The organism is Leptolyngbya sp. CALU 1928 (genome assembly GCF_056784215.1).
Genome location: NZ_JBXBCE010000002.1, coordinates 170,105 through 280,120, shown reverse-complemented (window position 1 = coordinate 280,120; position 110,016 = coordinate 170,105). Strand labels below are relative to the sequence as shown.

Annotated in this window: 131 protein-coding genes, 2 tRNA genes, 2 pseudogenes and 1 other annotated feature (1 of these 136 running past the window's edge); of the genes and pseudogenes, 72 read left to right on the top strand and 63 right to left on the bottom strand. The window is 49.0% G+C overall.

Annotated features, from left to right (window positions below; genetic code table 11):
- Positions 1-55 precede the first annotated feature (55 nt).
- Positions 56-364: a hypothetical protein gene (locus tag AC1S5B_RS17095; RefSeq protein WP_482036912.1), complete on the top strand. Its 309-nt coding sequence runs from the start codon at positions 56-58 to the stop codon at positions 362-364.
- Between the two features lie 298 nt (positions 365-662).
- Positions 663-830 (top strand): annotated as a pseudogene (locus AC1S5B_RS17090) (IS982 family transposase); the annotation flags it as partial.
- Between the two features lie 34 nt (positions 831-864).
- On the opposite strand, the pseudogene AC1S5B_RS17085 reads toward AC1S5B_RS17090, so the two are convergent.
- A pseudogene (locus tag AC1S5B_RS17085) lies at positions 865-1,368 on the bottom strand (ISAs1 family transposase); the annotation flags it as partial.
- 305 nt (positions 1,369-1,673) lie between these two features.
- Between AC1S5B_RS17085 and AC1S5B_RS17080 the strand changes: the two are divergent.
- Entirely contained in the window at positions 1,674-1,874 is a 201-nt protein-coding gene (locus AC1S5B_RS17080) for a hypothetical protein (RefSeq protein ID WP_482036911.1), read from the top strand.
- Positions 1,875-1,901: 27 nt separating this feature from the next.
- Here AC1S5B_RS17080 and AC1S5B_RS17075 read toward each other — a convergent pair whose 3' ends face one another.
- Positions 1,902-2,666 carry an IS1 family transposase gene (locus AC1S5B_RS17075; protein ID WP_482034382.1) on the bottom strand — a complete coding sequence of 255 codons (765 nt, stop codon included), beginning with the start codon at positions 2,664-2,666 and terminating at the stop codon, positions 1,902-1,904.
- 335 nt (positions 2,667-3,001) lie between these two features.
- Here AC1S5B_RS17075 and AC1S5B_RS17070 point away from each other — a divergent pair, with 335 nt between their 5' ends.
- The 4 genes from AC1S5B_RS17070 to AC1S5B_RS17055 all read left to right on the top strand — a co-directional run bounded on the left by AC1S5B_RS17070 (position 3,002) and on the right by AC1S5B_RS17055 (position 9,442).
- Positions 3,002-5,770 carry an efflux RND transporter permease subunit gene (locus AC1S5B_RS17070; protein WP_482036910.1) on the top strand — a complete coding sequence of 923 codons (2,769 nt, stop codon included), beginning with the start codon at positions 3,002-3,004 and terminating at the stop codon, positions 5,768-5,770.
- A 48-nt stretch (positions 5,771-5,818) separates the two neighbouring features.
- Positions 5,819-6,799 carry a hopanoid-associated sugar epimerase gene (gene hpnA / locus AC1S5B_RS17065; protein WP_482036909.1) on the top strand — a complete coding sequence of 327 codons (981 nt, stop codon included), beginning with the start codon at positions 5,819-5,821 and terminating at the stop codon, positions 6,797-6,799.
- 108 nt (positions 6,800-6,907) lie between these two features.
- Entirely contained in the window at positions 6,908-7,930 is a 1,023-nt protein-coding gene (gene hpnH / locus AC1S5B_RS17060; protein WP_482036908.1) for an adenosyl-hopene transferase HpnH, read from the top strand.
- A gap of 687 nt (positions 7,931-8,617) precedes the next feature.
- Positions 8,618-9,442 carry a squalene/phytoene synthase family protein gene (locus tag AC1S5B_RS17055; RefSeq protein ID WP_482036907.1) on the top strand — a complete coding sequence of 275 codons (825 nt, stop codon included), beginning with the start codon at positions 8,618-8,620 and terminating at the stop codon, positions 9,440-9,442.
- 77 nt (positions 9,443-9,519) lie between these two features.
- Here the strand turns inward: AC1S5B_RS17055 and gcvH are convergent, their stop codons facing one another.
- From gcvH to def, 6 genes are all read right to left on the bottom strand, one after another.
- Positions 9,520-9,909, bottom strand: coding sequence for a glycine cleavage system protein GcvH (gcvH, locus tag AC1S5B_RS17050; protein WP_482036906.1), 390 nt, complete (start codon positions 9,907-9,909; stop codon positions 9,520-9,522).
- A 140-nt stretch (positions 9,910-10,049) separates the two neighbouring features.
- The gene (gcvT, locus tag AC1S5B_RS17045; protein WP_482036905.1) at positions 10,050-11,168 is read right to left on the bottom strand and encodes a glycine cleavage system aminomethyltransferase GcvT; all 1,119 of its coding nucleotides are present in this window, start codon (positions 11,166-11,168) and stop codon (positions 10,050-10,052) included.
- Between the two features lie 56 nt (positions 11,169-11,224).
- On the bottom strand, positions 11,225-11,377 hold the full coding sequence (locus AC1S5B_RS17040) for a hypothetical protein (protein WP_482036904.1): 153 nt from the start codon (positions 11,375-11,377) through the stop codon (positions 11,225-11,227).
- Between the two features lie 131 nt (positions 11,378-11,508).
- Positions 11,509-12,885, bottom strand: a complete 1,377-nt coding sequence (locus AC1S5B_RS17035) for a PrsW family glutamic-type intramembrane protease (protein WP_482036903.1) — start codon at positions 12,883-12,885, stop codon at positions 11,509-11,511.
- 64 nt (positions 12,886-12,949) lie between these two features.
- Positions 12,950-13,147, bottom strand: a complete 198-nt coding sequence (locus tag AC1S5B_RS17030; RefSeq protein ID WP_482036902.1) for a hypothetical protein — start codon at positions 13,145-13,147, stop codon at positions 12,950-12,952.
- A gap of 116 nt (positions 13,148-13,263) precedes the next feature.
- Positions 13,264-13,827 carry a peptide deformylase gene (gene def, locus AC1S5B_RS17025; RefSeq protein WP_482036901.1) on the bottom strand — a complete coding sequence of 188 codons (564 nt, stop codon included), beginning with the start codon at positions 13,825-13,827 and terminating at the stop codon, positions 13,264-13,266.
- A gap of 201 nt (positions 13,828-14,028) precedes the next feature.
- Between def and AC1S5B_RS17020 the strand changes: the two genes are divergently transcribed.
- Complete coding sequence (locus AC1S5B_RS17020) at positions 14,029-14,385, top strand: YciI family protein (protein WP_482036900.1); 357 nt, start codon at positions 14,029-14,031, stop codon at positions 14,383-14,385.
- Positions 14,386-14,390: 5 nt separating this feature from the next.
- Positions 14,391-15,641 (top strand): RNA polymerase sigma factor, encoded by a 1,251-nt coding sequence (locus tag AC1S5B_RS17015; protein ID WP_482036899.1) that lies wholly within the window; start codon positions 14,391-14,393, stop codon positions 15,639-15,641.
- A gap of 3 nt (positions 15,642-15,644) precedes the next feature.
- Here AC1S5B_RS17015 and AC1S5B_RS17010 read toward each other — a convergent pair whose 3' ends face one another.
- Positions 15,645-17,318, bottom strand: a complete 1,674-nt coding sequence (locus tag AC1S5B_RS17010; protein WP_482036898.1) for an MBL fold metallo-hydrolase — start codon at positions 17,316-17,318, stop codon at positions 15,645-15,647.
- A 101-nt stretch (positions 17,319-17,419) separates the two neighbouring features.
- Entirely contained in the window at positions 17,420-17,542 is a 123-nt protein-coding gene (locus AC1S5B_RS17005) for a hypothetical protein (RefSeq protein ID WP_482036897.1), read from the bottom strand.
- A 318-nt stretch (positions 17,543-17,860) separates the two neighbouring features.
- Between AC1S5B_RS17005 and AC1S5B_RS17000 the strand changes: the two genes are divergently transcribed.
- On the top strand, positions 17,861-18,415 hold the full coding sequence (locus tag AC1S5B_RS17000; RefSeq protein WP_482036896.1) for a cyclic nucleotide-binding domain-containing protein: 555 nt from the start codon (positions 17,861-17,863) through the stop codon (positions 18,413-18,415).
- A gap of 174 nt (positions 18,416-18,589) precedes the next feature.
- Here the strand turns inward: AC1S5B_RS17000 and AC1S5B_RS16995 are convergent, their stop codons facing one another.
- The gene (locus AC1S5B_RS16995) at positions 18,590-19,663 is read right to left on the bottom strand and encodes a SpoIID/LytB domain-containing protein (protein ID WP_482036895.1); all 1,074 of its coding nucleotides are present in this window, start codon (positions 19,661-19,663) and stop codon (positions 18,590-18,592) included.
- Between the two features lie 423 nt (positions 19,664-20,086).
- Between AC1S5B_RS16995 and AC1S5B_RS16990 the strand changes: the two genes are divergently transcribed.
- Positions 20,087-23,098 (top strand): PAS domain S-box protein, encoded by a 3,012-nt coding sequence (locus tag AC1S5B_RS16990; RefSeq protein WP_482036894.1) that lies wholly within the window; start codon positions 20,087-20,089, stop codon positions 23,096-23,098.
- A gap of 276 nt (positions 23,099-23,374) precedes the next feature.
- On the opposite strand, the gene glyS is transcribed toward AC1S5B_RS16990, so the two are convergent.
- The gene (gene glyS / locus AC1S5B_RS16985) at positions 23,375-25,576 is read right to left on the bottom strand and encodes a glycine--tRNA ligase subunit beta (RefSeq protein WP_482036893.1); all 2,202 of its coding nucleotides are present in this window, start codon (positions 25,574-25,576) and stop codon (positions 23,375-23,377) included.
- Positions 25,577-25,879: 303 nt separating this feature from the next.
- Here glyS and AC1S5B_RS16980 point away from each other — a divergent pair, with 303 nt between their 5' ends.
- The 5 genes from AC1S5B_RS16980 (at position 25,880) to AC1S5B_RS16960 (ending at position 29,992) form a co-directional block, all read left to right on the top strand.
- Positions 25,880-26,602, top strand: coding sequence for a Crp/Fnr family transcriptional regulator (locus tag AC1S5B_RS16980; protein WP_482036892.1), 723 nt, complete (start codon positions 25,880-25,882; stop codon positions 26,600-26,602).
- A 282-nt stretch (positions 26,603-26,884) separates the two neighbouring features.
- Entirely contained in the window at positions 26,885-27,358 is a 474-nt protein-coding gene (locus AC1S5B_RS16975) for a response regulator (protein ID WP_482036891.1), read from the top strand.
- 141 nt (positions 27,359-27,499) lie between these two features.
- Positions 27,500-28,489: an S-layer homology domain-containing protein gene (locus AC1S5B_RS16970; RefSeq protein WP_482036890.1), complete on the top strand. Its 990-nt coding sequence runs from the start codon at positions 27,500-27,502 to the stop codon at positions 28,487-28,489.
- 95 nt (positions 28,490-28,584) lie between these two features.
- A complete protein-coding gene (locus tag AC1S5B_RS16965) occupies positions 28,585-29,145 on the top strand; it encodes a hypothetical protein (protein WP_482036889.1) in 561 nt (186 codons plus the stop codon).
- A 130-nt stretch (positions 29,146-29,275) separates the two neighbouring features.
- On the top strand, positions 29,276-29,992 hold the full coding sequence (locus AC1S5B_RS16960; RefSeq protein WP_482036888.1) for a dienelactone hydrolase family protein: 717 nt from the start codon (positions 29,276-29,278) through the stop codon (positions 29,990-29,992).
- 57 nt (positions 29,993-30,049) lie between these two features.
- On the opposite strand, the gene AC1S5B_RS16955 is transcribed toward AC1S5B_RS16960, so the two are convergent.
- The 8 genes from AC1S5B_RS16955 to petN all read right to left on the bottom strand — a co-directional run bounded on the left by AC1S5B_RS16955 (position 30,050) and on the right by petN (position 36,395).
- The gene (locus tag AC1S5B_RS16955) at positions 30,050-30,433 is read right to left on the bottom strand and encodes a phosphomannose isomerase type II C-terminal cupin domain (protein WP_482036887.1); all 384 of its coding nucleotides are present in this window, start codon (positions 30,431-30,433) and stop codon (positions 30,050-30,052) included.
- Between the two features lie 76 nt (positions 30,434-30,509).
- Positions 30,510-31,178: a GerMN domain-containing protein gene (locus AC1S5B_RS16950; protein ID WP_482036886.1), complete on the bottom strand. Its 669-nt coding sequence runs from the start codon at positions 31,176-31,178 to the stop codon at positions 30,510-30,512.
- 130 nt (positions 31,179-31,308) lie between these two features.
- Entirely contained in the window at positions 31,309-32,199 is an 891-nt protein-coding gene (locus AC1S5B_RS16945; protein ID WP_482036885.1) for an LmeA family phospholipid-binding protein, read from the bottom strand.
- A 103-nt stretch (positions 32,200-32,302) separates the two neighbouring features.
- Positions 32,303-34,150 (bottom strand): proline--tRNA ligase, encoded by a 1,848-nt coding sequence (gene proS / locus AC1S5B_RS16940; RefSeq protein ID WP_482036884.1) that lies wholly within the window; start codon positions 34,148-34,150, stop codon positions 32,303-32,305.
- A gap of 322 nt (positions 34,151-34,472) precedes the next feature.
- Positions 34,473-34,724, bottom strand: coding sequence for a hypothetical protein (locus tag AC1S5B_RS16935; protein ID WP_482036883.1), 252 nt, complete (start codon positions 34,722-34,724; stop codon positions 34,473-34,475).
- Positions 34,725-34,840: 116 nt separating this feature from the next.
- The gene (sat, locus tag AC1S5B_RS16930) at positions 34,841-36,028 is read right to left on the bottom strand and encodes a sulfate adenylyltransferase (RefSeq protein WP_482036882.1); all 1,188 of its coding nucleotides are present in this window, start codon (positions 36,026-36,028) and stop codon (positions 34,841-34,843) included.
- 35 nt (positions 36,029-36,063) lie between these two features.
- Positions 36,064-36,309 carry a hypothetical protein gene (locus AC1S5B_RS16925; RefSeq protein WP_482036881.1) on the bottom strand — a complete coding sequence of 82 codons (246 nt, stop codon included), beginning with the start codon at positions 36,307-36,309 and terminating at the stop codon, positions 36,064-36,066.
- The gene (petN, locus tag AC1S5B_RS16920) at positions 36,306-36,395 is read right to left on the bottom strand and encodes a cytochrome b6-f complex subunit PetN (protein ID WP_482036880.1); all 90 of its coding nucleotides are present in this window, start codon (positions 36,393-36,395) and stop codon (positions 36,306-36,308) included. Before petN ends, AC1S5B_RS16925 begins: the two co-directional genes overlap by 4 nt.
- Positions 36,396-36,536: 141 nt before the next feature.
- Between petN and AC1S5B_RS16915 the strand changes: the two genes are divergently transcribed.
- Positions 36,537-37,025 carry a hypothetical protein gene (locus AC1S5B_RS16915; RefSeq protein ID WP_482036879.1) on the top strand — a complete coding sequence of 163 codons (489 nt, stop codon included), beginning with the start codon at positions 36,537-36,539 and terminating at the stop codon, positions 37,023-37,025.
- Positions 37,026-37,110: 85 nt separating this feature from the next.
- Positions 37,111-37,395, top strand: coding sequence for a hypothetical protein (locus AC1S5B_RS16910; RefSeq protein ID WP_482036878.1), 285 nt, complete (start codon positions 37,111-37,113; stop codon positions 37,393-37,395).
- A 55-nt stretch (positions 37,396-37,450) separates the two neighbouring features.
- On the opposite strand, the gene cobN is transcribed toward AC1S5B_RS16910, so the two are convergent.
- Positions 37,451-41,209: a cobaltochelatase subunit CobN gene (cobN, locus tag AC1S5B_RS16905; protein WP_482036877.1), complete on the bottom strand. Its 3,759-nt coding sequence runs from the start codon at positions 41,207-41,209 to the stop codon at positions 37,451-37,453.
- 77 nt (positions 41,210-41,286) lie between these two features.
- Positions 41,287-42,771: a FecR family protein gene (locus AC1S5B_RS16900; protein ID WP_482036876.1), complete on the bottom strand. Its 1,485-nt coding sequence runs from the start codon at positions 42,769-42,771 to the stop codon at positions 41,287-41,289.
- Between the two features lie 319 nt (positions 42,772-43,090).
- Here AC1S5B_RS16900 and AC1S5B_RS16895 point away from each other — a divergent pair, with 319 nt between their 5' ends.
- Positions 43,091-44,551 carry a hypothetical protein gene (locus AC1S5B_RS16895; protein WP_482036875.1) on the top strand — a complete coding sequence of 487 codons (1,461 nt, stop codon included), beginning with the start codon at positions 43,091-43,093 and terminating at the stop codon, positions 44,549-44,551.
- Here the strand turns inward: AC1S5B_RS16895 and lpxB are convergent.
- The 6 genes from lpxB to purC all read right to left on the bottom strand — a co-directional run bounded on the left by lpxB (position 44,548) and on the right by purC (position 51,466).
- Positions 44,548-45,792, bottom strand: coding sequence for a lipid-A-disaccharide synthase (lpxB, locus tag AC1S5B_RS16890; RefSeq protein ID WP_482036874.1), 1,245 nt, complete (start codon positions 45,790-45,792; stop codon positions 44,548-44,550). The genes AC1S5B_RS16895 and lpxB overlap by 4 nt on opposite strands.
- Before the next feature lie 63 nt (positions 45,793-45,855).
- Positions 45,856-46,680 (bottom strand): acyl-ACP--UDP-N-acetylglucosamine O-acyltransferase, encoded by an 825-nt coding sequence (gene lpxA, locus AC1S5B_RS16885; RefSeq protein ID WP_482036873.1) that lies wholly within the window; start codon positions 46,678-46,680, stop codon positions 45,856-45,858.
- A 67-nt stretch (positions 46,681-46,747) separates the two neighbouring features.
- Complete coding sequence (gene fabZ / locus AC1S5B_RS16880) at positions 46,748-47,287, bottom strand: 3-hydroxyacyl-ACP dehydratase FabZ (protein ID WP_482036872.1); 540 nt, start codon at positions 47,285-47,287, stop codon at positions 46,748-46,750.
- A 68-nt stretch (positions 47,288-47,355) separates the two neighbouring features.
- Positions 47,356-48,273 (bottom strand): UDP-3-O-acyl-N-acetylglucosamine deacetylase, encoded by a 918-nt coding sequence (lpxC, locus tag AC1S5B_RS16875; RefSeq protein WP_482036871.1) that lies wholly within the window; start codon positions 48,271-48,273, stop codon positions 47,356-47,358.
- A complete protein-coding gene (locus AC1S5B_RS16870; RefSeq protein ID WP_482036870.1) occupies positions 48,273-50,594 on the bottom strand; it encodes a BamA/TamA family outer membrane protein in 2,322 nt (773 codons plus the stop codon). Before AC1S5B_RS16870 ends, lpxC begins: the two co-directional genes overlap by 1 nt.
- Positions 50,595-50,731: 137 nt before the next feature.
- Positions 50,732-51,466, bottom strand: a complete 735-nt coding sequence (gene purC, locus AC1S5B_RS16865) for a phosphoribosylaminoimidazolesuccinocarboxamide synthase (RefSeq protein WP_482036869.1) — start codon at positions 51,464-51,466, stop codon at positions 50,732-50,734.
- A gap of 125 nt (positions 51,467-51,591) precedes the next feature.
- On the opposite strand from purC, the gene AC1S5B_RS16860 reads away from it, so the two are divergent.
- A complete protein-coding gene (locus AC1S5B_RS16860) occupies positions 51,592-52,719 on the top strand; it encodes a hypothetical protein (RefSeq protein ID WP_482036868.1) in 1,128 nt (375 codons plus the stop codon).
- A 5-nt stretch (positions 52,720-52,724) separates the two neighbouring features.
- Positions 52,725-53,621 (top strand): 4-hydroxybenzoate solanesyltransferase, encoded by an 897-nt coding sequence (locus AC1S5B_RS16855; RefSeq protein ID WP_482036867.1) that lies wholly within the window; start codon positions 52,725-52,727, stop codon positions 53,619-53,621.
- Between the two features lie 124 nt (positions 53,622-53,745).
- On the opposite strand, the gene AC1S5B_RS16850 is transcribed toward AC1S5B_RS16855, so the two are convergent.
- A complete protein-coding gene (locus AC1S5B_RS16850) occupies positions 53,746-54,531 on the bottom strand; it encodes an RNA polymerase sigma factor SigF (protein ID WP_482036866.1) in 786 nt (261 codons plus the stop codon).
- Between the two features lie 317 nt (positions 54,532-54,848).
- Here AC1S5B_RS16850 and AC1S5B_RS16845 point away from each other — a divergent pair, with 317 nt between their 5' ends.
- The 7 genes from AC1S5B_RS16845 (at position 54,849) to AC1S5B_RS16815 (ending at position 59,858) form a co-directional block, all read left to right on the top strand.
- A complete protein-coding gene (locus tag AC1S5B_RS16845) occupies positions 54,849-55,538 on the top strand; it encodes a Bax inhibitor-1/YccA family protein (protein WP_482036865.1) in 690 nt (229 codons plus the stop codon).
- Positions 55,539-55,710: 172 nt separating this feature from the next.
- Positions 55,711-56,824 (top strand): peptide chain release factor 2 gene (prfB, locus tag AC1S5B_RS16840; protein ID WP_482036864.1). Its coding sequence is split into 2 segments (ribosomal slippage): positions 55,711-55,782 and positions 55,784-56,824, totalling 1,113 coding nucleotides; the frame shifts between segments, so codons are not numbered across the junction.
- 83 nt (positions 56,825-56,907) lie between these two features.
- A complete protein-coding gene (locus AC1S5B_RS16835) occupies positions 56,908-57,111 on the top strand; it encodes a DUF3285 domain-containing protein (protein WP_482036863.1) in 204 nt (67 codons plus the stop codon).
- A 2-nt stretch (positions 57,112-57,113) separates the two neighbouring features.
- Entirely contained in the window at positions 57,114-57,668 is a 555-nt protein-coding gene (gene ybeY, locus AC1S5B_RS16830) for an rRNA maturation RNase YbeY (protein ID WP_482036862.1), read from the top strand.
- Positions 57,669-57,844: 176 nt separating this feature from the next.
- Positions 57,845-58,327 carry a diacylglycerol kinase family protein gene (locus AC1S5B_RS16825; protein WP_482036861.1) on the top strand — a complete coding sequence of 161 codons (483 nt, stop codon included), beginning with the start codon at positions 57,845-57,847 and terminating at the stop codon, positions 58,325-58,327.
- A gap of 57 nt (positions 58,328-58,384) precedes the next feature.
- Positions 58,385-58,987, top strand: a complete 603-nt coding sequence (locus AC1S5B_RS16820; RefSeq protein WP_482036860.1) for an anthranilate synthase component II — start codon at positions 58,385-58,387, stop codon at positions 58,985-58,987.
- A 91-nt stretch (positions 58,988-59,078) separates the two neighbouring features.
- On the top strand, positions 59,079-59,858 hold the full coding sequence (locus AC1S5B_RS16815; protein WP_482036859.1) for an MBL fold metallo-hydrolase: 780 nt from the start codon (positions 59,079-59,081) through the stop codon (positions 59,856-59,858).
- Positions 59,859-59,948: 90 nt separating this feature from the next.
- Here the strand turns inward: AC1S5B_RS16815 and rplL are convergent, their stop codons facing one another.
- The 7 genes from rplL to AC1S5B_RS16780 form a co-directional block, all read right to left on the bottom strand.
- On the bottom strand, positions 59,949-60,341 hold the full coding sequence (rplL, locus tag AC1S5B_RS16810; RefSeq protein ID WP_482036858.1) for a 50S ribosomal protein L7/L12: 393 nt from the start codon (positions 60,339-60,341) through the stop codon (positions 59,949-59,951).
- A gap of 84 nt (positions 60,342-60,425) precedes the next feature.
- On the bottom strand, positions 60,426-60,959 hold the full coding sequence (rplJ, locus tag AC1S5B_RS16805) for a 50S ribosomal protein L10 (RefSeq protein ID WP_482036857.1): 534 nt from the start codon (positions 60,957-60,959) through the stop codon (positions 60,426-60,428).
- Positions 60,960-61,025: 66 nt separating this feature from the next.
- Positions 61,026-61,178, bottom strand: a sequence feature (ribosomal protein L10 leader region).
- A gap of 13 nt (positions 61,179-61,191) precedes the next feature.
- A complete protein-coding gene (gene rplA, locus AC1S5B_RS16800) occupies positions 61,192-61,905 on the bottom strand; it encodes a 50S ribosomal protein L1 (RefSeq protein WP_482036856.1) in 714 nt (237 codons plus the stop codon).
- A gap of 50 nt (positions 61,906-61,955) precedes the next feature.
- Entirely contained in the window at positions 61,956-62,381 is a 426-nt protein-coding gene (rplK, locus tag AC1S5B_RS16795; RefSeq protein ID WP_171575032.1) for a 50S ribosomal protein L11, read from the bottom strand.
- A gap of 3 nt (positions 62,382-62,384) precedes the next feature.
- Positions 62,385-63,071: a transcription termination/antitermination protein NusG gene (gene nusG, locus AC1S5B_RS16790; RefSeq protein WP_482036855.1), complete on the bottom strand. Its 687-nt coding sequence runs from the start codon at positions 63,069-63,071 to the stop codon at positions 62,385-62,387.
- Positions 63,068-63,295, bottom strand: a complete 228-nt coding sequence (gene secE / locus AC1S5B_RS16785) for a preprotein translocase subunit SecE (RefSeq protein ID WP_482036854.1) — start codon at positions 63,293-63,295, stop codon at positions 63,068-63,070. The genes nusG and secE overlap by 4 nt, the downstream gene beginning before the upstream one ends.
- Before the next feature lie 258 nt (positions 63,296-63,553).
- Positions 63,554-63,970, bottom strand: coding sequence for a hypothetical protein (locus tag AC1S5B_RS16780; protein ID WP_482036853.1), 417 nt, complete (start codon positions 63,968-63,970; stop codon positions 63,554-63,556).
- A gap of 164 nt (positions 63,971-64,134) precedes the next feature.
- Here AC1S5B_RS16780 and AC1S5B_RS16775 point away from each other — a divergent pair, with 164 nt between their 5' ends.
- The 3 genes from AC1S5B_RS16775 to AC1S5B_RS16765 all read left to right on the top strand — a co-directional run bounded on the left by AC1S5B_RS16775 (position 64,135) and on the right by AC1S5B_RS16765 (position 68,096).
- Positions 64,135-65,916 (top strand): GAF domain-containing protein, encoded by a 1,782-nt coding sequence (locus tag AC1S5B_RS16775; RefSeq protein WP_482036852.1) that lies wholly within the window; start codon positions 64,135-64,137, stop codon positions 65,914-65,916.
- Complete coding sequence (locus AC1S5B_RS16770) at positions 65,876-66,727, top strand: putative bifunctional diguanylate cyclase/phosphodiesterase (protein ID WP_482036851.1); 852 nt, start codon at positions 65,876-65,878, stop codon at positions 66,725-66,727. The genes AC1S5B_RS16775 and AC1S5B_RS16770 overlap by 41 nt, the downstream gene beginning before the upstream one ends.
- Positions 66,728-66,875: 148 nt before the next feature.
- Positions 66,876-68,096 carry a methyltransferase domain-containing protein gene (locus tag AC1S5B_RS16765; RefSeq protein WP_482036850.1) on the top strand — a complete coding sequence of 407 codons (1,221 nt, stop codon included), beginning with the start codon at positions 66,876-66,878 and terminating at the stop codon, positions 68,094-68,096.
- Positions 68,097-68,102: 6 nt separating this feature from the next.
- Here AC1S5B_RS16765 and AC1S5B_RS16760 read toward each other — a convergent pair whose 3' ends face one another.
- Positions 68,103-69,956 (bottom strand): aspartate kinase, encoded by a 1,854-nt coding sequence (locus AC1S5B_RS16760; protein WP_482036849.1) that lies wholly within the window; start codon positions 69,954-69,956, stop codon positions 68,103-68,105.
- A gap of 423 nt (positions 69,957-70,379) precedes the next feature.
- On the opposite strand from AC1S5B_RS16760, the gene AC1S5B_RS16755 reads away from it, so the two are divergent.
- The 3 genes from AC1S5B_RS16755 to AC1S5B_RS16745 all read left to right on the top strand — a co-directional run bounded on the left by AC1S5B_RS16755 (position 70,380) and on the right by AC1S5B_RS16745 (position 71,777).
- A tRNA-Tyr gene (locus AC1S5B_RS16755) sits at positions 70,380-70,461 on the top strand.
- A gap of 10 nt (positions 70,462-70,471) precedes the next feature.
- Positions 70,472-70,543, top strand: a tRNA-Thr gene (locus AC1S5B_RS16750).
- 79 nt (positions 70,544-70,622) lie between these two features.
- Complete coding sequence (locus AC1S5B_RS16745) at positions 70,623-71,777, top strand: tyrosine-type recombinase/integrase (protein ID WP_482036848.1); 1,155 nt, start codon at positions 70,623-70,625, stop codon at positions 71,775-71,777.
- Here AC1S5B_RS16745 and AC1S5B_RS16740 read toward each other — a convergent pair.
- The 13 genes from AC1S5B_RS16740 to AC1S5B_RS16680 are packed head-to-tail and all read right to left on the bottom strand — an operon-like array spanning position 71,749 to position 80,945.
- On the bottom strand, positions 71,749-72,792 hold the full coding sequence (locus tag AC1S5B_RS16740; RefSeq protein WP_482036847.1) for a hypothetical protein: 1,044 nt from the start codon (positions 72,790-72,792) through the stop codon (positions 71,749-71,751). The two genes, AC1S5B_RS16745 and AC1S5B_RS16740, sit on opposite strands and share 29 nt — an antisense overlap.
- Positions 72,789-73,061, bottom strand: a complete 273-nt coding sequence (locus AC1S5B_RS16735; protein WP_482036846.1) for a helix-turn-helix domain-containing protein — start codon at positions 73,059-73,061, stop codon at positions 72,789-72,791. The genes AC1S5B_RS16740 and AC1S5B_RS16735 overlap by 4 nt, the downstream gene beginning before the upstream one ends.
- Positions 73,048-73,281 (bottom strand): hypothetical protein, encoded by a 234-nt coding sequence (locus tag AC1S5B_RS16730; protein ID WP_482036845.1) that lies wholly within the window; start codon positions 73,279-73,281, stop codon positions 73,048-73,050. Before AC1S5B_RS16730 ends, AC1S5B_RS16735 begins: the two co-directional genes overlap by 14 nt.
- Positions 73,274-73,528 (bottom strand): hypothetical protein, encoded by a 255-nt coding sequence (locus AC1S5B_RS16725; RefSeq protein ID WP_482036844.1) that lies wholly within the window; start codon positions 73,526-73,528, stop codon positions 73,274-73,276. Before AC1S5B_RS16725 ends, AC1S5B_RS16730 begins: the two co-directional genes overlap by 8 nt.
- An 8-nt stretch (positions 73,529-73,536) precedes the next feature.
- Entirely contained in the window at positions 73,537-74,877 is a 1,341-nt protein-coding gene (locus AC1S5B_RS16720; protein WP_482036843.1) for a hypothetical protein, read from the bottom strand.
- Positions 74,877-75,074 (bottom strand): hypothetical protein, encoded by a 198-nt coding sequence (locus AC1S5B_RS16715; protein WP_482036842.1) that lies wholly within the window; start codon positions 75,072-75,074, stop codon positions 74,877-74,879. Before AC1S5B_RS16715 ends, AC1S5B_RS16720 begins: the two co-directional genes overlap by 1 nt.
- Positions 75,071-75,448, bottom strand: coding sequence for a hypothetical protein (locus AC1S5B_RS16710; RefSeq protein ID WP_482036841.1), 378 nt, complete (start codon positions 75,446-75,448; stop codon positions 75,071-75,073). Before AC1S5B_RS16710 ends, AC1S5B_RS16715 begins: the two co-directional genes overlap by 4 nt.
- Positions 75,445-75,762, bottom strand: a complete 318-nt coding sequence (locus AC1S5B_RS16705) for a hypothetical protein (RefSeq protein WP_482036840.1) — start codon at positions 75,760-75,762, stop codon at positions 75,445-75,447. Before AC1S5B_RS16705 ends, AC1S5B_RS16710 begins: the two co-directional genes overlap by 4 nt.
- Complete coding sequence (locus tag AC1S5B_RS16700) at positions 75,759-79,040, bottom strand: plasmid replication protein, CyRepA1 family (RefSeq protein ID WP_482036839.1); 3,282 nt, start codon at positions 79,038-79,040, stop codon at positions 75,759-75,761. Before AC1S5B_RS16700 ends, AC1S5B_RS16705 begins: the two co-directional genes overlap by 4 nt.
- Positions 79,037-79,426, bottom strand: coding sequence for a hypothetical protein (locus AC1S5B_RS16695; protein ID WP_482036838.1), 390 nt, complete (start codon positions 79,424-79,426; stop codon positions 79,037-79,039). Before AC1S5B_RS16695 ends, AC1S5B_RS16700 begins: the two co-directional genes overlap by 4 nt.
- Positions 79,423-79,680 carry a hypothetical protein gene (locus tag AC1S5B_RS16690; protein ID WP_482036837.1) on the bottom strand — a complete coding sequence of 86 codons (258 nt, stop codon included), beginning with the start codon at positions 79,678-79,680 and terminating at the stop codon, positions 79,423-79,425. The genes AC1S5B_RS16695 and AC1S5B_RS16690 overlap by 4 nt, the downstream gene beginning before the upstream one ends.
- Entirely contained in the window at positions 79,677-80,636 is a 960-nt protein-coding gene (locus AC1S5B_RS16685) for a sigma-70 family RNA polymerase sigma factor (protein ID WP_482036836.1), read from the bottom strand. Before AC1S5B_RS16685 ends, AC1S5B_RS16690 begins: the two co-directional genes overlap by 4 nt.
- 54 nt (positions 80,637-80,690) lie before the next feature.
- The gene (locus tag AC1S5B_RS16680) at positions 80,691-80,945 is read right to left on the bottom strand and encodes a hypothetical protein (protein ID WP_482036835.1); all 255 of its coding nucleotides are present in this window, start codon (positions 80,943-80,945) and stop codon (positions 80,691-80,693) included.
- Positions 80,946-81,202: 257 nt separating this feature from the next.
- On the opposite strand from AC1S5B_RS16680, the gene AC1S5B_RS16675 reads away from it, so the two are divergent.
- Positions 81,203-81,568 carry a helix-turn-helix domain-containing protein gene (locus AC1S5B_RS16675; protein ID WP_482036834.1) on the top strand — a complete coding sequence of 122 codons (366 nt, stop codon included), beginning with the start codon at positions 81,203-81,205 and terminating at the stop codon, positions 81,566-81,568.
- Positions 81,569-81,613: 45 nt separating this feature from the next.
- Here AC1S5B_RS16675 and AC1S5B_RS16670 read toward each other — a convergent pair whose 3' ends face one another.
- From AC1S5B_RS16670 to AC1S5B_RS16660, 3 genes are read right to left on the bottom strand one after another with little or no spacing between them, the layout of a single operon-like run.
- Entirely contained in the window at positions 81,614-81,985 is a 372-nt protein-coding gene (locus tag AC1S5B_RS16670) for a single-stranded DNA-binding protein (RefSeq protein WP_482036833.1), read from the bottom strand.
- Between the two features lie 20 nt (positions 81,986-82,005).
- On the bottom strand, positions 82,006-82,203 hold the full coding sequence (locus AC1S5B_RS16665) for a hypothetical protein (protein WP_482036832.1): 198 nt from the start codon (positions 82,201-82,203) through the stop codon (positions 82,006-82,008).
- 53 nt (positions 82,204-82,256) lie between these two features.
- Positions 82,257-82,514 carry a hypothetical protein gene (locus AC1S5B_RS16660; protein ID WP_482036831.1) on the bottom strand — a complete coding sequence of 86 codons (258 nt, stop codon included), beginning with the start codon at positions 82,512-82,514 and terminating at the stop codon, positions 82,257-82,259.
- A gap of 42 nt (positions 82,515-82,556) precedes the next feature.
- Here AC1S5B_RS16660 and AC1S5B_RS16655 point away from each other — a divergent pair, with 42 nt between their 5' ends.
- Both AC1S5B_RS16655 and AC1S5B_RS16650 read left to right on the top strand, forming a co-directional pair.
- A complete protein-coding gene (locus AC1S5B_RS16655) occupies positions 82,557-82,679 on the top strand; it encodes a hypothetical protein (RefSeq protein WP_482036830.1) in 123 nt (40 codons plus the stop codon).
- 198 nt (positions 82,680-82,877) lie between these two features.
- Positions 82,878-83,105 (top strand): helix-turn-helix transcriptional regulator, encoded by a 228-nt coding sequence (locus tag AC1S5B_RS16650; protein WP_482036829.1) that lies wholly within the window; start codon positions 82,878-82,880, stop codon positions 83,103-83,105.
- Between the two features lie 75 nt (positions 83,106-83,180).
- Here AC1S5B_RS16650 and AC1S5B_RS16645 read toward each other — a convergent pair whose 3' ends face one another.
- Entirely contained in the window at positions 83,181-83,768 is a 588-nt protein-coding gene (locus tag AC1S5B_RS16645) for an excalibur calcium-binding domain-containing protein (protein ID WP_482036828.1), read from the bottom strand.
- Positions 83,769-83,883: 115 nt separating this feature from the next.
- Here AC1S5B_RS16645 and AC1S5B_RS16640 point away from each other — a divergent pair, with 115 nt between their 5' ends.
- The gene (locus AC1S5B_RS16640) at positions 83,884-84,348 is read left to right on the top strand and encodes a hypothetical protein (RefSeq protein ID WP_482036827.1); all 465 of its coding nucleotides are present in this window, start codon (positions 83,884-83,886) and stop codon (positions 84,346-84,348) included.
- On the opposite strand, the gene AC1S5B_RS16635 is transcribed toward AC1S5B_RS16640, so the two are convergent.
- A complete protein-coding gene (locus AC1S5B_RS16635; RefSeq protein ID WP_482036826.1) occupies positions 84,345-84,641 on the bottom strand; it encodes a hypothetical protein in 297 nt (98 codons plus the stop codon). The two genes, AC1S5B_RS16640 and AC1S5B_RS16635, sit on opposite strands and share 4 nt — an antisense overlap.
- Positions 84,628-84,867, bottom strand: coding sequence for a hypothetical protein (locus AC1S5B_RS16630; RefSeq protein ID WP_482036825.1), 240 nt, complete (start codon positions 84,865-84,867; stop codon positions 84,628-84,630). The genes AC1S5B_RS16635 and AC1S5B_RS16630 overlap by 14 nt, the downstream gene beginning before the upstream one ends.
- 353 nt (positions 84,868-85,220) lie before the next feature.
- Here AC1S5B_RS16630 and AC1S5B_RS16625 point away from each other — a divergent pair, with 353 nt between their 5' ends.
- From AC1S5B_RS16625 to AC1S5B_RS16590, 8 genes are all read left to right on the top strand, one after another.
- On the top strand, positions 85,221-85,511 hold the full coding sequence (locus tag AC1S5B_RS16625; protein ID WP_482036824.1) for a hypothetical protein: 291 nt from the start codon (positions 85,221-85,223) through the stop codon (positions 85,509-85,511).
- Positions 85,474-85,956 carry a hypothetical protein gene (locus tag AC1S5B_RS16620; RefSeq protein ID WP_482036823.1) on the top strand — a complete coding sequence of 161 codons (483 nt, stop codon included), beginning with the start codon at positions 85,474-85,476 and terminating at the stop codon, positions 85,954-85,956. The genes AC1S5B_RS16625 and AC1S5B_RS16620 overlap by 38 nt, the downstream gene beginning before the upstream one ends.
- 58 nt (positions 85,957-86,014) lie before the next feature.
- Entirely contained in the window at positions 86,015-86,206 is a 192-nt protein-coding gene (locus tag AC1S5B_RS16615) for a hypothetical protein (protein WP_482036822.1), read from the top strand.
- Between the two features lie 91 nt (positions 86,207-86,297).
- Entirely contained in the window at positions 86,298-86,852 is a 555-nt protein-coding gene (locus AC1S5B_RS16610; RefSeq protein WP_482036821.1) for a DUF6782 family putative metallopeptidase, read from the top strand.
- 16 nt (positions 86,853-86,868) lie between these two features.
- Positions 86,869-87,369: a hypothetical protein gene (locus AC1S5B_RS16605; RefSeq protein WP_482036820.1), complete on the top strand. Its 501-nt coding sequence runs from the start codon at positions 86,869-86,871 to the stop codon at positions 87,367-87,369.
- Positions 87,370-87,384: 15 nt separating this feature from the next.
- Positions 87,385-88,077, top strand: a complete 693-nt coding sequence (locus tag AC1S5B_RS16600) for a hypothetical protein (protein WP_482036819.1) — start codon at positions 87,385-87,387, stop codon at positions 88,075-88,077.
- Positions 88,052-89,932 (top strand): hypothetical protein, encoded by a 1,881-nt coding sequence (locus AC1S5B_RS16595; RefSeq protein WP_482036818.1) that lies wholly within the window; start codon positions 88,052-88,054, stop codon positions 89,930-89,932. The genes AC1S5B_RS16600 and AC1S5B_RS16595 overlap by 26 nt, the downstream gene beginning before the upstream one ends.
- 157 nt (positions 89,933-90,089) lie before the next feature.
- A complete protein-coding gene (locus AC1S5B_RS16590) occupies positions 90,090-90,188 on the top strand; it encodes a transposase (RefSeq protein ID WP_482036817.1) in 99 nt (32 codons plus the stop codon).
- 152 nt (positions 90,189-90,340) lie between these two features.
- On the opposite strand, the gene AC1S5B_RS16585 is transcribed toward AC1S5B_RS16590, so the two are convergent.
- A complete protein-coding gene (locus tag AC1S5B_RS16585; protein WP_482036816.1) occupies positions 90,341-90,499 on the bottom strand; it encodes a hypothetical protein in 159 nt (52 codons plus the stop codon).
- A gap of 123 nt (positions 90,500-90,622) precedes the next feature.
- Here AC1S5B_RS16585 and AC1S5B_RS16580 point away from each other — a divergent pair, with 123 nt between their 5' ends.
- The 7 genes from AC1S5B_RS16580 to AC1S5B_RS16550 all read left to right on the top strand — a co-directional run bounded on the left by AC1S5B_RS16580 (position 90,623) and on the right by AC1S5B_RS16550 (position 93,549).
- On the top strand, positions 90,623-90,922 hold the full coding sequence (locus AC1S5B_RS16580) for a hypothetical protein (protein WP_482036815.1): 300 nt from the start codon (positions 90,623-90,625) through the stop codon (positions 90,920-90,922).
- A gap of 3 nt (positions 90,923-90,925) precedes the next feature.
- Positions 90,926-91,165 carry a hypothetical protein gene (locus tag AC1S5B_RS16575; protein ID WP_482036814.1) on the top strand — a complete coding sequence of 80 codons (240 nt, stop codon included), beginning with the start codon at positions 90,926-90,928 and terminating at the stop codon, positions 91,163-91,165.
- Positions 91,165-91,491: a hypothetical protein gene (locus AC1S5B_RS16570; RefSeq protein ID WP_482036813.1), complete on the top strand. Its 327-nt coding sequence runs from the start codon at positions 91,165-91,167 to the stop codon at positions 91,489-91,491. Before AC1S5B_RS16575 ends, AC1S5B_RS16570 begins: the two co-directional genes overlap by 1 nt.
- 37 nt (positions 91,492-91,528) lie before the next feature.
- Positions 91,529-91,726, top strand: a complete 198-nt coding sequence (locus AC1S5B_RS16565; RefSeq protein ID WP_482036812.1) for a hypothetical protein — start codon at positions 91,529-91,531, stop codon at positions 91,724-91,726.
- Between the two features lie 189 nt (positions 91,727-91,915).
- On the top strand, positions 91,916-92,320 hold the full coding sequence (locus tag AC1S5B_RS16560; protein ID WP_482036811.1) for a hypothetical protein: 405 nt from the start codon (positions 91,916-91,918) through the stop codon (positions 92,318-92,320).
- The gene (locus AC1S5B_RS16555; protein ID WP_482036810.1) at positions 92,310-92,720 is read left to right on the top strand and encodes a hypothetical protein; all 411 of its coding nucleotides are present in this window, start codon (positions 92,310-92,312) and stop codon (positions 92,718-92,720) included. Before AC1S5B_RS16560 ends, AC1S5B_RS16555 begins: the two co-directional genes overlap by 11 nt.
- Positions 92,710-93,549, top strand: coding sequence for a hypothetical protein (locus AC1S5B_RS16550; protein ID WP_482036809.1), 840 nt, complete (start codon positions 92,710-92,712; stop codon positions 93,547-93,549). Before AC1S5B_RS16555 ends, AC1S5B_RS16550 begins: the two co-directional genes overlap by 11 nt.
- 167 nt (positions 93,550-93,716) lie before the next feature.
- On the opposite strand, the gene AC1S5B_RS16545 is transcribed toward AC1S5B_RS16550, so the two are convergent.
- Positions 93,717-94,103 carry a zinc ribbon domain-containing protein gene (locus AC1S5B_RS16545; RefSeq protein ID WP_482036808.1) on the bottom strand — a complete coding sequence of 129 codons (387 nt, stop codon included), beginning with the start codon at positions 94,101-94,103 and terminating at the stop codon, positions 93,717-93,719.
- Between the two features lie 34 nt (positions 94,104-94,137).
- Here AC1S5B_RS16545 and AC1S5B_RS16540 point away from each other — a divergent pair, with 34 nt between their 5' ends.
- On the top strand, positions 94,138-94,998 hold the full coding sequence (locus AC1S5B_RS16540) for a tyrosine-type recombinase/integrase (RefSeq protein ID WP_482036807.1): 861 nt from the start codon (positions 94,138-94,140) through the stop codon (positions 94,996-94,998).
- A gap of 20 nt (positions 94,999-95,018) precedes the next feature.
- Here AC1S5B_RS16540 and AC1S5B_RS16535 read toward each other — a convergent pair whose 3' ends face one another.
- Positions 95,019-95,210, bottom strand: a complete 192-nt coding sequence (locus AC1S5B_RS16535; protein WP_482036806.1) for a hypothetical protein — start codon at positions 95,208-95,210, stop codon at positions 95,019-95,021.
- Positions 95,210-95,728 (bottom strand): hypothetical protein, encoded by a 519-nt coding sequence (locus AC1S5B_RS16530; RefSeq protein WP_482036805.1) that lies wholly within the window; start codon positions 95,726-95,728, stop codon positions 95,210-95,212. The genes AC1S5B_RS16535 and AC1S5B_RS16530 overlap by 1 nt, the downstream gene beginning before the upstream one ends.
- A gap of 111 nt (positions 95,729-95,839) precedes the next feature.
- Here AC1S5B_RS16530 and AC1S5B_RS16525 point away from each other — a divergent pair, with 111 nt between their 5' ends.
- The 9 genes from AC1S5B_RS16525 (at position 95,840) to AC1S5B_RS16485 (ending at position 102,697) form a co-directional block, all read left to right on the top strand.
- On the top strand, positions 95,840-96,145 hold the full coding sequence (locus AC1S5B_RS16525) for an HU family DNA-binding protein (protein ID WP_482036804.1): 306 nt from the start codon (positions 95,840-95,842) through the stop codon (positions 96,143-96,145).
- Between the two features lie 436 nt (positions 96,146-96,581).
- On the top strand, positions 96,582-97,226 hold the full coding sequence (locus AC1S5B_RS16520) for a ParB/Srx family N-terminal domain-containing protein (RefSeq protein WP_482036803.1): 645 nt from the start codon (positions 96,582-96,584) through the stop codon (positions 97,224-97,226).
- Complete coding sequence (locus AC1S5B_RS16515; RefSeq protein ID WP_482036802.1) at positions 97,226-97,813, top strand: hypothetical protein; 588 nt, start codon at positions 97,226-97,228, stop codon at positions 97,811-97,813. Before AC1S5B_RS16520 ends, AC1S5B_RS16515 begins: the two co-directional genes overlap by 1 nt.
- Before the next feature lie 9 nt (positions 97,814-97,822).
- Positions 97,823-99,070 carry a radical SAM family protein gene (locus AC1S5B_RS16510; RefSeq protein WP_482036801.1) on the top strand — a complete coding sequence of 416 codons (1,248 nt, stop codon included), beginning with the start codon at positions 97,823-97,825 and terminating at the stop codon, positions 99,068-99,070.
- 1 nt (position 99,071) lies between these two features.
- A complete protein-coding gene (locus AC1S5B_RS16505; RefSeq protein WP_482036800.1) occupies positions 99,072-99,578 on the top strand; it encodes a hypothetical protein in 507 nt (168 codons plus the stop codon).
- 75 nt (positions 99,579-99,653) lie between these two features.
- Complete coding sequence (locus tag AC1S5B_RS16500) at positions 99,654-99,824, top strand: hypothetical protein (RefSeq protein WP_482036799.1); 171 nt, start codon at positions 99,654-99,656, stop codon at positions 99,822-99,824.
- 66 nt (positions 99,825-99,890) lie between these two features.
- The gene (locus tag AC1S5B_RS16495) at positions 99,891-100,352 is read left to right on the top strand and encodes a hypothetical protein (protein WP_482036798.1); all 462 of its coding nucleotides are present in this window, start codon (positions 99,891-99,893) and stop codon (positions 100,350-100,352) included.
- A gap of 81 nt (positions 100,353-100,433) precedes the next feature.
- On the top strand, positions 100,434-101,741 hold the full coding sequence (locus AC1S5B_RS16490; protein ID WP_482036797.1) for a hypothetical protein: 1,308 nt from the start codon (positions 100,434-100,436) through the stop codon (positions 101,739-101,741).
- Positions 101,738-102,697, top strand: coding sequence for a hypothetical protein (locus tag AC1S5B_RS16485; protein WP_482036796.1), 960 nt, complete (start codon positions 101,738-101,740; stop codon positions 102,695-102,697). The genes AC1S5B_RS16490 and AC1S5B_RS16485 overlap by 4 nt, the downstream gene beginning before the upstream one ends.
- Here AC1S5B_RS16485 and AC1S5B_RS16480 read toward each other — a convergent pair.
- The 3 genes from AC1S5B_RS16480 to AC1S5B_RS16470 all read right to left on the bottom strand — a co-directional run bounded on the left by AC1S5B_RS16480 (position 102,694) and on the right by AC1S5B_RS16470 (position 104,094).
- Entirely contained in the window at positions 102,694-103,368 is a 675-nt protein-coding gene (locus AC1S5B_RS16480; RefSeq protein WP_482036795.1) for a hypothetical protein, read from the bottom strand. The two genes, AC1S5B_RS16485 and AC1S5B_RS16480, sit on opposite strands and share 4 nt — an antisense overlap.
- Positions 103,347-103,748, bottom strand: a complete 402-nt coding sequence (locus AC1S5B_RS16475) for a hypothetical protein (protein WP_482036794.1) — start codon at positions 103,746-103,748, stop codon at positions 103,347-103,349. The genes AC1S5B_RS16480 and AC1S5B_RS16475 overlap by 22 nt, the downstream gene beginning before the upstream one ends.
- 181 nt (positions 103,749-103,929) lie before the next feature.
- Positions 103,930-104,094, bottom strand: coding sequence for a hypothetical protein (locus tag AC1S5B_RS16470; protein ID WP_482036793.1), 165 nt, complete (start codon positions 104,092-104,094; stop codon positions 103,930-103,932).
- A 60-nt stretch (positions 104,095-104,154) separates the two neighbouring features.
- On the opposite strand from AC1S5B_RS16470, the gene AC1S5B_RS16465 reads away from it, so the two are divergent.
- From AC1S5B_RS16465 to AC1S5B_RS16425, 9 genes are all read left to right on the top strand, one after another.
- Entirely contained in the window at positions 104,155-104,541 is a 387-nt protein-coding gene (locus tag AC1S5B_RS16465) for a hypothetical protein (protein ID WP_482036792.1), read from the top strand.
- 324 nt (positions 104,542-104,865) lie between these two features.
- On the top strand, positions 104,866-106,353 hold the full coding sequence (locus AC1S5B_RS16460; RefSeq protein ID WP_482036791.1) for a hypothetical protein: 1,488 nt from the start codon (positions 104,866-104,868) through the stop codon (positions 106,351-106,353).
- Positions 106,354-106,533: 180 nt separating this feature from the next.
- The gene (locus AC1S5B_RS16455; protein WP_482036790.1) at positions 106,534-107,151 is read left to right on the top strand and encodes a hypothetical protein; all 618 of its coding nucleotides are present in this window, start codon (positions 106,534-106,536) and stop codon (positions 107,149-107,151) included.
- Positions 107,152-107,186: 35 nt separating this feature from the next.
- A complete protein-coding gene (locus AC1S5B_RS16450) occupies positions 107,187-108,194 on the top strand; it encodes a phage major capsid protein (protein WP_482036789.1) in 1,008 nt (335 codons plus the stop codon).
- Positions 108,195-108,211: 17 nt separating this feature from the next.
- The gene (locus tag AC1S5B_RS16445) at positions 108,212-108,601 is read left to right on the top strand and encodes a hypothetical protein (protein ID WP_482036788.1); all 390 of its coding nucleotides are present in this window, start codon (positions 108,212-108,214) and stop codon (positions 108,599-108,601) included.
- On the top strand, positions 108,602-108,937 hold the full coding sequence (locus tag AC1S5B_RS16440) for a hypothetical protein (protein WP_482036787.1): 336 nt from the start codon (positions 108,602-108,604) through the stop codon (positions 108,935-108,937).
- Positions 108,934-109,131, top strand: a complete 198-nt coding sequence (locus AC1S5B_RS16435) for a hypothetical protein (protein WP_482036786.1) — start codon at positions 108,934-108,936, stop codon at positions 109,129-109,131. Before AC1S5B_RS16440 ends, AC1S5B_RS16435 begins: the two co-directional genes overlap by 4 nt.
- 262 nt (positions 109,132-109,393) lie before the next feature.
- Complete coding sequence (locus AC1S5B_RS16430) at positions 109,394-109,879, top strand: hypothetical protein (protein ID WP_482036785.1); 486 nt, start codon at positions 109,394-109,396, stop codon at positions 109,877-109,879.
- A gap of 9 nt (positions 109,880-109,888) precedes the next feature.
- Positions 109,889-110,016, top strand: the beginning of a protein-coding gene (locus AC1S5B_RS16425) for a hypothetical protein (RefSeq protein WP_482036784.1). The gene runs 520 nt beyond the window's last position; the window shows 128 of its 648 coding nt (coding positions 1-128); its start codon is at positions 109,889-109,891; its stop codon lies off the right edge, out of view.

The window sequence follows — 110,016 nt, the reverse complement described above, 5'->3', positions numbered from 1 at the left end:
AACAAGCAACATTGACCCTATGATTTTCAACGAACTTCAATAATTTCGCCAAACATTGTATGACAAACAGGGCATCCCTGGCGTTGCCCTGTTTGACCTGATGGATGCAGTGTTAACAAGTGGGTGTATCGTGTCGTTTGTCAGCCTGTCCCAGAGTCCGATCTTTCGCCGCCAGTGGTCAAGTACCTATGAAGCCCTGCGGGACACTCACCTACGCCGTTCAAAGATACTGAAGCAATTGGTGAGGCAGATCCCAACCCAACAGCAAGGGCAAAGTTACAGTACCTTAAGTCAGTTCGGGTTAGGTCGAAGACAGTGGCAGTTGGGCATTACCCTTGAGCCATGCTCGCATCACCAGTTTTGAGACACCCGCCAGTAAGGCAGCGTTTCAACTGGGGCAAGTCACCCGTCAATTAGCGGTGCGTCCATTGGCGATCTATGACCGTGGCAACAGCAGCGTAACTTCGAGCAGGATTGCATTCAAGCCCTTGAGTTCAACTGTCATGAATAGTTGAGCGAATTCTTCATGACATCCTGCTGAGCAATGTTGTGATGCCAATTAGTCCAAACTAAAGTCACCTGAGTTCGGGATAAGGAGTGGAACAAGAAAGGGCAAATCCGATAGGCTGGAAATGCTAAACCCTCAATCCTGATTTACCCTGATAGCTAGTCTAGAAGAACTGTTCTGCTCAGTCGATGATTTCTGCCAAAGCTTTGAACCTCAATGGAAACAGCAGCTTTTAGGGTCTCGACTCAAGCTTCGCAACCGACAACGCAGCCTACGCTTGAGCGAAATGATGACCAGCTTGATAGCGTTTCATCAGTCGTGTTGCTGCCTTCGGCTTAACCCGAACTGACGTTAAAGTCGATAATCTGTTTGGCAATTTGTTTCTGACAGCCCATCGCATCGATTGTCACAATGCAGCCTTTGAGTTCGAGCAATTTGAGCAATTGCGGAATGGCGGTAATTTCATTCGATTTGGCATCGACTTTCCGCTGTCCGAGAACGAGACGATTTGCGGTTGCCCAAGCGCTGACCCTATGAACTGCGGCTTTGCCGTCGGCTGAGTCATAGGATTGCCGTAACTTTTTGCCATCAATGGCGACGACTTCTCCCTCGCTTAAGCGCACCAATGAACGCACCCATCTGAGGAAACACGCCTGAAACTGCTCTGGGTTCAATCGGGCAAACACCCGTGCGAAGGTATCCCGTTCGGTAATCCCCATCCAACTATCTGCCCCGCAAATGACTGACAGGATGGCAATCGTCAGAATATCGATTAATTTATACCGCTTGGTTCGCTCAATCCGAGGGTCTTCGATTTCACTAAAGTGGTCAGATAGCTTGCCTTTTGGTTTTAGTTGCATGGCTTGGTGTTCATTGAGGTTGAGCTGATCTTCCCCAATGAACACCCCAATAGATCCGACAGGTGTTCACCAATTTAGACGCGTTTGCCTTGACCTTATCCCCAGTCCAGTCGCCATCGGAAACAAAAGTCATCAAGATTTCTATGGCATCAGCAAAAAGGGCGATCGCTGAAAAAATATGTCTTTAACTAATGATCACCAGGATAGCGTTAAACTTCATTGCGAAGATGTCTGCCGAATAGGTTCGCGTGTTAGGTTCGTTCACATAGAACAATCTTGCAGAGTTTGGGAAAAGGAGAACACCTTTGGAATTGCGCTCACATCAAGCTTTAAACTCTTCTGATCGAGAAGATATTAGTGAATATGTTGCTCATCTTCAGCTTCATATGAGTCTACAGGCTCGCAACTTAGTTCCACCACTCACCCAGGTGACCAATAGCCGAGAGCAATTGCTACAGCAAACCCAAGCCAATTTTGAGAAGCTGATCTCTCGACAAATTAATTAATCTGAACAATTTATCTGGGTAGTGTCATTATGTAAAGGATGGAGAAAAAGAAACCATCTGCTCCCGTCGCAATTGCTCTCGAATCTTTTGATTGTAGTGATGAATGAAATTCCAAATCGCTCCAATGTGATTCTCTAACTTCTTCGAGAACGATAAAGTTTGGCGCACTAAGCGTGAAATGCGTTGTCGTAACGTGTTATTCAACCGCTCAATATAGCTGGTTAACCCAGAATCCTTGTCTACTGCAAAATGTCGTTTGCTCGGTAGCACACAGGCATAGGCTTCCCAGTGGTCGGTGTAGATCCGGGCATATTGTCGATAGCGGCGCGGCAGGCTATCCCATAGGGCTTGCGCTGACTCGGCAGAACGATCACCGACATGACACCCAATGATTTCGCGGGTCGCTACATCCATTGCTAACCAAACCCATTGTTTATTGCCTTTGTCATCCACCAAAGACCACAACTCATCCATCTGAACCGTCAACCTTGCGGTTGTTTTGGGCAGCACCTCAGCTTGTTGGCGCACCTGCTCATAGGTCTGATTGACGTACTGTTGCAACCAACTTTCCGACAGCTTCAGGACTCTAGCAATCCCCGCTAAAGGAATCCGCTCTAGCAATAACCGATCAATTAGAGCCTTGGTATCTTGATCCTTGGGCTTCCACTGGGGATCTTCGACAAACTGACGACCACAGTCTCGGCATTTATGGTTTTGCTTGCCCCGGCGAGTTGTCCCGTTTTTCATGATGTCATCCGATCCACAATTCGGACAGATTAAGTATGGTTTCATGGTTGATCTCGGTTTACTTAAGCCGTTGGCTCTATTTTCCCTCACCCTTTACGAAAAAGCACTACCTTTATCTGAAATACAAAGCAGGGCTAATACTAGCTCTGCTTTTGTGTATGGGACATTTCAAAAATTGAGATTTCCTGATTCATAAACTTCCTTATTTTGTTTCAAACACTCCAAAGGTCGGGCGAATCCTACTGCATTAGGCGATTTGCATGGGAGAGTCACGCCGATCTAAATAAACCCATTTGACGATTTCTAAGGCAGTTGACCCAGAAATTAAGAACTGTTGGGTACTATGACAATACGCTTGTCACTTATCACTATCCGATTCAATGGATAATTCAAATCCCGCATCTGTGCGATCGCGCTTTAATATTTCCAAAATTGCCATCCAGCGCCCAGTTTTAACCCTCAGCTTTTGGCTGGCGGTGGTAGTGGCAGGGGTGCTGGCATTTAGTTCACTTAAATATGCGCTGTTTCCCGACGTGACTTTTCCGGTGGTAGTGGTGAATGCGTCTGCACCCTTGACAACCGCCGTAGACACGGAGCAAAAGTTGACGGACCCGATCGAAAAAACGCTGAGCGATTTGAAAAACGTGGAAGGAGTTGGCTCCACGACCTATCCAGGGCAATCGGTGGTGCGGCTCCGGTTTGCGGTGGGCACTAATTTGGAGGATTCGAGCCGCACGGTGGAGAAAGCGTTGAAAACCGTGGCTCTGCCTGCCAAGACGACAACAAAGGTGATCCCAGTCAATTTGAACGAAGCGGCGGTGGTCAGCTATGCGATCGATAGCGCATCTCAAGATTTGAAGGCATTGAGCAAGACGGCGAAGGAACAAATTATTCCCGCGATCGCAAAGCTACCCGGCGTGCTGAAAGTAACGCTACTAGGGGAACCAACCAAGCTGGATCTGACGAAACCACCGAAGCTAGAAGATTTGACCCAGAGTGGCAACTTGGTTCGGTTTAACGGGGAGTCAGCACTCGCCTTTCAAGTGGTGAAAAAAAGTGATGCCAATACACTGGAAGTGGTGCGAACCGTAAATCAAGAAGTGGTGCGGCTGCGAACCAAACTGCCGGATGTGCAATTTTCTTTGGCAGCGACCCAAGCGGATTATATTGAAGCTGCCACGCAGGAAACGATTAAAGCCCTGATTGAAGCGATCGTGCTTTCAGCGATCGTGATTTATCCCTTTTTGTGGAATTGGCAGGCAACGGTTATTTCAGCACTGGCGATTCCCATGTCTTTGTTGGGCACTTTCATCGTCATGGCGTTTTATGGGTTTAATTTTGAAACGATTACCCTGCTGGCGTTGGCGTTGGTGATTGGCAATGTGGTGGATGATGCGATCGTCGATGTGGAAAACATTGCGCGTCATTTGGAGGAAGGGGAAACTCCCAAGCAAGCGGCAATTTCGGCAACGGACGAAATTGGGTTGACTGTTACTGCCGCAACGTTGACCGCGATCGCCGTTTTTCTGCCCGTTGGCACCATGGGCGGCGTATTGGGACAATTTTTTAAGCCCTTCGGTATCACCATTTCGGCGGCAATGATCACGTCTCTGTTGGTTGCTCGCACGTTGTCGCCGTTGTTAGCGGCAGCTTGGCTCAAACCCCCTAAGCCTCGTAATCAGAATCATCCCAGCATTGCCGATCGCTTTCAGAATGGGTTCGATCGGTTGAATCATCAGTATCAACGGCTGTTGCAATGGTCACTCAATCATAAAGGCATGGTGGTGGCGATCGCTCTAGCTAGCTTTATTGGTGGACTCGCGCTGATTCCGCTGATTCCTAAAGGGTTCATTCCCAAACTCGATCGCGGCGAATTTAATATTTCCTACACTGCGCCCACACCAGAGATCCCGGAAGCACTGAAACAGGCGCTAGCGGGACAGGCGGTTTCTGGGCAGGCGATCTCTCCAGGCGCAATTGATCCTCGCCAACTCCCACCGGGCGTATCACCAGAGCAACTCGCTTCACAGCGCCCTTCCAAACCTCTACCAGAATTTGACCCGCTCAAAGATTCGCTCACGGTTGCCAAAAAATTGGATGAATTTATCCAGCGATCGCCCGACGTTGCCAGTACGTTTACCGTGGTTGGCTCCCGCCAAGGCGAACCGAATAAGGGCACGATCTATGTGAAGTTGAAAGATAACCGCACCGCTACTACGACCGATGTACAAGACCGATTTCGGCGAGATTTGCCTAAAATTAATGGCGTAACCACCAGCATTGAAGACATCCAGTTCGTAGATACGGGTGGCGACAAACCTGTGCAAGTGCAGATCCAGGGCGACGATTTGGAAGACCTCGATCGCGCTGCCCAAGCCATCCAAACCCGGCTGACCAAAATTCCTGGATTCGTCGATGTCTCCACCACGACGCAAGGAAATTCTGACGACATTCGCGAAATTCAGCACGACAATCAGCAGCGTGTTGCCACTGTTAGCGCCAATTTAGGGCAAGAATTGACGATTGGCAAGGCGGGAGATCTCGCCACGGCAGAAGCAAAAGCGGTGCTGCCGCCGGGTATCTCTCTACGCCTGGGCGGTGACAATGCCAGAATTGACGACATTTTAAGCAGCTTTGCCAAAACCTTGGCGCTGTCGTTGCTGTGCATTGTGGGGGTGCTGTTCGCGCTGTTCCGTCGCTGGACGGATACCCTGGTGATTTTTCTATCGTTGCCGCTGTCGATTGTGGGTGCCATGGTGGGCTTGTTGATTGCCCAAAGCGACTTTGGCATGATTTCACTGATTGGCATTATCTTTCTTTTGGGCTTAACCAGTAAAAACGCAATTTTAATTGTGGACTACATCAACCAACTGCGGCGATCGGGGCTAAAGCGAGACGATGCCATTCTCAAAGCGTCTCCTGTTCGCTTGCGTCCAATTCTCATGACTACCGTTGCCACCCTTTTGGGGATGCTGCCGATCGCTGTGGGTTGGGGTGCCGGGGCAGAATTGCGATCTCCCATGGCGATCGCGATCATGGGTGGCTTAATCACCTCCACTTTGCTCAGCCTGATCGTGATTCCTGTCCTCTATGCCCTGCTGGATAACCTTGACAACGCCATTAAACATAGCCTACGTCGAATTCATTAAAGCAGAATTTTAGGTTGGAGAAGTGTCAAGTAATCTGAGGGTTTTATAGTGCAAAAAATATTTGTCACAGGGGGAACGGGGTTTGTGGGTGCCAATCTCGTGCGGCTGCTCTTGCAAGAAGGCTATGCTATCAAAGCGTTAGTGCGCCCCAATAGTCGGCTGGATAACTTGCAGGGATTGAATGTGGAATTGGTGCAGGGTAGCCTCACCGATCGCACCTTAGATCAGGCAATGGCGGGCTGTCAAGGATTGTTTCACGTCGCGGCTCACTATTCCCTGTGGCAAAAAGATCAGGCAATCTTGCATGAATACAATGTACTCGGAACGCGCAATGTCTTAGCAGCGGCGCGGACTGCTGGAATCGATCTCACGGTTTATACCAGTTCAGTCGCGGCGATCGGGGTGAAGCAAGGCGCGATAGCGGATGAAACTTACCAAAGCCCCGTCGAAAAGCTGATTGGTGCCTACAAGCAATCTAAATATTGGGCAGAACAAGAAGCCGTTAAAGCGGCACAATCTGGACAAAACATCGTCATTGTGAATCCCAGTACGCCGATTGGTGCCTGGGACATCAAACCCACCCCCACAGGCGATATCGTGCTGCGATTTTTGCGTCGCCAAATGCCCGTTTATTTGCACACGGGTCTAAACTTCATCCATGTGCAGGATGTGGCATGGGGGCATTTACTGGCATACCAGAAGGGAAAGACAGGCGATCGCTATATTTTGGGACACCAAAACATGACCCTCAAGCAACTGCTTGATCACCTAGAGCAAATAACCGGACTCCCCGCCCCGCAGCGTTCTATTCCTGCCTGGATTCCGCTAACTGTCGCTTGGATCGATGAGACTCTGTTATCCAAAGTAGGCAAAACGCCCTCCGTTCCAGTGGATGGCGTGAGAATGGCAGGACAACTCATGTACTACGATGCTGCCAAAGCAGTGCAAGAATTAGGGCTTCCCCAGACTTCAATTGCTACTGCTTTGAAAGATGCCGTAGAGTGGTTTGTAACTAAAGGTTACGCATAAATCCTAGTTAGCTCAGCGATAGGTGGCCTATCCGTCTGAAACCCCCGATCCCTGAAACCTGACCCCTATTTTCCGTTCCCTATTTTCCAGTGAGGAGTAAATCGAGCCATGGCAGTTAGTTTTCAACAAGCAATGGATATTGGCAAATACATCGTTACCCAGCGATTAAAAGGACGCAAAAAGTATCCCTTGACCCTAATGTTAGAGCCGCTATTTCGGTGCAATCTTGCCTGTTCTGGCTGCGGCAAAATCCAACATCCAGTGGAGATTTTAAAACAAAACCTGTCGCCTGAAGATTGCTTTGCCGCCGTGGAGGAATGCGGTGCGCCTGTAGTGGCAATCCCCGGTGGCGAACCCTTGCTTCATCCTCAAATTGATGAGATTGTGCGTGGGTTGGTGGCACGGCGTAAATACATTTATCTCTGCACCAACGGCATTTTGCTAGAAAAGAGCCTACACAAGTTTGAACCCTCTCCCTATTTTTCCTTTAGTGTGCATCTGGATGGGTTGCGGGAACTGCACGATAAATGCGTCGATCGCAAGGGGGTGTTTGATACTGCCGTGCAAGCAATCAAAGCTGCTAAAGCTAAAGGGTTTCGCGTCACGACTAACACCACTGTATTTGAGGGATCTGATCCCAAAGAAATTCAAAACTTCTTTGATTTTGTTGCCACTCTAGGCGTGGATGGCATGATGATTTCTCCAGGCTATGGCTATGAGTGGGCACCGGATCAAGACCACTTCTTAAAACGGGAACAAACAAAAGCATTGTTCCGGGATATTTTGGCTCCCTACACGGCAGGCAAAAAAAACTGGAACTTTAACCACAATCCTTTGTTTCTCGACTTTTTGACGGGCGAGAAAGACTATGAATGCACGCCCTGGGGAATGCCGAGCTACAGTGTTTTGGGTTGGCAAAAGCCTTGTTACTTGCTGAATGAGGGACATTACAAAACCTATCAAGAGCTAGTGGACGGCACCGATTGGAGCCAATATGGTCGCGCCAGTGGCAATCCTAGCTGTGCCGACTGTATGGTGCACTGTGGCTATGAGCCGACGGCAGCGGTAGACGCAATGAATCCTCAAAACATTGGGCGATCGCTGGGTTCGGTGTTTAGCATGAGTCGATAATGCAATCGGTTGGGCTAAAAGCAAAGCCACTGTTCTCAGCCCGACCAAATTTAAAGTTGATCAAGATTGATTAACGTATTGCAGACTACATCCGTTATGAATGGTTTAGTTTTGTCACTCTCTCGGCAGCGTCAAGCTTATTTTCCGGAAATTTTTGTATTGACAGTGGAGAAGTAGTAGTGATTGTGGATTTATAAGGCGGTTTTCTAACTGTTTAAACTCTAAATCAACTTGCTGAAATTACGAACTTGATCCTGTTTTGATCTCTATCAGATATTAACTTATAACTCAATTAAACTTTTTATTGCAGGTTGTTTTTGGATGGCTTTGATTGGGTTTATTGCGGCTCGGCAAACTCTCTTACTATCGTTTAAGTTTCAGCCTGATTGCATTTCAACCGTTAGTCTCCGACTATTAATCCCCTTTAAATCTGTAGAGACTACTTGCACAAGAAAGCTTTTTTCTAATGAAAGTTTTCAAACCTAGACTATGCAACAAAACAACTACTTTCAGTCAATAAACTTCAACAAAAATATTGATAAATAGAATACCTTTTGAATTTTAAACAGCGTTGAATTCTTTCAAAAAGAAAGGATTTCTAGTTGAATAAGGCATTTTCATCTTAATGAAACGTCTTTGCTGTATATTTGAAGCCAACCTGGTGTAATGACTTAGAGGAGTGAATCCATGCAGCTATGCAAAAGTGCTTTAGAAGTATTAGAGGAGACAAGCCGGACATTTTACATTCCCATTAGTCGGTTACCAGCGGGGCTTCAAGAAGCCGTAGCCTCTGGTTACTTATGTATGCGGGCGATCGACGAGATTGAAGATCATCCAACCTTGGATAATGCACTTAAAGCAAAGCTACTACAAATCATCAGCCTGAGCCTACAAGCGGGCACTCACGAGATGCAAGCAAGCGATTTGTCTACTGCGCTCAGCGATTATAAAGATCTATTGCCAGAAGTGTCTTATCGGATTGGGGAATGGGCACTGTTGGCACCAGAGTCGATCGCACCGCGAGTGTGGGATGCGACAGCGGCAATGTCCGATCGCATGGCATATTGGGCGCGCATCAATTGGAAAATTGAAGACCGGGCAGACCTAGACCAATATACCTTTGGAGTAGCGGGAGCCGTGGGTTTGCTGCTCTCTGATCTGTGGGCATGGTATGACGGCACCAAAACCAATCGTTCCCACGCGATCGGTTTTGGTAGAGGTTTGCAAGCCGTCAATATTCTCCGCAACCACAACGAAGATAAAACCCGTGGCGTAGACTTTTTTCCTACTGGATGGACGGCTGAACAGGTTTACCACTATGCTCGTCAAAACCTTGAACTTGCAGATGCTTACACCGCCGTCCTTCCCATCGGTCCAGCCTTAGACTTTTGCCGCATTCCCCTCACCCTCGCTCATGCCACATTAAATGCCATGGCTCAAGGGGAAGCCAAATTGAGCCGCAGCACAGTGATTGATCTGGTTAGCCAACTCACTAGCAGCAGCGTTGGTTAAGAGAACTGAGATCGAGGGCATGGAATGGATAGGGATCAGGACTGAATTCAGTCCTGAATCGAGAGAACACAAGGCGTTTATTCTCCTTCAACCTGCTCTCGATATTCATCAGATGACAAGGTGTCGTCCAGATTAATGTCATCATCAATCCGTACCTTCATTAGCCATCCTTCTCCGTAGGGATCATCCCCAATTTGTTCAGGAGCATCTAATAAAGCACTGTTGATTTCAATCACCGTGCCGCTGACAGGAGCATTGAGATCTTCAACTGCTTTAACGGATTCGATTGTGCCAAATTTCTCGCCTTGATCGATCGCATCTCCCATTTCAGGCAACTCCAGAAATACGATATCACCCAGTTGGTCGATCGCAAACGCAGTAATGCCAATGGTGGCGATTTCACCATCTAGCCGTGCGTATTCGTGGGTGTCAAGATACTTTAGATCGCTAGGATATTCCAGTGTCATAGGTCTTCAAAAAATTAAAGTGAGATTGCATGAGTAGTAAATTCCAACCCTTATAACTCATACCTCAAAAATCAGGATTCCTAGCGACTTTTGTAAATAATTTCCAGGAATTAGTTGGTATTCTTCCTAAAGGATGAGACTCAAGGACGGCGATAGAAAGGACGCTTGACGACGATTGCCGGATGGAGTTTACCTCGAATTTCAACTTCCAACGGCTGACCCGGCTTGGAAAACTCCGTGGGTACATAGGCAAGCGCGATCGGCTGACCCAATGTCGGCGATTGAGTGCCACTGGTCACAATTCCTGCCACTTTGCCGTTGATAATCACCGGATAATCATGCCGCGCAATATTGCGCCCTTGCATTTGCAAACCCACCAAGCGCCGCTGCACTCCATTTTGTTTTTGATTTTCCAAAATAGGTCGCCCAATAAAATCGGATTTACTATCTAGGTGAACCAACCAGCCTAGTCCCGCTTCCAAGGGCGTAGTCGTGTCATTGATGTCTTGTCCATAAAGCGCCATTGCTGCCTCTAGCCGTAGGGTATCCCGACAGCCTAAACCGCAGGGCACCACACCCAACGCTAGCAGCGCTTTCCAAAGTTCTACTCCCACTTCCGGCGACACCATGACTTCAAAACCATCTTCTCCGGTGTAGCCCGTGCGCGCCAAAAACCCAGGCTGTCCTAAAATCGTGCCTTCTAAATGCCCAAATGCTTTGATGGGAGAGAGATCCTCAGTGACTAAGGTTTGCAGTGTGGCGATCGCGTCGGGTCCCTGCACCGCAATCAGCGCATTGTCCGGGGAACAGTCCTGAAACGTCACTTCAGCTAAATCTAAATGGCTCAGCATCCATGCTTTGTCTTTATCAGTAGTGGCGGCATTGACGATCGCCACCCATTGCTGCATCCCGTCACTCTCAGTGCCTTGATAATAAAAAATTAGATCATCAATAATGCCAGCTTGGTTATTCAGCAACACCGTATATTGGGCTTCTCCAGGTTTCAGACGGCTTAGATCAGATGGCACCAAGGTTTGAAGCTGGTCTAAAACACTCTTGCCTGTTAGCCGAAACTTTCCCATATGAGAAATATCAAACATACCAGCGGTCGATCGCACGGCATGATGTTCATGGGTAAGACCAGAGTATTGCACAGGCATTTCCCAGCCAGAAAACTCCGTCATCCGAGCATTGAGCGCTTGAGACAAAGGATAAAGCGGTGTGCGGCAGAGTCGAGTAGTGGGGGGTAGGTCAGTCACAAAACACGCATAAAAAGGAACACCCTTCATCTTACCGGGCTAGTTCTTGCAAATGCTCACAAGAATAGGATTACCAACAGTAAAAAGCCAAACATAGTGCCTGCTGTGGCGATGAAAGTGCCCGCGATCGATGCCTCTGGAAAATCGTTTTTTTGCGCCGCAGCATCAGAATTTAAAGAACGCTGAGTCAAGGTTGAAACCTGTTTCACTGAAACCTCTGAGATTTAAGTTTTGATGAACAATTTAAGTCGTGTTATTCAATTACATACAATTATACAAAACTTTACTTATCCTAAAAGAGGGAGTTAATTAGCGGGAGTTGGATGAATCTAAAAGTAGATTAATGCAGAAAACGGGTGGCGAAGTTTTGCGATCGCGTGGGGGAAAGGGCGCGGGCTTTGAGAATCGCGGCACCTAAAAAGGCATAGGACAACATGCCGATCAATGCTAGAAACACTGGACTTAGCATTCCTGCTGCATTCCAGAGCGTATGTAAGCCGGCAGCAGTGCAGAGTCCAACGCCCAAAATGAGCCAGCGTTGCCGAGACCGCAGGACACTTAGCCCAATGAAGTAGCCAAAATAGCCGCTATAAGCCATGTGTCCAGCGACTAAGCCTAATACTCTAGGGATCAGCAATTGTAATCCTGCCAGTTGAGCAGCTTCTTGTCCGCTTAGAAGGGATGATTTATAAGTTGCGGGAATATACACCCCAAGAGTTTCCATGAGGCTAAAACCCACGGCAGAAGCGGCACCTAGCAAAATTCCATCTAACGGTTCCCATACGCCAACGCGATCGCGGAAAGGCGATCTCAGCCGTAGCCCCAACCCCAAAGCGATGAATACGGGCACGGCTTTCAGCAACTCCTCCATCAGTCCTGCGCCAAAAAACATTTTGACCAGCAGCACCCCAAAATTAGTTGCGGCATCAGTGCTTGATAAATCACCCGGTAAGAGATGGTGAAATACTAACGTGAACAGATCTAGAATGGGGCTAATCAAAATCAGTGCGGTCAGAGTAGCTACCCCTAAAAGTAGCCACCAGGGTTTTTGCTTCCCGCAAAGCTGATAAATGAAATACAACGACGCGATCGCCAAATATACCGCTAGCAACAGGTTAAACATAGCCGGATTGCCGATCGCCAAAAATAACAGCACCACAAAGGTAATGGTGACAATTGCAGGCATCAAATAAGCTTTATCGGTCAGTTCACGCCCAGTAGACAGGATCGGAAATAACTGAGTCAAACTGACATCTTCCAGATTGACGCGGTTTTTAGGCGGTGGCAGAGTCGGGTCGAGCGCCGATGGAAATATACCTAGCGCTACTCCAAAATTGTCTAGCGATTGCCCTGCTTGAGTTTGGCAATCAAAGATAAATTCTGGACCGTTATGCCCTAGCATGATGCGATCGCCAACCTGCAAAACCTGACATCCTTGCACACGAGCACCATTGACAAACGTACCATTGCGGCTGTTTAAATCGCAAACTTGCCAAAATCGCTCCCCGTTCGGGGCTTCAAATCCCAGAATGGGATCAATTTTGGCATGATGCCGAGACACGGAACGATATAAAGAGGTATCCACTGCAACTCCACAGCCCAAAGTGCGCCCTAGGGTAGTAGGTTCTGTGGGAGACAGGAGATAGTAGGGTTGCCTGTTTCCTGTATGGCTCTTGCCACTTAGTCGAAGAAATGCGATGGATTGAATGCCCGACATTTTGGGGAAAGGGTGCCGAGGGAACGGGTTTATTCAAAAAGTAGGCATTTAGCAAGATGATGAGTTACTTTTGATTCGCTCTGGTATCTCGAACGGCTGCTATGAAACAGCCAATTGTTAAAGGAATACTCAGCGCCAAAATAATTCCAGTGACTAGACCACCGAGTTCTGGTTTGCCAGAGGATAACTCAAATACTGAGCCAACTGCTGCGATCGCCGCAATACAAGAACCTGCTAGAAGTATGCCGCTTTTTGAAGTCACTATAGACTAATCCTGAAACATCTCAATTGGTTGAAAATCAGACTATCCACATGAAAGATTTAAACAGCCCATTTATGGAGCCGTGTAGAACCATGCTGTTTACGGAGGATACTATCTCAGCTTACAGGCTTAACCGCCTTTACTGAAAAGCCATGTTTCATCAATTCTTGATTTAACTCCAAGGCGTTCTCCACCCGATCAACAAATAACACACCATTTAGGTGGTCGATTTCATGCTGAATACAGCAGGCAAGCAGTCCGGTTGCGGTTAAACGCTGAGGACGACCGCTTTCGTCTTTGTAGGACACTTCAACCGCTGTTGGACGTTTGACATCTAGGTAAACATTGGGAATGCTGAGGCATCCCTCTTGATTCACCACAATCTCTGGGCTGGCGTTAGTCAGGGTCGGATTCATCAAAATCAGCGGTGGTTTTGTAGCATCATCCGGATCGCAATCTACAACGATAAGTTGCTTGTTGACCCCAACTTGAGGTGCAGCTAACCCAATCCCATCAGCGCTATACATGGTTTGCAACATTTCTCGAATCAGTTGCTTAATTTCTGCATCCACCTTGGCAATCCGCTTGGCAGGCGATCGCAGCACGCGATCGCCCAACTGATGAATCTCCAGCGGCGGCTTCGCTAATTTCTTTTTTTCTACCAAAACCTCAGCAGTCATGGATGGCACTCACAGCTTTAATAAAAAGGTCGGAATCATTCCGTATCAGTTCATCCTATCGAATTTCAGTCCAGTTAGCAGAGTTGTTACCCAGATTATCAAAACTTACAGATACCTGTCGAAATGGCGAGTACTAGTCCGTCATTAAATTGAGCACGGAAAATACTAGGCTCTCAATCCACTTACAACAGAAGGAAACGTATGAAATACGCAATCATGGTTTATGAAAGTGAAGCTCAGTTTAGCGATCGTGGCAATGAAAACCAAGAAACTTACTGGGGTGCCTACCAAGCCTATTCCCAAGCACTGAATGAAGCCGGGATAGCAGCAGGTGGCGCAGCGCTACATCCGGCGCATACAGGTACAACCGTCCGACTATACGATGGACACCGAAAAGTGCAGGATGGTCCCTATGCTGACACTAAAGAGCAACTTGGTGGTTTCTTTCTTGTTGATGTCCCCGATCTAGATGCTGCTTTAGATTGGGCAGCGCGTTGCCCTGCCGCAACTAATGGCGTAGTCGAAGTCAGACCACTCTTACCAATGGGTGAAGGCTAATAGTCATGAACGCTCACCAAGCGGCAGAATTAGCAGCACGTAACTCCTATGGACGGTTAATTGCCTACCTTGCTGTCAAAGTAGAAGATGTTACTGCGGCAGAAGATGCCCTGGGTGATGCGTTCCTCGCGGCTCTAAAAACCTGGACTGAAAGTGGAGTTCCTGATAATCCAGAGGCATGGCTATTGGTAACTGCTCGCCGTCGCCTGATTGATCAGGCACGACATGCCAAAGTGAAAGCTTCAGCCGCTAGCACTCTCAAACTAATTGCGGCTGAAGCACAAAAATTATCGTCCCCTGGAACCATCTTTCCAGACGATCGCCTGAAACTGCTCTTCATTTGTGCCCATCCAGCTATTGATGCTGGAGTTCACACTCCATTAATGCTGCAAACCGTTTTGGGTTTTAATGCCGCTCAAATTGCTTCTGCATTCCTGGTTGCACCTGCCACGATGAGCCAGCGCCTAGTTCGGGCTAAAGCGAAAATTCGGGATGCAAAAATTGGGTTTGAGATTCCAGAAGCTAAGGAGTTGCCTATGCGATTAATAGCAGTATTAGAAGCAATCTATGCTGCCTACAGCAACGGCTGGGAAAATGTAACAGGTGTAGATTCACGTAGAAAAGGGTTGGCGGAAGAAGCGCTTTGGCTAGCCCGTCTGTGTATACAATTAATGCCAGATGAGCCTGAAGCACGAGGACTATTGGCTTTGATGCTCCACTGTGAGGCACGTCGTAATGCGCGTCGAACAATTGATGGTGCCTATGTGCCGCTTTCAGAGCAAGATGTGACACGTTGGTCTAGACCTTTGTTTGACGAGGCAGAACGGGAGTTGGCAAAGGCAGCAACATTTAAGAAACTGGGACGATTTCAATTGGAAGCCGCTATTCAATCCATTCATGCTCAACGAGCAGTTGTTGATCGCACCGATTGGAAAGCACTAGCGTTGCTCTATGAAGGGTTAATCCAGATTTCTCCAACGTTAGGGGCGCAAGTGGGTCATGCGGCAGCGATCGCAGAGGCAAAAGGGCTAGAGCAGGGTTTAGCACTCCTCGACACTCTTCCCCTGGAATCGCTTAACAACTATCAGCCCTATTGGGCATTACGTGCTCATCTACTGAAGCGGTTGGGGCGAAAGGTTGAAGCGAAACAGAGTTATATTCGGGCGATTGGGCTGGCAGAAGATCGAGCTATTCGCGAATTTCTGCTTCAGCAATCTTTAGAAAATGACGCTACGGAGGGGAAGCTCTATAAATGAGTTCTATTCAGCATCCTGCTCTCCAATTTGCACCGACTCAAATACAGGACAAAATCCTTCTGGTGTAACTTTGAACTCAAATAGCGGTGAGGCATCATTCCAGCAGCGTTGTCCTCGATAGTGGCGGCAGTTGCCACAGCAGTTTCGCAGGGGAGAATTGGCATCCATCCAGTCCAGCAGGCGATCGCTCTCATGAGGGCGCAACAATTCTCGTTGGGGCAAGCCCCGCAGCACCAGTTCATCGCCCTGCCAGCGAGCTTCGATTAAGCCAGTGTCTGCTAACCCGCGCCAGCGTGGATCAGCCGCGATCGCGTCCGGTAATGTAATCGTCACTACGGCATCGAGTTCAGTCAGTTCTCCTTCATAGTTCGTATCTGGAGGGGCAGGTTGCAAAAAAGTTTCGCCAATGGGGAGTTCTACCCTAGTGCCGCTAGCCGGTGAATGGAGATGATACCGATTATGTAGATCATCTAAGCCCGTTAAATCTGATAAATATGCTGCTGGACCATGGATAAACATCACATGTTGAGGGCGGAGGTTGTGAATCAGTTGAGTGGTTCCAGTGCCATCACAATGTTGTGCCAGTAAATAAGTTTCAGTTGCCAAATCAGTGTCTACAGCCGATGACACTGACGGCGACCCTGCTTCCCGCTCAATCTCAGAACGATCTACTTGCCAGGGCAACAATGCTAGCCACGCTTTTGGGTTCTCACGGTAATACTGACGGAGATCGGCTGTTTCATCAGTTACGACAATGCAGGGAGATTGCCCCAACTCGGCACAACTTTCTGGAGTGAGACGGCGCACCCGTGGGCGCACCCGTTCATCCCAAAAGAGGGGCTGATGACGGGCAAAATTTTGAACTGACGTGGGCAGATGAGACAAAATCTCTAGGTAGACATCGCAGCCATTCGCCACGGCTCCATCAACCCAAATATCAATGTCTCGTCCTGTGAAATAGTGATGGCTTCGCAGCAGCAACAATAACTCTTGCCCCAAGCCTAAGGAGGCGGGTAACAGAATTGATTGCTGATGGGCGATCGCTTGATCAATTCGCTCCGCTAGGTGATTTTCTTGATGACGACGATGGGGATGACGCGCCGTTCCATAGCTACCTTCCACAATCAACACATTGGGCTGAAGTCCCCGCAACTCTTCTAGGGGCAACCCTTCTACCAACCGCGTATTAGATAAGAAAAAATCTCCTGTATAAAGCACCGTATAGGAGCGGGACGGGGAGTTTTTTTCAGAAGGGGCGGTGTAAGAAAGCAGAATTGCTGAGGCTCCTGGCAAGTGCCCCGATGGATAAATTTCAGCGCTTAGCCCATCTAAAAATTCTATAGGTGTACGCCAAGGCAGGGCATGACAAAACTGTGGTGGTTCATTTCCAGATTGGTCAAGCCAATTAAGCGCCAATAGCTGGGTTGTTACTTCACTAGCATAAATGGGCAGTTGGGGAAATGCTTGATGCAATTCCAATAATCCCCGCGCATGGTCGGCATGGGCATGGCTACACAACACCAAGTCAGCCGGGGGCTTGCCCGTTGGGTCAATTAAGGGTGATAGATCGGACAAGCCACAATCTAGCAATATGCGATAGGTGCCAATCCGCAATAGCAGGCAGACTCCTTCGCCTGCATGACCTACCCCATAGGTTAGACATTCCAACTCAACCACGTTTATTTTGTATCTCCATGGTGGCGATTCGTAAAACGATTCGTGCGGGAATCGCCCATATCCCTGATTGCGTTACTCACCGTCACAAAAAGCCATGAAACTTAGTGGGCTGAGCCATTGCCGTGATAGTTATCCGAATTATAGAAACCATTTTTAGTGCCAAAGAATAAACAGGCAATGGTAAAGAACACGGTTAGAATCACTAAAACTAGTTTGACATCCATGGGGCGATCGCTCCTATTTAAAAATCAATCGTCAGCCTGATAGCTACATGTCTACACTCCATGTCTACAGGTGTAGCTATGTAACTATCTATTCAATGGCTCTATCTTGCAGGCATTGTAAGACTATTTTATTAAAAACTTGGTGATTCAAAGATTTTTACAACAAGTCTTTTTTGTAAAAGCAGGACACTTATGCCCAAATATGGCGCGATCTCCAAAGTTATCGCCATCAAACCAGCCCACATCGGTCAGATCGGTTAAAACAGAAAGAACCGCAGACATAAGATCGAAATCAATAGGCTTGGGGAAGGTGAGGCAATGTCCATGAAAACAGTATTGTTCCTTTTAGGAGAACTGGATGACGACGATATTGATTGGATGCTAGCCACCGGAACCCGTGAGACTATGCCAGACGGAACTGTGCTGATTGATGAAGGTATCCCCATTAACAACCTTTTTATTTTGTTAGAAGGAACCCTCAGCGTTACCACTGCCGCTACCCAAGGGCGCGAAATTGCCAATCTTCTTAGCGGCGATATTGTAGGGGAAATGTCTTTCATCGACACGCGACCTCCTTCAGCAACCGTTTCTGCGAAAGGGGAAGCTCTCGTTTTATGCATTCCCAGAGAGAAGCTAGCCGATCGCCTCAGGTTTGATATTGGCTTTGCCGCCCGGTTTTATCGTGCCTTAGCGATTTGCCTTTCTAGCCGGATGCGTTTGACGGTAAATCAATTACAAAACCGGGATAAGCCTCAATCCGGTCATCTAAATCACGAACTGCCCGTTAGTGAGTTGGCAAAAGATGCTTTGGAGAGTATTGAATTGGCAAAGACACGCCTAGACTGGTTACTGCGACGACTGAAGGATGATTAAACCTTCTTGTTTCAAGGGTTCTGGTTCTTTACTCTGCAAAATGCAGTCTGAAAGGCAAACAAGCTTGGCGGCAATTTGATCGTGTTACTTCTATCATTACCACGGCAGATTTCTCTTGATGAGAGTTCACCCGTCCAGGTAAGAAAGAGATCGCGCACCCTCCCTCCTTAAGCGCTATTCCATATCCATTTCAATCCGCCCAATCCCTGTTCCAGCGTAATAATTGGCTAGAATGGCGCGATAGCTATAGCCTTTCTCTGCTAATCCTAAGGCTCCAATTTGGCTCATGCCCTTCCCTTGAAAGGCATCAGTCACAATATCGTCTGTTGCAGCATAAAGCGATTCCACTACGCCACCTCGATAGCTGACAAACTCTCCTCCTGTATTGTTTACGGCTTGCCTAGTGGTGCTTGCTTCGCTTTCAATCCCTTTATAGACTTGATAATATTCATCAGCACCCATGTCATAAAACTGACGATTTACAGGCTTGATATGGTAAGTCAATGCATAGGATCGGGCGGCGACGGCTTGAGCTTTCAATGCTTCCATGGGCCAACTGGGGGACACTTCACTCCCGACTACGCTGTAGAGGTAATGTTGCATACTGACGTAGTTCACTGCCCACAAACTCCCTTCTTGACACACAATCAGCATTCGTCCGCGATAGTCGCGATCTCCGACTCGAATAGTTCCATTGGGCGTTGAGTCAATCACTACAACCGATGGAAGCTGCATCGACTCGATCAACATGCCTTGCCCATCGGCTTGAATGGTATGGGTTGATTGCGCCGATAGTGTGTGGATCGGGTTCCCCTTGATATCTAATATCACCCCGCCCTTGGATGTACTAATGGGCAAGGTATCTATTCCAGCAGCGATCGCGATTCGCATTTCAATTGCAGCATCAACCGCTAAGTTGGCAGGCAGGGGAATTGAGGCAGCAACCGATTTACGAGACGGGGCGGTTGATTTTTTTTGAGGAATCGCTTTGACTGGAACTGAGGCTGGAGCGGGACGAACGGAAGACTTAACAGAAGGTTGTTGTGAGGCTGCGAGCAAGGATGGTGGTTTTGCGACTGAGGTAGGCAGTACTGGAGTTGGAGCTACCACTGAAGTGGATGGCGCTGATGATTGGCTTTTTGCAAACGGTAAGTTAAGCAATGGAATTAGCCCTAACACGGGAACAATTAACCAGGGGTTTTGCCTGATCCAATCAAAAATTGCATGTCTATCCATCTTTTCAGGCATTGCAGTTGACCCGTATGAAATCTGCCAGAATTCTCCTTATGCATTTTAACTGCTCGATCCGCCCTCATGCTTAAAATCTCACACTTAAGATGTAGAAGCAAAAAATACGATCGCGTTTTACATCTCAATCAGGACTCATAAATCTTGTTTTAGGACTCAAAAAGAGACTCAACTGAGATGGCGAGACAACATCTGATATTACATTTGAAATATGAATCAGCCTGCTCGTCTTAATTGAGAATCATAAATCTTGTTTTAGGACTCAAAAAGAGACTCAACTGAGATGGCGAGACAACATCTGATATTACATTTGAAATATGAATCAGCCTGCTCGTCTTAATTGAGAATCATAAATCTTGTTTAAGGACTCAAAAAGAGACTCAACTGAGATGGCGAGACAACATCTGATATTACATTTGAAATATGAATCAGCCTGATCAATCATCCCTACAAAATAATCTTGCTCAAGGGCATCGCTGGCGATCGCGGCTTATTGTTTTGGGTGCGTTCTTGGGGATAGCCGGATTGGTGGGCGGGTTCGTTTGGCAGAATGGGCAAGCGCAGAATGGGCATATTCTGTTTTTGCTGGTTGGCTTCAGTGGGGCGATCTCCCTAGGAGTTTCAGGTATCCGATTGATTCGTCTATCTTTTCAACGGTTATTAGACTCGAAAACACAATTGGAAGCGCAAGTGCAAACGCAAACCAAGGCGCTTCGTCAATCTGAAGAAAAATTTTCTAAAGCGTTTCGCTCTTCTCCTAATCCACTCGCGATCGTTCAATTCACGAATGGACAAATTTTAGAAGTTAATGATAGTTTTCTTGAGCTTTCGGGCTATTCGCAGCAGAGAATCTTGGGCAAAACTGCCCTGAAACTTCCTTTATGGGTGAACCCGAAAGACGCGATCGCGATCAGTCGTTGCTTGCAAGACACTGGAAGCGTCCATAATTTGGAAATCACCTACCGTACCCAAGTGGGGACTATTCGGACGGCACTGTTATCGGCTGAATTGGTTGAACTGGATGGGAAACCCTGCGCGATTTGCGTGAGTACCGATATTACCGATCGCAAATGGGCTGAAACTATTCTGACCTACAGCAAACAGCAGCTTGATTTGCAAAATTCGACTCTAGATGAATTGACTCGCAGTCATGGGTTGGATCGGGGGGACTGGCAGACGGCTGTGCAAAAAATAACGGCGGCGGCGGCTACGACCCTCGCCGTTGAGCGCGCTAGTATTTGGCTATATACGGAAACAAAATCTAGTATTTGCTGCGTGGATTTGTATGAATTGTGGGGCGATCGCCATACAGTCGGCATGGAGATTTTTTCTAGCAATTATCCGACTTATTTTCAAGCCTTGGAAGCAGATGAAATCATTGCGGCTACGGATGCCAATCGCGATCCTAGAACTCAAGAACTCTCGCATTCTTATTTGCAACCTAATCAGATTGCGTCGATGTTGGATACACCGATTCGGCTAGGCAAAGAAACGATTGGAGTACTGTGCATAGAACGCCTCAACGTTTTTCGCCCTTGGACGGTGGAAGAACAAAGTTTCGTGCGATCGCTGGCTGACTTGATCTCGCTTGCCTATGAAACAGATCAGCGCCAGCAAGCAGAAGTGGCGCTTCGCCAAAGTGAACTCAAGTTTCGCAGCATTGTAGAGAACGCCAATGACATTATTTATATGTTGACTCCAGAGGCAATCTTCTCCTATGTTTCGCCGAATTGGGCGCTGATATTAGGGCATAATCCGGCGGATATTGTTAGCCGTTCAGTGAGTCTGATGATTCATCCTGATGACTACCCACGCTGCACGGAGCAGTTTAATCAATTGATTCAAAGAGATACGCTGATCTCAGGTTTAGAATATCGAGTGCAACATCAAGATGGCACATGGCGATGGCATGTTTCTAATCTATCCGCAGTGCGGGATGAAGCGGGAAAAGTTATCTACTGCATTGGCATTACGCGAGATATTAGCGATCTTAAAGCGGCTGAGGTTGAGCTTCAAACTGCAAAGGAAGCGGCTGAAGTTGCGAACCTTGCCAAGAGCGAATTTTTGGCAAATATGAGTCATGAATTGCGAACGCCACTCAATGGAATTCTAGGCTATGCCCAAATTCTTAAACGCGGCGATCTGACTGCTGAGCAACGGAAAGGACTAAACACAATCCATCACTGTGGAGAGCATTTGTTGATGTTGATCAATGATGTGCTGGATCTATCCAAAATTGAAGCTCAAAGCATGACGTTACACCTGACTGAGTTTCAGTTTCCCAACTTTCTCCAGGCGATCGCGACTCTATTTCACCTCAGAGCCGACCAAAAAGGGATTACTTTTCTCTATGAGCCGCTCACTCCTCTACCTGAAGCTGTTCAAGGCGATGAACAACGCCTTCGGCAAGTTCTCATCAATCTGCTTAGCAATGCGATTAAATTTACTGATCGCGGCGGTGTCGTTCTCAAGATCGGCACTATCACAGATCCTTCTTCTCACCCCCCATTCACTCGTCTCCGGTTTCAAGTGGAAGATACAGGGATTGGCATTGCTCCAGAACATCTACACGAAATTTTTCAGCCGTTTCATCAAGTGGGCGATCGCGATCGGATGATCGAGGGAACGGGTTTAGGGCTGGCTATTAGCCATACTCTGGTGGAGATGATGGGCGGCAATCTGACTGTAAAAAGCACCAAAAGCACAGGAAGCTGTTTCGCTTTTGAGCTAGACTTTGCCGCTGTTGAACATTGGCAGGAGCAAACTCCAACCAAAACACCTAAAGTTGTGGGATATCGGGGCATCCGCCGCCGAGTATTAGTGGTCGATGAGCGATCGACGAATCGGGCTGTTTTGGTGCAAATGTTAACGCCGCTGGGGTTTGAACTGATGGAGGCTGAAAATGGGCAAGATGCTTTAGAAAAAGCGGCGCACTTTCAACCAGATGTTATTTTTATGGATTTAGTGATGCCTGTGATGGATGGGTTTGAAGCGACTCGACAACTCCGGCGATCGCCCACCTTCCAAAACATGATCATCATTGCTGCTTCGGCTAGCGCCTTTGACCATGATCAGCAGGCAAGCCTCGGTGTCGGCTGCAACGCTTTTTTGTCTAAACCGATTGTTTATCAAACCCTGCTAGATACTCTCAAAAATCTACTGTCCCTAGAGTGGGACTATGAACTTGCTTCTAGCACTCCACCTTTCGCTTCTCCACTTTCCGCTGAACCCATGCCCCTTCCACCCTTAGAGGTTCTAGACAATCTCATTATCCTTGCTCGAATGGGTGCTGTATTAGAAATTCAAGATCAGGCACATCAGATTGAACAAAACACTCCGCTTGTGGCTGCTTTTTCAGCGCAAGTTTGCCAGTATGCTGAAAACTTTCAAGTCCGCCAACTGCAAGAGTTTCTTCAGCAGTGTCGAGAGAGGTAACAGGTTTCAGGTTTCAGGTGTTGAGTGGCGAAATTCGATTTCTGGCGCTGCGGAAGTGGGAACGGCAATATGAAGTGGGAACGGCAATATGAAGTTGATTGGGTGTTCCATAGACGCGATCCATTTATGTAGAAACCATGATTGACTAATTGCGGAAACCGCAATTAGTCAGGACTCTTTTAATATCTCACAAGCTGCTTCTAGCAGGAATTTCAGGGGTGTTTATATGTTTGAAAAAAATGGCTGGACTAAATTTGGACTAATTTTTTCAAGCCTTCAACTCTTCACGATCGCGCCAAAATCTGCCAACACCCGCGCATGATTCCGCAATACGCCCAACAAGTTTAAGCGATTTTGTTTAATGGCGGGATCAGAATCCATCACCAGGACACTATCTTCCCCATCAAAAAAATTAGCAACCGTCGGCGCAATCTGCCCTAGCGAATCGATTAACTTCTGATAATCTCGTGTTCCTTGCACTTGGGCATGAACCTGACCGAGTGCCTCAAACAAAGCTTGCTCTGATTTTTTTTGAAACAAGCTTGGCTGCACAACCACTGCCGGATCAAGCTGCTGCGTATCTAATGTCCCTTGAGCCGCCAGCCGAGAAGCCCGGTTCACCGTTTCATAAATCGTCGCCAGTGTACCATCGTTGCGAATAGACTGAAGGAACAACGCCCGATCGCGCACTTCCAACAAATCAGACAGAGATCGCTGCGTATATTCCAAATCGTTTTCTCCCAGCACCGCATTTACCAAGTCGTAATCAATCTGGCGATCGTCCTGTAGCAACGTGCGGATTCGCTGCAAGAAAAAATCTTGAAGTTGTTGGTTTAGTTCTGGCACAGATAGCTTTAATACAGTTGAAAATAATTCAGCAAAATCAGCAATCACTTGATCTAATAACAGCGTCAGATTAATCGGCAAGTTCGCTGACCAAATGATATTGACGATCGCATTGGCAGCACGACGCAACGCAAACGGATCAGACGAACCCGTAGGAATCATCCCTAAACCAAAAATGCTGACCAAGGTATCCAAGCGATCCGCCAAGCCCACGATCTGCCCCGTTAAAGAACTCGGCAAAATATCTCCCGCCCCACGGGGTAGATAATGTTCAAAAATTGCATCCGCCACCGCTTTGGGTTTGCCCGATGCCAGCGCGTATTTTTGCCCCATCACGCCTTGCAGTTCTGGAAACTCGCCTACCATTTGCGTTACCAGATCCGCTTTACATAGCAGCGCTGCCGCTTCTACCCACTCGCGATTCGTTCCATGATCCCGAAGGGAATCGCCTGCTTCCATGGGCAGTTGATCCACAATATGTCCTGCCACTCGACCAATGCGATCGACCTTCGCCCGCACCGAGCCTAAGTCTTGCTGAAACGTGACGGTTTCTAACTTAGGCAGATACTCTTCCAACGGAATCGCGCGATCGGCATCAAAGAAAAACTTACCATCCGACAATCTTGCCCGAATCACCCGCTCATTTCCCTTTGCAATCAGATCTGCCTGACTCGGATTCCCATTAGAAATCGTGATGAAATAAGGCAACAGTTCATCCGACTCTGCCGACTTCAGCACCGGAAAATAACGCTGATGGCTTTCCATCTCCGTTGTGATTACCTCCGTCGGCAATTCTAAAAACTCTGCATCAAATTTGCCCACCACCGGCGATGGGTACTCTACTAAATTCGTCACTTCCCGCAGCAGCGCCAGATTGATCACCGCCACTCCCTTCACCGTTGCCGCAGCCATTTGAATTTGTTGCTCTATTAATTCGTGACGCTTTTCAACATCCACTTGCACAAAAGCATTTTTCAAAATGCTCACATAGTCTTTCGCGTGGGGAATAGATACGGTGTCTGGATGCAACACGCGATGCCCTTGAGACACGCGATCGCTGTGGCATCCCTGTGACCCATTCATCAGTGCGATCGGCAACACCTCGCCATCCAACACCGTCACCAGCCAGCGAATCGGGCGCGGAAACTTCAGGTCTCCATCGGCCCATCGCATAAACCGTTTGCCTTCCAGCTTCGTAATCCACTCCGGCACTAGCGTCGTTAAAATATCGGCAGTTGCCTGACCCACAATCGTTTTACGCATAAACACAAAGTCGCCCTTCTCCGTCGGGCGAACTTCTAAATCTGCTACGGCAACCCCCTGTTTCTGAGCAAACCCGATCGCCGCTTTCGTCGGTTGCCCATCCTTAAACGCCGCCTGCGCCGGAGGACCTTTCACTTCTTCCGCTTGGTCGGGCTGGCGCTCTGGCAATCCCCAAATAATCACCGCAATCCGGCGCGGGGTGCCAAAGTATTCGATTTTTTCTGGAGTTAGACAGCGTTCAGTAAGACTGTTAGGAATCCGCGATCGCCATTGAGTCAACGCCTCATCTACAAACGCCGCTGGCAATTCTTCCGTTCCCACTTCCAATAAAAATGTCGCCATGACTAACCCTAAAATCCCAGATTTCATTCAACCAAATCTTTACCAGTGTACCGTTAGCCACGGAATGCAGATTAAAGATCGCAGTTTGAAGGTATTAAATGGCTCTTAAAAAGAAAAACTGGCTGTCTAAGTACGAACCCGTACCGACACAACGCCCAATGCAACTTAGCGTTATCATAATAGAGACGATATAACAACCTGCTGTTGGCTACGCCTACTTACTCGCAGCTAAAATTAATTAATCGAACATTTAGGACTAGGCTCTGAATTCCCCTCCTGATGTCGATGGTTGGTTTCTACCACACCGCGACGGAGCTTTCTTAGTCTTAAATGATTCAAAATTCAGCTAAACCTAGAAATAGGTTACTTGCCGCATTGCCTGCCGCAGACTATCAGCGGCTATTGCCCGATCTGCAACTCGTCTCCCTTCCCCTCAGAAAAATTGTTCACTTCCCTGGAGAATCAATCGAATACGTCTACTTTCCCTACCAAGCATTGATTTCCTTGGTAACAATACTAGAGGATGGCTCAACGGTCGAAAATAGTTTGGTGGGAAAAGAAGGCATGGTGGGGGTGCAAGCCTTTTTAGGAAATGGCATGCCCCATCAAGCGATCGTTCAAATTGAAGGCGACGGAGTTCGGCTACCCATCGCAGCATTTAAGGCTGAGTTTAATCGGCGGGGAGCTTTACACGATTTGCTGTTCTGCTATCTACGGTTTCTGCTGATCGAAATGGCTCAAGGAAACGCTTGCAATTGTAATCACACCCTTGAAGAGCGCCTTGCTCGTTGGTTACTCAATGTCAGCGATCGCGTAGAAGATAAAGAACTTCCCCTCACTCAAGAATTTATTGCTCAAATGCTAGGCACCCGTCGTGCCGGAGTCACCGTCGCAGCAGGTATCCTTCAGCAAGCAGGTATGATTCGCTATCGACGCGGCAACATCACCATTTTGAGTCGGGAAAGCCTGGAAGCCACCACCTGCGAGTGTTATCAAGTGATTAAAACTGATTTGGATCGATTGCTCAAAACTTATGACCTCCAAGCCTTATAGCCACAGATTGAATAAGTTATAACCAAAAATCCTTGAGAATAAAGCACAGCGGGGGGTTGTTGTCTTAACCTTTCTCGTACTGCTTTTAGAAAAATTTTTAAAATGCGGCAAATGAGTACAGTTTCGTACCGACATCCCGCCGAAAGAAATTTAGCATCGTAGTCCTACGATGCTAAATTTCTTTTTTCTGTCTATCTTTCACTCGTCCTATGAGTTCAATCTCTAAGCCCCAGCATCGAGTTTCTTTCTAATCCATTGAAACGACAAAGAGTTTGACTAACTATGAACCTGGAAAATCCACTATTGCAAATCAGCAATAGTGACCTTTCCCTGAATGGGATCAGAGTCCTTGTAGTGGAGAACGACGCGGATACCCGGTTACTCTACACCATCCTATTAGAATCGTATGGAGCCGAAGTCTTTTCGGTTGACTCAGTAAAAAATGCCTTAATTGCAGTAGAACAACGAAAGCCCCATCTTTTGATCAGTGATATTTATTTACCCGGCGAAGATGGCTACAGTCTAATTTCTAAAATTAGAAGTTTAGACCCGATGCAAGGCGGACAAATTCCCGCGATCGCCGTCACCGGGATGCTTAGAGACCTGTGTGAAAATTCCTCACCCGCTAAATTTCAACTTCATTTCACGAAGCCAATTGACCTGAATGACTTAGTCATAGCAGCGGCTGCCTTAGCCAAGCCAGAACTGATGCCTCAAGTTTCGGCTTCGCCCAACTCACTAGGGGTTGAGTACTGAGCAAAGTCAAAGCATAATCTCCCTACTAAGAGCAGATATTGCCGAGTTAATCCGTGATTTGTAGAAGGATCGCTTTACAAAATCGGCTCATATCTCTAGGATTGGGGCAGCTTGAATCGAGATTTTTTGGGTCAGGGCATTATGTCAAATTCTTCACCTCCAGGGCAGCGTCCACCTCATCTGCGAGATGACGAGCCGATCGCGCTCCTGATTGCATTTCTATCATTTGGAGCAATTTTTCTAGGGATACTCAACCTAAATCAGGGGCGGTTCTCCATTGGAAATTTTCTAACAAAAGCGGGGGAAACCCAAGCGCCTCAAGTCATAACGACACCACTGCCTCAAACTACAGAAACAGAAATAGAAGCAGGAGCAGGAACAGGAGCAGAAATCAATGGTGGTGTCGAAAAAGCTCCCCGTTTAGACAACTCTCCTCAGCCGCCCGTACCCAATACAGGGGTAGTCACGACTCCCGGAAACCCTGTGGCTATAAATCCATCACCAATGCCCTCGATCGCCCCATCCCCGACCCCTATCCCATCTGCTAGCCTAACTCCTGCAAAACCCGGTGGTGCGCCTCTCTCGTTCGTGGATGTTCCAAAAACCTATTGGGCATATCCTTTCATCACCGCGCTTTCAGCACAGGGGATCATCGGTGGCTATCCCGATGGCACGTTTAAGCCTGACCAACCCGTCAAACGGTCAGAGTTTGCCATTCAAATTCAAAAAGCCTATGCCAAACCTAACACCTTACCTCCGATCGCATTCGTAGACGTACCTCAGAATGATCAGTTACTACCCGCAATTGATCAAGCCGTCAAAATGAACTTTATGAGTGGCTATCCCGATAAGACATTTCGCCCCAGTCAAAAAGTCTCGCGCCTAGAGGCAGCAGTCTCAATGGCAAGAGGCTTTGCCCTGCCTACGCCCTCTGATCCTGAAGCGATTTTGCAAGGCTATGTAGATCAAAATCAAATTCCTGAGTGGGCACGATCGCGCATGGCAGCCGCTGTTCAAGCTGGTCTAGTCTCCGGTGATCCAGATACCAAACAGCTAAAGCCAAATCAGTCCGCATCTCGATCCGACATTGCGGCATTAGTTTACAAAGGGCAAAAGCTAGTAGCTAAATAAAAAAGTATCATTGAGCCATAAAAAAGTATTTCAGTTCTTAGGAGTTGCGCTTAAATGTAGACAGGTCTGCATCGCAGTAACCTAAGGAGTGAAATATGCACCCATTCAAAAGTCATCGATTAAATATGCAAGTAGTAACCCGCTGGAAAAATCAACTCGCTGCGATCGGCGGTGTGGCTCTTGCCGCTGGCTTATTCGTTAGCACCCAATCCCCCGTTCAAGCCCAAGCAGCCTACGGTAGCTATATTGGTGGGGGTGTATCGTTTGGGGTAACTAACGGCGGCGGCGGTCCAAACGAAACCACGAATGCTTCGGGAAACCTCGCAGTTCGCTACAAGTTCTTAAGAGCGCCCGTTTCATTGCGAACTCAAGTTTTGGTCGGTGGAAATGGTGCAGCGATCGTTCCCACGGTTTCTTATGATATTCCGATTAACTGGCAGGGAGATGCTTACATCGGAGCCGGAGCCTCCATCGTCAGAGGTGACAAAACTCCCATTGGGAATAAAGGCAGTTTTGTCATTCAACCCGGCGTTGATTATTCCTTGCCCAACACCAGCTTGATGCTGTACACCAACGCGATCATTGCATTTGATGGCTATAAATCCAATAATGGAACCGCAGTATCCATTCAAGCAGGCGCAGGGCTTCGGTTCTAGAACAGGCTTTGAATCAAACAATTTAGCTTAGCCCACTCACCCTCAACAGCCTCTGTACAGCATTAGGTTGCACCAATCACCCAATCCGACATCTTAGGACAGTACGCAAATCATAAGTGGGAGTGATAACGTGCAAATCAAAGAGACAGAGGTGATGATTTCTACGCCTGATGGCTCTATGCCTGCGTTTTTGTATCAGTCTACTGAAGGCGGACAAAAACCAGGCATAATTCTTTTAATGGAAGCCTTTGGTTTAACTGCTCATATTCGAGAGGTTGCAGCCCGAATTGCAAACGAGGGCTACATGGTTCTCGCGCCAGATCTGTACTATCGTGAGTTACCAAACAATAAGTTTGGATATAGCGACGTTGAGCAAGCTATGGCAATGATGTATCGCCTCAACTTTGGCAAGCCTGTAGAAGAAGATATTAGAGCCGCGATCGCATACCTGAAATTACAAGCCGATGTGTTTCCAGAGAAGGTCGGAATCACCGGATTCTGCTTAGGCGGCGGGCTAACCTTTTTCACGGCTTGCAAGTTTTCAGACGAGATTGTTGCAGCGGCTCCCTTTTATGGAATGGTGCTAGATGAATGGATTGAGGCAATTACAGACATTACGGTGCCTATCTATTTGTTTCACGGGGGTGCCGATCCGTTCATTCCGCTTAAACGGATTCAGCAAGTCGAAGCTCGGTTCAAAGAACTTGGCAAAGCGTACACCTTAAAGGTCTATCCTGATGCCGATCATGGTTTTTTCTGCAACGAGCGTTCTTCCTACAACCGTGTAGCAACCGAAGATTCATGGCAGGAGCTTACACAGTTTTTCCGCCAGCATTTGCAAAAGTAACTTACACCCTGTAACTCGCGCCGTGGGCTGCTTTTTTGTTGCAAACCCAATGCAGACCTAATAAGTATCTTCAAACCGGGTGATGTCATCTTCACCGAGATACTCGCCATTTTGAATTTCAATCATCACCAAAGGAATTACCCCAGGATTCTCCACCCGATGGGCAGTAGACATTGGCACGTAGGTAGACTGATTCTGAATTAAGATAGTTTCCTTTCTGTCACAAATCACCTTGGCGGTTCCAGACACAACCACCCAATGTTCACTGCGGTGGTAGTGCATCTGCGTCATGATGTGGTGTCCGGGTGCCAGTTCAATCCGGTTAATCCGATAGCGACTTCCTTCTTCAAGCAGCGTGACATTGCCCCAAAATCGGACACGAGTTGCCTCATTTTCTGAAGCTGCCTCGTCGGTGATTAACTGAGAATTGTTATCGCTCATCGATCGCTCCATTGGAGATGTACTTACCCGCTACAATATTAAGCTTCCTAAATTAGCTTGTCAGCACCACTCAGCCCTACATTGGAAAGTCTTGTTCAAACTTTTGTCGAGTTAGGGGTTGATCCAACACTAAGCCCTCGCCTCCCAAAGTTTCCAATGGTTTCCCTTCAACCGAGAACCAAACACCAGTAGCCGGATTCAGGCTAGTCGCCGTATATAAAATTTGGGCTAAGCGACCTATCATTGAGGTGCTGCCGCCACCGCGAGTAAACTCCTTGGACAGATCAATGTGAATCCCATCAGCTTTAATCGAAAGACTACGAAGCTGAGTTCCAGCAGGAATAGTGGTGGTTTCATCCGCAGTTTTGGAACCTGCCAGAAGTTGCTGAATGGCACTTTCAAGTAGGGCGTTTGGATCTCCACTAGAGCTTACCTTCACCGGACGCGGCGCAAGCTGAATTGCAGTATCCGATGATTTTAACCAGTAAACCTGGAGAGTTTTCTCCGCAGTTGCCGGAGCAGGATTGACCGAGGGATTTTGAGTACTTGAGTTAGAAGGAATGGGTGCCGTAGGCTTGCCATCGTTTCCAAACTGAGACGATTGGATTGGATTGACAGGAGGCAGGGGTATAGTGCGAGATGACCATGCCCACCAAGCAGCCCCTCCCCCCGAAACCAAAACGATCGCGGAGAACGCTGCAAGAATACCGGGGGGAATCGGACGGCGGGGCTGTTGGTCTTGCATCAGAGGTTTCCTCAAACGGTTGAATATCGATTACGAGCGATCGCGTCATCGCATAGGTCATCGCAAGTTTAATAGATCTACATCGGCTTGGAGCAAATTCAGCAATAAACAGGCAAGAACCTACAAAAATTTAAATCTTTAACCCTTGGGGCAGCCGCAAAAACGCCACAAGCTCCAGTTTTTTATCTTTGACCTCAAATTTGATCACCCTCGCCGTCAGTTGCGACCATTGCACTTGACCCAGACCCCCAGGTAAGCCGCTCAACTGCTCTAACTTAAACCGACTAAAAAGATCCGTTGCAAACGCTTGAATGATTTGTTCCGGCAGTTCCTCCCCATTCAGCTTCAGCACGGGTCTGGTTAAGGTCAGCCGTTGTCCTTCCGCAAACGTAAGCCCCGATTCTGCCTCAACTTTGAATTTTTCAGCCGTTTTCACCTCTTCAATCTCAACCTGTAACCGGATTCTGCCACCGGGCAAAAATTCCACATTAGGGTTCAAAATCCGATACTCATCCAGCTTGGTTCGCAGGTCTTGGATGCGCTGAGGAATTCCCGTTCTTCCTGCGTCCCCCGACGGTTCCGCTTGCACTTGTTTGCTGTTGCTATTAGTCAAACCTCTCAGCAGCTTTTGAATTTCCTGTTGAACGACGGGAGCCTTCAGCGCACTAATTAGATCCTCTTCCCGAATCACCAGCCGCATCCCCACGCCCAATGGTGCCTGTAGCTCCGTCTTTTTCTCCTTTCGCAGCGCTTTAACATTGATGTTGATCGGATCAGTTTCAAACTCAAGGGTGTCGATCCGAATGCCTTCTAACGGAAACAGCCCCCGTCCGGCAATCCGAATTTTGTCTACTTTGCCCCCAATCGCATTGTGAACCGGGGTATTATCCACCCGCACTTTGAGTTGCTCTACCTTTTTGAATTGACCACGAATCGTACTTTCAGCGACTTTATCAATCCCAAAGTTAACAGGAGAGAGAACACTGATGAGGCTGGAAAGGATCAGGATGAAGATTTGCATGGTAGGTGTCGGGTGTTAGGGGGTAGGTGTCGGGTGTCAGAGATCAGGTGTCCGGTGTCAGGAGCAAGTAAGAAAGGAATGGAGAGGCAAGCAGCAGAATCCCTCAATTATTCATCAATTGGGTAGCTTCGATCAGCCATTGTTTGAGGGTAGAAACGACATCGGCGATCGCCAGTTCTTGAATTTCATGGGTGGCACGTCTCACCACTTCAACCTTGCCGTTTTTCAGCGATTTTCCCGTCACAACCCGATAGGGAATGCCAATCAGATCTGCGTCTTTAAACTTTACGCCAGCCCGTTCATTGCGATCGTCCAATAGCGTTTCAATTCCGGCTTGATTTAGGTCAGCATAGAGTGTTTCCGCCGCTTGCACCTGCTCCCCATCCGCCATGTTAGGAATCACCACGATCGCATGATAGGGCGCGATCGCCGGCGACCAAATAATCCCATCCTTATCATGAGACTGCTCAACGGCAGACTGCGCCAACCGCGACACCCCTACGCCATAGCAGCCCATCACCAACGGTTTTTCTTCCCCCTGCTCATTGGTGTAAGTCGCCCCCAGCGCTTCAGAGTATTTGGTGCCGAGTTGAAAAATATGCCCAATTTCAATTCCCCGCGCGGTTTGCAGCCGTTGGGTTGGGTCGTGAATGGCGCGATCGCCCGCCGTTGCCTTCCGCAGATCCACCACCAAATCTGGCAGCGTAAACTCAGCACCCCAATTTGCCCCCACCTGGTGATAGCCCACTTCATCAGCACCCGTGACAAAATCCTTCAGGTCTACCGCCGTTTTATCCACCATCCGCAAAAACTTAGGAACCACTATTCCCGCTGCTTTTGAGTCAACCGGAGCAGGTTTTGGCGGTTTGATGTATCTATCAGATAAATTGGGTGCCATATAGCCCAAAGGCAACGGTTTCGCCGCCCACAGCGCTTGAGCCTCCGCATCCGGCACCGTCAGCCCAATCACCGTACTGCCGCCATAGTTGCTTGCCAGCTTGACCAACTCATTTTGCAGCTTCACCTCATTCACATCCTGATCACCCCGAATACTGATCAGCACCAATACCGTCCGTCCGCTGTCATACACCGCTTGATACAGCACATTTTTAACAACGGTGGTGGGGGAGCACTTCAGCAATTCACACAGTTTGGCGATCGTTCCAGCGCCCGGAGTTTCTCGTTTTTCAGCAGTTGTAAAAGGTGATGTTGCTGCCTCAGGTGGTAGCGCGATCGCTTTCTCCACATTGGCGGCATACTTGCCATCCTCGGTATAAAGGATTTCATCTTCACCCGCTTCCGCCAGCACCATAAATTCTTGCGAACCAGAGCCACCGATCGCCCCAGAATCTGCATCCACCGCCCGAAATTTCAATCCGCTTCGCCGCAAAATGTTGTGATAAGCCTGATTCATTTTTTCATAGGTCGCCTTCATGCCTGCCTCGTCAGCATCAAACGAGTAGGCATCCTTCATAATGAATTCCCGTCCCCGCATCAAGCCAAACCGGGGGCGAATTTCATCCCGAAACTTCGTCTGAATTTGGTACAGATTTACAGGCAACTGACGATAGGAACGGATCATGTCACGGGCGATCGCCGTAATCACTTCCTCATGGGTCGGACCCAAGCCCATCTCTCGCCCCTGGCGATCGACCAGCGAAAACATAATCCCTTCCGCCTTCGTGTAGGTGTCCCAACGCCCCGATTCTTGCCACAGTTCCGCAGGCTGCATCTGCGGCAGCAAGCACTCCTGCGCTCCAGCCGCATCCATCTCCTCCCGCACAATCCGCGACACCTTTTGCAACACCCGCCACATCAACGGCAAATAGGCATACACCCCGCTCGCAACCCGACGGATATATCCCGCCCGCAATAACAGCTTGTGGCTAGGAATTTCCGCCTCTGCCGGATTTTCTCGCAGAGTGACAAACAGCATTTGTGACAGTCGCATGACCCGCTTCCTTTTCAGCCTTCAATCATCACCAGTGTACGGTATTGCGGCTAAACGGATGCAGCGATTCGTGAAACCGTCAGCGAAGCTTTCCGCAGGACTTCCTATGGGAATTGCAGTCATTCAGAAAAGAGAGTTTGGCAGAGAGCCGTGCTCTACCAAGAGCCACCAAAGGACTCAAGCTTCACCGTCTCAGCCGTAAATCGGGTATAAGCCCCGTCTTTCTAAAGTGGCTTATCACCTAAACTAGCGCCAGTGGCAAAGGTCTCAACCCCTTCAAAACCTGGTCGTCGAAGGTCACGCTACACCTTGAAAATTAAATCTATTCAATCAATTCTGATTCGGGGAGAGAAAGGGCGATCGCGGTGGCACGTTTTAAGGGTTGCGAGCGCTCAATCGTTTCTGGTGCGGTAGGTTGCAGCAAAGATAGTGGAGTTGCGAGGGGCACCTTAGCGGGTTCAGCAGTGCGCTTCCAGGCATAGAGGGTGAAGGCAACTCCGATATAACCAGCAGTAAAAATCTCGGTTGCAAGGGCAAGCTGAGTTAAAACCTGTTGAGCAACTTCGTAAGACATAGCATCTATCTTTAGGATTTCCCACTCATGAGAACATATGCACGAAAGTATTGCATATCCCCTAAGGCAGTTAGCATCTAAACTTTTATGGGTGACCACGACCGCATGAGATCAAGTTATATTTCGTACTGATTTTCAGTAAACACTTTCATTGTTCGGGCTAGCTCTTTCGCAACTTGTGGGCGGGAAAATTGCGGCGGTGGCAATTCTCCCCGGCGCAGCATATCGCGGACTTTGGTGCCCGATAGATGAATCCGCTCTTCCGGCAGACTAGGGCTAGTTTTGGTCGTTGCCATGCCCTCGGTGCGAGTGCAATAAAAAGCATGTTCAAACTTCAGCGGCAAAATGCCCAATTCTTCAGGTTTAAACTCATCAAAAATATATTGAGCATCATAAGTGCCGTAATAATCTCCAACCCCTGCATGATCGCGACCCACAATAAAGTGAGTACAGCCATAATTTTTTCGCACGAGGGCATGAAAAATTGCCTCACGGGGTCCGGCGTAGCGCATGGCAGCGGGATTAATCGCCAAAATCACGCGGTCTTTCGGAAAGTAGTGTTCCAGCATGATTTCGTAGCAACGCATTCGGACATCGGCTGGAATATCATCTTCCTTCGTTGCACCGACCAGCGGGTGCAAAAATAATCCATCCACGACTTCCAACGCACATTTAATAATGTATTCATGGGCGCGATGAATTGGATTGCGAGTTTGAAACCCTACTACGGTTTTCCAGCCTTTTTCCCGAAATAGCGATCGCGACTCAGCCGGATCAATTTGGTAAAGAGGAAACTTGGAATGCGGGTCGCGCTGCAATAGCCAAATAGAACCCGCCAAATTGACTGCGCCCTGGTTATACACCACATTCACCCCAGGGTGTTTTTCTTCATTCGTGCGATAGACGTGCAGCGCTTCTTGTTTTTTGTCGTAGTGATATTTTTGCGTTAGGTGCAATACCCCCACAAAATGCCCTTTTGCGTCATCCAACCGCACTAAGCTACCTTCTTTTAGCGGTGCCGCAACCGCTTCAGCCACAGAGAGCGTAATTGGAATTGACCAAGGCAAACCATTGGCTAGCCGCATGGTGTTGACGACCGCTAGGTAATCGGCTTCTTCCATAAAGCCCGTCAGCGGACTAAACCCCCCGATCGCAATCATCTCCAAGTCTGACACAGTGCGATCATCAACCTGAACAATCGGCAAATGATCTGCCTTATCTAAAAACTCCTGCCGTTGGTCGATAGTGGCAATGCGATTGACCAATTGCCCACCGTGGGCGGCAATACTGTCGTGTTGAATCATGATGAGGGGTTAGGAATTAAGAGTTAGAAACTAAACTAGCCTTTGCGGCGGGCAGGTCGATTGGCACGTTCTTCCGCATCGCGCCGACGCAGATCGCGCCACTCCGCCAAAGTTAGATAGGCTACACCGCCGCTGACCACGAGCAGCAAGCCAAACGCTGCTAAAATCAGAACACTAAAGACAGGATATTCCACGGTTATATTTAAAGAGTCGTTCTTAGATAAATAGGCATTAGACATACCGCCTACGGACGCGCGATCACCCTGCACACGTTGACTCAAAACCCGTTGCGTGCCCAAACAACCAACGAAATTGAAAAAGTAAAGATAACCAAAAGACCAACCCAACCCAAGCTCAAAATATCCATAGGAATTTGTGAAACACTGTGATAAAACATCTTCACAACTGATCATAGTTCAAAGTGGGAATCTCAGAGCAGCAAAACATCTCACACAACTGTAGATTAATTGCAGGATAGAAAAGAACAGTAGGAGGCTGGAGAAGTAGAATGATTGAGGTGAATGAAGCAGTCCGCGCAATCAAACAGGATGATGGGTTTCATCTCAGTTGGGTAGAGCGATGGGAGTCACTCAAAGCAGGTGGAATCGGCGCGATCGCAGCCGGAATACTGTTTGTGCTATTCACCGTGATCAATCACCAGTGGCTATTCACTCCCTCTGATTCATTCACAGCCTCAGACTCTGCCAGCATGACAATCACGATTGCAGTCAGTGGAGCGATCGCTGTCCTATCAGGATTTTTGTTTGCGGTTACCTATCGCTATATCATTCGCCGCGACCAAAATGTTCATCTCAAGTCAGGAGCCGTTGCCGCTTTTGGCTTAGTGCGTGGACTGGCGCAGCTTGATATAGGCTGGCACAGTGGAGTCGCTCCCTTACTATTAATCGCCCTGCTGCTGGAAAGTTTGGTGCTATTCGCAGGAGTCAGAATGGCTTTAGATTGGGCGGTCGCTCATTCTAAAATCAAGCCATTTTGACACTGCTGCCCAGCACTCTTGGTGAGAATGTATCAAATCTTGCCCTACATGCTACGCTCAACGGAGTTATTTACCGCGCTCGCTTATGGGTAGCCAATCCACAGCCAAAACCATTTTTCTCCTCGCCTCTATGGTAGGCTGGCTGCTCGTTGGGGGAGCATTAATGTATCTTTTTCCCTGGATAGCCGATCGCCTCGTTTCCTCTGATCTCACCCATACCTGGCTAAAAACCTTGGGTCGTAGCGGGTATAATCCCATGCTGGCTTGGGTTGGAGGCGGTATCACTCTGACAGTGACCGTGCTGAGTACCCTCATCTGGCACCAGCGATTTGAAGGTAAGATTCAAATAAGAGGCAGAGATGAGTTTTAGACGGTCGATCGCTGATTCACTCTGCTCAGTCTACTCACAGTCATGGGTTGTTCTACTATTCACCCATAGTCCCCATTCGTCCTTCAATGTCGGCTTCGGCTTCTAGAGAGAGCGATCGCAACTGATCCAGCATCGCCTGATCCACAGTTTCCCACATGCCTCGTTGATGTGCCTCCAACAGTCGTTCTGCCATATCCCGTAGTGCCCACGGGTTTTTCTGCTGCACAAATGCTTGCACCTGTGGATCAAGCACATAGGCATTGGCGACTCCTTCATACATATAGTCTGCAACGCATTCAGCCGTAGCATCGTAGGCAAACAGATAATCAATCGTTGCCGCCATTTCAAAGGCTCCCTTGTAGCCATGTCGCATTGCCCCAGCGATCCATTTGGGGTTGACGACGCGCGATCGATAGACCCGCGCAATCTCCTGTTGCAGCGATCGCACCTTCGGGTTTTCTGCCAGGGAATGATCGCCAAAATACACCGTTGGGTTTTGTCCTTGGAGCGATCTCACTGCTGCGGTTAAGCCGCCCTGAAACTGGTAATAATCATCGGAATCGAGCAGATCATGTTCGCGGTTATCCTGGTTTTGCAGCACAATTTGCAGATTGGTCAGGCGACGTTCAAAGGCTTCCGGTGCCGAGTAGCCAACGCCCTGAGCGCTATAGGCATAGCTGCTCCAGTTGAGGTAGGCACGGGCAAGATCCTCTGTAGTTTCCCAGTTTTGCGATTCGATTAATCCCTGCAATCCAGCGCCATAGGCACCCGGTTTAGAGCCAAAGACTCGATATCGCGATCGCTGCTCTGCGTCTTCAGCCGTTAAGCCTGCCTGCTGCCACTCTTGGGTTTCTTGCTGCACCTGTGCTGCCAAGGGATTTTGATCAGCGGCTTCATCCAATGCCGCCACCGCCGCCACCGCTTGATCAAATAAATCAATTAGGTTGGGAAAGGCATCTCGGAAAAAACCTGAAATTCGTAGCGTCACATCCACCCGTGGACGACCCAATATCGACAGCGGCACTATCTCAAAATCAATCACCCGCCGCGAGGCACCTTCCCAAACGGGCTGTAGGCCCAGCAGCGCCAACGCCTCCGCCAAATCATCGCCCCCGGTTCGCATGGTGGAAGTGCCCCAAATCGAGAGGGCTAGGGTTTTGGGATACTCACCGTGTTCCTGGGTATAGGCTTCGACTAAAACTTCAGCCGCCTTTCGACCCACATCCCAGGCACTCTCAGTCGGCACGGCGCGAATATCGACTGAATAGAAATTGCGTCCCGTCGGCAACACATCAGGGCGACCCCGCGTGGGCGCACCAGAGGGAGCCGCTGGCACATAGCCGCCCGCTAATCCATGCAATAGGTAGGACATTTCCTGGTCGGTGTGTTGCAGATCGGGCAGGAGGCGATCGCGAATCCAGTTCAACTCTGTTGCTATCTCGTCTTGATCTGATGTATCACACTTTCCATTTAGCAATTGCTCAACCTGTTCGGCGGCGTAGTTTTCAATGATGTCGATAACATCACCGATAGTACGGGATGGAGAGGTGAAGGAATAGGGGATTGCTGGATCGGCGGTCAATGGGTCGAAGTCGAGGTTCCAGGCTTGAGCGATCGCGCGGGTCAAGCCTAACCGTCCGGGTGATGGATGGCGAGCGATAGAGACAATCAGATCGCGCAGTTGTCGTCCGGCGGGGCATTGTCCAAAAATGTGTAAGCCGTCGCGAATTTGGGATTCTTTGAGTTCACACAAATAACGATCGGCGTTGGTGATCAGTTCGGTCAGGGCAGCGGGGGTAAATTGATCAAGATCTATATCGCCTGCCATAGATTGAACTTCCTGACTGAGATTCTCTTGCTGAATCAGGGCGGTCATGCGATCACGGATCACCGCTAACCGAGATGGATCGAGGGTTTGAGCTTCGTAGTATTCATCAATCAAGCCTTCAAGCTGCTGCAAACCGCCGTAGAGTTCGGCGCGAGTCATGGGCGGGGTCAGGTGGTCGATGATCACCGCTTGCGATCGCCGTTTTGCTTGGGAACCTTCCCCCGGATCATTGACGATAAACGGATAGAGATGGGGAATCGCACCAAAAGCAACTTCGGGATAGCAATCTTCAGATAGGGCAACGCTTTTACCAGGCAGCCATTCTAAGTTGCCATGCTTCCCCACATGGACGATCGCATGGGTGCCAAAGTCTGATCGCAGCCAGTGATAAAACGCCAGATAGTCGTGGGTCGGTTCTAAATCTGGCGCATGATAGTTGAGTGCTGGATCGGTGTCATATCCGCGTGAAGGTTGAATGCCTACGAAGATATTACCCAGTTGAATTCCTGCGATCGCAAATGAGTCTTGGGCATCTCCCCAGCGTTGTTGAACCTGAGTTTTTACGGTTTCCGGGAGGGTGTCAAACCAAGCTCGATACGATGAGATCGAAAGTGTTTGTTTAACCGGATTCATTCCTTTCGTTTCGGGATCATTCGTGATGCCTGCGGTGAGTCGTCGAATCAATTCATCATCATTTTTTGGAATGTTTTCAACGTGATATCCAGCCTGTTGCAGTGCGTTGAGAATTGCCACACAGCTTGCTGGCGTATCCAGCCCCACCCCATTGGCAAGGCGACCGTTGCGGCTAGGATAGTTGGCTAAAATCAGCGACACTTTGCGATCACCCACCTTGGTCTGCCGCAGTTTCACCCAATTTGCCGCTAAGTCTGCCACAAACTGAACGCGATCGTCCACAGGCTGATAGTTCAGCACCTCCGTTTCTAATGCGGCATTCCAGCCCTGCACTGCCTTAAATGAAACCGCACGGCTAATAATCCGTCCATCTACTTCTGGCAATGCCACATTCATCGCCACATCACGGGGAGACAAGCCGCGCCATTCCTGTTGCCACTGCGCCAGCCCGCCTCCACTCAGAATCACTTGCAGCACAGAAACATCTAACCGTTGCCACAATTCTGGAAAATCAGAAGTCGTTTCACCGCCCCGCTCTCGTTCTCCCAGTTGCGCCAGAGAAAAACTGGTGGTATTCAGCAACACTTGAATGCCAGCTTCATCTTTGGGACGGAAGTAGTGCAGTAACTCTGCTTGAACATCAGGATCTCGCAGCGACGAGACAAAGATAGGCACAGGGCATATATCGCGATCGCTCAATGCTTGACACAGCGCATCGATTGGAGCCAGATTACCCGCTAAATAATGCGCCCGGTAGAACACGATCCCAACTTGAGGTGAATTCTGAATCGCAGGTGGAATTAGGAAGGGATAGATCCCGGCAGATGGTACAGGTTGTGGCGGTTGATAATCATAATCATGGGATACGCCGTGATGTGCCAGCCAGCACAAAGCATTGACCATGTTCTCTACGCCGCCCTCCAAAAAGTAGCGCCAGCATTGGTTCACTTGGGCGATCGCTAAAGTGGAATGGCTAATCAGCGTTGGATCAGGTTGGTTATCTCCCGGCAGCACAATCAGCATGGCTCTAGTCCGTTCGACCGTTTCACGCACTACTTCCAAGCCATAAGACCAGTAAGAACGACCGCCCAATAGCCGCAGCACAATCACTTGTGCGTGTTCTAAAACGGTTTCGGCGTAGGTGTCGATCGACAATTGCTGCTGAAGTTGTAGTAAATTGACGACCCGCAGAGCCGGAAAGTTGGCGGGGAGATAGGGCATCGCTTGGGCGATCGCGCTAATGTCGGTATCCGCTGCGGTAATCAACACAATCGGCGCAGGAGTTTGATCCACAAAGATCACGCCATCTGTGTCAGGAGTCCAACCGCCCGGAGTGGCTGCCAATCTATGCATAATATCTTTCTAGCGAGAGCGACTCTTGAACGTGGTTTATCGTAGGTGACGCACTCCTAGCAAAAAGCAGGCAACAGCTAGGGATCTGGACGTGCAGGGGACGGATCCGGTAGGGTTCCCAAACCAGGCTGCACGGACGGCAGATCCAAATTAGGAGTAACCTGTGGCGCTGTAACAACATTTGCCGCCGGAACCGCAGGAGTTGCAGGAACCGCAGGAGTTGCAGGAACCCCAGCCCCCCCAGGAATCGCTGGAACTGCCGGAATCGCCGGAATCGCTGGGGCGGTGGCAGTAGGGATACTAATAACGGGTGTTGGCAGAGGCGTAACAACAGGTGGAGAAATTGCTGAAGCAGGCGGAGTGATAGGCGGAAGTGCAGCAGGGGGTGGTGCGGGCGGAGCAGAAGGAGCAGGGGCAAACATGGGCGGCGTAGGGGGTGTTCCTACAGCTACAGGCGGCGTTATCGGAGTCGGTGCGTTAGGTGGAGTAGCAGGTGCGCTGTTGGGCGGGGTAACTGGAGGAATCACAACTTGGGGCGGCGGTGTTACGGGAGCAGGGCTTGGGCGAGAGGGGACGATCGCTGGAGCGCTAGGTTGAGTAGGTATTCCTGAATTGATAGGCTGCACAGGCACAGCCGGTAGGGTAGGTTGTTGCGGTGGGGATGAAACTCCGGCAGGCATTTGGAATTGCTGATTCGGGTCACTATACTGTTTTAAAGTAGCTAGTACGGCAGACCATTCGTAGGCGGTTTTATTCGGATCATAGCCTGCAATAATCGACAGGGGCGCAGTTCCAGAAGTGGCGACCGGCAGGGAACTACCAGGACGGTTTTCAGCCGACAAAGCCCAAGGTGGAGTATTCAAAACGCTTTCTGGCTTATTGTTGGCAAATACTTGAGCTTTTCGAGGTGCTGCCATTTCTTGCCCAACAGCTTCTAAGCCCTGCATATCGATATCTTTCACTAACGGGCTAGTGTCATAAAACGCTTTTAAATCAAAATCGTAAATGCCTATTTGGTTTTGATATACCGTTCCTAATTGTCCAGCTTTCAAAACATAAGTTTGGGAACCATCCGCATTAGAAATTTCGATCGCACTATCCGTTAAAGCGCCAACGATAGTCACTCCCGTATCTTCAATATAGCGAACAAACAAAGCAGAACCCCGGATTCCAGCCACTGCATTAGGGGTTTTCACCTGGGTTCTTCCTCGACCCGGTGGAATCAAAAGCAGCACGGTTCCCTTCTGCAAACTCAGGTTGCGAGTATTTGGAATGAAGCGAAAAATAGCTTGTTCCCCAATTCTTGCAAGAGAATTATCGTTAAAGCGAAGCTCTGCCATTGCTTTACGATAAGTCTGTAGTGAATCGCCTGGAGTCATATTGTCTGCTTTTTTGGCAGGGCGCGACTTCGGTTGTTCCTTGAGAAAAAGCTCAACCTGGTTCCGTAAATCCCGAACTGTTGCACGGGTTAAAAAGGTCTGAGCATTGGCTGTCAGGGGAAATGACAGAATCCCAGAACTGCAAAAAGCTACTGCAAAGGTAGTGAGAAGTTGCTTATGCATAAACCTCCAAGCGTTTTAGGCTGTTTCATACAAACTTTAACCTAATTATAAAATTAGGCAATACTCATAAAGGTACACCCATAATAGCTACGTAAATTTTCTGAGAAGTTTGATGGGTATAAACTTGATGAAATCTTCATATTCAAAAAAGAAAGATTCCTCAATCAGAATTTGCGGAAATCAATCAAATCCCTATGAATACTACTTTTGAGTGATGCGATCGCATCACGTTTTCTGAACTAATATCTCTATGCTCTTATGAATAGAAAAACAGGCACCCAATTGATAGTAATCTTCTCTGTACACAAATAATTGCTTGGTGAATCATCTCAGTAGTTTCACGGTTTCTAATTTGTTATTTTGTCTCAGTCTGAAGCCCCTTGCCTTCCAGATCTCCCTGTCGCGCTTCAAACAAGGGCAACGGCTTCTCCTCTGGCTAATTAGCTTATTAGGGTTAGGAGTCTATCCTGCGAACGGTGCCCCACTGAGAAACTCCCTGCCAAGTGATACGGCTGCAACTCAACACGCATCCACTTCTCTAACTCTCATGCAGCCCACTCTCATGCAGCCTAGTTGGCAAGATGATAAGCCGTCCTTATCTTCAAGTTCTTTTGAGCTTCTTGCCAAGTTGCAGCCGATGAGGATAGATCTGGAGAAAACGACTCTCCCTATGCAACCTACTACAAAAGCTGCTTTTGAGTTAGCTAGGAATTCTCGCAGCGCAGCCAGTCTAAGACTATCTTCCAAAGCGTCTCCAGTCATTTTTGCTGCTAGTAAGCTCAAAGCCTTAGACCCTACTGATATTGAAGTGCCTTTACTCGAATTGGAGAGCGATCGCCCTCCTGAAGCGCCTCAAACTAGCACCGCAATTCAACCGATTTTGGCGATCGATCCTGACTTAGGAAATCTACGACTGCAAGAATCGCCTGATCGTCTTGTTGTTCCTGGCAATCCATCCAATCCCAGTAGCCCATTTGTGCCGCCGATTCCCATCGGGTGCGATCCAGAATTAGGCTGTTTGCGGTTACAAAGCCCCGTAAGCACTGCCGTACCTACACCCGTCATGTATCTACTGCCACGGCTAGATGTTTTCAGAAGCAGTAATATTTTGGCTGGATTAAACCCTGTGGAGGATAGTTTAATCAGGCCCGCTGTCTCTTTGCTGATTTTGCCAGCTTTAGGATCTAGCACTTACCTCAATTTTTCAGCAGAAGGAGCGCTAAATCAGTATTTCAACTTAACCCAATTTAATTACAGTGAATTAAAGTTGAAGGCTGGCATTTTTCAGCGCTTATCACCCTCCATGTCAGCAGAAATTGGCTGGACAAATCAACAATTTTTTATCTCAAATGATCAGATTTTTGGACTGCCAGCCGGAACTCGTTTTTTGAATGATCATTCCATTCGCTTTGAGCTAAGCCGCCAAGATCGACTTGCCAAAAATCTATCGCTTAATTCGTTTTATCAGTTTCGCATTAGTTTTGCTGAACCGAGCGATCGCTCTCGGATTATTAATGTGATGGCACTTTCCTTAAACTACAGTCTCAATCCCCGCCTTCAACTTGGGTTAGATTATCAATTTGCATCCGCTAACTTCACGACGCAGCCTCGAACTGATTTATATCATCAAGTGCTGAGTAGAATTAGCTATAGCGCCTTTCAAAACACACAAATTAGCTTGTATGGCGGCATCAGTACCGGTACTTCAACCGAATCTACAATCAATTTCAATAGTTTTTTGCTAGGGATCAGCGTCAGTCTAAGTCTAGTTATTTTCTAATTGGACTTAGCAGGCAATAACTCTAAAATCTCCTGCGCCGCGCGATCGCAGGCTCCCGGTTTACCCAATGCTTCAGCCATGGTTTGATAGTTTTCCAGCATGATTTTCCGCCGCTGAGGGTTTAGCAGCAAGTCGAGGGACTCTTGAAGCAGATTTTCTGCGGTAGCCTGTTCTTGCAAAAACTCCGGCACTATCTGTCTCATCAGCACTAGATTTGGAGGAGACACAAAGGGCACTGCAAACTGGAGTACTCGGTTTAAGATCCAGGCAGTGACTGAGTTCACTTTGTATAAAACGACCTGTGGCACGTTTAATAGTGCAATTTCTAAGTTAACGGTGCCTGATTTTGTGATGGCTAAATCTGCCGCTGCGATCGCCCTCAACGTAGTAGACGCATCACTGCGCGGATCAGTAGGTTGAGCTTGGTGGGATGAATCCTCTAGCACCGTTGCCCGGAGTCCGTAGGTTTGAATCGCCTGCTCGATCGCAGGGCGATATTTTTCTAGAGCTAAGGGAATCCAAAAATGAATTTGGGGTAGCTTGCTTTGCAGGGCTTGAGCCGCTTGGCAAATGACGGGCAATAAGTAGTGAATTTCCTGCTGGCGAGAAGCGGGTAACAGCACTACCGCAATTTGGTCGGGGGGAATCCCTAGTGCGGCACGAGCGGTTTCGCGATCGGGTGCCGTTTGCAGGCGATCAATCAGGGGATGCCCCACCCAACTGACCTGTGCCCCCTTTTTTTCAAAATAGCGCGCTTCCTCTGGAAAAATTGCCAGCACTCGCCGAGTTGCCCGTACAATCAAATCGGATCTAAAAAACTTAACGCCCCAAAACCAGTCGTCTCCCCACACCCATTCTTGCGGCGCGATGTAATACACCACAGGAATTTGAGGAGAATGGGTTGATAAATAGTCACAGAAGGCAAGATTGGGTCCCATATAGTCGATTAGAACGATCAGATCGGGGGGATGCTGTTTGAAATAGTGTTTAACCTGACGCTGCACTTTTAGCACGGGCAAGACAAACTGCAGAGATTCAATAATGCCAATCGAGCCGATCTCGCTGGTATGTCCTAGCAGGTTTGCTCCGGCTGCCGCCATGCGATCGCCACCCAACGCCAAAATTTCTAGCTGCAATCCACTTGCTTGAGCGTGCCGCTGCAACGCTTCTATTAAAAGTGCGCCTTGCATATCACCGGAAATTTCACCCGTACTGATAAAAATGCGTGCAGTGTTGCTCATGAGATAGGGAGTAACCAGTAAGGGCAGGGGCGATCGCCCGTTGCAGTGGGCATTGCTTAGCGTCTATTCTTCAGTTTCATCAGATTTCGCGCCTGGAGTAGCACCGCGCCGTCCTTCTTGTTTGGATAGCTTCAGAAAGTGATGCAGATGTTGAAGAAGATCATTATCTAGTAAAGTTTCTAATTTTTCGATCGCATCGCTGAGGGTCAAATCAGAGCGATAGAGTATCCGAAATGCTTGCTTTAAGGATTGGAAGACTTTCCCGTCCTCTATGTCCATCAGCCCTGCTCGTTTAAGACCCACCAAATTGAGTGATCTCACCCGTGCAGCATTTCCTTCCGCCAACATATAAGGAGGAACATCGCGCGTGATCCGACTCATCCCCCCAACCATAGCCAGTCGCCCAATCCGCACGCCTTGATGAACTCCACTCATTCCACCAATTCGCGCTTGCGATTCAATATGCACATCACCCCCCAAAGACACTGCATTAGTGATGATCACATCATTTTCAATCACACAATTATGGGCAACGTGGGTATACGCCATCAGCAAATTGCCGTTCCCAATGAGGGTGATCTCATCCGCATAGGTGGCACAGTTAATCGTGACATATTCTCGAATGCGATTATCGTTGCCAATCTTAACCAAGCTTTCGGTGCCGTCATATTTCTTGTCTTGAGATGCTAGACCGATCGCGGCTCCTGGAAAAATTTGGTTCCGCTCTCCAATTTCTGTCCATCCATCCAACACCACATGGGAACCGATTACGGTCTCGGCTCCCACTTTCACCTTGGCACCAATTACGGCGTAGGGTTCCACCGTCACAGTAGGGTGTAGCTCGGCTCCGGGGTGAATAACTGCGGTTGGATGAATCAGAGTTACCATAAAAGTAATAAGTGGTTAATGATGAGCCTTTAGATCAAGAGTTAGAAAACTCGAAGCTCAAGTCGCTCTAGTCTACCAGCGAAAACATGAATTCCCCTTCGGCGGCAAGTTGCCCATCGACTTCAGCCCGCCCTCTCATTTTGCCAAACCGACGGCGTTTGACGCTGATCAGTTCCACCGTCATGATCAGTTGATCACCGGGAACAACGGGGCGACGAAACCGAACGCCATCGATGCCTGCAAACATAAATAAACCGCCTTGAAGGTCTGCCATTTGGGTTAGCACGATCCCGCCAACCTGCGCCATTGCTTCCACAATCAGGACACCGGGCATAATTGGACGACCGGGAAAATGCCCTTGAAAATGGGGTTCGTTGAAGGTGACATTTTTAATCCCTACAGCGTACTTTCCAGGGACATAATCAATGATGCGATCAACTAATGCAAATGGATAGCGATGAGGCAAGAGTTTTTGGATCTCTTCAAGCGATAAGACAGCTTTGCCAGATGCCACGGCATCCATTAAAGCGCCTGTTTCAGCTTGAGTAGGAGCCTGCCGATGGGTGGGGGCTGTATCAGCAGTATTAACATCAGTAAGAGTTGACATGGGCGAAGTTTAATAAGCGTGCGACGTAGAGACGTGGAATGCTGGAGATGTCTTAGTTCCCGACCTTATCATGATTGTGGCGTTACAGGCAGCTTGATTCGGAGGGTATTCAGCGATCGCGCCAGTTGGGTATGCAAAGAATGGCTGGCTTTGTATGCCATAAAGTGGGCGATCGGAAATTCCGATAGACTCAAATCTCCGATCAAATCTAAAAGTTTGTGACGGGCAGGCTCATTTGTAAATCTCAATGGTGGATTGATCCATCCTTCAGTACTACAGACCAAAGCATTCTCTAAACTGCCCCCTTTAATCAATCCATTGGCACGCAGATACTCAATTTGATGGGCTAAGCCAAAGGTGCGAGCCGGGGCAATTTCAGCGGCAAAGGATGAGTTAACCGTAAAATGAGCCGCATTGGGCGACCAGCTATGCCACTGATTCCCGATCGCCGCCAGGTCAAAATCAATCCCATAGGTAAATCGCAGTTCAGCCGCCGGAAGCGCTGCCACAAAAGCATCGCCTTCCTGAATCCAAACGGGAGACTGCAACGACCAGACTGAGCGAGGTGCGGTTTGAGCAATAACCCCAGCTTGGGCGATCGCCTCCGTCCACCCTTGCGCTGAGCCATCCAGCAATGGAGCCTCTGCCCCATCAATTTCAATTCGAGCATTGTCTACCCCCATGCCCACCAACGCCGCCAACAGATGCTCCACCGTGCGAACCGTTGCCTCACCCACACCAATCTCAGTGGACAGCATGGTTTGACCCACCGCATCAATGTGGGCAGGAATTTCAGGAGCATTGGGTAGATCAACTCGGATAAACCGCCGTCCTGAGCCTGAGGGTGCTGGCAACACACGAACTTGGGCTAACAAACCCGTGTGTAGCCCTATCCCCGACTGAATAAACTCACTCCCCAAGGTGTGCTGAACCAAAGTCGAGGATGCCAACACTTGATTTGCGTGACTTTGGACTTCTGCCTCCATTAGAATCGCTCCCCAATACCGAAGTTAATCCGAGTATCGCCTTCGTCGTTAATACCAAAGTCTACTCGAATTGGACCCAGGGGAGATTGAACCCGAACACCCGCGCCATAGCCATACCCACTACCAGGTTTGCCCCGAATCCCCCCTGGATTGCCTGGAACTAGCCCTTGGGAACCAAAGCCATAAGCTCCGTCTACAAAAAGGGCACCTGAAAAGATAGAAATAATTGGAAAGCGATATTCAATCGTTCCTTGAACAAACGATCGCACGGCAGCGAGATCTCCCTCGTCATAGCCTCGGACTGAGTTTGCACCGCCCAACGGAAACGCTTCATAGGGAGGCAGATCGCCAATGTAGTTGCCTCCTTGAATGTTAAAGGCAAAGGTTTGTGGACAATCGTTTGGTCTTGGATTCACAATCCGACAGCCTTTAGAAATGCGAAGTAGCTGCACTGGAATATAAAAACTGTAATTTCCGCGAAGGCGATTAAACAAGATATTGCCCGACCCAATGGGAATGGATTGCTCCGTTCCTAGCCTTAAAAATGAGCCTTTAGTAGGTCTAGTCAGATCATTACGACGGTCTTGAACAATTCCAAATTGCAGCGCTAATAAATCATCCCGTCCAGTACCGCTAAAGCTCAAATTGTTTCCAAGCTCATCCAGTGGGCTTAAGTCGCCATCGCGATCGCGAATCGAGACCCGCTGATATTGCAACCCTAACGATGCAGTCCACTCCGCTCGTTGAAACACATTGCGACTCAGAGGGCGCGTAAAGCTAATAAATCCGCCCGATCGCAAAATCCGGGGAGTTTCACCATTGGGTAAGTTCACTTCTGGATCGCCGCCATCAAAAATTAGCGAGATCGTGCGTCGCCGGAAAAGGTTGAGGGTGTAAGACGTACGGTATGGATCGCCCCCAATCCAGGGATCGGTAAAACTTAAGTCAAACAGGAGTTCCCGTTGTCCAATCTGCACTTCAGCCGAGAGTTTTTGGTTGTTGCCACCCAAGTTTTGCTGTTGATATCCCACCGACCCAAACAAACCGCTGGCAGAGCTAATCCCGGCGCTGGCAAAAATTGATCCAGCATTCTTCTCCGCCACATTGGCAACGACCACCACTTTGCGGGGGTCAGTCTCGCTCGGCTGTAGCGATAGCCGCACATCTTCAAAAATCCCTAACCCAAAAGTGCGCTGTAAATCTTGTTCAACAATTGCCCGATTAAAAATGTCTCCCGGCTTGGTTTGAAATTCGCGGGTAACAATAAAGTCGCGAGTGCGTCCTCGAATCGGGTTGCCCTTGGCATCTTTATCATCCCCGTCTTTGTTAATGAAACGAACTCTAATTCCTTCGACTTCACCCTCAGCCACTTGCAAAGTGACAATGCCTTCCGGGGTGACCGCTGGAGAATCTAAAACCTGCGCCAGAACATACCCGTTCTTTTGATACCATTCGTTGACCTTTTTGATGCCGTCTTGCAGGCGATTCAGGTTCAACACTTGACCGTATTGTTCGCTGAAAGCCTCGGTTAGAATCGCCTCTGGCAAAACTCGATTGCCGTCAACCTTGACGGATTGCAGCACCGGGTTGACCTGTACTTCAAACGTCACCCGCACTCCCAAAGGCGTATCTTCAGGCACCGCTTTTACATTTGAGAAATAGCCAGTCGCAAAGATGGCATTAATGTCTTCTTGAAGCTGCGATCGCGTTGTGGTGCGTCCGGGCTGAGTTTTAATGACTCCATACACCTCGTCTTGCAAGGTTTGGTCGGCTCCCTTGATCAACACTTCGCCAACCAGCACCCTAGGCTCAGCTTCGGTGGAACCAGCAGGGGCAGAAGGGGAAGGAGCGGTAGGGACAGCAGGATCGGTGGGAATGACAGGATCAACAGGAGTGGCTTCTGGCGCGATCGGAGCGCTAGGCGAGGTCGGCAGTTGAAAGGTTGGTGCAGTTTGTTGAGGTGCAGCGGGCGAAAGCGGATTAACCCGAATTCGATCAGGAGACTCTTGATCTGCATTTTGGGCAACCAGAGGCGGCGTAGTCAGCAAATCTACTGGAGAAAGCGAGGGCGAATCGGGAGTAACAACAATTTCACTATCAATCGGCTCACTCAAATCACTGTCTAAATTTTCTGGCTGCGTTACCGATCGCAACGATAGATCTGTCGCGATCTCCTCTGTGACAGCAGGCTGATCTGGAGTAGCTTGAGGGGCAGCTTGCGCTTTGACAGAGTGGGATAGTCCAACGGTTGCAGAAGCCGCCAGGAAAGCTACCAATAAGGGAGATAACCGCATCTTGTTCACGCTATATTGCACAACCACACACCAAATCCTAATTAAAGCAGGATATAGAAAACACGTTTAATTGAACAGCAATGGAAAAACTGTAAAAAGTAAACCGTCAAATTTTACCGCATCAGTGCGTACCAATACTTAACATACTCGCTAAGTTTGATTTTCTAGGCTGAATGTGCCAATACTCGCTGCATAACGAGTTGATAAGCAGACTCAATTTCGCCTAAATCATTGCGGAATCTATCTTTGTCCATAATGCGCCGCGAGGAGTCGGTTTCTGCCTGATTCCACAAACGACAAGTATCAGGACTAATTTCATCTGCCAAAATCAACTGCTGATTCTGATCCAGTCCAAATTCCAACTTGAAATCCACCAAGGTGATGCCGCAGTCTTGAAAGAACTTAGTCAAAATATCGTTAATTTTAAGTGCCATTGCTGTCAACTGATCAACTTGTTCCGCAGTAGCGAGTTTCATTAAGAAAAGGCGATCGCGGGTGAGCAAAGGATCACCCAACTCATCATTTTTGTAGTAAAACTCGACTAAAGGGGGCGAAATCAAAGTGCCTAGCTCTAGCCCCGTTTGTTTACACAGGCTGCCCGCCGCCAGATTGCGGACGACTACCTCTAGCGGAATAATAGTGACCGCTTTCACCTGCATCTCAGTTTCACTCACCTGCTCGATGAAATGAGTCGGGATTCCAGATGCTTCTAACTGTCGAAATAAATGGCTCGAAATGGCGCAATTCATGCTGCCTTTGCCGGGAATAGTGCCGCGTTTTTGGGCATTAAAAGCAGTCGCATCGTCCTTAAAAACGGATAGCAATACATTCGCAACCTCCGTTGAATAAAGGATTTTTGCTTTGCCTTCGTAGAGCTTTTGATGATGGGTCGTTATCATAAACGCAATGCCTAAATAAAGGTGAGTTTTGAAAACTATGGATGAAGTTGCCTTGCTCTTCATCTCATCTTTACCTGAAAAATGCAAATTTCCTCTACGCTGACTTTAGATTAGTGATTCTAACCATGAAGCTCCTACGTCTGAAGATCTTACTGTTTATTTACCTAGGGTTGGCAGGATGTTCCTTCAGCCAGTCTTCCATCATGGCATCGGCAGACAATGGAGCGTCCGATCGCGCTGTTTCCGCAGAGACTCTTACTCCAGCAGAAAAGTTCCGGTCGGCGGAGAAGCTTGCTTGGGATGCCGCAGTCATCGTGCAGCAGCCTCCTCATTCGGCGGAGGCTTGGCAATCTGCGAGAGTTAAATGGCGACAGGCAATCCGCTTACTAGAAAGCATTTCTGACAAAACTCCTCTAGCGGCTCAGGCAACTTCCAAATTAGCCGTTTACCGAAAAAACTACAGGGCGATTAGCCAACAATTGCTGACTGAACAAACCGCACAAGAGCAGATTGCTCAGGCTCAAACTTTGGCATGGCAGGCAGCAGTCACAGTTCAAAATCCGCCTCACTCTCTCACGGTTTGGCAGCGTGCTAGTGAAAAATGGGCGACCGCGATCGCACTATTGGCGGCTGTGCCACCCAACACCTCTGTGACTGAAGCTTCCCGGTCAAAATTAGTCACCTATCGCACTAACTTTTCAGCGATCGCTCAACGACTCCAAACCGAACGAGCCGCCCAGGAAATGGTACGGCAATTTACCCAATCGACTCAGACTCTTGCCTCGCTTCAAGCTCAGGCGGAGCTTGGAAAAACTGAGCAGCCTTTAGGACTGGGCTATTCCAAGTATCGCCAGAGCGTTCAAGCCCTGAAAGACGCATTGGCTCGGTTTAAGCAGGAACCTGAAGCTATTCGGCATCCGGTCTATCAATCGCTGGCAGCGGCGATCGCAGACCACGACGTTGTCTTGAATATTTGGGATTCTTACCTGAAGCACAAGCAAGCCAACGTCTCTTGGCTGAACAATCAAGACTTTTACAATCTGCTGATTCCTTTAACCTTGATTGACGGCGACACCTTGCAACAAAAGTACAAGGTCAAAATTTATCAGGCTTCAGGCGTACCTAAAGTTTCACTCAAACTAACTGCCTGGGAAATTTGGGAGCAGGCAAGCCGTCATGTGGATGATGCTCAACAGCGAGTTTCTACTAAAGTAGACAGGGCATCGATACAATCATTTCACCCTAGGTTCTAATTCTGATGTCTTCGCCCGACTCTGCTCAACCCCTTTGGCTTAGCATTCTGCGGCTGCTTCGCTGGGATAAACCTGCTGGACGTTTAATTTTAATGATTCCGGCGCTGTGGGCTGTGTTTCTAGCCGCACGAGGAACGCCGCCGCCCTTGTTAGTCGGTGTGATTGTGTTGGGGACACTGGCAACCAGTGCCGCTGGCTGTGTCGTGAATGACCTTTGGGATCGAAATATTGATCCCAAAGTTAAGCGGACGCGCAATCGACCCCTAGCGTCTCGTGCATTATCAATCTGGGTTGGCGTGGGAGTGGCGATCGCGTCTTTTATCTGCGCCTGGATCTTGTCTCTTTACCTCAACCCTTTAACGTTTTGGCTCTGTGTTGCCGCCGTGCCAATTATTGTGCTGTATCCCCTAGCAAAACGGGTTTTCCCAATCCCTCAACTGGTGCTGGCGATCGCCTGGGGGTTTGCCGTCCTGATTAGCTGGAGCGCGGTAAGCTGTGGTTCCACTCCGGCGGCAACAGCCTGCTTAGGCACTCCTACTTGGTTTTTATGGGGTGCAACAGTGCTGTGGACATTGGGATTTGATACGGTGTATGCCATGTCCGATCGCGAAGATGATCGCCGTTTAGGGGTCAACTCCAGCGCCCTATTTTTCGGCAAGTATGTCTCCCATGCAGTCGGAATATTTTATGTAGGCACTGTTATTTTGTTAGCGGCTCTCGGCAATAGTATGGCTTTGACTGGGTTTTACTGGCTAGCCTTGGCGATCGCGACAGGACTATGGATCTGGCAATACTATCGCCTTTGTCAAAAAACAATTCCCCCTGCCACCTATGGGCAACTTTTCCAACAAAACGTCTGGATCGGCTCTATTTTGCTGGGAGGAATGATAGTCAGCAGCTAAAAAAGAATCCAAAAATACCTATCAAAAAATCGCCAAAAAGAAGGCTGACTCAAGAATGAGTCAGCCAAAGACACTAGGTAAAGTGAAAGGTTTATATAGAACGGAAAGCAGAACTCTATCCCAATTAAGGATCAGTTTGCAAAACTTGAGGATGTAGACATGCCATCATTTGTTGGATGCCGCGATGAAGGCGACGGGTCACCGTCATGGGGCTTACGCCAATCTTTTCTGCCACTTCTTTCCGAGACAAATCTTTGATAAAAACAAACTCAACTGCTTGGCGAGTTTTTTCTTCTAATTGGTTCAGCGCCCGTTGAATTTGCTGCCGATCTTCCTCCAAGATTTGCAAGTTTTGGTAGTGAGAATCGGGTAAGGTATCGCCCAACGTCATTGGAGAGTCAATTTGCTGGCTAATAGTGGCATCTAAGCTCAAAGGCAAGCGATTTCGTGTTGCCAGTCTGCTTTCGCGCCACTCGTAAACAGACACTCCAAGTTCAGCGGCAATCTCGTCATCTGTGGGTTGGCGACCAAAGGCTTCCGATAGTTCCTCACGAACTTTTTGTCCTGCTTTGTTGAGTTGTTGCCAACGACGGGGAATCTTAACAGTAGAACTGCGATCGCGCAGAAAATGCAGCATCTCACCGCGAATGTAGGGAACCGCAAACGAGCTAAAGGCACATCCCTGATTTGGGTTAAACCGCTCAATTGCCCGAATCAGACCCAAATAACCGATTTGCTCCAAATCTTCGTAAGGCTCGGCGCATTGATGGCTAACCCGATGAGCAATTTTTCTCACCAAACCCGCATTCATTTGAACTAGTCGATTACGGAGCCTAACTGAGGGATTGTGGTAGTAGGAAACTAACAATTCCATTCCGTGGGAACGAACGCAGGGTTGAGTAGCTATCATTGCAGGTCACCTTTCACATCAGAGTTAAGCTCATTCTCTTTAGACTGAGGGGTGTAGACCATCGTCGATCTACGGGACTGTCGCTAGGTGCCCTGTTGAAGATTCGGCATAAATACGCAAACACGGTCAGAAGAATACAATCGATTTTTGGTTGAGAATCTGCCTTTTTAGTCCTGCCAGAGTCCAACAAAGGTCGAATTTGAATGTCATCAAAATCAGCCTTAGAAGGTTGAATTGTCAGCATTAAAGCGCTTTTCAAATATGTTTTTGCTAGGATTGCAGGGAAAGGTTTACAGCCCAATTTAAGGAGAAATTTTATGGTTACTGCTGCTCAAGCCCGCCCAACTGAACGCGCCAAGTTCATCCAAAAAACATATATCCATTTGGCAGGAGCAGTGCTTGCATTTGTCCTGGTCTCTTATTTTTTGTTTCAGTCAGGAATTGCAGAGGTTTTAACCAAGCTAATGACGGGCAGCCGATTTAGCTGGATTGCTGTTTTGGGAGTGTTTATGCTCTTAGGATGGCTTTCTAGGAGCTTAGCCGCCAAAGCTGATTCTATCGGCGCTCAATATGCCGGGTTAGGGATTTTTGTGGTTGTTCAGGCAATTCTGTTTACGCCTCTGCTCTATATCGCAGTGGTTTTCTCCGATCCCAACGTCATTCCAACAGCGGCAATCTTGACACTCACGATGTTTGCGGGTTTGACGGCGGTGGTTTTTATTAGCCGAAAAGATTTTTCGTTTCTAGGCAGTATTCTCGCGATCGGTGGTTTTATTGCCCTAGGCGTAATCATTTGCAGCGCAATTTTTGGCTTTACCTTAGGTCTGTTTTTCTCGTTCATTATGGTGGTGTTTGCCTCGGCGGCAATTTTGTACGACACCTCGAAAGTGCTGCATAACTATTCAACGGATCAATATGTAGCGGCTTCCCTAGAGCTATTTGCCTCCGTTGCGCTGCTATTTTGGTATGTGTTGCAGATTGTCATGTCTATGTCGTCCCGTCGTTAATTTTTCGCGATCGCGCTTCTTCTAACATTTACAAAGCTATGGCTACCAAGCCGTGGCTTTTTTCTTTCTAGGCGTATTTTGAAAACTAGGTTAAATTGCTGAATGTAAAGATACCTATACTTAAACGAAGCGGGTGCATACTGGTAAGGACTACAAAAAGAGTTAAATAGCCATGGAAGTGCTGGAAATTAAGCGTGAGATTGGAGTGTTAAGCGATCGCCTGGGCAAAGCTCAGGACTATCTTTGACGTTGCTGCCCTAACCGCCAAAATTCAAGATTTGGAGCAAGTCGCTGCCCAACCTGGCTTTTGGGATGACCAAGCGATCGCCCAAAAAATCTTGCAAGAACTGAATGACCTAAAATCTAGTTTGGAACAACTGGAGCAGTGGCAAGCTAGCTTAGACGATGCCCAAGCCGTGCTGGAATTGCTGGCAGTGGAACAGGATGAGGCTTTGCTGGAAGAAGCAACCGCCAACGTGACTCAATTGGGCAAAGCGCTGGATCAATGGGAATTAGAGCAGCTTTTGTCAGGTCTGTATGACCAAAAAGGAGTCGTGCTAACGATTAATGCCGGAGCCGGTGGCACAGACGCTCAAGATTGGGCAGAGATGCTGCTGCGAATGTATACCCGATGGGCAGAAGCCCGACGATATACCGTTCACCTGTCGGAAATGTCGGAAGGGGAGGAAGCCGGGATCAAATCAGCAACGCTAGAAATTGAAGGACGCTATGCCTATGGCTATTTGAAGGCAGAAAAAGGCACTCATCGCTTAGTCAGAATTTCTCCATTTAATGCCAATGACAAGCGGCAAACTAGTTTTGCTGGGGTTGAAGTGATGCCGTTATTGGATAACACCGTCCAACTCGACATTCCTGATAAAGATTTGGAGATTACGACCACTCGCGCTGGGGGCAAAGGCGGACAAAACGTCAATAAAGTGGAAACAGCCGTCCGCATTACTCACTTGCCAACTGGTATAGCAGTGCGATGTACAGAAGAGCGATCGCAACTACAAAACAAAGAGAAAGCATTGGTCATTCTAAAAGCCAAACTCCTGATCATTGCCCAAGAGCAAAAAGCCAAGGAGATTGCCGATATTCGCGGCGATATTGTGGAAGCATCCTGGGGAAACCAGATTCGCAGCTATGTATTTCACCCCTATCAAATGGTCAAAGATTTGCGAACGGGGGAAGAAACCACCGCGATCGCGGATGTGATGAACGGCGATCTAGATGCATTTATCCAAGCATACTTGCGCCAAGAAACTCATATGGCTAGTTCTTGAGGGTTTCCTTGGAAATAGTCCAGCCCTGATTAAAACGATCTATCCTAAACGAAGAGATGTAGAACTAAATCAAGACCTATTTAATGGAAACTCCTCAAACAATCCCTGAAATCCCTGAAATCCCTGAATCTGCGGAATTATCAACGGTTGCCGAGCCGAAACCAAGCTACGTCAAGTTGGCAATGCGGAACATGGTTCGTAAGAAAGGAACTTCCCTGAAGCACTTTTTTCTCACCATGTTTGGCTTATTAGGTGCATTAATTGGTCTTGCCTATCTAACGCGCTGAAAATGGGAATTACTGTAGAAGTTTGTGTTCAAGACTGTTTTTCCGAAGCACAAGATAGCCAAGAAAAGCTTGGTTTAGACAACTCCTTAGAACAGATTATCTATTCTGCTCCCATTACTGAAGCGGTGTGGAATGAGTGGTTCCAGCAATGGCTGGAGGCGATGCAACCAGAGCTATCTCCGATTCAAGCCTATGAACTGAGTTTGAGGTTGACGGGCGATCGCGACATTCAAACCCTCAACGCCCAATACCGTCACCAAGATAAAGCCACCGATGTCTTAGCATTTGCCGCTTTAGAAGACAGTTCGCCCCACCTTGACGAAGTGTATGATTCTCAGCCTCTTTACTTGGGGGACATCATTATTTCAGTGGAAACGGCTCAGCGACAAGCTCAATCTCAAAACCATCCCCTCCCCGTGGAACTATCTTGGTTAGCCACTCATGGCTTGTTGCATCTCCTCGGTTGGGATCATCCAGATGAAGAAAGCTTGAACCATATGTTGAGGAAACAACAATTTCTGTTGAACACGGTGGGTCTTTTATCAGAAAACCGTTAAAGTTGTGACGACAGTCAGAATCCTTAGAAAAAGCCGTAATCAAGCACTCAGGAAATACTATGATTGCTCAAAAACGATAATTTTCCTTATGAGTGCTGTATTCAGCCATCAATTTCAGATAAACTATCTCAGATTCTTCGGTCTAAAAAGTAGTCGTTTCACGTTTGTTGCAGCCTATGACCTCTGAACTCCAAACTCCAGATCCTGACGGTTCAGGCAAGGTGGCAACTCCGACAAAGATAACTAGAGAATTGGCATGGCGGATAGCTCCTACTTTGCTGATTAGCTTTAAGTATGCTTGGGCAGGTATTAGCTACGCCTTTCACACTCAGCGTAACTTTCGCATCCATGTTATTTTGGGCGGTTTAGCTGTGGGTATGGGTGCTTTTTTACACCTCTCCGCCGTGGAAATGTCGGTAGTAGGCTTAACGATTGGTGCAGTTTTGGCAATGGAGTTGTTGAACACCGCGATCGAGTCTGTAGTTGACCTCACCGTAAAACAGAACTACCACGAGCTAGCTAAAATTGCGAAAGATTGTGCAGCGGCAGCAGTTTTGATTGCTGCACTAGCTGCGATCGGAGTCGCTGGCTCATTAATTTTGCCAAGACTTTGCATTAAACTTTGGCAAATTTCTCAAACCTTCTCTTTTCTCCACTAGTTTTCACAACTTTTTGTCCACTCAAATCTACACAGTCTTAGAAAGGAGTCAATTCATTTGATTCTCGTTATTGATAATTACGACAGCTTTACTTATAACTTGGTGCAATATTTAGGCGAATTAGGGTCAGAGTTTAGAACGGCGCAAGAAATTCAAGTCTATCGCAATGACCAGCTAACGCTTTCCCAAGTGCGCGAATTGAAACCAGATGGAATAGTGATCTCTCCTGGACCGGGTCGTCCTGAAGACGCTGGCATTTCTCTACAACTCATTCAAGAACTAGGAACAGAGTATCCCATTTTAGGAGTTTGCTTGGGGCATCAAAGCATTGGGCAGGTCTATGGTGGAAAAATTGTCTCAGCCCCAGTTCTGATGCATGGTAAAACGTCACAAGTTCACCATAAGGGAATGGGGGTCTTTGAGGGATTAGAGAATCCATTGATTGCCACTCGGTATCATAGCTTGGTGATTGAACGGCAAGAGTTTCCAGAAGTTCTAGAAATCACAGCGTGGGTAGATGATGGCACTATTATGGGGGTACGCCATCGACAATATCCTCATATTCAAGGTGTGCAGTTTCACCCAGAAAGTGTGTTAACTGTATCTGGCAAGCAAATTCTGCGAAACTTTTTAATGTCTACTAACATCTTGTTGAAATGAATGTGGCTTGCAGCAAATTGACTTTTGATAAGGCAAAGGTGACTACTTTTGTTTGAATTTTCTAAATTATGTGTGGTTTAGTGAGGAGATTATGAAACGGCGCAAGTTAATTCGTTACGCAGGAACAAGCCTATTGACAGCCTGTGGGCTAGGGCTAACCTCTCGCTTTGAGGGTTCTCAAGCTCAAACTTCAAGTCCTTTGTCTATTCAATGGTTGGGACATACGTGTTTTTTGTTTGTTGGGGGGGGGAAGCGAATTCTGGTTAATCCCTTTCGCACGTTGGGGTGTACAACTGGGTATCGGCTTCCCAAAGTGAATACCGATCTCGTATTGATCAGCAGCCAGCTACTCGATGAAGGAGCCGTAGAAATCGTGCCGGGTAATCCTCGGTTGCTTTATGAGCCGGGTGTTTATCAAGTGGATGGCATTAAAATCCAGGGGATTCGCACGGCGCACGATCGCCAAGAGGGTAAACGTTTCGGCATAAACGTAGTTTGGAAGTGGAAACAATCAGGGATTGAACTGCTTCATTTGGGTGGTGCCGCAGCCCCCATTACTCCAGAACAAAAGATTTTGATGGGCACCCCAGATATCTTGTTTATTCCAGTAGGGAATGGTCCGAAAGCCTATACACCGGAAGAAGCGAAGCAAGCGATCGCAGTTCTCAATCCAAAAGTAATCGTTCCCACGCACTACCGGACTCAAGCCGCTGCTAATTCTAAAGAGGCTTGCGATATTTTACCAGTCGATAATTTCTTAACTCTGATGAGCGGTACTCCTATTCGCCGTCCAGGAACTTCGATCGCAATCCGACCCTCAGATTTACCTAAAACTGGCATGGTTGTGAATGTAATGAGCTATCGATTCTAGTCATTTCACTTTAACTCCGAAATTTATTGCTAAAAAAAGGGAGATGTTATCAAGAAACATCCCCCTTTGCTATTTGAAACTAGCTCAGTGTTACTTAATCGCAACCTTGCCGCCAGCTTCTTCAAGCTGTTTTTTAGCATCTTCAGCCGCTTCTTTTGCGATCGCTTCTTTAACGGCTTTAGGCGCAGCTTCTACAAGATCTTTTGCTTCCTTCAAACCCAGACCTGTCAAGGTTCTGACAACTTTCAGAATAGCAATCTTCTTATCAGCCGGAACTTCTTCCAAAACGACATCAAATTCAGTTTTCTCTTCTACTTCCTCAGCCGCTGCCGCCGCACCAGGAGCAGACATCATCATCATGCCACCAGCCGGAGCCGCTGCACTCACTCCAAAAGCTTCCTCGATCTGTTTAACGAGTTCAGAGGCTTCTAGCAAGCTGAGGGTTTTCAATTTCTCTAAAATTTCGTCGGTAACTGCGGACATTGTAATCTCCTTGAGTTTGATTATTGATAATGTATGAATCAGCAAGAACGTTGGATGATGGATTGACCTCATTCAACCCTTTGCTTAGGCTGCTTCTTGGTCTTTGTCGGCAACGGCTTGAATCGCACGAGCCAAACCAGACGGAACTTGGTTGATGCCAACTGCCAACTGGGTTGCCACGCCATTGATAGCGCCAGCAATTTGAGCAATAAGCTGTTCTTTCGACGGTAGGTCAGCGATCGCCTTGACATCTGCCTGCGACAACGCGCGACCTTCCATCACTCCACCGCGCAACTCGGTTTTCTTCGAGGCTTTCTGGAAATCTTGGTATGCCTTTAAAGCACCACCAACATCCTCTTTAATAAAAAGAAGCGCAGAAGAATCTTTGAGAAACTGCGTCATAGGCTCCCAAGTAGGATTACCCGCGATCGCGATTCGCATCAATGTATTTTTTGCCACCTTGCACGTTGCACCTGTTGGCAACAACCGTTGACGTAAGTCAGTAATTTCGGCGACTGACAAACCCTTAAAGTCAATAACCACTGCAAGCTGAGATTGATCTAGCGTTTCCTGAAGCTCCGCAACAATTTCCTTCTTATTCTCTAGTGTTCTACCCATTCGTTCTCACCTCCTTTTAGCGGGTGTATGAAAATTAAATTTGTTTAACCTAACCACGTTAGGCGTGTTGTTGACTAAAAAACCCCGACTAGGAAGCCGGGGTTTTTAGAGCATTCACATACCTTATGTTTAGCAACACAAGTAGTGGAAGATAACTAACGCCTCGGCAGGAGATTAAGTGATAACACCTGCTGTCTCTGGTTTCGCACGATTCAGTTGTAGATAATGCTGATTAGGCTGCTTCTCCAAGCTTTAGATCACGCAATGCACTAATATCAACTTCGATAGAAGGTCCCATTGTCGAACAGAGGTACATTGTACGCCAATAGCGCCCCTTTGCGCCAGAAGGACGATTTCGATCAATAGTTTCTTGAAGAGCCTTTAGGTTCGTCAGCAAATCTTCCTCCGAAAATCCTGCTTTGCCAAACAAGACATGCACAATTCCAGTTCTATCCGCACGGAATTCTAGCTTCCCTGCTTTGAATTCTGCGATCGCTTGAGCCAGATCAAAGGTAACAGTCCCCCCTTTAGGAGAAGGCATCAAGCCACGAGGACCTAACAGTTTGCCGAGCTTCGCAACCTTTGGCATCATGTCAGGAGTAGCAATTAATAGATCGAAATCCATCATGCCTTTCTGGATGTCTTCAATCAGTTCCTCAGAACCGGCAAGATCCGCACCTGCCACAGTCGCCTCATTCACTTTTTCACCACGGGCAATCACCGCAACACGAATCGTTTGCCCCGTGCCTTTAGGAAGCGCCACGGTAGTCCGAAGCTGCTGATCGGCATACTTTGGATCAATTCCTAAGCGAATATGTGCTTCTACCGATTCAGGAAATTTTGCTGTGGCTGTTTCTTTAAGCAATTGCACAGCTTCTAGAGGCGCATAAGGGCGATCCTCAACTTTCGCCTGCAAATCTCGTAACCGTTTTGAAATCTTACCCATTTTTATCTCCTGGGGTGATAACGAGAATTTCTCTCCCCCACTAATGTGAACTAGTCTTGAACAGTAACGCCCATGTTACGGGCAGTCCCTTCCACGATCCGCATTGCTGCTTCAATGTCGTTTGCATTGAGGTCTGGCATTTTGGTTTTGGCTATTTCTTGTAGCTGCGATCGCGTGATCGAGCCAACTTTCTTACGATTGGGTTCACCCGAACCCGTCTCAACACCTGCCGCTTTCTTGATCAAAGTAGAAGCAGGAGGAGTTTTGAGAATAAACGTAAAACTGCGATCTTCAAACACCGAAATTTCAACAGGAATAATCATGCCCGGCTGATCAGCCGTTTTAGCGTTATATTCCTTGCAAAACATCATAATATTCACCCCATGCTGCCCAAGAGCAGGACCAACTGGAGGTGCGGGGTTGGCTTTTCCTGCTGGAAGCGCCAACTTAATCATTGCAACGACCTTTTTTGCCATTAGTTAACTCTGCTTTTGAACCTGATTAAACTCTAATTCCACTGGGGTGTCGCGCCCAAAAATAGATAGCAACGCTTTTAGCTTGCTGCGCTCTGGACTCACCTCAATCACTTCACCTTCAAAATCCTTAAAAGGACCTGAAAGAACTAAAATCTTATCACCCGGTGACATATCTATTTTAACGACTGGCTCTTGTTCCTGAGCTTGCTTAAAGATGCGCTCAACCTCAGGAGGACTGAGCGGCATTGGTTTTACATGCCCTCTTCCTCGACCCGGTCGTCTTTGTTCTGCCCCCACAAAATTAATGACATTGGGGGTGTTTTTTACAACCAGCCACGCTTCATCGTCCATTTCCCACTGTTGAAGATCGTTATTCCAGAACCGTGTGACCCGAATCAACACATATCCAGGAAAAACTTTCTCTTCAGTATTTTGACGGCTACCATCCTTACGAATTCTAACGGCAGGAGTTTGAGGGATTTCAACTTGTAGGATTTTTTCTACAACGTCCAAAGTTTGAATACGCTGCTCTAAATTGGCTTTAACTCTTTTCTCACAGCCTGACGCAACCTGAACGGCATACCAGCGAGATGATTCAGGGGATAAAGAAGTTGAAGAATTTTCGCTTTCCTCAGCTTCACGTTCGCTGACCCCAGTAGTACGTTGGGATTCGTCGGATGTAAAAGTCATTTAAACACCTCCCTTGCTGCCCAACCAAAGAAGTTATCTACGAAATAAATCATGGTCGTGGAGAGAACTACCATGAGAATGACAGCTAGTGATTCGCTGATAAGTTGCTGCCGACTGGGCCAAACAACCTTGTCGAATTCTTCCCTTGTTTCTTGGAGAAAAACGCTGACTTTAAAGCCAGTTGATGCGGGTTGTTCTACTTGCGCTCCATCTTTCTTAGCCACAGTTCTCCAAACTCCTACTGCTGTGCATTCATAGCGTTAATGAAAATGGTCTTTTACAGTGATCCTGTTGGCTTAAAAAGCGGTGGCAGAATTCGTGCTTTTCTAGCATAACACTATAGATCTATTTCTATATGCTTTTAATAATCTCTGCTTGCGCCTGCTTGTTACTTAAAAGCGCCTACTTCCTCCTTCAATCTGTGGCTTTTGCCCAAGAAAGCTATTTTCACTAAATGGTTTTACTCAGCGATCGCGCTAATTTTATTCGGGTAAATTGGGTGATGAATGACTTAACACCTGGTCTAAAAGATCTCTTGTTGGTTGCGCTTTTGTTAAAGCAATTTGGTGATCACTATAAGCCCGAATCAAACGAGATAGACCGCCAACTCCAGTCTTAAGTTGTTCTAACTCTTCCCCCGACATCACCTCTCCATCCAGCATTCTGATTAGGAACGGCTTTATATCACCCACTTCAAGACGCACTTTCTGAAGCTTTTCGACGGTGCTTAATAATGCTTTGAGGGCATTCAAGCAATCATCAATCGTTTGCGTGTCTGCCACTGGAGTCTCTGCACTAGATTCAGATAAATCTGCGGGTACTTCCGCGCCTTCCAGATCGGCGATCGCAGGCGACTCCAATATAGGTTGGTCAGTTTTGCCGCCGTTTGAACGTGCCATCTAATTTTTTCTAATCAACCTTTTCAGTGTATCGCACAAGCACTGTAACCTTTCTTGAAGCTTACGGAAATTAGACCGTCAATCTCAGGTATACAAGTATCGTTCACTACATTAATTGGGCACTTTGAAAGAAAGGTTTAATCATTCATCGGAACACTGTCACTATGAAACGCAGAAATCGAACTCAGCCGTCTCCGCCAACCTTTGATTATCAAGGTGTGCTTAATCGCATGACGAATCGCATTCGGCGATCGCTCGAACTACAAGAAATTTTAAGTACAACAGCGACTGAAACTCGTGCGTTTCTTGACACGAACCGGGTTAAAATCTATCGCTTTCACTCAGATGGAAGCGGTGAAGTAATTGCTGAAGCCATCAGTGGAAACCATCTGCCTTCTCTACAAGGGCTTAATTTTCCTGCAAGTGATATTCCGCCTCACGCTCGTGCCCTATTTATCAAAGCGAGATCGCGGGTAATTGTCGATGTCGCCTCACAGCGTAAAATGCTGAGTCACCTGGATGATCCAGAAACCGGAGCAAGTTTAGGCGTAGGTCATATTCGCTATGCCCCGGTAGATGCCTGCCATGCAGAATATCTAGCAGCCATGGGGGTTTGTTCCTCGCTTGTCGTCCCTATTTTGCATCATAATCAGCTTTGGGGTTTATTAGTATCGCACCACGCCCAATCCCGCCAGTATTCTCAAGATGAGTTGCAAGTTGTGCAGCTTTTAGTCGATCAGGTTTCGATCGCCATTGCTCAAGCCAATCTGTTAAGCCAAACACGACAACAAGTTCATCATGAATCAACGATTAATCACATTAGTCGTTTACTCCATGCTCCCTACGATATCAGTAGAATTCGACAATCCGTATTAGACGAGACCGTCAAAGCCTTTGAAGGAAACGGTGGCAGACTTTACATCAATGCCGATATCACAGGCAATGCTGCCCAACTATATACCTATGGAGTTCAACCAACGCTTGCTCAAATTGAGGAGAGTCATTTTTGGCAACAAGTGATGGGAATCTCTATGGGGAAAACGTTTGCATCGTGCGATCTGCTCTCAGAAACTCCAGAATACTATGAGGATGGTTTCATTGACCAGTCCACTGTCCTGCCGCAGCTTCACAGCGTTCAAGATCTCTACAAAAATCCTCAACTTCAATTTTTAGCGCCTGCTTTTGAGACTACAACCATTCGCTCTATTTTGATTGTGCCGTTGCAATATCGACAGCAATGTATCGGTTGTTTAAGCATTTTTCGCCAAGAAATTGATACAGAAACTCTTTGGGCAGGGCGATGGGAAGCAGACGAGCGTAATATGCGTCCACGACAATCATTTGAGATGTGGCGAGAGGTCAAAAAAGGATTAGCTCAAGAATGGACGACTAATGAAATTAAGCTAGCTCAGACCTTAGGCACCCATCTATACATGGCAGTGATGCAGCGGCGAGTTGAGGATATGATTCGACATCAAGCCTCCCACGATCGCCTAACCGGGCTACCCAATCGACTTTTGTTTGACGAACGGCTATCGCTAGCATTGGCGTATGCGTATCAACAGGGCGAAATGCTGGCGGTGATGTTTCTAGATCTCGATCGCTTTAAAGTGATCAACGACACTTTAGGTCACGCCATTGGGGATCAACTGCTGCAACAAGTGGCTCAGCGAATTTCTGGATGCCTCAAAAAGAGTGATACTATTGCCCGCTGGGGTGGCGACGAATTTACATTAATCTTGCCTCAAATCGACTCTACCAACGACGCGACCAAAATCGCTAAACGCATTATCAGCACGCTGAATGAACCATTTACCTGTGGCAAGCAAGAGTTTCACGTAACAACCAGTATTGGGATTGCTCTTGCGCCTTATGATGGCGAAGACGCGGAGACACTGTTGAAAAATGCCGACACTGCCATGTATCGCGCCAAACAACAGGGCTAAGGATAGTTTCCAACTCTATGCTGCGGATATGAACACTCAAGCGCTAGAGCAACTTGTGCTGGCTAATGATCTTTACAAGGCGCTGAATCGAGGTGAGTTTTTGTTGCATTATCAGCCCCAAGTAGACCTCAAAACCGGGAAAATTGTGGGCACAGAAGCTTTAATTCGTTGGGAACATCCAGTTCGAGGACTGATTCCGCCGAACCAATTTATCCCACTCGCTGAAGAAACGGGGCAAATTGCAGCGATCGGCGAGTGGGTATTGCAAACAGCCTGTGCCCAAAACCAAGCTTGGCAAGCAGCGGGATATCCTCGGATTCGAGTTGCCGTCAACCTTTCTGCACGGCAGTTTCAGCAGCAAAACTTGGCTCAACTGATTAACCGAGTGCTTGCCGAAACTGGCTTGGAAGCTCAATACTTGGAGGTTGAAATCACTGAAAGTATTGCGATGCAAGATATTCATGTCACGATCGCAGTCTTAAATGAACTGCGGACAATGGGGGTGCATATCTCAATGGACGACTTTGGCACCGGATACTCTTCGCTCGCGACCCTTAAACGATTTCCGTTGCACACCCTGAAAGTTGATCGAGAGTTTGTTAAAGATTTAACGACTAGTAGCAAAGATGCTGCTTTGATTCAAGCGATCGTCACCCTAGGACATGGATTAGATTTAGATGTGATTGCCGAAGGCGTAGAAACAATGGAACAACAAAAGTTTTTACACTCAATTGGTTGTGATGCAATGCAAGGATACTTATTTAGCAAACCCTTACCCGCAGAGTCCGCAGCGCACCGATGCTTTAGCTAAAAGGCTTTAACTAAAAGGACGTTTTAATAATTTTGAGGGGTCAAATTTTGTGCTAACTGCCTGATGTAGACCTACAACATTCCTATTGACTTAGAATGTCGAGAGTAGATGTACAACATCCGTAATGGTACAGAAGGACTTCTCATTCATGACTGAACTCGTGTCAAATATTGCTGCACCTCCTGAAACAACCGCGATAGCGCTCCGCGCGACGGGGTCGTTCTCCTACAACATTGAGCAAGCCGTTCGGGAACGCTACGAAGCGGGAGCGCAACAACCCGAAGCATTGCTGTGTTGCCCAACGGATGGTTATGACTCCGCCTATCTGGAACGATTGCCCCAGGAAATCATCGAAAAGGATTACGGCTGTGGAGATCCCACTCGCTATGTGAATCTGGGTGAAACCGTGGTGGATCTAGGGTCGGGAGCCGGAAAAAACTGCTACATCTTGGCACAACGGGTGGGAGCAACGGGGCGCGTGATTGGCGTAGATGTTAATGAAGAAATGTTAGCCCTATCGCGCAAATACTTGGAAGAAATGGGTGACAAACTGGGCTATCGCAATCTGGAATTTGTCAAAGGCAAAATTCAAGATCTCGCCTTAAGCCTCGACGAGATGGAACGTTGGTTGCAGAAAAATCCGATTACTACGCTAGAGGGTGTTGCCGCCTTTGAAACAGAGCGCGATCGCCTCCGCCGTCAAACCCCACTCATTGCCAACGATAGTATCGATGTAGTCATCTCCAACTGCGTGCTGAACCTGGTTCGCCCTCAAGATAAACAGCAGTTGTTTGCCGAGATTTTTCGCGTACTCAAACGAGGCGGACGGGCAGTCATTTCAGACATCGTATGTGACGAAGACCCCACTGCAACCATTCTCAACGACTCCAAACTTTGGAGCGGATGCATTGCCGGAGCCTTTCGCGAACATACTTTTTTGGAAATGTTTGAGCAAGCGGGTTTCCACGGCATCGAAATTTTGACGCGGCAAGAGGAGCCGTGGCAAGTAATTGATGGCATTGAGTTTCGATCGCTCACCGTTCGAGCTTATAAAGGCAAGCAAGGTTTATGCCTGGAACGAAATCAAGCAGTGATTTATAAAGGACCCTGGAAATCCGTCCAAGATGATGATGGTCACACCTTACATCGGGGTCAAAGAATGGCAGTCTGCGACAAAACCTTCAAACTCTACACTGATTCCCATAGCCCCTATCACCAAGACATGATTCCCGTCTTACCTCATGCCGCCATTCCGCTCGAATCTGCCCCGGTGTTCGATTGCTCACGAGATTCTTTGCGTCACCCCCGCGAAACCAAGGGCGTAAATTATCGCGACACCATTACCGATACTGGCAGCACCTGTTGTTAGAACTCCTCATGCTGGCACTTGAACCAAGCGATCGCCCGATAGCTCAAACGCGGCATGAATCACCTGAAGTGCTTTCACCCCGTCTTTTTCAGATACCACGCAGCTAACCTTAATCTCAGACGTAGCAATCATTTCAATATTGATCTGATGATGCGAAAGAGCGGCAAACATCCGCGCCGCGACACCGGGCTGCTGCACCATACCCGCTCCAACAATGCTCACCTTTGCGATCGCGGCATCTAGCACAATATCGCCACAGTCTAACTCTGGTCTCGCCGCTTCTAAAGCCAGTCGAGCTGTTTCTCCATCCATTTGTGCCACTGTAAAAGCAATATCCCGCGTTACTGCCCCCCCAATCACGCGACATCGCTGAGATTGAATAATCATATCCACGCTAATATTTTTGCTTGCCAAAAGCTGGAAAACGCGCGCCGCCATACCTGGAAGATCGGGAATCGAGCGAATCGCCAGACGAGCCTGTTTTTGGTCAAGCGCCACCCCGCGTACAGGAGGAAGATCTGAAGACAGAGATGCGTTGCTCGACTGTTCGATCAACTGAGGAGCGGGAAGTTCCCGGTTTTCTTGCGCTTGATAGGGAGAGCTAGTGAGATTAAACGTCTGACAAAGAGCCGCGATCGCTCGATCACAATCTGCCGCCATCACCACGCAGCTAACCTTCACTTCTGAAGTGGAAATCATTTGAATATTCACTCCCGCTGCTGCCAGCGTCGTAAACATTTGCGCTGCCACACCCGGACGACCAATCATGCCAGCCCCCGCAATCGAGACTTTGGCGATTTGCTGCTCTACCATCACTTCCGCATCCAGCCCTACCGGATTGCCCTCGCACAGAGCCGGAATAATCGCACTGGCAACCGCTTCTGCTCCCCTTAAAGACCCATGAGTCACCGTAAAGGCAATATCGTTCGTATTTCCTTCATGAATAGACTGAATGATCAGATCGACATTCAAGGCTTGAGAAGCAATTTCGCCAAACAATCGCGCCGCCACACCAGGGCGATCCGGCACCCGCAGCAAAGAAACCTTCGCTTGATCAGTGTCAAACTCCACCGCATCAACCGCACGGGTTAATTCCAATCTATCCAGCGATCGCGGTTTAGGCGGAGGCGACATCACCCACGTTCCCGGATCATCCGTCCAGCTAGAGCGCACCACCAGCGGCACCCCAAAATTACGAGCAATCTCCACAGCACGCGGGTGCAGCACTTTTGCACCCAAACTCGCAAGCTCTAACATCTCATCGCTCGTGATCTCCGCCAACAGTTGAGCATCGGGCACCAATCGCGGATCAGTGGTGAAAATTCCTGGAACATCTGTATAAATCTCACAATAATCTGCCTGTAGAACCGCCGCCAAAGCCACCGCCGATGTATCTGAACCGCCACGTCCCAAGGTGGTAATTTCTAGCTCATTAGCGCTACTGATCCCTTGAAACCCCGCAACCACAACTACGGTTCCTTGTGCTAGATGTTGCTTCAGGCGATCAGGTTCAATTCGCAAAATTCGCGCCCGACTATGCTCTGCCTCTGTCACAATTCCAACCTGTGCCCCGGTCATCGAAAGTGCCGACTGACCTGCTTCTTGCAATGCCATACTTAGGAGCGCGATCGTCACCTGCTCTCCAGTAGACAACAGCATATCCATTTCACGCCGACTCGGATTAGCCGAAATTTCAGCGGCAAGCTTGACCAATCCATCGGTTGTCTTGCCCATTGCCGAAACCACAACCACCACTGAATTACCCGCATCCACAGTACGCTTCACTCGTTGAGCTACTGCTTGAATGCGTTCCACCGTCCCAACCGACGTACCGCCATATTTTTGAACAACAAGCGCCATGACTATGCCTCATCAAACCTGACGCAGAAAACTTTCAAGCCTATCTGCTGACTAAAACATAGTACTCACTAAATCCCAACTTTACTTCAGCTAATCACTCTGAATACGCATCCATTCTTTTGTTAGATTGCCATAAAATCATAAATTCGCAAGAAAAAAGCAAATCTAGACCACGAGACTCATTTTCAGACTACTAGCAAGTCCCATTCGTCTCGCTTGAGATAAAACACATCTTATTCAAGATGACTGAGAATTTGCTTAGGGCTCAACATAAGTCTATTAATCTCGCGGCAAGACTTCAGTAGCGTTAATTTATTTAGGAGCTAACCTCAGCCCAAAGTAAACAGGAAATAATTCAAGAAATCGTTAGATTGTTTATAGTTTGTGATCGCTCTTATGCTAATATCAGTAACTGTGGAATGTGGGTCGATGCCCGAGTGGTTAATGGGGGCGGACTGTAAATCCGCTGGCTACGCCTACGCTGGTTCAAATCCAGCTCGGCCCATTCACAATCCGCCCGTGTGGCTCAGTGGTAGAGCACACCCTTGGTAAGGGTGAGGTCACGAGTTCAATCCTCGTCACGGGCTTAGCTTGAAACTCCTGATAGCAAAGGGTTCCAGGATATGTAGGGTCGGAGCGCAAACCGCTAGAGCAGGCTAAACAGGTATGTCAACCTATACCAATCCATACCACTTTCAGCCATCATTGGGTACGGTGGCGGGTACGGAGTTTGGTATGAATGCACGGGTCAATGTTGAGGTGTTTGAGGGGCGGTTGCGATTGCGATGGCGATATGCCGGGAAGCGCTATTGTTTGGCACTGGGATTGAGCGATCGCCCGATTAACCGCATCGTGGGGGAGCAAAAGGCGCGGGGGATTGAGGCGGATATTGCCACGGGCAACTTTGATGCCAGCCTAAAAAAGTACAGACCGGAGTCCCATATAGATATGGGGATATCTATATGGGATCTATTTAATAAATACCAATTATTTAAACAACACAGTGGGATCTCACGTAGCACTGTCAGCAAGTACCGGGCGCTGCTGCCTAAGCTGAAAGAGTTTTTTGGCACTAAAAAAGCCACTTCCCTGACGAGAGAAGAGGCTGAAGGGTATCGAGAATGGCTGTTGGAAAAACTTGCGCCAGTGACGGCGAAACTGAGGATTGAGCAACTAAGGGCGGCTTACGATTGGGGAATTAAGCAGGGCTTAGTGAAAACCAATCCTTTTACTGATGTGCGGGTGAAGGTTCCTGCGTTGCCCCCTCCTAGTGTGTTTAGCGAGGTGGAGCGTGAGCAGATCATCGAGGCGTTTCGCACTCACCCAACCTACCACTACTTTGTGGATTATGTGATTTTTGCCATGATTTCGGGCTGTCGCCCTGGGGAGTTGATCGGGCTGCGATGGCAAAGTGTGAGCGATGATTGCTCCACTATTTCGATTTGGGAAAGCCTGAGCCGGGGGCAAAGGAAAGAAACCAAAACCAACAATTCGCGGGTGATTGCGCTCAACTCCAGGCTGCAAAAGATTTTGGAAGTGAGGCGGGGCGAGAAGCCTGACCCAGATGAGCTGGTGTTTCCTTCGGTCAAAGGAGGGGCGATCGATGATCACAACTTTAGAAACCGGGCATGGAAGCCAATCATTGATGGGCTGGGTTTAGATTACCGCAAGCCGTACACCACGCGCCATACTGCTCACTCGCATCTGTTGGATCAGGGCTGGAGTCCTGCGGAGGTGGCAGAGACGATGGGGAATAGTGTGAGGGTGGTTTATTCACGATATGCAGCCAATGTTAGGGGACGGCGGAAGTTGCCGGACTAAATAGATCCTTGATAAAGGCAGTGCTTTCGAGCTTTCTATTTTTTACGAGCTGAGACTCTGATGCAGATCGCAACGAATAGCCAGCTTTTTTGAGATATTGCTCAACAGAGCTAGTAGAAACTCCAAAACGTTTTGCAACTTCAGGCAAACTTGATCCAGCTTTGTAGGCTTTCCAATAACGATCAGCAGTCTCGCGACGTTTGGTTTCATTCATCTTGTTGCGGGGGCGGATCTGAATGCCGTTCTCCTTCAAAATTCTTCTAACTGGTCCAGCGCTGGCAAGCCCAAAGCGATCTGCAACTTCCTGAGTGGACAGTCCAAATTTGTAGGCAACACAGATCTTGTCGTTTCGCTCTTTTAGAGTAAGTTTTCTTGCCTCCTCAACCGTCCTGAACTGATAGCCAGAGCGCTTCATCGCCGCATAAATTTTATCTCTGCCATGTCCAATCTTTGCGGCGATTTGATCGCAGTTTAATCCAGACTCGTAGAGCCTAATACACTGCCTAAGAAACTTTTCTCTAGCATCTGTCCGACGCGGCGCGGGTCTGCGAAATTCTGAAAAACCAGACTTTTTAAGCAGTGCCTTAATTGCGTTGGCGCTGGAAAATCCAAAGCGATCGGCTATCTCCCTGCACGTTAGACCGCTCCTGTAAAGCTCTGCATACTCAGCAATTCGAGACGGGCTAACTCTGTTTTTTGGATCTCTGCTATCAAGAGCCTTCCAGCCGTGGTGAGAAATAGACCGTCCATCTCTCACTGCGCGAAATCCTTCTTCAGGCAGTCCTACCGACTCAGCAAAAGCTCTGATACCAACTCCCTGAAAAATCTCTCCACTAGGAGAAACAAACGCATATCCGACGCTATGAAAGTTGTTTGAACCTTTGGCGTTTCTCCCGTTAGCAGGTTTCCTGTTGGCTTGTGAGATTTTGACGCGAGTTTGCCAAGTTAAAGGTTGTTTAGGGGCGATCGCTCCCAATAGAAGCAGTTGTCCTGGCGAAGTCGGTTTTCGTCTCATCCTGCCTTCCTCCGCTTCTGACTAGACTCCACTGCCTGCTGAAATGCTTGTAAGGCGTTGATATATCCATGAGGGGCGATCGCCCGGTTGTGCCATGCCATCACCAGCGCCTCGTTGTACTCATATCGCCCATTGCGAAACACGTAATGTATGTTCTCTTGCCATGCTGACGCGGGATCTTTGCGAATTCGGGCAAGGGTGGTGGCACTGATACCCATGAGTTGGGCGGCTTCTTTTTTGGGGATGAACTTGAAGTCAGTCAGCTTCATGGGTTGCCTCCTGTCCTGTTTCAGGCTTAAATCCCGACACGTCAACACTCCCTACGTCAAACTCGTAATCAAATCGCCCATCATCGATTACATTTTCAACCGCCTCTTGTATGGCGTTTTCTAGTTTTCTTCCCCCTTGTTCAACATACTCTTCACCAATTTCAACGGTGATTCTAAACATAGCGGGAACCCTTCCGGTGACTTGGTAGCGTTTAGTCATTGAGATCGCCTCCTTTGGTAAATGATTCCAAAGCCTTGACTATCTCCTGTTGGTAACTTTCCAAGATTTCAGCGCCTTCCTCTTCAGAAAGGCTTTCATCCATATCTTTCAAAGCGCCCAGCAGCGAAGCCATGCCAGCATAGAAAGCTTTTTGCATTTCTTTGTGCTGTATAGCAGGAGCAGACCTGGGAATTGAATTGGATTGAAACTGTCGCCAAAGCTGATGTGCAGTCTGTTGTTTAGCCATTTTTTCTCCTACAAAAATCGGGATTCAAGAATCTCGAGGATGGCGGTTTCGAGTTCATCCGCGATCGCTACCAGGTCATCGGGTTCAGCCTCACCCTTGAGGGCGGTAAAAATCTCCGCTGACTTGATGCTGGCAATTTCCTTAAGTCGATTCAGCAGTGTTTTTTGCCCTGTACTTAAATCGCCCGCTTCCAGATTCGAGGATGGTAAGTGCCGTCCTGATGATGGCAAATCGACCCCTCGTTTGCCAGTGCTGTTAGATTCCGGGTAATTCGTAGGGGCTTTATTTGTGGAAAAGAACTGAATATCTCTGTCTTCGTTTTGGGCGATCGCCTCAATAGGATCAAGATCTCTTCCTGAAAATCCAGAATCTCGTTCATCGCCGCTTGGGTGTGGTACATCGGGGTTACTCCATAAAATTTTGGTTGGTGGAAAAGAAGCCTCTTGATCGTTGCCCCATAGCACCTGAACAAAGCCGCGCCCGTTTTGGGCAACTGCCTTGCTTTCGATCCATGTGTCGCCATCAAGAATCCAGACGGGTTTTGGGTCAATCCCGACGTACTCGTAAGGATTCTGGGCAATTTCCCCAACGGTTGGGGATTTGGTTTCTGGCTGTTCTTTTGCAGGCTTTAGCCGCCGCAGGGCTTCATCCGCCTGCTTAATCCCTCGCACGTTCTCTGCCTTGAGGATTTCCCACTTTTCGGAAATCCGTTGATAGAGTGTCGCCGTCTGGCTGGGCATGGGCTTGCCAGTGCGAGGATGCACAATCTGATTCCTCACGGTTTCCCATTGCCCGTGGGGTGTTTCTGCTTTGAGTTGTAGTAGGGTTTCGCCACACAGTCTGGCGGAGTCGAGGGCGCTGTAGTTCGCCTGATCTGCGACAGCAACAGCCTGGTCAATTTCTGCCCATAAGGTTTGGGCGGTGGTGATGAGGGATGGGGCGCTTTCCAATTCTGAGATGGGCAGCCAGTTTTGCCGCTGATACCCTTGTGAGTCCTTAAAAGTCCCACAGCACTGATCGCCATCGATCTCTTGGATGGTGTAGATATGCCCCTTAGTTTTGGGATGGATGACGCGATCGCCCACCTTCCACCCTGCAAGCTCCTGTCCTTCCCGAATATAGGCATCGTGAAAGGATTCATCAGGAGCAGGTACAGGCTCCAAACTCTCCTGTACCAGCGTGAGCATACTCAAGGGGAAGGAATCAGAGCCGAGGTGTCTGGCTTCGTGATCGACAAGGACGCGATCGCCCTTCATTCCCGTGACAAATACCCTGGCTCCACTGGGAATTTTGCAGACTGCACCGGGTTGGCAGCGCGGGTCTGTTTTTTGCTTCGTTGCTACGACCATCACCACTCCCCCCGTTTAGATTTAAAAGGGCTGGAGTCGATGATCTCCCACGCTTCGGCGATGGTTCCTGAAACTTGCCACGCTAAGCGCCAATCGACAAATGGCTCATTTTCGTTTCTGCCCCAAAAGTTGCACATCCTTAAGCCGATGCAGCACCAAATCCGAGGAAATAAATACTTGAAATACTTGAGTTTCATTGACTACCTCCTTGAATGATTGATTCACGAACCCAATGCCCATTGAGCAGGCTGCAACGACAGCACAGGTCGGTGCCTCGGATGTAGACCTCAGTGATGCCTGTGAGGGCGTACAGATGCTTACAGAGTTCATCCAGGGCTTCCCAGTGCGATTGCTGGCAAATCACCGCCTCGCTGGGAAAATGAAGGCAAAACACGGTTTTGTGAGTGGGTGGAATCCGAAAAAAGCTGGGCATCCCCATGGTGAGGATTTTGCGGGATGGGGAAGAGAGCGATCGCCAGAGTTGGCACCGGGTTTCAGATTGAAGTAGCCGGCTACTGGGTAGTAGCTCTCTGAGTCGTTTTTTTAGGTTGGTTTCAAGTGTTGTGTTCATGGTTTCTTCCTGAAAATGCTGACATCAGAAATGTTGAAGGCGCTCACCCGACCATCGGGGCTGCGAACTCTGACCCGCTGCCCATCCTGGGAAATGAACAGAACTTCGCTGGGTTCCATCAGCTTGATGAAAATTTCGGGGCTAAGGACTAGCAACGGAATCTCTGAAGCCTCCCGATAACTTTTGGGCACTGCGTCCCAAGGCAACCCATCACTGCCGGTGCGGAGCCAAGTAGCCGCTCCATGGATGAGCACGGTGTCGCCTACTGCGATTTCACTTGGTGAAGGCTTCGCCAACGCGGTTTTAGTTTTCATGCCACACCCCCTAGTAACTCTTGATCTTTATTACTAGGGGTGTGCACGGCTTCCTCTTCTCGCTGCTGCTGAGCGCTTAAGTCGCGAGTGAACCAACCCGCTAGGATCGCGTCTCTGCCGTCTTTTGGCAGTTCGTATCGATAGACGCGCTGTCGGTTGCCCTTGCCTCCCTCCTGGCATAGGAATTTAAGCTTGATTCCCAGTTTCCCCAGTAGGGTTTGGGCAATTTGAATCGGTGACATTTTTTCATTCACCGTCACCCCAATCACATTTTTCACATCCCAACTGTTGCGTTTCGCCAGATTTGCCAGCCTCAGCAGGGCAGGATGAGCATCTTCATACTCGTGAGCCTTGATACCCCCGTTAAAGTCTTCATCCAAGTTCAAGAGCGCCATCACGCCCAACTGCTCAATCAGCCAGCATCGGGTGCTGAGTTGGGCGCGGTTGGTCGTGGGGAGCCAAGCGCCGGAGGTTTTGAGCGTGTGTTCTAAGGATTGTTCATCTCGATGTTTGAGGAATGGTTTGCCCATTCCGAGGTAGTAGTGCAGCCTCAGCTTGGGATACCAGCCGTCATCATCTTTTTCAATCAGTTCGGGCGTGACTTCATCGACCTGGTAGCGACTCTCTATGGAATATTTCCGCTCCTGATGGCGCTCCCCTGCCGTTTTCGCCTTTTTTCCCTTTAACTTTTCATAGGTCGTGGCGCTGATGCCATCCGCATTGGCGATCGCCTCGCGTTCTTCCTGGTAAAGCCGCTTTCTCAGGGTTTCCAGTTCTTCGAGCAGTTCAATGTTTGCCAGGGGCGCATCAATCTCGTAAACGTGATGTCCCTCACGCTCCAATCCCTCCAAAACCGATTGGCGATACTGAGCCAGCCCACAATTTACCCGCGCCGCCATCTTTGCCCAAACCTGTAGGCAGCATTCGTAGCTACCCGTTAGGGGGCTTTCGGTGGTGGCAAGCTGCACAAATTTCTCAGTGACCTTCGCTTGGCGATACTCCCCCGCGAGGATCGCCTTCTTGGTGCTAAATCCATTGGCGACTTGGGCGAACCCGCGTTTGCGAATCCAGATGTGCCTATCTACCGGATCTCTGACCCGTGCTAGGGATTGCCGCGCTGTATTTTCGGGCAAGACTCCATTCATGCAGCCCCAGACGCTGGTGAAATGCCCTCTGATATCAATGCTCACCCCGGTTTCGAGGGTGGGGGATGCCAGGACGCAATCGTATCGAGACACCACCTCATTGATATGCTCGGTGCATTTGAAGGCGGGATGAGTTGGGTCAGCGATCGACTCTGAGTCAATCCGCAGAATCTTGAGGTGAGGATATTTGGCGTTGAACAGCGCCTCTAGAGTGGTGGTGGAAAATCTGGATTTTCTTTTCTGCGATTGCAGCACGACCAAGGTTTTACCGCCGCTGCCCAACTCTTGATCTAAGCCGCACAGCCAATCGTTAGCGCGATTTTGGGCGTAGTTGTAAACCTGCCAAGCCTCGCTGTCGGGCTGCCAGGAATTGACGATCAGATGTGGGGGTGGCTGATTTGCCAGCAAGCCGTGAACTAGATTGATGCTCAAATCACTCAAATCCGCATCCGCCAAAATCACCCGCCCGGTGGCAGATTCCAGGGTGTTGATCAGCAGGATTTTAAGCTGCTCTAAAATCGTGATCCGATTGTTGGCGACTTCCGTTTTCGCCTCTAGCAGATGCCACGCCACTTGCTCTGCCTCATCTATGATGATCAGGGCATCATGCCAATGATCCGCGTTGAACCTTGCCTGAGACTCAGGGTGAAGTGAATCAATGCACAGCCCATACCCCAGCAAATCGCCCTCATCGGAGCCGCGAACCTCGGTGACGTAATTCAAGCCGATGCGGTTGCAGATGGCTTCCGCTAACTGCACTCTGTGGGAGATGAGCAACACGCGCTGCCCTCTTTCCATTGCCGCTGCTACCAAAGGAATGAATGCTTCGGTTTTCCCGGTGCCCTTTGGAGATTTCAGCCCAACGATTTTGGCGGTATCGGGTAGCTCTAGCGCTCCCAAATAGCGCTGATTGAGCGCCTGTGACACGGGGAAGGTGAGTTTGTTGTATCCACTCGCCAACCATTGCTCATAGGTTCTACGCTGCTTGTAGACCTTGTGAAAGGCTTCCTCGCCTTGGGCAACGATGAAATCATCCACGCCCTTTTCGGGTCCAGGTAGATCGATGACTTTAAATTGACAGCCTGCGTCTAAGAACTGGGTTTTGAGCTTGGCAATCTCATGCTGTATGTCGCTGATTGTTTTGGGCTTGGTTTCGTAGTCAAAACACACGCTAACCTCGCGCCCTGGTGTGGCGAAGAATGCCAGGTCAGGGACTAGATGGGGTGAAAGCAGGCGAACCCCATCTGCGTCGGTTGTGCGAACGCCCATGGTGATGCCGGGAAGGGCGATCGCGCTAATCCCAATTTTCAGAAAGCTAGCTGCCTTTTTTGCGCCTTCAGTCAAGGCGATTGGTAAATTTCGATCGTGAACCCAGCGCCAGTAGTTGGGATTCTCTTGATTCAGGCGCTCAGATCCCGAATCTCTTGCTGGATCAAAGCCTCTGGGTTGAGCGCGGTTATCTCTCGCGAGATGCCGTACTGCTCGAAATAATCGCAGAGCTTCTCTATATTCCCCTCTGCTGCAAGCGCCTTGAATTTCTCCAAACTGCCTGGAGTATTGCGAATTTTCAAGGTCTGATTGTCTATGCCCTGCATTAATTTGATCTGTTGGCGTAGAACTGCTTGTGGCGTGTTTGGTGGTGGATAGCACCCCAATTGATTCAATCGCTGCTCTAATCTCTTCTGCGAATTTCTCCCCATAATTAACTCCTAATAAAAGTGCGGTGTTTGTTGTGTCGCCAAAGGTCTGGCGCAAAAATTGGCATCTGGGTTCAACACCCAAAGGCGCTTCATACTTTTTCTTCTTGCCTGCCTTCGATAGATCAATTCGGGGGCTATCAGGCTTGAGTTGCCCCCACTCCATCGGCTGGTAGTCATTCAGTGGATCAATGCCGTTGACCCACCAGCCTCCATTTTCTAAGGGGCTATAAATTTCTAAAAGTTTGGCAACGCCAACCGTGGCATAGCTGGTTACTTTCTGGCGCTTGGAAATGGCATCGCCCAGGATGCGTTCAATTGCCTCTTGCCCATCCACAGAGCGAACGTTGAGGGCGATAATTTCAGGGCTAATGCCGCTGGCTAGCCATTCTTGGTAGTGAGCAGGCTTGAGATTGGAATCTTTTGGGATATTCAATTGCTACCCCCCCCGATTTTCACAGAGGCTTCTAATGCTTGAATGTAGGCGGAAAGGAGGGCGATCGCGCTTTCTTCAAGCCACTCCGACATTCCAACCTGGTGCCACTCCCGCGCATCCCCCTCATCTGGCTCTACGCGCCACAGGTGAACGCACCATAATTGTTTTGTCGGGTCGTAGTGGATGTCGATGGCTAGATCTTTATCCGCGATCGCCTTTTGCAATGACCATTGCAAAGGCGAAAAATCAATGGCATTTAGATCTTGAGCAAGGCTCCACCAGTCAAAACCGTTAATGGCGATTTTAAAACAATTCCCAATCAGTTTTTTGCACCACTCAGGCTCTAGCTCTGCCCAGCGGTCGAGTAATTCATTGAATCGATTCATTTCACGCCCCTCACCAACACGATCGCGTCCTGCACATCCCGATCCGCCAATACTTTCCAGCGCTGCTCAGTCGGGCAAAAGAAGCTCATCTCACACACGCGATCGCACTCCTGCCCAGACCGCTCATACGCTTCCAGCGCATCTTCTGGGTAGCGAACATCCGCCACTTCGACCGCAAACACGCCGCCCCACCAGGTACGAATGCCGAGCTTCCAAACGGTGGGACGGACTAAATCCGCCAGTTTTGCAATCATGACTTTGCCCTCTTGTGCTTATATCGAATCGAGCGATCGCACCCTTCGGTGTCAATCTTTCCGGTGGAAGCCCAGCGATCGCCAAGCCGCTTGAGCTTCCGCATGGCGCTGGCTTCAATCTGCAAAACGCGTTTGCGGGTCATCCCCAGGATTAGCCCAATAGCAGCACAGGTCTTGGGTTCGCCGTCGCTAATCCCAAAGCGATGGCAAATTACGTCCTGTTCGCGCTCCGATAGGAAACGCAGCAAACTCAGGACGCGATCATAATTTTCGATCGCCGCCAGTTCGTCGGTGGCGTTGGGTGCATCTGCTGCAATAAATTCGCCCAACTCATCGCACTCCTGCTTGAGGGATTTGTTTACGGGAGCATTGAGCGATCGCGGGTGCCGCCCGTGGATCAGAAGCTCGTCCAGTTTCTCTGGGGAAATTTCCAACCGCTGGGCGATTTCTGCTTTGTTGGGCGATCGCCCCAATTCTTTGGTCAATTCGCGGGTGATTTTCTTCACCCGGTTTAGCTTTTCAACCATGTGGGTAGGCAAGCGAATCGTGCGCTGCTTGTCTGCAATGCCTCGCGTAACTGCCTGCATAATCCACCAGTGAGCATAGGTGGAAAATTTGCAGCCTTTGGCGGGGTCAAACTTTTCCGCTGCCCTCACCAGCCCCAAGCTGCCGTCTTGGATCAAATCCTCGAAGGGCATCCCTCGATTCAGATACTTTTTGGCGATGGAAACGACTAACCGCAGGTTGGCTTCGATCAATCTGTCTTTGGCGCGTTTATCTCCCCGCTGGATGCGCCGCGCCAATTCGATTTCTTGTTCTGCGGTTAGCAGCTTGGCTTTGCCTGTGCTTTTCAGCACGAATCCGGTTAGGTCGTTGCTGAAAGATTTCTGCTGATTTTGGGTTGATTGCGATACTCTGGTATCTACAAGTTGAAGTTGCAACGCTTGTGATTGCATGATTATCCTTTCTAGTAAATGATTGAGCCGTAGTGTTTGTGCGCTGCGGCTTATTTAATGGGCGATCGCCTGACGCAAAGCTTCTGCCTCCCTTGCCTTGTGCAGCGCAGCGAGGTTGAGCGACCTGGCTTCTAGCAATTCCCACACTTGCAGGGCTTGTGCCCCGTAGAAAATTAGAATTTCGTCGCACCCAAAGCTGATAGTGCAACCCATTTCGTTTGCGCCCGCTTCCGTTTGCACTACTTCATAGGTGGCATGGGTGATGGCTGCGAGGTTGAATAGGCGATCGCCGACTTTGATCAGTTGCATAGACTTTTTACCTGGGGTGATGATTTTTGTTGCTCCAACTGACTGAAATACAGTTGTATAGCCTCTTCAAGCACTTCACAAACGTTTCGATCCTCGTCAATAGCTCGACGAGCCAAAGCCTTGAACAAACTGGGTTTTATCCGGGTTGTGTAGGTTTTTCTAGATTCTGTAGATATGGCATCCATGACTTTCTTGTAAGTTGTAATTGAGTAAATAATAATTAAATCATAAATGGCTCTTTAATTATTCAATCACGAATGAATCCATTTCTGATAAAACAAGGTGCTAACCTCATCTCTTTGCCAGTGGATAAAGCCGTTTTAGATCGCCTAGCTGAAGCCGTAAAGTCGTCCCGCAAGTCGCTAGAGCTTTCTCAGCGCGATTTTGCAGCGTTGCTTGGTTGCAGCCAGGGAGCCGTGCAAGGGTGGGAAACTGGCAGAAATCCGCCCAACCTGGAAAGTCTGGAGGCGATCGCAAGAGTTCGAGGGCAACTGCCGGAAGAGTTTTTGGCGTATCTCTATGACCGCTCTGGTGTTCCGTCGCTGCAAGAAAGAATCAAATCAATGGATCAGACTGAACTATCTTGGATCTTGATGCTCATCGCCCAACAGATGGCGAAATAATTAAAAAGCCCGTGACGGGAATTCCTGTAACGGGCTTTTTAATGCCTACTCGCTATACGCATCCACCAAATCTTGAGAGAGGCTCTTGATTTTGGGCGGTTGGGTGAACTTGATCAGCGTGGCATAGCGCTTCTTGCCCTGCTCATCAGCCCCCATGCTGTGGGAATACCAGACATCCTCGCCAAAATCAGACTTGGAACGACGGTAGTAGAGTTGTCCTCCGCATTCAATCACCGCTGCACCATAGCGATCGCTCTTGATGATGCTGGCTCCAATCGTATCCCAGTTGAATTCGGGATAGTCGCTCAAAGGCTTGACGTGCTTCGGTCGGGTTTGGTCGGGCGCTGAGAGCCGCTCTAGGGCATCTGCTATGCGCCCCAGATGGCTAAGAAGTTGGTCAGTTTGTTCGGGTGTCATTTCTACAACGGGTTGGGGATTTACTTTTGGGCTGGAATGATGGTGCAATCGAGGGCGATCTCGTCTTTAGTTTGCCTTTGACTCTTAATCACAAACGTGGCAGAGCAGCCGTCAAGCTGGAATCTGCCAGCCTGCAACATCTTGGATGGAATCAGCACTGAATGCAGATGCTCCCCACCAATGAAGATTTGGCAGGGATGAGAATCTTCTTGAATCACGGGGGCTTTCTCCAAAATAGTGAGGGGCGGATTCCTCCGCCCGGTGAACGTGCTTAGAACGGTAGATTGCAGTCAAGGGTTTCGTAGACCTCAAATCCAATCAGCCCGTGCATTACCTTCTGGTGTGTGATCTCGCGCATCACGTCTGTGAAGCGGTCTGAGAGGGTTGTAATCTCCAGCCCTGCTTCCTCTCCCGTGCGACGGTTGATCAGGGTAACGATGTGAACGAAGGCGCGGGTAGTAGTTGGAAAGCGCACCGTTTCGCGTGGATCTCCTGTAGCTACCGATTTGATTGAGTTTGCTGTTAGCATGATGGGGTCAAGTCCGTTGTAAGATTTTGACTTTTTGATCCCGTGAGTCCTGATCCGACGCGCGGGATTTTGATTTGGAAGGGAACACACTGTTTTAGAGCCGAAGCTCAGGCGATCGCCCCAGATTCGATCTGGGTGCATCACGCAAAGGTGCGATCGCGTTAATTAAAAGAGTTGAGCCTCGTTCCACGATGAGCGCTGGAATGCGAGGGGACGGGCATCACACAACTGAAGGCAGTTGGCAGCGGAACCGCGTGGGCTGTTTCGTCATGTCTAACTGTAAATAGATTAGCGTAAAACTTTTTATGGTGTCAAGACTTTACGTAAGGATTTTTACGCCTATAGTTGTATATAAGCGTTCTTATGGGAGAGATACCAGTGTCACGAGTTGCAGAACTGCGGAAGCAGGCAGAAATAACCCAACGAGAGTTAGCAGATCTTGTTGGAGTCACGGAAACGACTATCCGAAATTGGGAAAATAACCGTAACGGGGTGGAGTGGTTAGCAAGGGTCGCAAGGCTCTGCAAAGCCTTGAACTGCACCCCAGAGCAGTTGGTTGATTATGTCGAAGCGATCCAGGTGAGCGAATGAGCGCGATCGCCCATAAAAAAAGCCCCAGCATCAGCCAGGGCGTTTGATTCATTCTTCAAATTGTCTTGCTGTCGTCTACCTCAGCCCAAGCGTTTTAGCGACCTTTTCAGCATACTCAGCAGAAAAGACCCGCTCATCTGCCTCAACGCCGCTTTCATCTAGAGCAACGCAAACCGTTTGTCCGCCATCCCCTGCGATGCCTACCTCGGTGCAAGCTGCCCACACAGGTCTAGAGGAAGCGTAGTCAGAGCGAAACTTAACCGTCAAACCGTAACAGTCCAGAAAATCTGAAACCGATCGCATATCGCCTGCCAAAACCACCCCTTTGTAGTAATACGAAGATTTAGCATTGCCCATCAGCACTGCTTTTGGCAGTTTCCAAGGATCTGCAACCTTGGGCACATAGGTACATTGGGTGATTTCGGTCGGGGTGGTAGTTTGCTCAGGTTCTGAAGGAGTGGGAGCAGCTGGACGAGTTACGCCACCAGGCAGACTCTCACAGGCAATCCCGTCCTTATCCCGATCCAGGTTCCCACCGCCATTGCGATTGAAGTATGCCTGGGCTTCCTGCTGAGTCGAGAAATCTTTACAGCTTGCCGCCTGAGCAGGGGCTGGCAAGAGCAGGGCTGGCAGTAGGAATATGCCGAAAAAGAGTTTTTTCATTGGGTTGACCGGGAAATGTTCTTTCTAAGAGTTCCCAGTTTCGATCGCTAGTTAATGGCTTGAGCGATCTCGTTTGGTTTTGGGCAGTCTGAGCAAACACCCTGCACTAACAATCATGCTGAGAAAATACGCTACCTACTTCGCCGTGGGGTCGATTTGCCTGCTGTTTATCCTGATCAATCTCTTTGGCAATTCAGATAAACCGAGCGAGCCCCCTCAAACTCAAACCACTCCCAAGGCTGAACCCGTGAAAAAGGACTGGAAAACTTACTTGCCAGCGGAAGATACAGCGCTGCGGAAGCTCTATGAGCAGGATGCTTACATCCAAGGTTGGTTTATGGTGGATCACGTCTGGGTTGGCAAGGCGGATACCGAAGACCTGCGGAAGCGAGGCTTTTTTATCAATGCAGGCTGGAAATTCAATGGACAGGGAACGAGTCCGCCAGGGGGCAAATTTCACGGCTCCTGCACGATGGTTGAAGCCAGTGAACCGCCCAAAGTGATTTGCGGGAAAGGATCATGGGGAGTGCAGAATGACGACGCGATCGCGGCGTTGCAAGCGTTTATCGCGCCGCCTTAACTATTTTCCCCCGTTTTCTTTTTCCGTCGCAGCATGGCAATCTCAAACGCCTCGCGCTCATTGGGCGGCAACAGCAGATCATTTTCCCATTTGAGGAACTGCACATGAAGCCCCAACAATCGCGCCTTGACCGACTCAGGGACAGGGGTTGGCTTGGCTCGAAACCAATTGCTTACCCCTTCCTCGGTGTAGCCACCCAACAGCGCTGCTACTTCACCGTGTTTTAGATTCCAATACTCTTCAAAAGCTTGTGGTTCCACGTTGCCACCCAAAGTAAATTCAATCGTCGTCACTGCCACCATTGAGCCATTCTTTGATCAAGTCTTCGACCGAAATGCCGCGATACTGGGCGATCGCTTCGATCTGCTGTTTGCACTCTGCCCGATTCGCTTCTATTCGGGCTTGAATAATATTGGCTGCTAACGCCGCACGGGGAACCCCCTTCAGCTTCGCCCAAAGACGCAACTCGCGTTCATACCACTCTGGTAGCTGGATTCCAAACTTTACGATGTCAGACACTTTAAACGCCTCAATTCAAGATCAGCAGCCAACAATCTAGGGACGGCGGGGGAAGGCTCCCTACGATTATCCCCTCGCATAAACCAACGCTTGACAGCATGGTAGCTGTAGCCAGTGCGAGTGGCTAAATCATCGTAAGAGCAACCTGTGACTTGAACATACTCCGCTGGCGTGATCTTTTCCATAGAGGGCTATCTGAATACGATGTCAATATTCTACAGGCATTAGTGCAATAACGCTTGGGTGACACTGGCACTTGTTTTACTCGCTCAGTGCCGATAAATTGATTCTCGTTGCCGCTCCATTGGTTTCGCAATCGGAGCGGATGACGCGGCAATACGAACCTGAAAACCATGTTGATAGAAGCAACTCAGCCCGATGGACACACCCTCAAAGAATTAGCTTGGCGACTGTCAAGAGTGAGGAAAAAGAGCGTTCCCGATCGCACCTTGCGATGGTGGATCGAGCAACTACGCATTGAGCCAAGCGACTACGGGCTGTATGACGATTCAGACCTTGAAATCCTTACCAGCCTGGTGTTGTTCCTCAAGCGTTGCCGCTCTATTGCAAAGTTCAAACAATTACTCATTAAGGAACTCGAAAAAAATGGCACTCAATCTGAACGAACTCAAGAAATCTGCTGAACTACCCACCCTCAACCGACCTGTACATCCCAGCACCCCAGCACCCCAACCGACCCAACAGGCAGCGCCCGACCCCGGCGACGCTTTAGCCCGTGTTGCTGAATTTCGCGAACAATCTGCTGCTGATATAAGCGGTGAGGTCGTTCTAGCCCAGCAAACCGCATTAGCCAACCTAGAAAGCTTTGAGCAATCCGCTCGGAACACAGCCCAAGCGATCGCCCAACGTAAAGCCCTGACAATTGCCACCTTTCCCGCATTGATTGATTCCTACGCCGCTGGCTACCTCCACCAGATCGAAGACCTCAAAAACCAATCTCAGGCAGGTTTCACCAACACCGCAGACTTGGAGCGCTGGGTCGAAGACTGGACAAGCACCACGCTACCAGCCGGAAACTTTTGCCTGCCTGGTCAATCAAGCGGAACCTCACTGCCACCCGCCAAATAAAACCCTCAAATCCCCAACCCGTTGTACTTTTCAAACTCACCCAAAGGAACCCCAACCCATGTCAAACCCAACCGATCCACGCGACGAGATAGCCTCCTCCCTGTTTGAAGCCCGTGCTGAAATCCAGTATGTTCTTGCCCGACCTGCCACCGCGATCGCTCTTTCACCCGCTGAATGGGAGCAAGCCCAACAACTGCTAGAGCAAATGCAAAGTTTCGAGAACTCCCTAGTAGCGCTGATCGCCGCCTAAAAACACTTCTAATTGTGGGAGCGACCGCGTCGCCCTGGTAAGTTTCGCGATCGCCCCTCGAAAAAGTAAACCCTCTCAAAAGGTTCACCCCTTGAAACTACCACTTTTTTTATGTGGTGCATTAGCTGCTGTGCTGACAGGCTGCGAGGGCACCTGCACAGCCAGCCGTTGCACCATCTCATCAATGATGGGCAATGGAAGCACCCTAAACTCATCATCACCCCAAAACGAAGCCTCTGTAATCACTCGCAGCCGTGCCCCTGAACGCTATCAACCCGTTGCAACCCGGTCTACTCCTACTGCCAGTAGTTTTGTCGCGCCTCAAATCATTGAGGGCGGCTGCGAATCAGCAGCCTATGGAGAGTACGACCCAAACGTAAACACAATCCGCATCTGCAAGCCAATGGATGCTGCCATGCGGAGGGCTGTGATCGCCCACGAAATGGGGCACGCGGTTGACTGGCAAGAGGATCGCCAAATGCAGCCCGATGAGGAGTATTGGGCGGATCAATACGCCGTCAATAGCTTGCTGCAAAAGGGTGACTGTGAGGCGATCGCTGCACGGGCTAGGTTTGGCACCTCCAAGCCATCGGATTACACCAAGGGCACCTATTATGCCCGTGAAATGCATCAAACCCATTGCTAAACGAGAGAAGGAAATTATGACTCAATTCGATTTAGAAGAAGCAACCGATTTTGTACAAGAGCATGGCACTAGCCTTGCTATCGCCGCTTGTATGGTAGTTGGGCTTGCCAGTGTAGTGCTGGGCGGGGGTAGCGACGTTTGGGTAAGGCAGCAAGCGACCAAGGCAGACGATCGTGATTCTGCTCTATCCCAAAAACGGGCAGAACGTATCTTTTTTGAGCAAGGCTGCTCCACTCAGGTACTTAATCAAACGACCCGCACCGCCAACCTAGTTGATGGGGCGATCGTCGTTGATCCAGCTTCCATGACACCGGAGAACCCCAACGGCACGATTTTTAATGGTGCCTACGCCTGCTCCACCGATGGCTCAATCTTTCTAATCAAGAGCGGGGTTGCCTCCCTAGTGGGCACCTCACCCAAAATCAGGAATGCGGTAGTCGCTCAAGGTGCGGCAAAAGGCGCGAAGGATATGGAGGCTTACGCCAAGCTGATCTACCAGCAAGCCCAACAACGTTAATCAATAGGAGGAAAAATGGCAAACCCAAACACAGCAGGCGATACAGGAAAGAATGGCAATCTCCAAAACAGCGAAGTAAAGAAGAAAGATTGGTGGAAATCCATCCGATACGTTTTGTATTTTTGCAGTGGCGTGATGGGTGTAGTTTTGCTAGTCCGCTCGTTTTTGATCTACAAGATAGCCTTTGAAAAATGGGGGCTATTCACCCAGCAAAACGCCTGTGAACCCTTGGGGGGTGTGTGGTTGATTGGTCAAAACCTATCCTGGCTATGCGATGTAGTCGCCACAACAGCCACCGCAATCGCCCCTTATGCCGCACTGCTAGGTTTGACCATTCTTCAGTCAATCGCCACTTTCCTGATTTTTTCACCAGGCGCGATCGCTGGGATGGTGGAACAACTCCGACGAAACAACACCCGCCGCGACAAGCTGGATGCCTATACCACGGACGACGCTGAAACGGCACGGCTGGTTAAGCGTCACGCCAAAGTTCAAGAACAAAACCTGCGTACCTTGCTGGTGTTTTCGGTTTTAGCGTTCGTCGCAGAAGCCTTCATCGTGTGGACAGCGCGAGACGGTCAGGCGGAAATCATGGACATTCTGGTTGATTCCCTCGCTTTCGATGCCCTGGTTGTGTTTGTTCTCATCTTGCGAAATCTGTTCAAGGCGAAACCCCATAAGAATGCTAAACGCTGGCAGGAAGCTTAAAACAGCCGCGATCGCAGTAACCACGCTGCCTGCTCGGTGTAAGACCGGGCGATCGCCTTTCTCATTACCTAAAAAAATCATGCTAACAGCCCAACTTGCTAAGCAATCTTTAGAAATCCAATTGGCGCGTCCCAAGCGCAAAAAAGAGCCACTCCTTAAACCCGCATCTAGCGGCAATCTTGAAAAAGTATTGGTTGTGGGAGGCGGTTTGACCGTGGTTTACACGTTTTGGGCAACCATGCCGATCGCCGCCGCCGCCGCTGTAGTGGCAATGGGTCTGCACTTTTCAAAGGAGATCCAAACCTTCCAATCCCCTGAAAGAGCAGAGCTATTAAGGTTGCTGTGGGAATCCAAAACCGTTGCTCATCCGTCGATGTTGGAAGCATTCAAGCAGCAGAAACTTGCAAAAGTTTACCCGACTGATGCGATTAACCAGGCAGTTGATGAAATGTCAGGCGAATCGGATTGGTTTGTGTTTCAGCCCAGCGATAATCATCCCCTCGCCAATTTTGGTGAGGTTTACTGCTGGCAAGATCCCCTAGACAAACAGGTGATGCTACCGATTGAAGGGCTGCATAAAAAAATGAGGCAATGGGGTTTGGCGGCATCGATGCCCACCCAAGCGATCTCAGTGCCCACCGTTGCCGCCACACCGTCGCAATCCCTGGATGAATTAGCAGATACCTTTGGTGACGCGCCCCCAGTGCAGCAACCCAATGCCTTAGAGTTTCTGCGATCGCTCACCTCCGCACCTTTGCAACCTGTCATCATCGCGGGGCTTCCTGGGAGTGGCAAAGGCGTGATGGCAGCATTAGCCCTGAGTTTGGGAGTAAAAGAACGAGGCTTACGGTATTGGATCTTTAACCCAAAAAATGCATTAGAAGAAGCAGGATATTGGAGTAGAACAGAGCGGCATTACTTAAAAGATCGACTCACCACCGATGAGAATTTATTTGATGATCTGATGGCAACCCTTGAAGCATTCAGCGCCGAAGGGAGCCGCCGTAACAACATACCGGGAAAATATGAGCCGTTTATTCTGTTGCTCGAAGAAATCACCTGCCTGATTGGGCTGTTTACCCCCAAGCAAAAGCAGGTTTTCAAGAGCAAACTAACCGCTTTAGCTTCCCTGCTCAGAAAATGCAACATGGCGATCTGGTTGTCTGGGCAGTCGGTCACCTTGGAGGATTTAGGTTTTTCTGGCACCTCAAACCGAGCGATGTTCACCGCGATTGCTGCGGTTGGACCCGACCGGACGGGATGCAAAAAAATCTGCGATCTTTTAGAGATTCCTTTCAACGAGGCAAGCTTACCCCCCGGTCGCTGTTGGCTGACTGACAACGCGGTTTACCCTGGATTGCAAGCACCGGGCAACATCCCGCAATACCCCACCTGGCAGGATGTCCCCAACTTGATCGATTTGCGCCCTTATGCGGCGGCTGTGGAAGTGGGCACTGAGCAGCATGATTTAGAGGATTTACTAGGCTCACCCGCGCTTACTCCAAAAAAGATTGAGCAGATTGCAGATGCTTACCAGTTGCCTTCGCCCGTTGAACAACTGGAGAAAACCTATCAGATGGATGCGGTGGAACCGACCGCCATTCGTGAGGTTGCCCCCACCCCATCCTTTGACAACTTGCCAGAGCCGCTGAATGAAGTTGCCCGATATATCCACTCAAAGGGTGGGGAGTTGCCAGTGTCATCGCTCAAAAATTGGGGCAAATCTCGCAGGGCTGGGGCGCTAAATTCAGAGGCGATCGATGATTCTTTGCTGGAACTGATGGAACTCCAACTGATAGAAACCTTCACGCCAATCGATAGCAAAGGGGAGTGGGTTCGTTGGATTGCAACCTAGTTGCAGGCGACAGAAAAAACATCCTTTTAAGTCGGTAACAGCCCTGTTACCGGGTTGCAACTAGGTTGCACCCGACTTGCTACCTAGTTGCAACGGGGTTGCGTTACCGACTTGCACCCGACTTGTTACCACCCTGCACCCGACTTTAAAACCATGATTGATCCACCTGTGGACTCGCAGCTATTTCTGCGGTACGGCTGGAAAAGTTTCGGGCGATACAATTAAGCGATACGTGGAGCAGCAAAAGACTAGATAACTCTGTGGCTGAAGCAGCCACGCGGGAACCCCTTCTACATCCCACGGCTAAAGCACGATGGGCTTTAAGGGTCCCCCAGCCCTCCCTTTCCTGTAAACTGGCTGATTTAATCGAAAATGCGCTGATTCTGTGTGTGGGGTTTGAGATCGGATTCATGTACAAAGAGCTTTATGGCGATCGACTCCAATCGCCCATCCGACCAAATCCCCCAGCAACCCAACCCACAGCCAGCGTCCAACCCCAGCCGTACCCCTAATAATTTGCACCCCGTGATGGATCGCCGCCTTTGAGTTCCCACGAGCTTTGCTCAATGAATCATCGCCTCTCCACAAGGGGCGATTTTTTTATGGGAAATATCTATCAATTCATCCCTCACAGGGATTGACAATTGAATCCCTGTGAGGGATGATTAATGGGTAGTGACGAGAGAGAAAATGTTTTTACCCACTCCACCCCAGGCTGAGGACTTCCAAGCCAAAATGAATCGAATCGACATTACAGATCGGCGCGGTGCGGTCGTTGGGCAGGATAAAGCAAAAGCTTATCTGAAGCGCAATTTTGTATTTACTATGCTTTGCCAAGAATCAGATTTTCTAAATACTCCAGCCCTGCAAACTGCAATTCTTCAGGTGATGGCATCAAGCAAATACACATTTTCAAATGGATGGATGGGCGTAAAGCAAGAAGTCTTCGATCGCATTGTTGGCGAAGCTCTTGAAGTGGCAGGATTGTAGGATATGTACACAAAGCTATACCAACTTGCAGACGAGGAAGGGCTGAGAGCGGCGGTGGAACTCTACCAGAAAGAGCATTATGCCCAGCATGGAACTTTGCCCTCAGATCCGACTTACAATGCGGCGCGTGAATTGCTCTATCAAGGATGGCTTCACGCAGACGAGAAAAGCCTAGGAGATCAAATCATGCATGATCTGGCAGCTTCAGAAAGATTTGGCAAATACATAATCGCAGCAGGCTAATGGCAACCCTTAATCTTGAAATCCTGGCAGCGGCTCATGCAGATGGGCTGCTGCCAAAACGCCTCACGAAACACCAAAACCTATACTTGCACTCCACTGTGCAGACTGCGAACAAGATTTATTGGGCGATCGCGGACGCAGAGCAAGGGCTAAACCTAGAGCAACTGCAAAATGCCGTAATCCCGAAAGCAAATCTCAATACTCTGCTGCAGTTCACGCGCTGGCTTGCCTCAGAGAAACTGATCTATACCGAAGGGTATGGTGTGGGGAATAAGCACATCTATTTTGCCACAAAGCGGGTGAAGGCGATCAAGGCGAAAAGCTAAGGACGATCGCTAAGGATAGTTACCCATCACCCGCCCAATGAACTATCCCGCGCCTGTCCCACCGCCCCCGCCAATTGATTCTGGCGACTATGTGAAACGAAGCCTTGAACTCTGCCGGGTTCAGGGCTTTTTGCATTACCTCAAAGATCGGATCGAATCAGGGGACGTGATTTTGGAAGGCAACCCCGCCGCTGCATGGCACATCAAAGAGCAAATTGATAAGTTTTGTTTATGAAAAACTGCGTATTCTTACGGCTTTTTTGATACCCGCATCTATCTCAAGACGTAACTTTATACAAAATTAATTAGATTCCCTGATACAGATGAACCGGGCGATCGCTGATATTCAGATCAAGGACATTTGGCTTCGGGCTACAACTTTAACCCCTGGGTGCGACCTGAAACCACTTCTTCCTTCCCCACCATGAACCAGCCGCCCATTGCGCCAGATGTTATTTCTCGCGCGTGCCTGCTTTATCTCCAAGGTCGTACCGTACGATCGCTTTCCCGTCAGTTCGGAATCCCCAAAACAACCTTACACACGCTAATCGTCAAACGGCTGGGCAAAGGCTGCCAGCGCAATGGCACTGGGACGATCGCCATTGTGGATGAATATCTAAAGTCGCCTAAAATTTCCCGCAATCAAAAAGCGGTGATCCATCGGTGGATGGCGTTAAATTTTCAGAAAATGGCGGACCTGGATGCAGAGCGGGGCGTTTCGCTGTATACCAATCGCCGTGAGCAAGCCTTGACCGCCCAAGAATGCGGATCACGCTGCGACTTCCGAGCAAACTTGAACCGGGGGCATGGGGGCGATCATGCAGCGTAGTAATTTGGGATTTATCACGGTACAAGTGCAGCCGGTGATTAAAAGTGGTTACGTGGATTTGAGGCACCTGAGCCAATGCCTGGGCATGTATCACTCTGGCATTTTGGATGAAGTCGATCTAGAGCGCTTGTGGATGCGCTGCGAAAACCTGGTGCCGGGAAACCCTTTGGCGGGACAGTTGGATTCGGTGACTCTGCGCCAATGCATTTTTGCCTTGCCTGAGCGATACCGCACCGCGATCGCCCTGTTCTATGAACCGGAAGACACCGAACTGCAACAAACATTGGTGCATTGGTTTGTGCAGTATGGGGATGCGGGGCAAACTTACCCCGAATATCTACAACAGAGCTATTGCGATGGGCTGTTGATGCTGGCTGAGGTGGTGTACCGTGCCCTATGAGCCTGATCCGTTTGAATTGACCGATGAGGATCGCTATATTTTGGAATTGGGCAAAATAGAGCGCTTCCGAATCCTGGCAAAATTGCCCGATACTTGCGCCGTCCATTTGGATCTCAATTACGACCTAAATCTATTTTGCTGCTCAATACCTGTGGCAGAAGCGCTGGTAAGCCGCTTGTGGGAACTGAGATCGCTTGCCTATCTGATTTTGGGCGTTGAACTGTTGCTGGTCTATGGCAATGATGCGCTGCTTTGGAGTGGGGGCACTCGCGATCTAGCCAATGGGGAACTAGAATCAGAAGCAATAGGTTTTGTTTTTGAGGAAGACAATATGGTAGCCGCAACGATTGACCGTGAAGCGATCGCCCAAACCACCCGTGAAGAAATCGGAACCACCGTTAATGCTCAGATTGATGATGTGATTCGTGAGGAATTTAGCAGGGTGCTAGATGAATCCGCATTACAGCAGCGGGTAAAGGAGCGCCTAGCCTTGTTTGTTGGAGCCGCCCCAGCCAACGGAAATGGAGCAGTGGCAACGATGGAACCTGCTACGCCTACAACTTCTACCGCAAAACCAAAACCGTTAAAGTTGCCAAGCCAAACCAAACTGAATGCGATGGTGACGAATCGATACCCCAGTGTTTTGAATCAATTGATTCCAACTGGGGAGCGCGATCGCTATATTACTGAGATCGTCAACGAAACGACTGAAGGTAAAAAATGGATGATGGCGATCGCTGCTGCGGTATTCAAAAAGTACAAAAAGCCCGATGAAGCTGCGATTTATGGCTATTTGTTGAGCAATGCCCGCAAACTTGGGGCATCCTGATTTCAGTAGTCAGATTGAATGTTCACTTTTCCCCCGGTTGCAGGACTGGGGGATTTTTATTGGCGACTTGGGACTGGCTTAGAAGGGTGAAATCCCCAACGGTTGGGGAATGCAACACAAGAACCATTTAGTCACGTAAGCTTATCCCGGTCTGAAGACACGGGGCTTTAGCCACAGTTTTGAATCGTCGTGAAGAAAGTCATTTGACCCGCTAATTGACAACTCATCCCCGGACTTTCAGGACTGCTTACAGAAGCCCCCAAAGCAGCAATATTCAAAGCCGCATTGAGATCAGCATCATGTTCAAACCCACAATGCCCACACTTAAACCGTTTTCCGTTGCGATAACTCTTCCCCTTGGTGGGGTGGAGATGCCCGCATCGGTTGCAGGTCTGAGACGTGTAAGCAGGTGGAACAAACACAACCGGAACGCCTGCAATCACAGCTTTGTACTGCACAAAGATTCTGAGTTGGCAAAACGCCCAATTATTGGTACGTCTCCGCTCAGTCTTGCTTCGAGGCTTTTCGTTCAGACTGTCTCTGATGCCCGTCAAGTCCTCAAAAGCGGTAACGTATCAGGAGTTTCACATGGGCGATCTCGTTCCCCAAAATCAAGAATTAGCAAAACAAGCAGATTCGGATGAACAATTAATTTTGCTTTGGCTGCATGGCAAAGCGGACACTACGCAAAAGGCTTACCGTGCTGAGTCTGGGCGATTTTTGGCAGCGGTTAAAGTGCCATTGATCGAAGTCAAATTGATGGATGTGCAAATTTATCTAAATTCGCTGGCTAGTTTGTCGCCTTCGACTCAGGCGCGATCAACGAATGCAATCAAATCCCTGTTCAGTTTTGGGCAGCGAGTTGGATATCTGCGATGGAATGTGGCAGCCCCACTGAAAGCGCCCAAGGTCAAAAACACTTTGGCAGAGCGGATCATGACTGAGGGAGAAGTGCAATCGCTGTTGAAACTTGAGGAGTTGCCTGTTCGCGATCGCGTGATGTTGCGATTGCTCTATGTCGGAGCGCTGCGGGTTAGCGAATTGTGTTCGCTGAAATGGCGTGATATGCAGCCTAGAGGATCAACTGGACAGGTGACTGTATTTGGTAAAGGTGGTAAAACGGGTGTGGTGTTGCTGTCCCAACAAATTTGGGAGGATCTTCAAGAGCTTCCGGGCGATCGCGGTTTGGATTCTCCAGTGTTCCGTTCTCGCAAAAAAGGACATTTAAGCAGGCAGCAGGCATGGCGAATTGTGAAGGGTGCATCAGGTCAGGTAGGATTAGAAGCCTCGCCCCACTGGTTTCGCCACTCCCATGCATCCCATGCCCTCGATCACGGTGCGCCTATCAGTTTGGTGCAGCAAACCCTGCGCCACTCCAATGTGGCGACGACCAGCCGCTATCTTCATGTTCGCCCTAATGAAAGTAGCAGCAGTTTTTTGACGATCTAAGTGCTGCGTGAATCAGAAGATCATTCCTCTAAACTTGAAAAATACTCGCACTGTTCAAAAGGTTTTTTGCAAATAGGGCAATTTCCATCTTCGAGAAAATCCTTGATCTTGGGATGGTCTAAAACTTTTTTGGCTATTTCATCCGCCTTGCTCCCTTCTCTTTTTCTTAGCCAAGGCAAGCGAAATTGTATTTGTTTTATTTTGCTAGGCATTATTTTAAGCCTCTCAGCGCACCGTAAATGTCATTGCGATTGTCGATCCACCATTTGGCAGAGGTTGGTAGTTGCTTAAAACTCAGCCCAGCCAAGGCAATAGCCCGATTGCTGTTGGTTGCGATGTCTCGCGCCCATTTAATTTGCTTTGGGCTTCCTGCGAATTCAATGGAATCTGCTGCGTTATAGGCATCCTCCAAATCTGATTCACTAGGCTCACTAGAATCAGGCTCACTAGAATCAGGTTCGACTAATTTCTCCAACTCTTCAGATTCATCTAGTTGCACCATCAAGTTTTGAGCTTTCGTGAAAAGTTGATCTTCTGGAGAATAGCCCCCCATCACGGTGTACTGCTTGCCCATTTCCTCATAGGCGAGGTATGCAACCTTGTCGCATACTTTTTTAGCTTGAGCCTCAGACAGCCCATTTTCAATCATCGCATCCCCAAAAGAATCGAACAGTTTGGAGCCGACTTTTGAAGGAGCCAAAAAAGAAAGCTTTTGCTTGATAACGCCCATCGTCCTACCTCTTGTGGTGTATACACTTATTTTAGGGGAGGTGTATACACCTGTCAAGCATTTGAGTTAAAAAATTCGGCGATCTAACTCAAACCCTTGTGCTATCGTGGTTTGCAAGTTGTTCTTGAGGATGAAACCATGAATAAAGGCGAATTAGTCGATGCGATCGCCCAAAAAGCAGGCTCCACCAAAAAGGATGCGGATGCCATTTTGACTGCATTAATAGATGTGGTGCAAGAAGCTGTTGCTGCTGGCGATAAAGTTACCCTCGTTGGGTTTGGTACGTTTGAGAGACGCGATCGCCAAGCCCGTGAGGGGCGCAACCCATCCACCGGGAAGCCCATCAAAATTCCTGCAACCAAGGTGCCAGCATTCAGCGCGGGTAAATCATTCAAGGATCTGATTGCCACCAAATAATGATGCTAGTCTGATCTTTATACTCCTTAACTCAAGTGGTTAGAAGAGAGCGCCCAACCGTGGGCGTTTTTGTTTGGGACTGGCTCAAAGATTGAACTGCAAATTTGATCTTTATGCCAGGTGGTAACAGTCCAAGCGGTGGAGCGATCGCGCGAGTTGCTGCTGGCGGTGGGGCGAAAAGTGCAAGAGATGTTGCTGATAATCTCGCAAAAGACCCAATTAGCAAAGCGCTGATCTCTGGATTAGAAAGGCTTATCAGATAAAAAGATTCGCGAGGCTGCGGGAGTGAGCCAAAGTGAAGCGGTGAAAAGGCTTGCAATCATCCGCAATCAGCTTAACGTGAAGCCAAATGAAAGTCTCAAAGATAGGATCAAAGCTATTTATTCAGATTGACAGGTAGGACAAGCGCAATGGATAGAGTTTACAAGCCGCCCTTGTGTTTCAGCCCAAAATCGAGTTTCGTGATCCGCAATCGCTGACTCCCTACACCAACAACGCCAAACGCCACCCCCAAGCTCAGATTGATAAATTGGCAGGGGCGATCGCGGAGTATGGTTTCGATCAGCCCATCGTCATTGACGAGCAGGGAATTTTGATCAAAGGGCACGGACGGCGCGAGGCTGCGATACGGCTGGGCTTAAAGAAAGTCCCTGTAGTCGTCAGAGCCGATCTGTCGCCAGCCCAAAAGAAAGCCGCCCGAATTGCCGACAACCGGATTGCAGAGGAAGGCAAGACCGACTACGAAGCGCTGTCCCTGGAAATGGAATCGCTCCTAGATCTGGATTTCAACCTAAGCTTGACCGGGTTTGACGCGGCGGAAATCGACAAGTTTTTGTCTGAATCCCAAATTGATGTATCCGCAGGCATGGGGCTACCCACTGGCGATGGCTACCAGGGGGAGGGGGGTGATGACGATGATGAGGACGATAACAGCGTTTTCAAGTCGCCATCTGAGAAATATCCGCTCTCGATTGTGCTGTCGAGTGGCGAGATGCAACGCCATAAACAGGCGAAGGAATTGCTTGAAGTGAAGAGCGATCGCGACCTGTATTTGAAACTTTTAGAAATGGCGGGTGTGTGATGCCAGGAGACAACAGCCCAAAGGGAGGGGCAAGTGCAAGAGCAGCACCATCAGGCAATCTCGAAGGGCAATTAACCGCCGCTGGTCTGTCTGGGCTTGAAAGAAGCGAGGCAAAAGGGTTGATCGAAAAATTTAACCCTCGCGATAAGGCTGATAACAACTTCAAACTGGCGTTGCTAACTAATCGAAGCTCAATGCCAGATCAAGGCAGTTCATTAGATCGGATCATTTATCTCCGTAGGCTATCGGAAAAGCCCAGGCTATCAAAAGAGGATTCATCCGATGCTGGAATTATGTTGCGCCAAGGACTGAGGGGCGGGGAGGGAAGCCCAGGCAATAAAGCTGCTTTGGAATATGCCCATCGGTCGTATTCCAGAATGACCTCCGCAGGTAAGAACGAAATGGCAAGAGAACTGACTAGAGGTGTGCCTCAAGATCCTTTGATGTCTACCAATGCCAAGTATCGCAGTATGTTTGCGGATTTGCAGAAGCGGAGCGATCGCTTAGAAGCTGGCGAAGGACGCAAAACCAGTCGTGGCAAGGCGAAGCGCATTGCATCCGAACCTTTTGATGACTTTTTTAATTAGGCAAAACAAATGTCAGGCGACACTTTCACAACTTTTTACGGGGAGTTCCTCGTAAATCCAATTCCAGGTGAGCTTTCACTAAATTATTGCGATCATTCATGTTCGTACTGTTTTGCCAATCTCAACAGCCAATCCAGACACGATCGCCAGGGTTCACCGCTGCGCTATGCAGACGTAAAAGCCACCATGAATCTGTTGAAGGATTATCAAAACCGTGACTCCTTAGAGGCGCTGTGGCTCAAAGAAAAATACCCGGTGCTGATCTCCAACAAGGTTGATCCGTTTGCCAAGTCCAACTTTAGAACCGCACTGCCCATCATGCAGACGTTGACCGATCTAGATATCCCGATCGCCCTGCAAACCAAGGGCGGCAAGGGCGTGGATGAGGCGTTGGAATTTCTCAAACCTGCGGTCTGGTATGTGACGATCGAATTTAACGACGATGCCCTATCCCAACAAATCAACCCCGCAGCGCCGTCGATTGAATCGCGCTATGAACTGATTGAAAAAGTAATCGCCAAAGGGCATCAGGTTGTATTGGGCTTGAACCCGCTCACCATCGAATGGGCACCGGAACCGAAAAAGATTCTTCAGCGCTGCAAAGATTTGGGCGTGTGGGGCGTGTGGACAGAGCTACTGCACTTCAACCGCGATCAAAGCGCGATCGCCCAAAAGCAGGGCATCATCCCCCAGGCGATGCTAGAGCGCTATAAAAAGACCAAACGACCGAACCTTGAACCGTTTGAACATTTCCTCAAGACTCGCCAAATCGCCCGTGACATTGGCTTGGAAGTGCATAGCGTCGGTCAAGCAACCTATTCCCGCTTTTTCGATGTGTATCGGTCGGTTTATCCCAAAACCTTGCCCGTTCTGCAAGATTGGGTGAATCATGCCTGGGAGCAAGATTGGAACCGCGATCGCCTGATCACCTTCACCGAATTTGCAGACTTTTTTGAACCCAAACTCCCCAAGGGGCGGATGCGATTGGGGCATTATATTGCCGCGATCGCCCATCACATCCCCCAACAAATGGGTGCGGATTGGACAAATTGGATGACTTTTCGCGAGTTGCTCCACTGGGCATGGCGCGATGATCGCTTGAAATTCAACCCGGTGAAATCGCCCGGATTTGCCTATGTGGGCGCTCAGGATTGGCAGCCAGGGGATAAGGCAAGCAATCTGCTCAAAGACAATCGGGGGAACCCGTATATGTCGTTTTGGCAGGAGTATCAAGAATTTTTAATGGAGGATATTTGATATGCCAGGTGATAACAGTCCAGGCGGGGGCGCAATCGCGAGAGCCGCCGCTCCTGCTGCTGCAAATCAAGGCAGTGGATCGCGTGGGTTGCCTGCGGGTGTGACCGTTGAAACCTATGGACAGGATAAATACTATATTTTCAGCGTCGGTGGAAAGTCTGTTGAATTCAAAATAGAACATGAAGGCTCTCGCAGAGGGAGTGTTTCTTTTGAGGTTGCTGGCGATTACGATCGCGGCGCTTTGCGGGGGCGGGATGCAGACCGGGCGGCGCTGACAATTGCTCGGATTTTTAAGCATGATGTCAGCACACGTCCAAATGGATTCAAGTATGAAGCCAGCGCCTTTATGGGTGATGGGTACGGAGACAAGCGAGCCGCATCCTATGAAAGAGCGGGTTTCTCGCGACCCGAAGGCAGGAATGCAGGCGGATTGCAGTTCGGAGTAGTTAAAGGAGGGAAGCTTGTTCCCGACAATGCCACGCTTAAAGAGTGGGATTCGGCTTACTAAAGATAAAGATTCGGCTTTCCCTATTGCCAGTCGATTCAATTTTCTGCTTTGCTTGGTCTAGATATAAGAACCGCCATGAACGACACTGCGCTGCCCGCAAAAGACGAACTAGGCGAACTCATGCAGTTCGTAGATGAGCATCCTGAACTGTCCGAGGATGACTTACTAGATGAGCTTGAAAAGCGTTTTTCCAAAGAAGCGATCGCTGCATTCACCGCCGCATTCACAGGCACAACGCCCGAATAAGTAATCCAATAATTCAACCCTTTCACCCCACCGGATCGCACAGATCCGGTGGGGTTCGCTTTAACTATGCAAAAATCGACCGACGCAGAAGTAGAACAACGAGTGCAGGCGGTGTACATGCTGCTGCTTAGGCGTGAATCGACCCAAAATATCGTGCATTATTGCGCCCATACCTGGGGGGTGCAGGAGAGGCAGGCTAAGGAATATCTCAAACGCGCCCGTGAACTGATGCGAGAGGAAGCCACTGCCGAGCGGGAGGATGCGATCGCGGAGCATATTGCCCTGCGAAAAGACCTATTCAATAAGGCGTACAAGGATCAGAAGTGGGCGATCGCGTTTCAAATCGCACAAGATGAAGCGAAGCTGCGCGGCTTGTATTTCAATTTAGAAGATCATGTGAGGATGGCGATCGCTGCGGGGTATCGCGTCGTTGCGCCCGGTTCTCCAGAGGATGCGGCGATCTCTGCTGAGGCGGATGCAGGGATGGAGTGTGAGGTTGAAATCGGAGAAGCGACACCACCCAGCTAAAAACACCAAAAACCCCGTTCTATGGGGATTTCAGGACGTGCCAAAAGATTGAAGGCACCAAAAGATTGATAAGGCACCCCAATGTTTTCCCCCAAGCTGCAAGCAAAGATAGTGCAGCCGCAGAGAGTATTGAGTGCCAAATTAAAACTAGACTTGCATCACCGCCAGATAGAGGTGTACCAGTCGCCGCATAAGTTTCGGGTGCTGTGCTGTGGCAGACGCTTTGGCAAAAGTCAGCTTGGCAAAACCGAAATTATTAAACGGGCGCTGACCTATCAGGGTGCCTACGATCGCATCTCTCCCCCTGTCGTGTTGGTTGGAATGCCCAACCTGCCGATGGCTAAAAGAGTATTTTTTCGCCCCTTGTGCAATTTGCTCCGAAACCATCCATTGGTAGAGCAGATCAATAAATCGGAGTGCATCATCCATCTGAAGGGCGATCGCCCGGACATTGTGTTCCTGGGGCTAAACGATGGGTTTGGCGATCGCGTCCGGGGTTTGCGGATATGGGGGTTTGTTGGCGATGAAATTCAAGCGGTGACGCGGGGCATTTTGGATGAGGTGATCATGCCTGCGATGGCAGATACGCCTGGAAGTTGGGCGCTATTGGCTGGCACTCCCAAGGGCACTCAAAATCACTTATACGACCTGACCCAACGCGCCAACTCGTTTACAGATTGGGCATTTTTTCACTACTTCACGAGTGATAACCCCTTCGTTAGCCGTGATGAAATTGCCAGAGCCAAGGCAACGCTCGACCCGCGCATTTATCGCCAAGAATATGAGGCAAGCTTTGAATCGCCGCCAGGTCAGGTCTATACCTGCCTCAACTCAGGCAAGCTGATTAGCGAAATCCCCCGGTTTGTGGCGACATACATGGGGATTGACTTTGGGGATATTCACCCCGCGATCGTCGTGGCGGGGATGACGGAGGAAAAACGCTATGCGGTAGTAGATTCGTGGCACAACACCAGCGGAATGCCGATGATTAGCGATGAGTTCTGTGGCAAGGCGGTAGAGCTTGCGAAACGCTGGAATGTGCATCGCGCCTTTTGCGATCCATCACGCCCTGCTGCAATCATGGAATTACGCAGGGCTGGCAAACACCACGACGCGCCGGGATTGGAACGGGCAGTTAGAGGGTTTAACCGGGTGAACGAGGGATGCCAGGTGGTGAATAATTTGTTTTTTGGCGATCGCCTGTGGCTGCACGATTCCCAACGTGATTTTTATGATGAGTTGCTGGCGTATCATCGGAAGACAGATGAGGCGGGAACGGTGATGGACGCGATCGAGGATGGACAAGTGGATCACCGATCGGACGGATTACGATATCTATGTGCTTCATTGGAAGTGAAGCACGATTTGAGTACAGGAAAAGCAGCATGACCGAACCTTTAAGCCACGCTGTCGTTAGATTCAGGCATTTATCCCCACTAGATCTTGATGCCTGTCGCAGCGCATTGGCTAGCCCCCGCTTCTGCGGTTACCAGTACAGAAGCAATCGAGAAGGCACGAGCAACACGTTCACCCTGGAAGTGGTGACAGATCGCGCCTCTGAGCGCCGGGAAGTTCTCGCGCTGCTGGCTACTATCGTGAATGGCATAGCAGGGGTTGAGGTGGAGCATATTCAGGAAAATCAAGATCCTGAATATCCGCGTGGGTTTTCGCCTCAGCAATTTGAGGAGATGCGACAGGCTCTCACCCCTGGGCGATTTCAGGAAGAATATCAAGTTCTGTTTGAAGCCCCTAACCATGAAACAGATACTCATCAAGTAGACGCTTTGGTGTACGCTATTAACTCCATGCAGCCCATGAGTACGTCGCAACGCCCGACTGAGCGTAGGCTGGCAATATTGGCAAGTTCGCATCAAGAAGCAATGCTGTGGTGTAGGCAAGAAGGAATATCGCATTCTCGCGTGAGCTTTTTAATCCATCCTGATGATGTTCGAGGAATGGGCGATCGCTCCCATGAACTGATCCGGGTCGGAAGCTGGCGATTTTCTCCATTGGTGCAAATTTCTGGGTGGATTGATCTGCTTCGCATTGCCTTTCCAGATTGGGAAAATAGCATGGAGTTTTCCTTGGATGGGGCACCCGCAAACCAAATCACCCTCTTGGCTGGCACTTATGAGTGGCAAGGAGCGATCTCCTTTGGTGGATTAAGCGCACCCAAGAACGGTTCAGATGCAGCGCCCAAACTTCGCAGTTGCTTAACCTGTGCTTACTTTATGAATGGATACAAGCCAGGTGAGTTGTCTATCTGCAATGCATTCCACGCGATCGCAGCTACTTACACTGCAAACTCTTTAGAAAACGATTGCCCTGACTGGGAAAAGCGCTAACGCCGCCTAAACCGAATCCTGCACTGGCAATTGGCACGACACACACACTCTGACCCGATCGCCACAATCCCCTCAACAGGCACAAACCCACCCGTGGCATGATCCGGGCAATTCTTGCAGGTCGTGTAGCTTCCACTCAACTGTCGCCAACCTTCCCAGCCGCCCTCTGCAATCTTCACCATCAGTTCCACACGGGAAAAACTGAGCTTGATGGCGGTGGCATAGTTGCTGGCGCGATGCAGGAATTTGAGGCGGTGTTCGGTGGCGACGTTGGGCAGGTTACCCGTGTCTTCTCTCAGCTTGGCAAGGTGCCCATATTCTTCAGTGATCAGCCCATCCACTATCCAGCGGATTTCGGGGGTGAGTTTGTCTTCCCCACCTGCGGCGATCGCTGCCATTTGATAATGCTGCTCACGAATCGCGGTTTTCATTTCCTGCTGCCACTGGTCTAAGTTTGCGCCTTCCAGGTAGGGGCGGGACAGGGCGCGAATTTTGGCTTTACTTTGGGCGGTCAGGGTTTCGAGTTCCGACCTGACATCCCGTTCGGTGGCGACTTTGCCATCAGGCTTAAGGTATCGGTGTCTGCGGGGATTGTACGCGATAGGTGGCATGGTGAGGGGTGAAAGCGCTTTCACCCCTAGGTTTCGTCCTACCCCAGCGCTGCTAGGCATTGCGCCTTGGTGAATCGCGCCGCCCCTTTGATGCCAGCCTCAGTGCAGCGTTTCCGCAATTCTCGGATGGTGCCCGGTGTGGGCGCGTCCTCCTCTACCCGTGTTTGGGCGCTAGTGGAGATCGTGAGGGCAGCGGGGCGGATGGGTTCAGGGGCTGGCGTAGGGGCGGGAGCGGGTGTTTTGGGCGTTTCCCCAACGGTTGGGGTTTTGGTTTCAGGGGTCGGGGGCGCGGGTTCTGCAATTGCCTCGACTGGCTGAACCTGCGGTGTGGGTTTTTTCCAGATTTGATGGAGGATGCCAGCGATGGAGTAGGCGATCGCGGTGTAGAGGACTCCAGTAGCAGCAATGGTCAAAATGTCTTGAGTAATTGAGTAGGTCATTTCGAGTTTCTCCGATTAGTGAATCGCCCGTGAAGTGTTGGGCTTTGACTCCCCTCTGCATTTATCCAGGCTTGGGACTGGGATCGATTCGTCGCTGCGATCGCTGCATTAAAGTTTTCAAAAAGATTGCGTGAAGTTTGTGTGAGGCGGGGCGTTGCGCCCCGATCCCCAGCGATCCCCGTCACAGCAGCCCGTCATCCCGTAGCCTCGCTTCCGCGATTTGCGCCTCCAGGCTTGCCATCGTCATCGCCTCAGCCAGCGCCTCTTTGCGCTCCTGGGCGTGTGCCACCGTCGCCTTCAAGCTCTTCGTCAAACTCGCCATTTTTTTGCCCTCGTTCGTTTCCATGAATCAAATATAGTCCGTGTACACACACTAAAACATCCGTGTACACACTGAACTTTTTCCGTGAGTACATGGGTTAGTATGGAGTTATTGAATCCGGTTTTGATTATGCCTAGCAGTGATACTCAGTTTCAGGGCAAAGGGGCAGGAACCAAGCATGGTGAGTCTCCAATTTCTATTCGCTTCTCGTCTAAGGTTCGAGCAGCACTCAAAGATATGCCAAACGCTCAAGATTACGTGCGACAAGCAGTTGAAGAGAAGCTGTGGGTGGATAGTTTGCCGTCTGTGGCGATCGAGTTAAAATCTCAGCTACCCAAAGAGTCTAGCTGCGATGAACGGGTGAAGGAGGCGATCTCCTATCTTGTGCCCAGAATTGCGATCCGCGATCGAGCAGCTTCAATTCGGGCATTCAAAAAGTTGGTCACAAGGCTTGCTGAATCTGCCTTGTGACAGTTACTACGAAAAAGTCCACTCTGACTCATTGCCTATAGAGCAATTAGTCAAAGCCCCCAAAAACCGCTCAAGCCTTTTGCCTGTATAGGTTTGAGCGGTTTTGAATTTTAAGGATTTTGGACTAGCGCCCCAACGAGAGAATCGGGGTTTGAAGGAGGCGTGTTACATCGTGTGACATGAAAATCCGTCCAACTTTAGTCCAGGGTTGTAGTACGTTGCCTGTTAGTCCAGATTCGAGTGTGCCAGTTGGGGATGATCGGACAAAAGCAAAGGATGAACGCGTTGATTTATCTAAGCGCAGCTTTTTCGCCCCTTTGCCCAATGGATTATCCAGAAACTCTGACACTGAAAATTCTTGAGAGTCAGCATCCGACTTACACCGAAGTTGCGCCCACGCTGATGAAGATTGACGATCTGTGTGCCGGGGGCAATCGGATTGAGCGGAAGAAGGCGGCTTACCTCAAGTCACGCCCAGGGGAAGATCCTGAGCTTTATAAAATCCGACTTGAACGATTTACCTATACGAATTGCTTAGGCGGGGCGATCGCCCAACAGGTGAGCAAGCTGGCAAGCGGGGCGCTGACGCTATCGGGGCTGCCGGATAAGGATAAGTTTTGGAACACGTTTCGAGAAAACACGGGCGGACGGCGGGATGAAAAAACGCTGATCAGTGACCTATTCCGCACCCTGCTTAAGTTTGGCTGTGGCTATTTGCACGTTGAAAAACCTTATAGCGAGGTCAAACCCGCTACCAAACAGCAAGAAGAGTATTTGGGCTTATCTCCTTATGTATGCCTCTACACGCCGTTGGAGATAACAAACTGGGGAGAAGATAGCCAAGAAAATGAGGTGGAATGGCTGAAAATTAGGCAGCTAACCGCTCAAACTGACCCGCTCAAACCTGCGCTGACTCAGGCGTGTTGGACATTTGTAGACGAAACTCATGTGGCGAAATATCAGGCGATTGTCAAACTGGGAAAGAATGGGGCGATCGCTGAAATCCTCAATGAGCAGGGTGAATCGGTTGATTCGGGGGAGGTTGCCAAAGTCTCTCGCACTCGGTTCATTCCTCATGGCGTGGGCAGGTTGCCGATAGTTCGGGTGCAGTTGCCTCAAGATTTGTGGGTGACTGATCAAGTTTATTTGAAGGCGTTGGAACACCTCAACCTGGAAAACTCGCGCTATGACACGGCGCTGATGGCGGGATACGTTCAGAGAACCTGGGTTCCGCACACCACACCAGACAATGATCTTGATAATACGTTTGTGGATGATGAGGAACTGAAAACCGGGAATCAGTATGTGATTAAGGGCAGTTTCGGGTTTTCCGAGGCGGCGGGTTCATCGGTTAGAACGGTGTCTGATTTATTAGAAGAAATCAGAAATTATGTGCAGGACGCGATCGGATCTGCCAGGGCATCATCCACTAAAGGGGCGGTAGAGCAGTCGGGTATCAGCAAAAAAATGAACTTTGTGATAGCCGAATTGCTGCTGAGAGCCTATGGTCAGATTCTCTGCGCTGCTTATCAAGATTTGCTGCAATTGGTGGGCGCGGTGGCAGGGCGATCGCCCAAGGAAGTAGAAGGCTACTCAGTTAGCGGTCTTGACTCTTTTGATGTGGATTCGCTGGAAACGGCGATGGCGATCGCGGTGGAACTTCAGAATGTGGCTGAATTCATTCCCCCCACAGCGTTGAAACTGTTCTATCAGCAGTTGGCAAGTTTGCTGGTGAAAAATGCCAGTGCCGAGCAGCAAGAGCAGATCAATGGGGAACTTGAGGCGATTTTTACCCGACTGCCAGAAGTTTAGGACAAGCTCAATAAATAGAACAGAGCGCTTTTAACGAAAAGTTGGTCATGACAAGTAGTACAGATTGCGATCGCCCCCTTCTGTTTTGGGCGATCGCTTTTTCAATGCCAACCGTGAGGCACAAACCGGACAAACCAACCGCAACGGATGCTGCGGATATCCATACAGGAATTTTCAATCATGGACGAAGAGCAGGTAAAGGCGCTGATTGCAGCATCTCTAGAGGATCACGGCAAATCACTTCTCACTCAAATCGATCAGAAAAATGCTGGCTTAGCTGCATCCATTACTCGTGATGTTAAAAAAACTCTCGACTCGATTCAGCCTGCCAAAGAAGATCCAAAAACTGACGATGAACCCCCCGCAAAGTCCACTGAGGAAGGAAAATTAACCCTTAAGGCATTGCAGGCTCAATTGAGTGAGCAAACTAAGCTGATTTCTGCTCTTAAAGAAGATGGCGATCGCAAGGACAGAGAAACTTTAGCCGCCAGCCGTAATGCTGCCCTGGCAAGCACGATCGCGGGTGCCAAAACCCTCAACCCTTCGTTACTCGAAAAAGTATTGCGCCTGGAATATGGCGACAATCTCAAATCTGAGAATGGGGGCTGGTTTGTGGCTCAAGGCGATAAAGTCCTGACCTTAAACGATGCGGTCTCTTCCTACCTCCAAACCGATGAGGGAAAAGCATTTTTGCCGCCCTCAGGTACACAGGGCGCGGGTTCTGTCGAGTCCAAAACACCCCCCCCAGCAGTCACCGAAAAAAGCGGGTCTACCGATGCGCTGATGGCTGCGTTCTAAATTTTTACCCTACAACACACCCAAACCTATAGCCCATGAGTACCCTAACCCCGTTAGAAGCCCTTTCCCTGTTGATTGAAGAAGAAATCGAAAAGGTCGAATTCCGCCCTTACGTATTGCTATCCAACCTCCAAAAAGAGGATGAATACCAATCTCAAATCCAGTGGGACGTAACCGTTGGCGGCGGCGTGGCTTCGGGTCGTGCGACCACTGCGGACGCTTCCACTAATGCCACCGATGAAACCAAGCAAGCGGTTCTAGCTATTGGCGATCGCGTCTTGGGTCATGGCTTCTCTGTTCTGCGTACCAAGATCGTTGAAGCGAAACGCACTGCACCTCGCGCCCTCCGCTCTCTGTTTGCCACTCACATTGAACGGGCGTTTGAAATCATCTTGCCTAGCCTGAACCAAGTGCTTTACACAGGCACGGGGAACGCCGCGTCTCATGGGGTTTTCGGCCTGGATAACGTGGCGACTAACGTGGCTTATGCTGGCATCCCCGCCGCAACTTACAGCGAGTGGAGTGCAACAGTTCAGGCGAACGCTGGCATCCCCCGTGCGCTAACTAAAAAGCTGATGGACGATCTAGATACTGCGATCAAACGTCGTGGCGGGATGTATACCCACATCTACACCACGCCTGAAATGGTCAAAAAGTATGAAGATCTGTTTAATACAGAGCGCAGCTTGACCGTGAACCAGGTCAACGGAATTGCCGACATTGGTTTTTCTGGTCACGCCTATCGTCGCACCCCCATCATTGAAGATGTCGCTTGCCCCAACAACACGATCTATTTTTTGGATCTATCTAAGTTGAAGGTGAAAACCTACAGCCTGGGCGATTCTCGCGTCATGACCAACCAGGAAGGCAAAATCGTGGGCGCGATGGCTAACCCTGAGAAAACGATGGGCTTGAACTTCTTGGTGGCTGAATTGCCTTCCAACAACCCCCACGCGCTGAAGATGGAAATCTCGCTTCAGCCTCAGCTACAAGTTCGCCAGCCTAAGTGCATGGCAGTTCTCAAAGACATCATCCAAGCGTAAATTCAAGCGTAGATTAAATGCCCAACTTTACCCAGCCCCAGCAAGATAAGCTGCGGGTCGTGCTTGGCTATGGCTCCCTTGCCAATATTTTGACGACGGAGTTAGAGGAAGCGCGATCGCAAGCGGTCATCGACCATGCCCTGGAATTGCTAGACGATTTAACCCGTCCTGCCAATGAGGTGCTGGGGGATTCGGGTGGCATTGATGCCAAGCTGAAAGCAGCGCAAAGTGACTCGATGGCTCAAACGGTGGGGAACCTGCGTTTGAGCTACGGACAGCACGTTGCTCACCTTAAAGGCGAGGGGTCAAGAACCTTGAAGGAGTTGGCACATTTACTGGGCATCCCTTTGCAATACAACAAATATTGCGGTGGCGGTCGATCCATTTCGCAAGTGAGCTACTGGTAAATGGGCGCAACTGTTCGGGTTTCGATGAAGCGGATATCGGGTCCACTATTCGCACCCAATCTCACCGCACGGGCGATCGCCGCTGCCAAAAAAGAAACCCTCGACTATGGGCAGGCGATCATCCAGGTGAAAACGCCTGTAGACACAGGGCTGCTTCAAGCTTGGTGGGAAACGGACAAAATCAACACCATCTTTAACGAGATTCCCTACTCTATATATGTAGAGGAAGGAACCAGCAAGATGGAAGGGCGGTTTATGGCTCAGCGATCGCTCGATGAAATTGGCAGCTACTTCTCAGATCGAATCTCTAAAGAAATTGATAAGGCACTTAAATGACGACAGCAACTCCCAAACCCAAACCCGAAGCCCCAAAGCCGGACGATTCTAGTGGAGTTGGCAACTCCGTCAAACAACAGATTTTTGTCGCAGTCGTGGCTGCTCTAGCTGCCAAGGGAACGCCTGCTGATGAAGCGGCTGCTCTGGCGAATGAGTACGCGATCGCGGCTGTGAAGGTGTTTGATAGCCCATGACAGAAATCATTGCAACGGATGGAAGCTGGCTTGACGCTTTTGTGACCGCCGCCGTAATAACGTTTGTATTTTGTTACTGCCTTAGCGCAAGACGGTAATTCGCTGCTATCAAAGTATTCTCCTAAATCCCCAACGGTTGGGGAACTTGAGGCAAAACTATGTTTATGGCTATTCTTTCCACCTTGATCATTGCCTTGGCAGTGCTAGAAAACGACTTGCTGATGGATGCGATCGCTGAACGCATTCGGGGCGAGAAAGACTAATGGCGTTGATTCAGCGGATGACGGCGCTCCGGGCTAGGCTCAATGCGATCCCAGTTCGTTTGGGAGTCCCGACCTTCAATAATCTCCTAGTTCGTCATGTCGAGCTAGATGATGATCTGCTCGAAACTCATACCGATGAGGTGTTTGAGGCGGTCAAGGTGGTAACAGTCTCGCCCAAATATGTGGGGATGAATATTGGCGGTGGCAACAACAGCATCATCATTGCCCAGAACGACTTTAAGGCAGAAGTGCCACGGGAATACAGCCGCGATTTTCTTGAAAAAGATGTGCTGTTTTACGTGATCAATCCCTCAATGGCAGATGGGGAAGTGCTTTATAACCCTGTGACTCAAGAACCCGCCAGTGGAATTTTCTGCAAACTGCTGACGATTGACGACAAGGAAGACACGATCTGGACGCTGATTTTGCGGGGATACCGCGATCGCCCAGACGACACGATTGGCAACAACGAAATCTCTTACTAATCCCGCAATATGAGCATCAAACTCCTACGAGACGGCATTCGTGCTTGGCTGGGCAGTATGGTGCGAATTGACGTGTGGGATTTAGACGCACCTCGAAATGTGCCCACGGTGATTGCTGGGGTTCGCTACCCTGCCAA

Bases quoted from the DNA above. Each gene is read 5' to 3' on its own strand.
- AC1S5B_RS17075 (WP_482034382.1), bottom strand. From the start codon at position 2,666: ATGAAACCATACTTAATCTGTCCGAATTGTGGATCGGATGACATCATG.
- AC1S5B_RS17070 (WP_482036910.1), top strand. From the start codon at position 3,002: ATGGATAATTCAAATCCCGCATCTGTGCGATCGCGCTTTAATATTTCC.
- hpnH (WP_482036908.1), top strand. From the start codon at position 6,908: ATGGCAGTTAGTTTTCAACAAGCAATGGATATTGGCAAATACATCGTT.
- AC1S5B_RS17055 (WP_482036907.1), top strand. From the start codon at position 8,618: ATGCAGCTATGCAAAAGTGCTTTAGAAGTATTAGAGGAGACAAGCCGG.
- gcvH (WP_482036906.1), bottom strand. From the start codon at position 9,909: ATGACACTGGAATATCCTAGCGATCTAAAGTATCTTGACACCCACGAA.
- AC1S5B_RS17035 (WP_482036903.1), bottom strand. From the start codon at position 12,885: ATGTCGGGCATTCAATCCATCGCATTTCTTCGACTAAGTGGCAAGAGC.
- def (WP_482036901.1), bottom strand. From the start codon at position 13,827: ATGACTGCTGAGGTTTTGGTAGAAAAAAAGAAATTAGCGAAGCCGCCG.
- AC1S5B_RS17020 (WP_482036900.1), top strand. From the start codon at position 14,029: ATGAAATACGCAATCATGGTTTATGAAAGTGAAGCTCAGTTTAGCGAT.
- AC1S5B_RS17015 (WP_482036899.1), top strand. From the start codon at position 14,391: ATGAACGCTCACCAAGCGGCAGAATTAGCAGCACGTAACTCCTATGGA.
- AC1S5B_RS17005 (WP_482036897.1), bottom strand. From the start codon at position 17,542: ATGGATGTCAAACTAGTTTTAGTGATTCTAACCGTGTTCTTTACCATT.
- AC1S5B_RS17000 (WP_482036896.1), top strand. From the start codon at position 17,861: ATGTCCATGAAAACAGTATTGTTCCTTTTAGGAGAACTGGATGACGAC.
- AC1S5B_RS16995 (WP_482036895.1), bottom strand. From the start codon at position 19,663: ATGCCTGAAAAGATGGATAGACATGCAATTTTTGATTGGATCAGGCAA.
- AC1S5B_RS16990 (WP_482036894.1), top strand. From the start codon at position 20,087: ATGAATCAGCCTGATCAATCATCCCTACAAAATAATCTTGCTCAAGGG.
- glyS (WP_482036893.1), bottom strand. From the start codon at position 25,576: ATGAAATCTGGGATTTTAGGGTTAGTCATGGCGACATTTTTATTGGAA.
- AC1S5B_RS16980 (WP_482036892.1), top strand. From the start codon at position 25,880: ATGATTCAAAATTCAGCTAAACCTAGAAATAGGTTACTTGCCGCATTG.
- AC1S5B_RS16975 (WP_482036891.1), top strand. From the start codon at position 26,885: ATGAACCTGGAAAATCCACTATTGCAAATCAGCAATAGTGACCTTTCC.
- AC1S5B_RS16970 (WP_482036890.1), top strand. From the start codon at position 27,500: ATGTCAAATTCTTCACCTCCAGGGCAGCGTCCACCTCATCTGCGAGAT.
- AC1S5B_RS16965 (WP_482036889.1), top strand. From the start codon at position 28,585: ATGCACCCATTCAAAAGTCATCGATTAAATATGCAAGTAGTAACCCGC.
- AC1S5B_RS16955 (WP_482036887.1), bottom strand. From the start codon at position 30,433: ATGAGCGATAACAATTCTCAGTTAATCACCGACGAGGCAGCTTCAGAA.
- AC1S5B_RS16950 (WP_482036886.1), bottom strand. From the start codon at position 31,178: ATGCAAGACCAACAGCCCCGCCGTCCGATTCCCCCCGGTATTCTTGCA.
- AC1S5B_RS16945 (WP_482036885.1), bottom strand. From the start codon at position 32,199: ATGCAAATCTTCATCCTGATCCTTTCCAGCCTCATCAGTGTTCTCTCT.
- proS (WP_482036884.1), bottom strand. From the start codon at position 34,150: ATGCGACTGTCACAAATGCTGTTTGTCACTCTGCGAGAAAATCCGGCA.
- AC1S5B_RS16935 (WP_482036883.1), bottom strand. From the start codon at position 34,724: ATGTCTTACGAAGTTGCTCAACAGGTTTTAACTCAGCTTGCCCTTGCA.
- sat (WP_482036882.1), bottom strand. From the start codon at position 36,028: ATGATTCAACACGACAGTATTGCCGCCCACGGTGGGCAATTGGTCAAT.
- petN (WP_482036880.1), bottom strand. From the start codon at position 36,395: ATGGATATTTTGAGCTTGGGTTGGGTTGGTCTTTTGGTTATCTTTACT.
- AC1S5B_RS16915 (WP_482036879.1), top strand. From the start codon at position 36,537: ATGATTGAGGTGAATGAAGCAGTCCGCGCAATCAAACAGGATGATGGG.
- AC1S5B_RS16910 (WP_482036878.1), top strand. From the start codon at position 37,111: ATGGGTAGCCAATCCACAGCCAAAACCATTTTTCTCCTCGCCTCTATG.
- cobN (WP_482036877.1), bottom strand. From the start codon at position 41,209: ATGCATAGATTGGCAGCCACTCCGGGCGGTTGGACTCCTGACACAGAT.
- AC1S5B_RS16900 (WP_482036876.1), bottom strand. From the start codon at position 42,771: ATGCATAAGCAACTTCTCACTACCTTTGCAGTAGCTTTTTGCAGTTCT.
- lpxB (WP_482036874.1), bottom strand. From the start codon at position 45,792: ATGAGCAACACTGCACGCATTTTTATCAGTACGGGTGAAATTTCCGGT.
- lpxA (WP_482036873.1), bottom strand. From the start codon at position 46,680: ATGGTAACTCTGATTCATCCAACCGCAGTTATTCACCCCGGAGCCGAG.
- fabZ (WP_482036872.1), bottom strand. From the start codon at position 47,287: ATGTCAACTCTTACTGATGTTAATACTGCTGATACAGCCCCCACCCAT.
- lpxC (WP_482036871.1), bottom strand. From the start codon at position 48,273: ATGGAGGCAGAAGTCCAAAGTCACGCAAATCAAGTGTTGGCATCCTCG.
- purC (WP_482036869.1), bottom strand. From the start codon at position 51,466: ATGATAACGACCCATCATCAAAAGCTCTACGAAGGCAAAGCAAAAATC.
- AC1S5B_RS16860 (WP_482036868.1), top strand. From the start codon at position 51,592: ATGAAGCTCCTACGTCTGAAGATCTTACTGTTTATTTACCTAGGGTTG.
- AC1S5B_RS16855 (WP_482036867.1), top strand. From the start codon at position 52,725: ATGTCTTCGCCCGACTCTGCTCAACCCCTTTGGCTTAGCATTCTGCGG.
- AC1S5B_RS16850 (WP_482036866.1), bottom strand. From the start codon at position 54,531: ATGATAGCTACTCAACCCTGCGTTCGTTCCCACGGAATGGAATTGTTA.
- AC1S5B_RS16845 (WP_482036865.1), top strand. From the start codon at position 54,849: ATGGTTACTGCTGCTCAAGCCCGCCCAACTGAACGCGCCAAGTTCATC.
- AC1S5B_RS16835 (WP_482036863.1), top strand. From the start codon at position 56,908: ATGGAAACTCCTCAAACAATCCCTGAAATCCCTGAAATCCCTGAATCT.
- ybeY (WP_482036862.1), top strand. From the start codon at position 57,114: ATGGGAATTACTGTAGAAGTTTGTGTTCAAGACTGTTTTTCCGAAGCA.
- AC1S5B_RS16825 (WP_482036861.1), top strand. From the start codon at position 57,845: ATGACCTCTGAACTCCAAACTCCAGATCCTGACGGTTCAGGCAAGGTG.
- AC1S5B_RS16815 (WP_482036859.1), top strand. From the start codon at position 59,079: ATGAAACGGCGCAAGTTAATTCGTTACGCAGGAACAAGCCTATTGACA.
- rplL (WP_482036858.1), bottom strand. From the start codon at position 60,341: ATGTCCGCAGTTACCGACGAAATTTTAGAGAAATTGAAAACCCTCAGC.
- rplJ (WP_482036857.1), bottom strand. From the start codon at position 60,959: ATGGGTAGAACACTAGAGAATAAGAAGGAAATTGTTGCGGAGCTTCAG.
- rplA (WP_482036856.1), bottom strand. From the start codon at position 61,905: ATGGGTAAGATTTCAAAACGGTTACGAGATTTGCAGGCGAAAGTTGAG.
- rplK (WP_171575032.1), bottom strand. From the start codon at position 62,381: ATGGCAAAAAAGGTCGTTGCAATGATTAAGTTGGCGCTTCCAGCAGGA.
- nusG (WP_482036855.1), bottom strand. From the start codon at position 63,071: ATGACTTTTACATCCGACGAATCCCAACGTACTACTGGGGTCAGCGAA.
- AC1S5B_RS16780 (WP_482036853.1), bottom strand. From the start codon at position 63,970: ATGGCACGTTCAAACGGCGGCAAAACTGACCAACCTATATTGGAGTCG.
- AC1S5B_RS16775 (WP_482036852.1), top strand. From the start codon at position 64,135: ATGAAACGCAGAAATCGAACTCAGCCGTCTCCGCCAACCTTTGATTAT.
- AC1S5B_RS16770 (WP_482036851.1), top strand. From the start codon at position 65,876: ATGCCGACACTGCCATGTATCGCGCCAAACAACAGGGCTAAGGATAGT.
- AC1S5B_RS16765 (WP_482036850.1), top strand. From the start codon at position 66,876: ATGACTGAACTCGTGTCAAATATTGCTGCACCTCCTGAAACAACCGCG.
- AC1S5B_RS16760 (WP_482036849.1), bottom strand. From the start codon at position 69,956: ATGGCGCTTGTTGTTCAAAAATATGGCGGTACGTCGGTTGGGACGGTG.
- AC1S5B_RS16745 (WP_482036848.1), top strand. From the start codon at position 70,623: ATGTCAACCTATACCAATCCATACCACTTTCAGCCATCATTGGGTACG.
- AC1S5B_RS16740 (WP_482036847.1), bottom strand. From the start codon at position 72,792: ATGAGACGAAAACCGACTTCGCCAGGACAACTGCTTCTATTGGGAGCG.
- AC1S5B_RS16735 (WP_482036846.1), bottom strand. From the start codon at position 73,061: ATGAAGCTGACTGACTTCAAGTTCATCCCCAAAAAAGAAGCCGCCCAA.
- AC1S5B_RS16730 (WP_482036845.1), bottom strand. From the start codon at position 73,281: ATGACTAAACGCTACCAAGTCACCGGAAGGGTTCCCGCTATGTTTAGA.
- AC1S5B_RS16725 (WP_482036844.1), bottom strand. From the start codon at position 73,528: ATGGCTAAACAACAGACTGCACATCAGCTTTGGCGACAGTTTCAATCC.
- AC1S5B_RS16720 (WP_482036843.1), bottom strand. From the start codon at position 74,877: ATGGTCGTAGCAACGAAGCAAAAAACAGACCCGCGCTGCCAACCCGGT.
- AC1S5B_RS16715 (WP_482036842.1), bottom strand. From the start codon at position 75,074: ATGAAACTCAAGTATTTCAAGTATTTATTTCCTCGGATTTGGTGCTGC.
- AC1S5B_RS16710 (WP_482036841.1), bottom strand. From the start codon at position 75,448: ATGAACACAACACTTGAAACCAACCTAAAAAAACGACTCAGAGAGCTA.
- AC1S5B_RS16705 (WP_482036840.1), bottom strand. From the start codon at position 75,762: ATGAAAACTAAAACCGCGTTGGCGAAGCCTTCACCAAGTGAAATCGCA.
- AC1S5B_RS16695 (WP_482036838.1), bottom strand. From the start codon at position 79,426: ATGAATCGATTCAATGAATTACTCGACCGCTGGGCAGAGCTAGAGCCT.
- AC1S5B_RS16690 (WP_482036837.1), bottom strand. From the start codon at position 79,680: ATGATTGCAAAACTGGCGGATTTAGTCCGTCCCACCGTTTGGAAGCTC.
- AC1S5B_RS16685 (WP_482036836.1), bottom strand. From the start codon at position 80,636: ATGCAATCACAAGCGTTGCAACTTCAACTTGTAGATACCAGAGTATCG.
- AC1S5B_RS16680 (WP_482036835.1), bottom strand. From the start codon at position 80,945: ATGCAACTGATCAAAGTCGGCGATCGCCTATTCAACCTCGCAGCCATC.
- AC1S5B_RS16675 (WP_482036834.1), top strand. From the start codon at position 81,203: ATGAATCCATTTCTGATAAAACAAGGTGCTAACCTCATCTCTTTGCCA.
- AC1S5B_RS16670 (WP_482036833.1), bottom strand. From the start codon at position 81,985: ATGACACCCGAACAAACTGACCAACTTCTTAGCCATCTGGGGCGCATA.
- AC1S5B_RS16660 (WP_482036831.1), bottom strand. From the start codon at position 82,514: ATGCTAACAGCAAACTCAATCAAATCGGTAGCTACAGGAGATCCACGC.
- AC1S5B_RS16650 (WP_482036829.1), top strand. From the start codon at position 82,878: ATGGGAGAGATACCAGTGTCACGAGTTGCAGAACTGCGGAAGCAGGCA.
- AC1S5B_RS16645 (WP_482036828.1), bottom strand. From the start codon at position 83,768: ATGAAAAAACTCTTTTTCGGCATATTCCTACTGCCAGCCCTGCTCTTG.
- AC1S5B_RS16640 (WP_482036827.1), top strand. From the start codon at position 83,884: ATGCTGAGAAAATACGCTACCTACTTCGCCGTGGGGTCGATTTGCCTG.
- AC1S5B_RS16625 (WP_482036824.1), top strand. From the start codon at position 85,221: ATGTTGATAGAAGCAACTCAGCCCGATGGACACACCCTCAAAGAATTA.
- AC1S5B_RS16620 (WP_482036823.1), top strand. From the start codon at position 85,474: ATGGCACTCAATCTGAACGAACTCAAGAAATCTGCTGAACTACCCACC.
- AC1S5B_RS16615 (WP_482036822.1), top strand. From the start codon at position 86,015: ATGTCAAACCCAACCGATCCACGCGACGAGATAGCCTCCTCCCTGTTT.
- AC1S5B_RS16605 (WP_482036820.1), top strand. From the start codon at position 86,869: ATGACTCAATTCGATTTAGAAGAAGCAACCGATTTTGTACAAGAGCAT.
- AC1S5B_RS16600 (WP_482036819.1), top strand. From the start codon at position 87,385: ATGGCAAACCCAAACACAGCAGGCGATACAGGAAAGAATGGCAATCTC.
- AC1S5B_RS16595 (WP_482036818.1), top strand. From the start codon at position 88,052: ATGCTAAACGCTGGCAGGAAGCTTAAAACAGCCGCGATCGCAGTAACC.
- AC1S5B_RS16580 (WP_482036815.1), top strand. From the start codon at position 90,623: ATGTTTTTACCCACTCCACCCCAGGCTGAGGACTTCCAAGCCAAAATG.
- AC1S5B_RS16575 (WP_482036814.1), top strand. From the start codon at position 90,926: ATGTACACAAAGCTATACCAACTTGCAGACGAGGAAGGGCTGAGAGCG.
- AC1S5B_RS16570 (WP_482036813.1), top strand. From the start codon at position 91,165: ATGGCAACCCTTAATCTTGAAATCCTGGCAGCGGCTCATGCAGATGGG.
- AC1S5B_RS16565 (WP_482036812.1), top strand. From the start codon at position 91,529: ATGAACTATCCCGCGCCTGTCCCACCGCCCCCGCCAATTGATTCTGGC.
- AC1S5B_RS16560 (WP_482036811.1), top strand. From the start codon at position 91,916: ATGAACCAGCCGCCCATTGCGCCAGATGTTATTTCTCGCGCGTGCCTG.
- AC1S5B_RS16555 (WP_482036810.1), top strand. From the start codon at position 92,310: ATGCAGCGTAGTAATTTGGGATTTATCACGGTACAAGTGCAGCCGGTG.
- AC1S5B_RS16540 (WP_482036807.1), top strand. From the start codon at position 94,138: ATGGGCGATCTCGTTCCCCAAAATCAAGAATTAGCAAAACAAGCAGAT.
- AC1S5B_RS16535 (WP_482036806.1), bottom strand. From the start codon at position 95,210: ATGCCTAGCAAAATAAAACAAATACAATTTCGCTTGCCTTGGCTAAGA.
- AC1S5B_RS16530 (WP_482036805.1), bottom strand. From the start codon at position 95,728: ATGGGCGTTATCAAGCAAAAGCTTTCTTTTTTGGCTCCTTCAAAAGTC.
- AC1S5B_RS16515 (WP_482036802.1), top strand. From the start codon at position 97,226: ATGCCAGGAGACAACAGCCCAAAGGGAGGGGCAAGTGCAAGAGCAGCA.
- AC1S5B_RS16510 (WP_482036801.1), top strand. From the start codon at position 97,823: ATGTCAGGCGACACTTTCACAACTTTTTACGGGGAGTTCCTCGTAAAT.
- AC1S5B_RS16505 (WP_482036800.1), top strand. From the start codon at position 99,072: ATGCCAGGTGATAACAGTCCAGGCGGGGGCGCAATCGCGAGAGCCGCC.
- AC1S5B_RS16500 (WP_482036799.1), top strand. From the start codon at position 99,654: ATGAACGACACTGCGCTGCCCGCAAAAGACGAACTAGGCGAACTCATG.
- AC1S5B_RS16495 (WP_482036798.1), top strand. From the start codon at position 99,891: ATGCAAAAATCGACCGACGCAGAAGTAGAACAACGAGTGCAGGCGGTG.
- AC1S5B_RS16490 (WP_482036797.1), top strand. From the start codon at position 100,434: ATGTTTTCCCCCAAGCTGCAAGCAAAGATAGTGCAGCCGCAGAGAGTA.
- AC1S5B_RS16485 (WP_482036796.1), top strand. From the start codon at position 101,738: ATGACCGAACCTTTAAGCCACGCTGTCGTTAGATTCAGGCATTTATCC.
- AC1S5B_RS16480 (WP_482036795.1), bottom strand. From the start codon at position 103,368: ATGCCTAGCAGCGCTGGGGTAGGACGAAACCTAGGGGTGAAAGCGCTT.
- AC1S5B_RS16475 (WP_482036794.1), bottom strand. From the start codon at position 103,748: ATGACCTACTCAATTACTCAAGACATTTTGACCATTGCTGCTACTGGA.
- AC1S5B_RS16470 (WP_482036793.1), bottom strand. From the start codon at position 104,094: ATGGAAACGAACGAGGGCAAAAAAATGGCGAGTTTGACGAAGAGCTTG.
- AC1S5B_RS16460 (WP_482036791.1), top strand. From the start codon at position 104,866: ATGGATTATCCAGAAACTCTGACACTGAAAATTCTTGAGAGTCAGCAT.
- AC1S5B_RS16455 (WP_482036790.1), top strand. From the start codon at position 106,534: ATGGACGAAGAGCAGGTAAAGGCGCTGATTGCAGCATCTCTAGAGGAT.
- AC1S5B_RS16450 (WP_482036789.1), top strand. From the start codon at position 107,187: ATGAGTACCCTAACCCCGTTAGAAGCCCTTTCCCTGTTGATTGAAGAA.
- AC1S5B_RS16445 (WP_482036788.1), top strand. From the start codon at position 108,212: ATGCCCAACTTTACCCAGCCCCAGCAAGATAAGCTGCGGGTCGTGCTT.
- AC1S5B_RS16440 (WP_482036787.1), top strand. From the start codon at position 108,602: ATGGGCGCAACTGTTCGGGTTTCGATGAAGCGGATATCGGGTCCACTA.
- AC1S5B_RS16435 (WP_482036786.1), top strand. From the start codon at position 108,934: ATGACGACAGCAACTCCCAAACCCAAACCCGAAGCCCCAAAGCCGGAC.
- AC1S5B_RS16430 (WP_482036785.1), top strand. From the start codon at position 109,394: ATGGCGTTGATTCAGCGGATGACGGCGCTCCGGGCTAGGCTCAATGCG.